Source organism: Neorhizobium sp. T25_27 (assembly GCF_002968565.1).
Lineage (GTDB): Bacteria > Pseudomonadota > Alphaproteobacteria > Rhizobiales > Rhizobiaceae > Neorhizobium > Neorhizobium tomejilense.
The window spans coordinates 170,945-283,670 of sequence record NZ_PVBJ01000003.1; the positions used below are offsets into that span (position 1 = coordinate 170,945).

Genomic DNA, 112,726 nt, shown 5'->3' on the forward strand with positions numbered 1-112,726 from the left:
TGTTCCCCTATGCGGCCGATTTTAGCAGAACAATCACAGACATGCAGATCCGGTGTCGATATGCCATGGCGGGGTTCTGCCCGGCCTTTGTGACACGACACTCCGTTCACCGCGGCTCGAAGTCAAACAACTAACATTGCCCGAGATATAACCTTTAGTCATACTGCCCCCTATAAACGCGTTTCGCAGCAAGGCCCCCATGAACAAAAACCTGCACCGCCTAGATCTTCGACAGCTCCGGCATTTCATTGCGGTCGTGCATACGGGCAGTTTCAGCATGGCGGCGGAGAACCTGCGGCTAACCCAACCTGCGCTCAGCAAGAGCATCCGCAGCATGGAGCAGTCGCTTGGCGTCCGCCTGCTCGACCGGGGACCGAGCGGAGTTCAGGCTACCATCTTCGGACAGCGCCTGATCGGTTACAGCGAATTGCTGCTGTCATTGGCCAGCGAAGCCATTGATGAAATTGACGCGCTACGCGGTGCGCGTCGTGGCTCGCTCCGAATTGGAAGCATGGCTGCCGCCTTGCGACAACTTATCCCCGATGCGTTGAACCACTTCGCGGTAACACGCCCAGATGTGGGCCTGATGGTGCATGAGGGTATAAATGAAGTCTTGCTTCCTCAGCTCTTCGCCGGAAAGCTCGACGTCGTTTTTACCGTAAAACCCAGCGAGATCCTAAACGAGGATTTTGAGTGGAGGCTTGTCGCGAGGGAGCCCGTGCAAATCGTTGCGCATCAATCGCATCCGCTTGCAAATCGTGAAAATCTCACAGTCTCTGATCTCGCAAAATACAGCTGGGTCCTGCCACCGCTACCCGAGACCGACAGGCTGCTGCTCGAGTCTCTTTTCCGCAGTGCCGGCTTGCCAAAACCTGTGGTGGCCGTGGAAACGACATCGATAAATTTTCTCACGTCGATGATCTCGCGCACCCACCATTTGGCCTATCTGACACGCGCGAACCTTCAAGGAAGTGGGTTGGGATTAGTGGCTCTCGACTTCAACGAGATTTCACTGGCGCGCGACATATATGCGGTGTTTCGCCGCAAGGGGGAGGTCCGTCCAACAGTCTCGGTACTTCTCAAAGAAATCGAACGATCCAGCGGTATGGGCGGATCCCTTTCGCCGCAATAAGTCCGCTATGACGATCAGTTATACCTTCGCCAGTCGAAGTTATTTTATTCGATGAGCGCGCTCATGTACCTCTAAACGTACTCGTCTCATCGACAACACGCGCAGTAAGGGCATTTCGCGTCATCCGGATATATGTGTCCGGATGCTGGTGAAGGCATGTCCAAAGATAGAGGGACGAGCGGCGCGGAATAACCAAAAGCGGACATTCTTGATGACAGATTCCCAATTTGCTTCCGGCGGCTACAGATATGCTCTCAATCCCATCCAGTGGTTCGCGACGGAGGACGGCTGGCTCGATCCGACCAAAGGACCGACGCCGCGGGATCTGCTGAAAGAAATCGCGCGCTCCGGATTTCACGCCGTTCACGCCCAGGTTCCAGCCGGATGGACGACAGAGGACTATCAGAACGCCCTGAAGGATGCAGGCCTGCAACCTGCCCCGGGCTACCTGTCGATGGCGCTGCCGGAACACGGCGTCGATATAGCGACAACACTGGAAACGGCACGTACGAGCGCCACGCAACAGGCACAACTCGGCCTGACCGACATGTTCATCTCCACCCGCATGACCAAGGATGCACCGCGCGTCAAACGCCCGGGTGTCGGGGCGGAGTTCGACGAGGCCCGCTTTGTCATGATCTTCGACCTCGTCGAGCGAGCCTCGGCAATTCTGAAGGAGGAAGGCGTCAAGGCGGCGCTGCATCCGCATATCGGGACCTGGATCGAGAGCGAGGCTGAAACCCGCCGCCTGCTGGACAATATCAGTTCAGATCAGCTCGGTTTCGGCCCTGACACGGGGCATCTGTCATGGGCTGGGGCGGATATCATTGGTCTCATGAGCGATTACCGCGACCGGACACGAGTCGTGCATGTGAAGGATTGCCGGCTGAGTGTGCGCGACGCGGCCAAGGCTGCCGGAAAGAGCTATCAGGAAACCGTCGTTTCCGGGCTTTGGGCGGAACCCGGAACTGGCGAACTTGATCTTGAAGGGATGCTCGCTGCACTGGGGCCTGATTTTGACGGCTGGCTGATTGCCGAAGTGGACTTTCCGACGCTTCCGCCATTCGAATGTGCTCAAGCCAGCGCCGAGTGGCTGGCAGATCTGCGGCGCGCCGTCTCCTCTTCCCGTTGAGCCGATACGGCGGGGCGCCCCGCATCAGATCGGATCGCTGCATGGCGGTCGTTCCGGCCCGACCAACACCCGGAATTCCGTTGATCTCTCGGGACAAATCTCTTTGCCGCAGGCAGGATACTGAAAGCTATGTCTCAAACCGTTTATGATGCACTGGTCGTCGGTTCCGGCGCAGCCGGGTCCTTTGCAGCCAAGGAGTTGACTGCCCAAGGTCTGTCGGTCCTGCTCCTCGAGGCCGGACCTTCGGTCGGTCCTAAGGACTTCGACCCGGCTCGCAAGAAGGCGGCACAGAAGGACATCAACATCTGGGAACGGGCACGCGCGACGGCGAACGGGCAGGCCGTACAGGCGCGCGCGGTCTTCTTCAAGGAGTGGATGAGCCACCTCTTCGTCAACGATCGTCGAAACCCCTACACGACGCCGCCGGATGCTCCGTTCCTCTGGATCAGAGGGCGGCAGGCCGGCGGGAGGCTGCACACCTTCGGTCGCGTCCTGCTCCGCTGGAGTGACGACGATTTCAGGCTGCATGCCCGGACCGGTCAGGCCGTCGACTGGCCCTTGTCATATGAGGAACTCGATCCTTTCTATGCCGAGGTCGAATCCTGTCTGGGCCTCTACGGCCAGGAAGACCATGTCTCAACGTTACCCGACGGAATTTATTCGAAACGAGCAACTCTCACGCCGGCCGAGCAATCGTTCAAGGCAGCCGTTGAGGGACGATGGCCAGAACGGCGCGTCGTATCTTGGCGCTATATCGCTCCGGAAGCCGAACGCATCCCCCGCGCCCTTCGTGATGCACAGTCGACCTCCCGCCTCGCCATCCGCTACAATGCGGTCGTGCGTCGTATCACGACCGATAGTCGGACCGGGATGGCGACCGGTGCGGAATTTACCGACAGCGACACCGGAACAACGGAAACGGTCCGGGCTTCGAACGTCGTCGTCTGCGCCTCGCCGATCGAGAGCATCCGGCTTCTCCTGAACTCCGCCTCGTCCCGGCATCCGCAAGGCCTTGGCAACAGTTCGGGGACGTTGGGGCGTTACTTCATGGACCAGCTGCCATGCCTGGCAATGGGGTCCTTTCCATCGGTCCCCGGATGGATGAAGGATGATTCCGCGCCGGCAGACCCCTTCTACAATGCCTCCGGCGGCATCTTCATCCCGCGGTTTGAACCCTCCGGGACCGGAGGCCAAAGCAGCGATTTCGCTTATCAAGGGGCTGTCGGCAGGGCGCCCGTTTCGAGCGATACGCCGGCTCGCATGGCGTTTTTCGGCTACGGCCAGATGCTGCCCCACGCCGACAACCGCGTGACCCTGGATAGCCGCAAGACGGATACCTGGAACATTCCCGTCCCGCATATCCGCTGTGTCATGAGTGCCAGAGAGCGTGAACTCCTGGCCAGGCAGGAAGAAACCTTGGTTGAAATCGTCAGGCAAGCCGGTGGCGACCTGGAGTTCATAGGATCGCCGCTCGGCCTCAAGGAAATGGGAAAGGGCGCCTATCCAAATGCTGACTTCTTCAGCCGCCTGATGTTTCGAAAGATGTTCCATCGAAGCATGTCGATGGGCGCCGCTATTCATGAGACCGGCGGTATACGGATGGGAACGTCGCCTGAGACGTCGGTCCTGAACGCGTGGAACCAGAGCTGGGATGTTCCCAACCTTCTCGTTACGGACGCAAGTTCCTTTCCGACGAGCGGTGTCGCCGGAACGACTCTCACGGTCATGGCACTCACGACACGTGCATGCCGGCGCCTCGCTCAGCATGGTCATGGCCGGCCAACGTGACCGCGACCGTTCCAGCCGAATTGCGGCTCTACGATCATTGCGCTTTTCAGCCAAGCCTGACTGACAACATAGCGGCCAAATTGGCCAATGCTTGTTCGCGCCAAGACGAGGACTTGGAGGTAGGACTGTTTGAACCTTGACGAACCAAAGTGGTTCACTGATATTCAAGGGAACCAGAAAGGGCTTTTATGACTGCGTTTACAATCCGCGTCCCAGACGATGTCGCCGACCGTCTAAACCAGCTTGCCCAAAAGCTAGACCGTTCCCGCTCCTATGTGGCAGCACAGGCCATTGAAGATTTCGTATCACGCGAAGAATGGCAGCTAGAAGAAATTGAAGCCGGAATTGCTGAGGCGGACCGCGGCGAATTCGCCAGTGATGACGACTTGGCACGCGTAGTTGGCAAATACGTCAAGACAACTTCCCGGTCATGAAGCAGAGGCGCATCCGGTGGACCTTGCGCGCGTTGCGGCGGCTTGACGAAATTGGTGCGTACATAGAACATGACAACCCAGATGCTGCGGCACGGGTCGTTGCCCGAATTGTCGCGTCCGTTGATATTCTGGGAGAGATGCCTGCAGCTGGACGCACGGGACGCATCCCAGGCACGCGCGAAGTTGTACTGTCGGACATTCCTTACATCATCCCTTACCGTATTCGCGAGGACATTGAAATTATCACTGTAATGCATGCTTCTCAGAAGTGGCCGACGAAGCTGTAAGCCCGTGCCTCGAGTAGGCAACATCCAACAAACGCCAAGCGAACATGCGAAATGTATATCTTGCTCCTGAACCGATTTGAACCTCAGATCCGCTGTCTCGAGATAGCTGGCACTACGGATTCAATTCGGATTGATGGGCTGGTTATAAGCGTTGGACGTTGCGTAAAACTCGACTAGACAGCCATCTGTCGAGCCCTCGGTGGCGCCGCCGCCGGCCTGGTCAATGGGGCCGGCGAGCGGCTACATGTGGGCGATTCTCAACTACATCGTCGGGACGGAAAATATCTTGTCGCAGTGCAAGGCCGTGCGCAGACGGCGGTCAGTCCTCGATCGGGAAAGCAAAGCCAGCTTTCACTCGATCCATTACCACCATGGTTTTGAAACCTCTAATATCGTGGTTCTCATAGAAAAACCGACGTGTGAAGGCTTCGTAGTCCTCCATGTCCTTGGCGGTAATAACCAGAATGAAATCGGCATCGCCCGTCACGTAGTAGCCGATCATGACTTCCCGAGTGGCGCGGATCGCTGCCTTGAATCGATCAACGATGTCGGCGCGTTCGCGCTCTAGCGAGACAAGCACGATCATGGTGATGCCGCGGCCCCCGGCCTTGGGCGAGACGATTGATACATCTGCCTCGATCACCCCTTCTTCACGCAACCGCTTCAGGCGTCGCTGACAAGCCGTCGGTGAGAGATTGACAATTTGCGCCAGCTCTTCTGACGTCATGCGATTGTTCTTTTGAACAGCCTCAAGCAGCGCCCTGTCCGCTCTATCGAGAGTAGTCATGCAGAAATCCTGCGTTGAGAGCCAAAATTGAGCACAATTCCTGCACCGAAGGTCAATCAATGCAGCCAGACGATCATGTCCTACGACTAGTCTCCTTGTAAACCCAATTTGGAGCCCCGCATGAAAGGTATTGCCAGCGCAGCGCTGAAAAACCTGCAACGACCGGATCTGCTCGAGCGCCGTGCCTTTCTGAGCGGCACATGGGTTGCACGCGGAGAGACGCTGGGCGTCGTCGATCCTGCAACCGGCGAACACCTCGTCGATGTGGCGGCCTGCTCGCTTGAAGACGCCGATGCTGCCGTCGACGCTGCGAAGAACGCCTTTCTGGCTTGGCGTGACAAGCTTCCAGTCGAACGAGGCCAGATCCTTCGCATCTGGGGCAAGCTGATGCGCGACAACGCGCAGGACCTCGCTGTCATCATGACGGCCGAACAGGGCAAGCCGCTGGCAGAGGCGCTTGGCGAGATTTCCTATGCCGCGAATTTCCTCGAGTGGTTTGCCGCCGAAGGCGAGCGGGCCTATGGCGAAACGATCCCGAGCCACCTGCCAGGCAGCCGCCTTTCGGTACAGATGCAGCCGCTTGGCGTCACCGTTGCGATCACGCCGTGGAACTTTCCCTCCGCCATGATTACCCGCAAGGCGGGCGCGGCTCTCGCGGCCGGCTGCACCATGATCGTCAAGCCTGCGCCGGAAACACCGCTATCGGCGCTTGCTCTGGCAAAGCTCGCGCAGGAGGCCGGGATGCCCGCCGGCGTATTCCAGGTTCTCACCGGCGAAGCTGCACCGCTTGCACGCCGTCTGCTGGAACACACCGACGTGCGCGCATTTTCCTTTACCGGCTCCACCGAGGTCGGGCGCATCCTGCTCACGCAGTCGGCCGCCACCGTGAAGAAGGCCTCGTTGGAACTTGGCGGCCATGCACCTTTCATCCTGTTCGACGACGCTAAGCTTTCCGACGCTGTAAAGGGCTGTATCGGCGCAAAATTTGCCACGTCAGGGCAGGATTGCCTCGCCGCCAACAGGATTTACGTCCAACGCGGGCATTACGATCGGTTCGTCGACGCCTTCGCCAAGGCGACCCTGGAGCTTAAAGTCGGTCACGGCCTCGAACCCCGCACCGATATCGGGCCGATGACCCGCCCCTCCGTAGCCGAAAAATGCCGCCAGCAGATTGCGCAGGCAATCTCCGCCGGCGCACGTCTCGTCTGCGGCGGACAGGACAGCCCGCTTGGCGGCAATTTCGTCACGCCGACCGTGCTTGCCGATGTCACCGATGACATGCTGATCGCACGCGAAGAGACCTTCGGCCCAGTCGCCGCAATACTGCCGTTCGATGACGAGCAGGACGTGCTCGCCCGTGCCAATGCCACCGAAATGGGGCTCGCAGCCTACGTCTACACCAATGATCTTGGCCGCGCGATGCGCCTTACCGACCGGCTAGAATACGGCATGATCGCCGTCAACACGCCGAAATTCACCGGCGCCTCGATACCCTTTGGTGGCTGGAAGCAATCCGGCCTTGGTCGCGAAGGCTCGCGCCACGGCCTCCTGGAATATCTCGAAGCAAAATATGTCTGCTTCGGCAATCTCGCTGCATGAAAGGATCCGCTGCTATGACCACCAACCTCGATCAGATCGCCGAGATGGACCGCAAATCGGTCCTGCATCCCTTTACGCAGATCAAAGATTTCGCCAGCGGCAAATTGGGCGATCCAACGATCGTCGAAACCGGCAAGGGCATCCGCATTCAGGATGCGCAGGGGAACCAGCTGATCGACGGCTTCGCCGGTCTTTACTGCGTCAATGTCGGCTATGGCCGCACCGAGGTTGCCGAGGCCATCTCGCGCCAGGCCTATCGCCTCGCCTATTACCATACCTATGCCGCCCACACGACGGATGAACTCGCAATCCTTTCCGACCGTCTGGTGAAAATGGCGCCAGGCCGGATGAGCAAGGTTTTCTACGGCATGTCGGGTTCCGACGCCAACGAAACCCAGGCCAAGCTCGTCTGGTACTACAGCAACCTGCGCGGTACGCCGAACAAGAAGAAGATCATCTCCCGCGAACGGGGTTATCATGGTTGCAGCGTCGTCTCCGGCTCGATGACCGGCATGAGTTTTTACCATGACCACATGGACCTGCCGCGTGCCGGCATTCTTCACACCGGCGCGCCGCATCATTATTGGGGCGCTGACGCAGGCGAAACGGAACTCGAATTCTCCGGGCGCCGCGCCGACGAACTCGAAGCGCTGATCCTGCGCGAAGACCCCGACACCATCGGCGCTTTTATTGCCGAGCCCGTACTTGGCACCGGCGGCATCACTCCACCGCCGCAGGGCTATTGGGACGAAGTGCAAAAGGTCCTCAAGAAATACGACATCCTGCTCATCGCCGACGAAGTCATCACCGGTTTCGGACGCACCGGCTCAATGTTCGGGTCGCAGCATTACGGCATCGAACCTGATCTGATCACGGTCGCCAAGGGCCTCACCTCGGCCTACTTCCCGCTGTCGGCCGCCATCGTCGGCGAAAAGGTCTACAAGGTGATGGAAGAAGGAGCCGACCGCGTCGGCGCTTTTTCGCATGGCTACACCTATTCCGGCCACCCGATCGGCGCTGCAGCAGCCAACGCCGTTCTCGACATCGTCGAGAAGGAGGATCTGCCGGGGAATGCACGCACGGTTGGCACCTATTTCCAGGCACAGCTGAAGGAAAAGTTCGCTCAGCTTCCCATCGTCGGTGAAGTGCGAGGCGTCGGCTTGATGGGCGCCATCGAATTTGTGGCGGATCGAGAAAAGAAGACGCGCTTTGCGCCGGGCCTTGCTGTCGGAGCACGTATCTCGAAGGCAGCGCGCAATCGTGGGCTGATTGCCCGTGCCATGCCGCATGGCGATATTCTGGGTTTTGCGCCGCCCCTCGTCACGACGAAGGAAGAGGTCGACGAGATCATTGCCATCGCCGAATCCGCTGTGCGCTCGGTCATGGACGATTTGGTCCAGGCTGGCGAAACGATTTGACGCAGGCATCACTGCCGGGCGGGACAAGTCCCGCCCGGCCATTATTCCTGATACAATCAAGGCCCAGGCTGCATAATGCTTCATCTTTGAGACGAAGCGTGCATAATGTCATGAAATAGCCGTCCTCAAAACGAGCCAATTTCATGCGACGTCAAGCCAATCCCCTCAACCTTGTTCCGATCGCGGCGACCAAGCCGGTGGCATGGCGGCCGCATCTTTCCAAGCAGAGGGGTGAGACGAAACATGCGGCGCTCACCGAGCGCATCATCGCCGATATTGATGCTGGCGTTCTCAAGCCAATGGATCGCATGCCGACGCATCGCGATCTGGCGCGCGAACTCGGCCTTTCGGTCCAGACGGTCAGCCTCTCCTACAAGGAGGCTGAGCGGCTCGGCTATCTAAGCGGTGAGATCGGTCGCGGCACCTTCGTCAAGACACGCGTGACCGACCGCGCCGGCCGCATGATGCTTGACCATAGTGCCAACGAAGTGCACGATCTTTCCATTATTCGCGGCGTCTATCTCGATGCGCATGAGGCCGCATCTCGCGAGATCCTTCGTGAGCTTTCCGAAGGCGACAATGCAAGCTTCATGCGTCCATGCCGCCCGATCGCCGGCCTTGATCGTCATCGGGAGACGGCGCGCATCTGGTTACGCACGCTCGGCGTCACGGCCGGGGTGGAACGCGTTCTCCTCACCAACGGCGCCGCCCACGGCATTTTTCTCGCCCTGAGCTGCATTGTCCGCTCCGGCGATGTCGTCTTGAGCGAAAATCTCACCGATCACGGCATCATCGGACTTTCCAATATACTCGGCTTCAGCCTGAAGGGCCTGCCTACCGACAATGAGGGCATTTTGCCCGATGCACTGGAAGCCGCGTGCGCGGCAGGCGGTGTCCGGGCATTGGTGCTTATTCCAACCCTCAATAATCCAACAGGTCACGTCGCGGGTGCGGAACGCAGGCGTCAGATAGCCGCGATTGCGGCACGTCATGGCGTGTTCGTCATCGAAGATGAGGTCTATCGACCACTGATCGAAGAGGATCTGCCTTCGATCACGGAAATGCTGCCTGATCTCGGTTTCTTCGTCACGAGCTTCACCAAGGTGGTGCTGACGGGGTTGCGCGTTGGCTATCTCGTTGTTCCACCCGCCTATTCCATTCGCGCCGCCTCAATCCTGCGCGTATCGAGTTGGAGCGGCACCTATCTGACCGGCGAAATCGCAACACGATGGGTCGAGAACGGCACGGCGCAGCGTCTGCTCGAAATTCAGCGAGACGAAGCAAAGGCACGCCAAAACATCGCGACGGAAATTCTCGGCGACCATATCGCCTCCAGTCATCCGCTCTCGCTCTGCGCCTGGCTCAAGGTCCCGCCGCACTGGTCCGAGGAAGGTCTGGTCCGTTCGCTCACCAACCAGAAAGTCGCCGTCACGCCGTCCGAACCCTTCATTGCCGGACCGGGTCATGGTGGCGGCATTCGTATCTGTTTGGGCGGACGCCTGAACCATGCAAGCCTGGCCAAGGCGCTGACAACCGTGCGGCAGGCCTTTGAGCAACTGCCGCCGGTCTATGACGTCGGTTCGATCGGCTAGAGCGCCCCCACGACAATCATTGAATCATTACAATATAATAATTGACATGATTTTACTTCGCTCACAACATGACAATCATGAAGAGCGACGTCCAGTCCAGATTGACCGAAGAAAACGTGCAGCCAGTCATCCTGGCAGACATTGAGCAGGCTGCGACCCGCATTGCCGACAGGGTGGCGCGCACGCCGCTCGTTCGCTCCAGCACGCTTTCTGAATACACCGGTCAGTCCGTCCACCTGAAGCTCGAAACATGCCAGCCCGTCGGCGCCTTCAAGCTGCGCGGCGCGATGAACGCTATCCTGTCGCTGGATGATGCGGCACGCGAACGCGGTCTCGTCACCGCCTCGACAGGCAATCATGGTCGCGCCGTGGCCTACGCCGCACGCGCGCTTGGCGTTCCCGCCGTCATCTGCATGTCGTCGCTCGTTCCGGCCAACAAGGTCGAAGCGATCCGCTTGCTCGGCGCCGAAATCCGCATTGTCGGCCTGTCGCAGGACGATGCACAAGAGGAAGTCGAACGCCTGACCAAGAGCCGCGGCCTCACGCCGATCCCGCCTTTCGACCATGTGGACGTCGTTGCCGGTCAAGGCACGATCGGCCTCGAGATTGTGAAAAGCCTGCCTGACCTTGCGACCGTGCTTGTTCCCCTTTCCGGTGGGGGCCTGGCCGGTGGCATTGCCGTTGCCGTCAAGGCCTTGAGGCCACAGGCCCGGGTCATCGGCATATCGATGAAGCGCGGGGCAGCCATGCATGCAGCGATTGCCGCCGGCAAGCCTGTCGCAATCCGCGAAGAGGAAACGCTGGCGGATTCGCTTGGGGGCGGCATCGGCCTCCAAAACCATGTCACCTTTGCGCTCTGCCGCGATCTTCTCGACGACGTCATCCTTCTCAGCGAGGACGAGATCGCCGAAGGCATCCGCCATGCGGCGCGCAATGAGAGCGTGACCGTCGAGGGCGCCGGCGCGGTCGGCATTGCCGCTATCCTCGCAGACAAGGCCGAGCTGTCCGGCCCCACCGCCGTCATCGTCTCAGGCGGCAACATCGACCCGAAGATGCACCAGAAAATCGTCGAGGGGGCCACCCTATGAGCCGCATCACTATTTTGATGGAAAAGGATCTTCACGCCATCGTCAAGCTCGACGTCTCCGCGGTCGATTGCGTCGAGCAGGCGTTTGCGGCGCTCGCCACCAAAGCCGTTGCGATGCCGCCGATCCTGCGCCTCGACATCCCGGAATTTCGGGGTGAAGTGGACGTCAAGACAGCCTATGTGCCGGGCCTAGACGGCTTCGCCATCAAGGTCAGTCCCGGATTCTTCGACAACCCCAAGATCGGTCTGCCAAGCCTGAACGGGTTGATGATCTTGCTCAGCGCGAAGACCGGATTGGTCGAAGCCCTTCTTCTTGACAACGGCTATCTCACGGATGTGCGCACCGCAGCGGCCGGTGCCGTCGCGGCACGACATCTGTCGCGTGAGGACGCCTGCGTCGCGACGATCCTGGGTGCAGGTGTTCAGGCACAGCTGCAACTCGCGGCTCTCATGCTTGTACGCCCGATCAAATCGGCGCGCATCTGGGCACGCGACCACGCAAAGGCGCAGACGCTTGCTGTCGATTTCGCGCGCAGCCACGGAATAGAGACCACCGCAATTGCCGATCCGCGCGAGGCCGTGCGCGGAGCAGATATCGTCGTCACAACGACGCCGGCCGAAAAGCCGATCCTGATGGCCGAATGGCTTGAACCCGGTCAGCATCTGACCGCGATGGGATCGGATGCAGAGCACAAGAACGAGATTGATCCGGCCGTCTTTGCTCGCGCGATTTACGTCCCGGATCGATTATCGCAGACCCGCATCCTCGGCGAGTTATACCATGCCATCAAGACCGGCGCAGTCATGCCGGACCGGCAGTTTGCGGAACTCGGAGCTGTCATCGCCGGCAAGGCAATTGGCCGCTTGAACGCAGACGAAATAACCTTTGCCGACCTTACGGGTACCGGCGTGCAGGACACAGCCATCGCCAATCTGGCGCTTGCCCGCGCGACAGATGCCGGACGTGGCCAGACAATCGAAAACGACATCAAAATGGGAGATGCAGCGTGAGTGTGACGCTGAACTTTACCCGCGAGGAATATGCCGCTCGCCTTTCCAAAACCCGTCACGCGATGGAAAAGGCGGGGATCGATCTCCTGATCGTCACCGATCCATCCAACATGCACTGGCTTACCGGCTATGACGGCTGGTCCTTTTATGTGCATCAATGCGTGCTGGTGCCACCGGGCGGCGAGCCGATCTGGTACGGCCGCAAGCAGGATTCCAACGGCGCCAAGCGCACCGCTTATCTGAACCATGACAATATCATCGGTTACCCGGATCACTACGTTCAGTCGAGCGAACGCCACCCGATGGATCTTCTGGCGCAGATCATCGGCGAGCGCGCATGGTCCAGCCTCGCGATAGGCGTCGAGATGGACAATTATTATTTCTCGGCAGCAGCCTTCGCCTCTCTGCAAAAGCATCTCCCAAATGCCCGTTTCAAGGATGCGGCTGCCCTCGTCAACTGGCAGCGCGCGGTCAAGAGCACGACCGAACTCGACTATATGCGCAAGGCAGGTACGATCGTCGAACTGATGCACAAGCGCATTGTCGAGGTTGTCGAACCCGGCATGCGCAAATGCGATCTCGTCGCCGAGATCTATGATGCCGGCATTCGTGGTACGCCGGAATTCGGCGGCGATTATCCGGCGATCGTGCCGCTCCTGCCGTCGGGCGCAGACGCTTCCGCGCCGCACCTGACCTGGGATGACAAGCCGATGCGTTCGGGTGAAGGGACGTTCTTCGAAATCGCCGGCGCCTATAAGCGTTATCATTGCCCATTGTCGCGGACCGTTTTCCTGGGCAAGCCGACGCAGGCCTTTCTCGACGCGGAAAAGGCGACGCTCGAAGGCATGGAGGCGGGCCTTGCCGCGGCAAGGCCTGGCAATACGTGCGAGGACATCGCCAACGCCTTCTTCGCCGTGTTGAAAAAATACGGGATTATCAAGGACAACCGGACTGGCTATCCGATCGGCCTGTCCTATCCGCCGGACTGGGGTGAACGCACCATGAGCCTGCGCCCAGGCGACCGCACGGAGTTGAGACCCGGCATGACATTCCATTTTATGACCGGTCTCTGGCTCGAAGACATGGGGCTGGAAATCACCGAAAGCATCGCGATTACTGAAACGGGCGTCGAATGCCTGTCGAACGTGCCGCGCCAGCTGTTCGTGAAAGGCTGAGGCCATGCTGACGAGTGCGCCCCGCCCCTCGCCGATAACGCCGACCGTCGATTTCGACGGGAAGGGCGTGCAGCACGGGCATCTGCGATTGCCCTACAGCCGTGACGAAAGCGCCTGGGGTTCGGTGATGATCCCGGTCTGCGTCATCTCCAACGGCGAAGGCCCGACCGCGCTCCTCACCGGTGCCAACCATGGCGACGAATATGAAGGTCCGGCGGCTCTTTTCGAACTGGCACGGACGCTGGATCCCTCGCAGGTGAGTGGGCGCGTCATCATCGTCCCGGCGCTCAATTATCCCGCGTTTCGCGCCGGAACCCGTACGTCGCCGATCGATCGCGGAAATCTGAACCGTAGCTTTCCAGGTCGCCCGGATGGAACGGTGACGGAAAAGATCGCGGACTATGTCACCCGCAATCTGGTACCGCTCGCCGACATCGTGCTCGACTTCCATTCGGGCGGCAAGACGCTCGATTTTCTTCCCTATGCAGCAGCACACGAACTGCCCGACAAGGATCAGGAGGCGCGTTGTTTTGATGCCGTTGCGGCTTTCGCTGCGCCCTACTCGATGAAAATGCTGGAGATCGATGCGGTCGGCATGCTGGATACGACGGTCGAGGAACTGGGCAAGGTCTTCGTGACCACCGAGCTCGGCGGTGCTGGCACTGCCAGCGCAAGAACGATCGAGATCGCGCGAAAGGGCAGTCTCAACCTCCTGCGCCACGTCGGAATCCTGGAGGGCGCGCCCTGTACCCAGCCGACCCGCTGGCTCGATATGCCGTCAAGCGATTGCTTCACATTCGCTGAAGATGACGGACTGGTGGCGTTCGCGCACGATCTCGGCGATCCGATCATTACCGGCGATATCATCGCCAGCATCTACCCGGTCGGAAAGACCGGTGTTGCGCCGATCCACTGCCGCGCTGCCATGGATGGCGTTCTGGCGGCTCGCCACGTGCCCGGCCTCATCAAGGCCGGCGACTGCCTTTCCGTGATCGCGACGATCACGGAGAAGATCAAATAAACGCAACCATCTGAGATCCGAAAACGGACCAGAAGAACCTTAACCAGAGGAGAATTCGAATGCGCATCTCTAAAACCATTTGCCTTTCCACACTTGCGCTTTGCATCGGCGTCACGTCGGCCACCGCACTGACCGTCGAAGAAGCCAAGAAACAGGGATTTATCCGTGCCGCGACGGCCAACGAGGTACCCTACTCGTATATGCAGCCGGACGGCACCTCTGCCGGTATCGGCCCCGACGTCGCCAATGCCGTTCTAAAGTCCATGGGCATTGAGGAGGTCAATTGGACCGTAACGCCCTTCGGCACGCTCATTCCAGGTCTTAAGGCTCGTCGCTTCGATTTTGCCGCCGCAGAGCAGAACATATCCCCCGAGCGCTGCAAGCAGGTCGCCTTTACCGAGCCCAACTCGTCCTACGGTGAGGGACTGCTGGTCAAGAAAGGCAATCCGAAGCGCCTGACGACCTATGGCGACATTGCAAAAGATCCATCCTTGAAAGTTGCCGTGGTTTCCGGTGCAAACAATGTCGACTTCCTGCGTGCCGTCGGCGTCAAAGACGAGCAGATCGTCTTCATTCCGGCGAATGCCGATGCGATCCCGACCGTGCAGAGCCGGGTCGATGCCTATGCGGCGACCGAGTTGACCGTTTCCGAACTCGCCAAGGGGCAGGCCAATGTCGAGCAGGTTGCGCCGTTCAAGGATCCGATCGTCAAGGGCGCACCCGTCCGCAACTATGGCGGCTTTGCCTTCCGTCCGGAAGACAAGGAATTGCGCGACGCGTTCAACACCGCACTCATCGCGTTCCGAAAGACGGATGGCTACAAGAAGACCCTGATGAAGTATGGCCTGTCGGAACAGAGCATTGCGGCAGCAGCGGAGAAGAAAGTCGCTGATCTCTGCTCCGGGAAGTAACAAAAAAGCGCCCGGTCCCGGACCGGGCGCTCCCCGCTTTCATTCGGAGAGATTGCCAGATGAGCTGGACAGCCTATCTGCCGATGCTTTGGCAAGGCGCTACCGTGACGATGACGATCACTTTGGCAGCGATCGTCTGCGGCGCGATGCTCGCCTTCGTTTTCGGCATCCTGCGCGTCGAGGGAGGACCGATTTTGTCGGCCGTCGCGCTCTGTTACACGGAGGTGTTTCGTGGGACCTCGCTGTTCGTTCAGCTGTTCTGGTTCTATTACGCGCTGCCACTGGTCGGTCTCAGCTTCGATCCGATCACCACCGGCATTCTGGTATTGGCCGCCCATGTCGGCGGCTATGGGGCCGAAATCGTTCGAGGCGCCCTCGCATCGGTCTCCGTGCAGCAACTGGAGGCCGCCCGGGCATTGAATTTCAACCGTGCCCAGACCCTCTTTCGCATTTCGCTGCCACAAGCCATCGTCGAAATGATGCCGGCCTTCGGAAACCTCGCCATCGAAACGCTGAAGCTGTCCTCGCTGGTGTCGTTGATCTCGATCGCCGATCTCACCTTCGCGGCCCAATCCATTCGCAACATCACGCTGGACAGCGCAAGCATCTATTCGATCACGCTCGTATGCTACTTCGCCATGTCGCTCGTCCTGATGGCAGCCGTGCGCGTGATCGAGCATTTCGTGCGGCGCGGCGATGTCTTCCCTCGCTCGGCTCATTCGTGAGGATCTTACCGCCATGATGTATGGTTACGAATGGGACACGACAACCTGGGTTACCTACACGACCTCGATCCTGCCAATCATTCTGATTGGTTTGACCGTCACGTTGAAGGCTGCAGCCGCTGGGTTCGCGATTGCACTGGTGCTCGGCCTGGTATTCGCCCTCTTGCGCCGAAGCCGCGTCAAGGTGATCTCCTGGACGACCGCCGTTATCGTTGAGTTCCTGCGCGATACGCCGCTTTTGGTGCAGCTGTTCTTCCTCTACTACGTGCTGCCCGATTTCGGTATCGTGCTCCCCGCCTTTCTGACCGGTGCGCTGGCGCTTGGTCTGCAATATGCGGCCTACACGTCGGAGGTCTATCGCGGCGGCATCGAAGCGGTGCATCACGGGCAATGGGAAGCGGCAACCGCCCTCAATATGACGCGCATGCAGGCCTATCGCGACATCATCCTGCCCCAGGCCGTTCCGCGAATAGTCCCTGCCATGGGCAACTATCTCGTGGCCATGATCAAGGAAACCCCGGTTCTCTCGGTGGTCACCGTTCTTGAGATGATGGGGCTTGCCAACATGATCGGCGAACGCACCTTCGAATATCTCGTGCCGCTGACGCTTGTCGGCCTGATCTTCCTTCTGCTGACGCTGATCTGCTCAGCAGGCCTCCACCGCTTGCATAAAGCTCTTCCAAAGGCAGGAATACCCTTGCGATGACCAACAATATCGATCCGCCGCCCATCATCGAGTTTTCCGATGTCACCAAGCGCTTCGGGATTCTGACGGTGCTTGACCACTTCAATTTCTGCGTCGCGAAGGGCGAGAAAGTCACGCTTATCGGACCGTCAGGCTCCGGTAAATCGACGGTCCTGCGCATTCTTATGACACTCGAACCGTTCCAGGAAGGCAAGCTAACGCTTGCTGGCACGTCCTACCACGAGCAGGGCGGCAAGGGCCGGTTCCAGGCCTCGGAAAAACACCTGCGCCAGATCCGCAATCATGTCGGCATGGTCTTCCAGAGTTTCAATCTCTTTCCGCATATGACGGTGCTTCGCAACGTTGTCGAAGCGCCGGTGCGGGTATTGGGAATGGCGCGCGCGGAAGCCGAAGGGCGTGCGCTGGACCTGCTGCAGATGGTGGGGCTCGCGGACAAGAAGGACCACTATCCGGTCCAGCTTTCCGGCGGGCAGCAGCAGCGTGTGGCAATTGCCCGTGCGCTTGCGATGCGCCCACGGGTTCTTCTTTTCGATGAGCCGACATCCGCGCTTGATCCGCAACTGGTGGGCGAAGTGCTTTCGGTCATCCGCGCTCTGGCGCATGAACATGATCTCACTATGCTGATGGTCACCCATGAGATGCGCTTTGCCCGAGAGGTGTCAGATCGCGTCTGCTTTTTCGATAAGGGGCGCATCTGCGAACAGGGTGCACCTGAAGAGATATTCGGCGCGCCGCGAATGGAGCGGACGCGCGAATTTCTGTCATCGGTTCTAGGGTAACCAGTAAACCCCGCAGGGGGAGAGACAGGGGCGGAAGGCTTAGAAAAAAACCGCTGGAAAGAAGCTCTGGATAGGGTTGGAACCCACGATCCTGTGGGCCACAATCCATATCTTCGTAGGCGTCCGGTCAGGATACTTCGCGCGCCCCTTCGCTTTCACGCGCGGCTCGATAGGATCAAGGACGTAAGCGAACGAATGCTCTGGGAAGCGCTTCGCATGTTCGTTCGCGATCGTCTGGTCCTGCGGCAATTGCATCCGACAGTCCCGCCACATGGCACTTGCCCGGGGATTGGGCGAGAAAGAGGCGGCAGACCTGCTCGGCATCAGCGAGCCGACCGGGCGCTCGCATCTAGCAATCCGATCGCCGGTCGGCATTCAGTGCTAAATCGCGTCAAGGACCAATGTGCATCAATGATCGCGCATGCCGCGGTAGGTGTCCTGCAGGTCGAGGAACGTCCTGTAGCGCTTTGCATGAATGTCCTGCGCCGACAGATCGGGGCCGATACTCTCACCCAGATTGGACATTCTGCACATGGCTGACTCGAGACTGGGCACGTGCCCCGCCGCAACCGCACCCAGGATGGCTGCGCCAAGCAGGACCGGCTCGTCCGTATCGACGGTGGCGATGGCGATGCCGGCAGCATCGGCGAGCATCTGCCGGACCAACCGGCTTCGTGCCGCCCCTCCACTGACCACGACCGTTGTAATGGCGATGCCCTTGGCACGGAGCGCATCGAGGATCCGCCTGAGGCCGTAACCAATGGACGCCAGACCGGCAAGATAGAGGCGCACGAGGCTGAGCTCGTCCGCATCAAGGCCGAGCCCGGCGATGACGGCCCGAGCCTGCGGGTCTGCAAGAGGTGCACGATTGCCGAGGAATTTGGGCACGATATGCAGCCCCTTTACGATGTCGGTGATCGAGAGGTCGGATGAGAAGGGCGATCCTCTTGGGATCGTCCCTGAAAGCCTCATTCGGCTAGCGAATTGAATTGTCCTGGTTTCGCCTGCACGGCCCGGCTGTGATGCCCGATCGGAATAGCCAATAACGAACTGGGCCGATCGACATCATCCAGCCCGCCGGGCGCAATTGGTCGGAAGTCTCACTCATCGCCATAAGGGCTTCCTTGTGCCGATCGGCAACTTTCCTGATCACGCTCGGCGCTATTCCGTAAAGGCCTCTTCCCGTTTACGGCTGATGCTCGGCGACAGCACCAGCGCAAGGACAACGACGGCGAAGATCAACAGCGAGAGACTGAGCGGGCTGCGCAAGAAGATCGACGGATCTCCTTGGCTGATGAGCATGGCACGCCGCAGGTTCTCTTCAAGCATCGGCCCCAGAATGAAGCCTAGGAGCAGCGGCGCCGGCTCGAATCGCATCTTGCTGAGCGCAAAGCCAATGACGCTGAAACCTGCCATGACGAACACGTCGAAGACGCTGTTATTGATGCTGTAGGCGCCGATGCAGCAGAAGCCGATAATTGCGGGAAACAACAGATGGTAAGGTACCGTCAGCATCCGCACCCATAGCCCGATAAGCGGCAAGTTGAGGATGACAAGCATGAGATTGCCCGACCACATCGAAACGATCATGCCCCAGAACAATGCCGGCTCGTCCGAGATCACGTTGGGGCCGGGCGTGATGCCCTGCAGGATCATGGCCCCCACCATCAGAGCCATGACTGGGTTACCGGGAATTCCGAGCGTCAGCATCGGAATGAACGAAGTCTGCGCCCCAGCATTGTTGGCGGATTCGGGCGCCGCGACCCCCTCGATCGCCCCCTTGCCGAACTCGGCCCGGTTCGGGGATATTCGCTTTTCCATTGCATAGGATGCGAAGGATGCGAGCATCGCGCCGCCTCCGGGCAGAACACCGAGAAAGGATCCGAGCGCCGTGCCGCGCAGAACCGGGGCGATAATGCGCTTAAAATCGCTCATCGTCAGCATCAGGCCGGTCACGCGCTTGACGCCAACCGAACGTTCCTGCTCGCTTTCGAGATTGCGAAGGATCTCGCAGATCCCGAATATGCCCATGCTGACCGCGACGAAGTTGAGCCCGTCATAAAGTTCGGGGATGTCGAAGACATAACGTGGGGTACCGCTCTCGACGTCGGTGCCGACGGTGCCAAGCATCAGCCCAAAAACGATCATAGCCATCGCCTTGAGCAACGACCCGCTGGCGAGCGCCACAGAGGCAACCAGCCCCAGGACCATCAGCGAAAAATACTCGGCAGGCCCGAAATTCAATGCGACCGCAGCCAGAGGGGGGGCTGCCATCGCGAGTAGGATTGTCGCCACCGTCCCGGCGAAGAAGGAGCCAAGTGCAGCCGTCGCCAGCGCCGCACCGGCACGCCCGTTTCGCGCCATCTGATAGCCGTCTATCGCGGTCACGACGGACGAGCTCTCGCCCGGAAGATTGATGAGAATGGCCGTTGTCGAACCGCCGTATTGCGCGCCGTAGAAGATGCCCGCAAGCATGATGAGTGCTGATTCCGGCGGCAGTCCGAACGTGATCGGCAGCAGCATGGCAATCGTCGCCGTTGGCCCGAGCCCCGGCAACACGCCGATCGCTGTCCCAAGCAGGCACCCGACGAAGCCGTAGAGCAGATTCATCGGCAAGAATGCGGTCGAGGCGCCGAGCCAGAGGTTCGAGAAGATGTCCATAAGCAATCCAATCCGGTTTCGTCGGCCTCGCTGGGAGGGTTATGAAAGGTCGCCGAGAAAAGGGACCCACGGTCCGAACGCGCTGATGGGGAGCGACAAAAGCCGCGTGAACAGCAAGACCGAGCAGACCGCCAGGAACAGGCCGAGGAGGATGGAATGGCGCCAGTTGGCGTATCGGCTGGCAGTCGCGACGCCGACGATCAGGAAAAACATTGTCGGCGCCAAACCCAGTCCGGAGAGCAGCACACCGAATCCTATTGGCGCGAGGATGACCAGAAAATAAGCCTTCCAATTCGGCCTCTGGGGCTCCACTCTCTCAGCCTCGACCACCAGGGACTGAAGGATGATGAGCGCGCCTATCGCCATCAGAACCAGGCTCAGCGCCGTGGGAAAATAGCCCGGCCCCATCTGGAAGGAGTTTCCAACCTCCAGGTTGCGACCGAACCAGATAAATAGCAGACCCGCAAAGATCATCGTCACGCCGCCGACGAAGTCGCGGCCATTTCTTATCTTCAACATGGCATGACACTCGCGTGGAAAGATGAGCCGGTCGGGCGTTAGCCCGACCGGCGCCTACTCATTGAGGCGGAACGTTGGCGGCCTTGATCACCTCGGCCCACTTTGCCGTTTCCGTGGCGATGAAGGCCTTGAACTCGGTCGACGTGTTGCCGACCGGGGTCGCACCCATGCCTTCCAGCTTCGCCTTCATGGCCGGCTCTGCAAGAATAGCCTGAACCTCTTTGCTGAGCTTCTCGACGATTTCCGGCGGCGTGCCGGGAGGCGCAAAGATGCCGTGCCAGGACGTTGCTTCGAACCCGGGAATGATGCTCGCCATTGTCGGCACTTCCGGCAGAAGAGCCGCTTTATCGAGACTGGTCACAGCGAGTGCGCGCACCTTGCCGGCCTTCACTTGCTGCGCTGCCGTCGGAATATTGTCGAACATCATGTCAACATGGCCCGCAACCACATCGAGAATGGCCTGGCTGCTTCCCTTGTAGGGAATGTGGGTCATCTTGATGCCTGCCTTGGTGGCCAAAAGCTCGCCGGCTAGATGTATCGACGTGCCGACGCCCGACGAAGCATAGGTGTGCTTGCCTGGCTCCTTCTTGAGAAGCTCGATAAGCTCCTCGACGGAGGTCGCCTTGATCTTGTCCGGATTGACCACCAGAACGTTCGGCAAGGTCGCGATGAGCGAGATCGGCGCAAAACCCTTCTCCTTGTCGTAAGGCAAGGTCTTGTAAAGCGTCTGGTTGATGGCGTTTGAACTTACCGTGCCCATGCCGATCGTATAGCCATCCGGCTTCGACCGCGCGAGATCGCCAAGACCCACATTGCCGCCCGCACCGGGCTTGTTCTCGACGATAAATCGCTGCCCCAACCGCTTGTCCAATTGTTCGGCCACGAGGCGGCCGAATGTATCGGTATTCCCTCCCGCGGCGAACGGCACGACCACCGTCACGGTCCTGGATGGATAGTCATCGGCGCGGCTCGACTGCATGCTTGTCGCGCATATTGCAGCCACAACGGCCGCAAACGTCGTGAAACGCTTGAAGTGCATAGAACTTCCTCCTTGCTTGGCCTCCAGCCAGCCTCATAAACCCACTCTCTCCACACCTCCCGGAGAGTAATGGAAGCGCTTTCATTGTAACTTCAAAATCCTGCTCCGCAAGCATGAGTGGCAAAATTTATATCACGTGAATTCAGTGTGTTATCTAGTTTCCTTGAATATTCTGCAGCTTAGGCACTTGCCTGTGAGTCCAATGAAAGCGTAACTCATTTGGCAGGGATGGCGAATATGACAGGTCACGATAAAAACAGAAGAAATCCGACGAATGGGCCGGTAACGCTTGCCGATGTCGCAAGGCTTGCCAACGTATCTCCTGTCACCGTCTCACGAGCCATCAACACGCCAAATCTGGTCAAGCCGCAAACGCTGGAAGCAATCGGCCGCGTCATCGCAAGGACCGGATACGTGCCCAATCTCCTGGCCGGGGGGCTCGCCTCACGAAGAACGAGGTTGATCGCTGCGATCGTGCCGTCGGTCGCCAGCACGATCTTCGCAGAGACTATAGAGGGCCTCAACGCCGAGCTTGTTTCCGCCGGCTACCAACTCTTGCTTGGATTGTCCGGCTACGATGCCCAACGAGAGCTCGAACTGACCCGCGCAATCCTCGCCCGCCGTCCCGACGGCATTATCCTGACTGGAATCTCCCATCTGAAAGAGACGCGCACGATGCTGACCGGGGCAGGATTGCCGATCGTCGAGATCTGGGACTCGACGCCGTCGCCGCTCGATACGGCCGTCGGTTTCTCGCACCTGGCCGTGGGCGCCCTGGTCGCCGAGCATCTTTTGGCCAAGGGATATGACCGTTATGCCCAGATCGGCGCGAATGACCCGCGCGCAGTCCAACGCCGCGACGGATTCGTCAATCGTCTGGCGGGAATTGCGGAGGTGGAGTTGCCGGCGCTCGATATGAACTCTCCATCGACGTTTAGCGACGGACGGGCCGCGATGGCGCGGCTTTTGGACCGGGGACACGGCACGCTCGGCGTCTTCTGCTCGTCGGATGTAGTAGCACACGGGGCACTGGCCGAAGCCCATTTCCAAGGCTGCAGGATACCGGAGGACCTGGCGATCATCGGCTTTGGCGATTTCGATTTTGCTCCGCACACGCATCCTCCGCTAACGACCGTCCGCATCGATCGCCGCGACATCGGCACCAAGGCGGCGCAATCGATCTTGAAAAAAATCGCCGGCAGCGAGGATGTGGGCGCCATGATCAATATCGATTTCCACATCGTCGCGCGGGGAACTGCCTGACATGCGACCTTAAGGTCGCTTGCCGAACTCCGCCGTTCCCCTTGTCCAATGATGCGACTGCTCGGAAAGCGTGATTCCCAATCCCGGACGGGTCGGCACCGCCATGCGGCCGTCCTTGATCTCCAGCCGCTCGTTGAACAGCGGATCGAGCCAGTCGAAATGTTCGACCCAAGATTCAAGCTCGTAAGCTGCCGCCAAGTGCAAATGGATTTCCATGGCAAAATGCGGCGCCAGTTGCAGCTTTTTCGCCTCCGCCAGCGCACAGATCTTCAGGAACTGGGTAATGCCGCCTACCCGCGGCGCGTCCGGCTGGATGAAATCAACGGAATTGTTCTGGATAAGAGAGGCATGCTCAAGAACGCTTGCCAGCATTTCGCCGGTCGCGATCGGCGTGTCCAACTGCGCCGCAAGCGCCGCATGCCCTTCGACATCATATGCGTCGAGCGGCTCCTCGATCCAGGTAAGGTTATAAGGCTCCATCAGGCGGCCGAAGCGCATGGCGCTCGGCCGGTCCCATTGCTGGTTTGCGTCGACCATCATGGCTGCCCGGCCACCGATGCGGTCGTGAACTGCCGCCACGCGCTTCAGGTCGATATTCATGTCCGGCTGACCGACCTTGATCTTGATGCCGCCGATGCCGGCCGCGATCGACTGCTCGACGTTTTCGAGAACCTCTTCGATCGGAGAAGAAAGAAACCCGCCGGAGGTGTTGTAGCATCTGACGGAATCACGGTGTGCGCCCAGCAGCTTTGCGAGCGGCAGACCCGCGCGCTTGGCTTTGAGATCCCACAAGGCCACGTCGAAAGCGGCGATCGCTTGGATGGCAAGACCGCTACGACCGACGGAGGCTCCGGCCCAGCAGAGTTTGTTCCAGAGCTTGCCGATATCGTTCGGATCTTCACCGATTAAAACCTCGGCGATCTCCTTTGCATGCTCGTACTGGCCGGGACCGCCTGCACGCTTGGAATAACTGAACCCGATGCCGCTATGCCCCTGCTGCGTCTCTATTTCTGCGAACAGGAACGCAACCTCGGTCAGCGGCTTCTGCCGGCCGGTCAGCACCTTTGCATCGCTGATCGGCGTTTTCAGCGGCAGGAAGATCGAGGAAAGCTTGATCCAGGCGATGCTGTCTGCACCGCCGATTTGTTGGGTTGAGCCCGTTGTCGAGTGCGTATCCATTCGTCTCACGCCCATAAAGGTTTCGCGTCTGGTCTTGACCGTTACCGATCTCACCCATTTAAGTCCAGATTGATTATTGTAGAGAATCTATACCGGAGTTGGATAGATGCTGGATATGACGCAGGTCAGGTCGTTTGTCGTGCTGGCGTCAGAGTTGAATTTCAGCCGTGCTGCCCGGCGCTTGAATATCACGCAGCCGCCCCTCAGCCGGCAGATCAAACTCTTGGAGCAGGAGCTGGACGTCACGCTGCTGGAAAGGACGAGCCGGCGGGTCGTCCTGACCCCTGCCGGCATGGTATTCCTGGTGGAAGCCCAGAAGTTGATCGAGCAGGGCAATACGGCCACAACAGCGGCGCGGCGAGCGGCACGCGGCAGCGCGGGATCGGTGAGCATCGCATTTGTGGGAGCAGCAACCTATAGTTTTTTGCCAAAGTTCATCAGTGCCGCGCGCACCACCGCTCCTCAGATTGAGCTGGAATTGGTGCAGATGGAGACGGCGGAACAACTCCAGTCAATCAACACCGGCCGTATCGATCTGGGCCTGTCGCGCCCGTTGATAGGTTCGCATTATCTCGAAAGCGTCTGCGTGGCGCGCGAACCCATGATGCTTGCGATACCTCGGGCCCATCCCCTGGCCGCCAATCGCCGTCCCGCGCTGAACATGCTTGATGGCGAGCCCTTCATCATGTTTTCCGCCCAGGCGCGATATTTGCACGAAAAGCTGGCCAGGCTACTAGCCGAAGCCCGGATCACCCCGCGCATTGTGCAGCAGATGACGCATTCACAGGCCATTCTGTCACTGGTGAGCGCTGGCATAGGTTTGGCAATCGTGCCAGGCGAGACCCGGGCCGCTTGCTTCGACAGTGTCGTATTTCGCCCGATCGATCTCCGCGAAGAATGCATGGCCGAACTCCACGCCATCTGGAGACCGGACAATCGCAATCGCTTGCTGCAGGACATCCGCGACGTAGCAGTGCAAACGGCAGCCCATGACGGTGATCTCGCCGGAAGGGGCCTTTGAATGACCGTCGCAAACCGGTGCGTCGACTACAGGCATGCCGGTGGGATTCATGTTGCCGCAGCCCGAGGAGGTGGTAAGCTTACAGCCAGGGAGGACATATCATCCGCGGCGGAACCGATCACGTGAACAGGGTCGCAAGGGTTATCGCGTCCGGATCGGACGCGGCGCGGAGTCCGCTTGCAGCGTCCTGGCGACGATCAATGGAACATCACCGGCTGGATCCGTCGGCGCGCCGACCGAACGATCGGGTCGATGAGGCGGAACTCGACCACCGACGAGCTTGCCTGGATCGCTTCATGAGGGTTGCAACAGCAAGGCTTGATCATCTCTTTGGCCTGGTGGGTGCCTCAGGGTGCGGTGTTCTTCTGACCGATTGCGACGGTGTGATCCTGGATCAGCGCTGCAAGGATTCCGACCTGACAGCCTTCCGGGAATGGGGCCTGTGGCCGGGCGCGGACTGGAGCGAGGCCAGCGAAGGCACCAACGGAATAGGCACCTGCCTGACCGAGAAAAGAAGCGTCACGATCCACCGCGATGAACACTTCTTCGCCCGCAATACTGGAATGAGTTGCATGGATGCTCCGGTCTTCGGTGCCGATGGCGGCATCATCGCCGCGCTCGATGTGTCTTCTGCCCGGGTCGACCAGACGGAAGGATTCAATCGGCTCATCTCGGCGATGGTGGCGCAGACAGCGCGGTCCATCGAGACCGATTACTTCCGCGCTACGTTTCCAAAATCTCGCATCGTGGTGGCACATACGGACGACAGCGAGATGTCGGTGCTTTTGGCTGTGGATGCCGACGATCTTGTCGTCGGAGCAACACGGGGCGCACGTCGCGTATTCAGATTGGAGCCCACGGGTTTTCTTAAACCCCGCCCTGCGTCCGACCTCTTCGGCGGGGGAGAGGAATGCTTGGGGTTCGATGCCGCGGAACGAGCCGCCGTGATGCGTGCCCTTGCTCGTACCGAGGGCAACGTGTCGGAGGCAGCCCGGCAGTTGGGGATCGGTCGAGCGACCCTTTACCGGCGCATGAGACGGCTGCATATCGGCGAATAGCGCGCCCACCTGTCTCAGATTTGGGACGTTTTAGGTCCCTGACCCTCTCTCCCCAGGCTGACCAGCTGACCTTTCTGGCGCATCTAGATGTGATCGGGTGGAGGATCCGATCACACGGAGGAGTATTTCCATGAACATCATGACCAAGCCGGCAAGCATCTACGTCTCGCCCTTCAAGGACCGCTATGACAATTTCATCGGCGGCAAGTTCGTTCCCCCAGTCCACGGCCGATACTTCGACAACATCACCCCGATCACTGGCGCAAAGGTCTGCGAAGTTGCTCGATCGGACGTGGCCGACGTTGAGCTGGCACTGGATGCGGCCCACGATGCCAAGGAGGCCTGGGGCCGGACCTCGGCAAGCGAACGCGCCAACATCCTCTTGAAGATCGCCGGCCGCTTGGAAGACAATCTCCAGCTTCTGGCGCAGGCTGAGACGTGGGACAACGGCAAGCCGATCCGCGAAACCACGGCGGCAGACATCCCGCTTTCAGTCGACCACTTCCGCTATTTCGCTTCCGTGTTGCGTGCCCAGGAAGGCACCATGTCCGAAATCGACGCCGACACGGTCGCCTATCACTATCACGAGCCGCTGGGCGTCGTCGGCCAGATCATTCCGTGGAACTTTTCAATCCTGATGGCCGCCTGGAAGCTGGCCCCCGCACTTGCCGCCGGCAACTGCATTGTACTGAAGCCTGCCGAACAGACACCAGCGGCGATCATGGTGCTGATGGAACTGATCGCCGACCTCCTGCCGGCCGGCGTCCTGAACATCGTCAACGGGATGGGACCCGAGGTAGGAGGCCCACTGGCCAGATCTCCCCGCATTGCAAAGATCGCCTTCACCGGCTCCACCGAGACCGGGCGCATCATCATGCAGGCGGCAACCGAAAACCTGATCCCCGTGACCCTGGAATTGGGCGGCAAGTCCCCGAACATCTTCTTCTCCGATGTGATGGCAGAGGATGACGCGTTCCTTGACAAGGCGGTCGAAGGGTTCGTCCTGTTTGCCTTCAACCAGGGCGAGGTCTGCACTTGCCCCAGTCGTGCGCTTATCCATGAGGACATCTACGAGGCGTTCATCGCACGCTGCATCGAGCGGGTGCGCGCGATCAAACAGGGTGACCCTCGCGACATGCAGACGATGGTGGGGGCACAGGCGAGCCAGGAACAGCAGGACAAGATCCTGTCCTATCTGACGATCGGCGTGAATGAAGGAGCAGAAGTATTGATCGGAGGGGATGCCGCGCGCCTTGACGGGGACCTTTCCAGCGGCTTCTACGTTCAGCCGACGATCCTGAAGGGCCACAACAAGATGCGGGTCTTCCAGGAAGAGATCTTCGGCCCGGTGGTTTCTGTCACGACGTTCAAGGATGAGGCGGAGGCGCTGCAAATCGCTAATGACACCATATACGGCCTTGGGGCCGGCGTGTGGAGCCGCGACGCCAACCGTTGCTACCGCTTCGGTCGCTCAATCCAGGCCGGCCGCGTCTGGATCAACAATTATCACGCTTACCCGGCCCACGCCGCGTTCGGTGGATACAAGCAGTCGGGCTTTGGGCGCGAGACGCACAAGATGATGCTCGACCACTATCAGCAGACCAAGAACATGCTGGTCAGCTACAACCCAAACAAACTTGGGTTCTTCTGAGCCGAGGATTTGCCAAGGGGTGGGTCTTTACGGGCCCACCCCTAACGTTTCCATCCGCTCTTTTCGCTCATGTGCCGTCTTCCAGACATCGAGCCTCTTCGAGAGTCACGCCGATTGCCAACGCCGACAAGCTGTCTTCCAGTTCCGCTACCGTCCACGGGCGGATCAAGGGGACTGTTGGGAACGGCTACCTATGCGACTACTGGGTTGCGCTCTGGTTTTGACAAGCAAATCGAACGGGCGGGAATAGGTCGGCCAGCGACGCAACGGACGAGGGAAATCGTCTGAATCTGCCGCTTCAGATCCGCAACCGCCATCAGAATGGCAGGCCAATGGTTTGCAGCGCTACCCGGGTTCTGTATCAAGGCACCAGCCCCAATCGCCCTACGATCGAGAGGAGATCAGAATGGTTGCCGAAACTGACGAGTTTGCGCTGGAGATCCGAGACGTGACACGACGTTTCGGACCGACGGCAGCCGTCGGTGGCATTTCGTTATCGGTCCGCAAGGGAGAAATTATCTGCCTCGTCGGTCACTCCGGATGCGGCAAATCAACACTGCTCAGATTGATCGCCGGCGTCGACACACCGGACGGCGGCCGTATTCTTCTGGCTGGCAAGGAGATTTCGGGCCCATCGATTTTCATCGAGCCCGAGGCGCGCAATGTCGGTTTCGTTTTCCAGGATTATGCTCTCTTCCCGCATCTGACCGTGGAGCAGAATATCCTGTTCGGTCTCAAGCGCTACAATAGAGCCGAGGCCATCAGGAGGACCTCGGAGGTGATTGGCAGGATAGGTATCACGCATCTCATCGACCGTTTTCCACATATGCTGTCCGGTGGCGAACAACAGCGCGTAGCGCTGGCAAGGGCGCTTGCTCCCCGGCCCCACATCCTGCTGATGGACGAACCTTTTTCCAATCTGGATCAGAGCCTGAGGGACAGGGTGCGCGACAACACGCTGTCGCTTCTGAAAACGCTGGGTACAACCGTGATCATGGTCACTCATGACCCCGACGAGGCGCTTTCGGCCGGGGACCGCGTGGTTCTGATGAAGGCTGGCGAAGTCGTTCAGGCGGGCTCAGGCTACGATCTACACGATCGACCCCTCACCCCGTATGCGGCAGAATTCTTCTGTGACTTCAACAAGGTGCCGGGCGTCTACAAGGGCGGCGTGATTAAAACAGCGATGGGCGCCTTCTCACAGGCCATGGCTATCCCGGAAGGCAGTCCGTCGACGATTTACATCCGTCCCCAGGCGATTTCGATTTCGCGGGATGACGGAGATTTTGCCGGCCGCATCGAGCGGCGAAGCTTTCATGGAGAATTCGAGCAGTTCCTTGTTCGTGTCGACAACCTTGAAACACCATTGCGAGTGAGATCGACAAAACGGCTGCCGCCGGATGTCGATCTGGTGCGAGTCTCCATCGCCAACGACCAAGTGCTGGCATTTCCGAGCGATTAAATCGAAGATTGTATTAGGTGGGAAATGCGGATCAACAAACCGTGATTGTGACTGCAAGTTGAACATTAAACTTGACGAAAATGGTCATAAACTGCTGCAAGCATGCCAAACATGGAGGGACTCATGAACACGCATGCCATCGCAACATCGACCTTTCTCGTCGCCTCGCTCTTCCTGAGTGCAAGCGCGGCCACTGCCGCCGAGATCAACATCTATACGACGCGTGAGGCGGGGCTAATCCAGCCGCTTCTCGATGCATTCACCAAATCCACAGGCACCAAGGTCAACACCGTTTTCCTGAAAGATGGCCTTGCGGAACGCGTTGCGACAGAAGGCGCCAGCTCGCCCGCCGATATTCTGATGGCCGTCGATGCCGGTAGCCTGGTCGACCTGGTCGAGAAAGGTGTCACCCAGCCCGTCGAGTCGGCGGTGCTGAATGCTGCCATTCCCGCGCAGCTGCGCGACCCCAAAGGCAACTGGTTCGCGCTTTCGATGCGGGCACGCGTGCTCTATGCCGCGAAGGACTTGGATCTGAAATCGTTCAACTACGAAGAGCTTGCCGACCCCAAATGGAAGGGTAAGGTATGCATTCGCGCCGGCCAGCACCCCTACAACACGGCTCTCTTCGCTGACTACATCGCCCATTACGGCGCGGCTGAAGCAGAAAAGTGGCTGACGGGCGTTAAGGCCAACCTGGCCCGCAAGGCCGGTGGTGGCGACCGTGACGGCGCCAAGGACATCCTTGGCGGTATCTGCGATATTGCAATCGCGAACTCTTATTATGTCGGCCTGATGCGATCGGGCAAGGGCGGTCCGGATCAGGTCAAGTGGGGCGAGGCCATCAAGGTCATTCTTCCGACCTTCAAGAATGGCGGCACGCAGGTCAACATCAGTGGCGCAGCTGTCGCCAAAAATGCGCCAAACAAGGCCGAAGCAGTCAAGCTCCTGGAATATCTCGTCTCCGATGAAGCCCAGAAGATTTACGCCGAAGCCAATTACGAATACCCGGTCAAGGCCGGCGCGGCCACCGATCCGATCATCGCATCCTTCGGTCAATTGAAGATCGATTCCAAGTCGTTGACGGAGATCGTCGGCCATCGCAAACAAGCAAGCACGCTGGTCGATAAGGTTGGCTTCGACAACTAACATGGACAGAAAGGCGCCCTTGTCTTTGCGGGCGCCTTTCGTCTGGCCAGTTGGTGAATAACATGACCTCCCCTATCGCCGCGATCGCTTGGCCTAAACGGCGTCCAGGCAACCGTTGGCTGATCTGCACAGTTATGGTCGCAGCACTTGTGGCGCTTCCCGTCGTGGGCCTTTTCCTACAGGCCATTCAGGGCTCTCCCGGCCTCTGGCAGCATCTGGCAACCACTATCCTGCCGATTTCCATGGTCGACACCATCATCCTTCTCCTGGGCGTCGGCATCGTTTCGGCTGTCATCGGCACAACAATGGCATGGCTGGTTACAGCGTATTCCTTTCCCGGTCGGCGGACGCTGGAATGGGCACTGCTGCTGCCGCTCGCCGTGCCGACCTACATCATCGCCTATGCCTATCTCGACATTCTGCACCCGATCGGTCCCGTACAGAGCGTAATCCGCTGGTTGCTTGGTTATTCGAGCCCGCGCGAGTTCCGATTGCCGGACGTGCGCTCGATGCCCGGCTGCATTCTTCTTCTGGGTTTCGTTCTCTACCCATACGTCTACATGCCCACACGCGTGATGTTCCTGACACAATCAGCCAATCTCATCGACGCGGCACGAACGCTTGGTATCTCCCGCCGCGCCATCTTCTGGAACGTCGCTCTGCCGCTTGCAAGGCCGGCGGTCGCCGTCGGTGTCAGCCTGGCGCTGATGGAAACCCTGAATGATGTCGGCGCCTCGGAATTTCTCGGTGTTCGCACGCTGACCGTGTCGATCTATACGACCTGGATCACGCGAACAGACCTGCCCGGCGCGTCACAGATCGCCCTGTTGCTATTGCTTATGGTCGTCGCTCTGGTGTCGTTCGAACGGTGGGCGAGGCGAAGGCAGCGCTATTCTGCAACTGCGCAGCGCAATCGTGGTTTTGAGCCGCTCCGAGTTTCGTCGCCGAAAGGCCTGCTTTTGCTGATGCTCGGCCTAACCCCGATCCTGATCGGTTTTGCCGGACCGGCCCTGTACCTGTCGACATCCGCATGGCAACGCATCCGTTTCGCCGGCATATCCTCGAACCTGCTGAACGAGGCGGTAAACACGATTGCCCTAGCCGTCATCGCAACCGCGACCACCATCGCATTTGGCCTCGTCGTCGCCTATGCGAACCGCCTTCGCCCGGGCGCGGTGTCGTCTTGGTCCTATCGTTTCGCGACAATGGGATATGCGGCCCCCGGCACGGTGGTTGCCATCGGCGTTCTGATCGTGCTGGCGACGGCAGATCGGTTGGTTGACCAGACCGCCATCGATTGGTTCGGAGTCTCCACCGGCCTGTTGTTCATCGGTTCGGGCGCTGCACTGATCTACGCATATACGATGAGGTTTCTGGCTATCTCGGCGGGAGGCATTGACGCCGGGCTTGCACGCATTCCCCTGTCACTGGACCAAGCCTCACGCTTGCTCGGCCAGTCTCCGGCCGGGACCCTGCGCCACATACATCTGCCGTTGTCCAAAGCGGCATTAACCGCAGCCGGCCTGCTAGTCTTTGTCGACTGCGTCAAGGAACTCCCGGCCACGCTCCTGCTGCGACCGCTCAACATCGAAACATTTGCCACCCACCTGTATGGCGAGGCCGCGAGAGGAACCTACGAGGAGGCTTCTGTCGCCGCCTTGGCCATCCTTCTGATCGGCATGCTACCGGTCATCCTGCTCTCCCGCATCGGTCGCTCGGATCGTTGACGTTGCCCGAGCAAGCCGATGTCAGTCAGACTGACTAGGCATGGGCGATGCCTATCCGTCGGACGCATGGATGATGCGTCAACCTCGTGGTTTGGAAAAGAACCGATTGAGGATAGGATCTCTACTCAGCCAGATTAAATGAACTCATCCTTGCCGTTTATGGCCTGCCGTAAACCATGCTACCAGCTCAGCCGAATTGCGTACGCCGACGGCTTGCATAAGCCGCGCGCGATGGGATTCTATCGTACGCTTCGAAAGTCCGAGTTCGTCAGCGATCATCGCGTTGCTCTTTCCCTGCGCAACCAGGGTGATGATCTGGTGCTGCCGATCAGTAAAGGTCGGGTCGGAGCTTTTGATCGGCCGGTTGATCGCCTGGAAACAATAGAGTGCTTCGGCAAACGGATCGGCGAGATTGTGGCTCCGGCCGTTCACCCTGCACCAGAAGCGTCCGCCATCCCCCCTCGTCATGATCCGCTCGTCATAAAAGACCTGCCCGGCGGGCAGATGACTGCGCCACAAATGACCGATGCGCACAAAGTCCGCGATCTTCGGATAGAGACGTGCAAAACTGGTGTCCAGGATCTCTTCCCGGCGAAGCCCAAAAAGCGTAGCGAATTCGACGTTACAATCACGAATGATGCGATGCCTTGCATAAACCATGGGCACCGGCATATCCGCCAGCGGAAAACGATGGATCTGATCCGGATCCGGAATTGATGCTGGAGCGTCAGGCATGCAGTATTAATACGGCTAGCCGCCAAGGTCGATCAAGCCTTAGTTTCGCGCTAGCGGAATTCCGTGGGAGGGTCAGGATGCGAAAGATAGTATCAAGCGCCACTGAGGCGCTGGCAGGCGTATTGAAGGACGGCATGGTGATCATGTCGGGCGGGTTCGGGCTTTGCGGAATACCCGAAATCCTGATCGAGGCGGTCAAGCTGTCCGGCGTAAAGGACCTCACTGTCATCTCGAATAATGCTGGCGTCGATGGAATAGGCCTCGGCCTGTTGCTGGAAACGCGCCAGATTCGGAAAATGATTTCGTCCTATGTCGGCGAGAACAAGCTCTTCGCCCAACAGTTCCTTTCCGGCGAACTCGAGCTCGAGTTCAATCCGCAGGGTACGCTTGCGGAACGGATACGCGCAGGCGGCGCAGGCATCCCGGCGTTCTTTACAAAGACGGGTGTCGGTACGATCATTTCGGAGGGCAAGGAGATACGGGAGTTCGGCGGCGAGCAATACGTCATGGAAATGGCGCTGACGGCGGACGTATCGCTTGTCCATGCCTGGAAAGGCGACACCGAAGGCAATCTCGTCTATCGCAAGACGGCCCGGAACTTCAATCCGATGATGGCGACCGCCGGCAAGTTCACAGTTGCCGAGGTCGAACATCTCGTGGACGTCGGCCAGATTGACGCCGACCATATCCATACGCCGGGCATCTTCGTGTCAAAAATTCTCCACGTTCCCGATGCGAAGAAACATATCGAACAGCGGACCGTGAGAGCCGCACAGACGGAGGCGGTGTAATGGCCTGGACACGGGATCAGATGGCTGCGCGCGCCGCGCGTGAGCTTCAGGACGGTTTCTACGTCAACCTCGGCATCGGCATCCCGACGCTGGTGGCTAACCACATTCCTGCCGGCATCAATGTCGTCCTGCAGAGCGAAAACGGTATGCTCGGCATCGGCCCTTTCCCACTCGACAATGAAGTCGACGCCGACCTCATCAATGCCGGCAAGCAGACCGTCAGCGAACTGCCGATGACGAGCTTCTTTTCGTCGGCAGACAGCTTCGCGATGATCCGCGGCGGTCACATCGACCTGTCGATCCTGGGCGCCATGCAGGTAGCCAGCAACGGCGACCTCGCGAACTGGATGATCCCGGGCAAGATGGCCAAGGGCATGGGCGGCGCGATGGACCTCGTCGCCGGGGTCAAACGCGTCGTCGTACTGATGGAGCACGAGGCCAAGGGCGAGTCGAAGCTTTTGCCGGAATGCGATCTTCCGCTCACCGGCAAGCGCGTCGTGGATCTCGTCGTCACCGACCTCGGCGTTTTCACGATCGCAAGGACGGGCGCTCCGGAAATGGTGCTGGTCGAAATCGCCGAAGGGGTGACCCTCGAGGAAATCAAGGCAAAGACCAGAGCTGACTTCAGGGTCGGTCTTTGATCGGCGTATAGGGCAATACATCCCATGACGTGTTCGCCTCACGTCGGAGCTGATCTCTAACTGATCGTCTCTCTGGCGCTGCTTAAGTCACTCTCTGAACTCGGACGCCAGGCAAAGTTCGCGTCAGGCTTGGAAGCTTCGGGCGCTATCGAGGGAAGGACGGGCGTGATGCGGATCGCGATCCATACATATGGCACGAGAGGAGACGTTCAGCCCTTTGTGGCGCTCTCAGTTGCGCTCCTGGCCGCGGGTCACGAGGTCCAGCTCGCGGGGCCGGCACCATATGCTCCACTTGCTGTCGCCAGATCTGTTCCCTTTCACTGTCTCCCGCCGGAGATGTTGAACCTGATCGAAACGCGCGAGGGCAAGAAGGCCATCGCCGAGGGCGGCGGCTTTCTTGCCGGGTTCAAATTACTCAAGCACGTAAGGCCTCTTATGGAGGATCTGCTAAGACATGAATGGGAAACCGCGCGCGATTTTGCGCCCGACCTGATTGTCTATCACCCCAAGTCACTTGCGTCGCTTCACATCGCAGAACGATTGGGATGTAGCGCCGTTCTCGGCTCACCTTTGCCGATCTCGACACCGACCTCTGCTTTTCCCAGTCCGGTCTTTCCGGTGAGAACCCTGGGACCGCTCAACCGGCTGAGCCATAGCCTCGTGGCAAATGGCGCTGAGCTTCTCTTCGCCGGAACTATCGCCCGTTGGAGAGAGAGCTGCCTGAAGCTACCTGGCCGGCCAGCACGGCGACCGCGTCCGTCGATGACGCTCTACGCGTTCAGCAGACATATCGTTCCCGCGCCATCCGACTGGCCGCCTGATGTCCACGTTACCGGGGCCTGGTTCCTGGATAGCCCCGAGTGGGAAATGCCAAGTACATTGGAAGCTTTTATTGCCGGTGGTGAGGCCCCTGTATATGTGGGCTTCGGCAGCATGCCCGGGCTGGACCCAGAACAACTGACGGAGATCGTTGTTAACGGACTGGCTCTGGCCGGTCGCCGAGGATTGCTTGCAACCGGCGGGGGCGCCCTCTCGGCGTCTCTTCCAACATCGACTATTATGCATTTGGATGAATTTCCTCATGATCGGGTACTGCCTCTCACCGCGATGGCGCTCCATCATGGCGGCGCTGGGACGACCATGGCATGCGCACGGGCGGGTATCCCGGCGGCCATTTGCCCATTCATGGGTGACCAGCCGTTTTGGGCTCTGCGAATGCGGAACATGGGAGTGGCTCCGGCAAAACTCTCGAGAAAGCATTTGAGCGCCGATCGGCTCGCTCGGGCGATCGGCGCCATGGATAATCCGAGGATGCGGGAACGAGCGACCACACTGGGGAACCTGGTTACACAAGAGACTGGAACCGCGACGGCGGTTCGTTTGCTCGAGCGTCTAGGCCAGGACCTCGGCAGATCCTTATCCTGATAGCCCCCCGGCGCGTGGAAAACCGCAGAAGGGAACTTGGTCTCAATGTCGCCAGAATGCCGGAGCGACGAGAACCAGGTTTCTGGCTATTCAATCACATCGGCGTACTGGCGCCCCTGCCGACGGGGCGCAAACCTCAGTATGAAATATCCAGCGATACCTGCGATGATTGATCCCGCAAGAATGCCGAGCTTTGCCCGATCTTGCATCACCGGATCATCAAACGCCAGCAGCGCGACGAACAGACTCATGGTAAAACCGATGCCACAGAGAAGCGAAACGCCGAAAGTCTGGGCCCAACTGGCGGATCCCGGCATCTCCACGATACCGGCTTTCACCAGAAGAAAGACCGAGCCAAAAACCCCGATCAGCTTGCCGAGGACCAAGCCGAGGCCGATACCAAGGGTCAAAGGTTCAAGGATAACGGACGGCGATAGTCCCGAGAACGACACCCCTGCGTTCACAAACCCAAAGATAGGGATGACAATGAATGATACCGGACGATGGAGCGCGTGTTCCAGCTTATGAAGCGGGGACACATCCTGGTTGGCCTCAGGAGTACCCGGCGTTAGTTTGATCGGAACCGTGAGTGCGAGAAGCACACCGGCAATCGTTGCATGAACACCCGACTTCAGGACGAAAAACCAAAGAACAGCCCCCAGCATAAGGTAGGGCCATAGTGCCACGACTTTGATCCGGCTGAAGAGGCAGAGATTGAGGAACACCAAGGCGGCTCCGGCCAAAGCCCAGAGATTTATATCCGCAGTGTAGAACAGAGCGATAATCACCACTGCTCCGAGATCGTCTATGATGGCAAGCGCTGTCAGGAAGACCTTGAGCGTCACCGGAACACGTGGGCCAAGCAGTGAAAGGACTCCGAGCGCAAATGCGATATCAGTCGCAGTCGGAATCGCCCAACCTCGTGTTGCAGCGGGATCGTTGATGTTGAAAAACACGTAGATTGCCGCGGGCATCATCATGCCACAGAGTGCCGCCACACCGGGGAGAATTCGGCGCGGCCAGCTTGAGAGCTGGCCATCGAGCATCTCGCGTTTGATTTCCAGGCCCACCATCAGAAAAAATATGACCATAAGGGCCTCATTGACCCAGTGCTGGACGCTAAGCGGACCGATGTAGCTCTTCATCAAGGAAAAATAAGTTGGTGCGAACGGCGAGTTCGCCACGGCAAGACCCACAGCCGCAACCGCCATCAAAAGCAATCCGCCTGACGCTTCGCTATGGAGGAATTTGCGAAGTGTGGAGTTTATTCTTCCCGTCGTGAAGATCGATTGTTTTTTGTTCGAAGACATAGCTACGCGATCCTGCTCAGGTTGTTCAAGTCTCCGTAATTTTGGGAAAACCCTGGCGCACGCAGCACACGCCAAGCGGATCGTGTCTATATGATCATAAGTTCACTGCCAACTCTTCGCGCCAGCAATCGGCGTCAGTCAACGACCTCTGTGAGGCGTCAATGGGGATGAGAGCCGCTAAATAATCCAACGGGCATGGCGCAAACTGGCAGCTACCGCCAAAAAAGAGTTCCTAGATCCCGGTCACCTCCCGACATGGTGCGCCGCGGCTGACCGCTTCATGGTTCCAAAAGAGGCCGCGTCCAAATCGACGCGGCCTTTTGGTTGGTCTTGCGATCCCGGTGTCGCGAGAAAGCCTCGGCCAAGCTCCGACGCAGGCCTTCGACGCAGCGGCCACCGAACTGAGATAACCATAGCGCCTTCAGTTATTTCCCTGCTGCCTGGGCTGCATACATGTAGCTGTCATAGCTATACTCGGCGACCCGGAACCACTCGAAGCTCTCGTCACGGAACTTCTTCCAGCCAGGATAGATCTTTGCCCATGCCGGGTGTTTCTGCGCATATTCGGCATATAGTTCAAAGGATGCTTTGTAGGCTGCATCCATGACGTCGCGTGGCAGCGGACGCAGCTGCACACCCTTGCCCACAAGAGAGCGGATCGCGGCGGTATTCTTGACGTCATAGAGCGCCTGCATATTGACATTGGCCGCCTTGCACGCCGTGTCGAGCGCTGCCTTGTAGGCGTCCGGAAGGGCGGAATACTGACCTTGGTTGATGAAGAAGTGGATCGTCAAACCGCCTTCCCAGTACGCTGGATAATAATAATTCTTGGCAATTTGGTAGAAGCCGAGCTTTTCGTCGTCATAGGGGCCGATCCATTCGGCGGCGTCAATCGTGCCGCGCTCAAGAGCTGGATAGATGTCCCCACCTGGAAGCTGCTGCGGGACGACGCCAAGACGTGACATGACTTCGCCGGCGACACCGGCGATCCGCATCTTGATGCCCTTGAGGTCAGAGACGCTCTTGATCTCCTTGCGGAACCAACCGCCCATCTGAGCGCCCGTTGCGCCGCCGGGAATACCCACCACGCCGTAGTTCGACAGGAATTCATTATAGGCCTGGTTGCCGCCGCCATGGTAAAGCCAGGCGTTCTGCTGTCGGCCGTTCAGTCCGAAGGGAATGGTCGAGCCGATCGCAAACGTCGGGTCCTTCCCCGTGAAATAATAGCCGCAGGTGTGGGCGAGTTCGACGGTGTTTTCCTTGACGGCATCGATCGCCTGGGCACCGGGCACGATTTCGCCTGCCTGGAATACCTGGATCTGGAACTTGCCATTGGTGATCTTCGAAAGCGCCTCGGACATGACGACCGCGCCGCCATAGATGGTGTCGAGGTTGTTTGGGAAACCCGACGTCAAGCGCCAACGGATCGACGGCATTTCCTGTGCGACGGCAGGCGCTGCAAGCGTCGCGCCGGCTGCCGTGGCAGCTCCGGCGATCGCACCCTTGGTCAAAAAGCCACGGCGGCTTACGTCATTTGGCATGTCAGTCCTCCTCGGTTGTTGTTTCTCTGGCCAGGCCTAAGGCCAGGGGCATAGACGCCGACGTTCGTCGGGTGTCGTCAGGGATTGGTTCCGCTCGCGGGTGGAGCGCCAAAGCTGGGTGTCGGTGAACCGAAGCTTGGCGGTGCAGGCTCCGCACCCGGTGCCGGAACTCCAAAGGTTGGCGGCGGCGAATCAAAGCTTGCCGGGGCTGAACCGCCACTAGATGGTTCCGGTGCCCCGAATGGTTGGGTCGGCGTTCCAAATGGGCTAAGTCCGCCCTCTCCAGGCATCGGCACGTTGATCTGAATGGTATTCGGATCGACCGCCACCGCTCCGGATTTGTAGTGCGTCACCAGGCCCGGGAACACGATCACGACAATGACCATCACCAGCTGGATTGCGAGATAAGGCAGCGCTCCCATGTAGATCTGGCCGGACGTTACGGGCTGGATCGTCGCGCCCGTGAGCCGGTCTTTGTAAGCGCGGCTGGGCGCAACCGAACGAAGGTAGAAGAGGGAAAACCCGAATGGCGGATGCATGAACGAGGTCTGCATATTGATCGCCAGCATGACCCCGAACCAGATCAGATCGATTCCGAGGCTGTCGGCCACTGGCGCCAGCAAGGGTATGATGATGAAGGCAAGCTCGAAGTAGTCGAGGAAAAACGCCAGGAAGAAGACCAGAAGATTGGCGACAATCAGAAAGCCGATCTCACCACCTGGCACCGATGTCATCAAGTGCTCGACCCAGATGTGGCCGTTAACACCATAGAAGGTCAGCGAGAACACGCGAGCCCCGAGCAGGATGAAGATCACAAACGACGATAGCTTCACCGTCGCATAAAGTGCCGATTTGACCATCGCCAGATTGAGACGGCGATTGATAGCCGCAAGTGCAAGGGCGCCCACTGCTCCCATGGCGCCGCCCTCGGTTGGCGTCGCGAGACCGATGAAGATCGTGCCAAGCACCAGGAAGATCAGGACAAGCGGCGGAACCAGCGAGATGATCACCTTCCGCAGCAGCTTCCAGCCACGCAGCGAGCGCGCTTCGATCGGCAAAGCCGGGACACTCAGCGGCCGAATGAACGACATCAGGATGATATAGCCGGCATAGGCTGCCACCAATAGCAGGCCCGGAACAAGTGCACCTTTGTACATATCGCCGACTGATCGACCAAGCTGATCCGCGAGGATGATCAGCACGAGGCTTGGCGGAATGATCTGGGCCAGCGTTCCGGAAGCCGCGATGGTACCGGCCGCGACTCGCCGGTCGTAGCCGTAGCGCATCATGATCGGCAGTGAGATCAGGCCCATGGAAATGACCGAGGCGGCAACGACCCCTGTCGTTGCCGCCAGGATCGCGCCAACGAAGATGACGGCAAAAGCGAGCCCACCCCTGACGGGTCCGAAAAGCTGGCCGATGGTATCCAGCAACTCCTCGGCCATGCCGCTTCGCTCCAGGATCAGACCCATGAAGGTGAAGAACGGGATCGCCAGCAGTGTCTCGTTCGACATCTGGCCGAAAATGCGGTCGGGAATGGCGCCGAACAGATTGACGGGCAGAAGCCCCATCTCGATGCCGATGAAGCCGAAAACGAAACCGACAAAGGCCAGTGCGAAGGCGACCGGATAGCCTATCAACAGCACGACGATCAGTGAAAGAAACATGATCGGCGCGAGGTTTTCCGCGAAAAATGCAAACATTCGGATGCCTCGGCCTTAGAGGGTATGTGCTTCAGCGTCAGCCAGCGCGATTGCGTCCGGTATGTCGCCGCGAAGAATTGCGATCCGCTTGATGAGTTCGGAAAGCCCCTGCAGAGCCAGCAGGCCGAATCCGAGCGGGATCATCGCCCACACAGGCCAGAGGAGCAGCCCTCCGGTATTGTTGGAAATCTCGCCGCTGATGAACTTTGACGTCACCCTTGGCCATGACAGGTAGATTGTGATGAGGCAGAACGGGAACAGGAAGAACAGCGTGCCGAGGATCTCGATCCACAATTGTGATTTGCGCGACAGACGCCCGTAGACGAGGTCGACTTTAACATGTTCGTTGTTGAGAAGCGTGTAGCCGGCCGCAATCAGGAACCCCGCAGAGAACAGGTACCACTGAGCCTCAAGCCATGCGTTGGAGCTGAGATTGAACAGTTTTCGCGTGGTGGCGTTCGCCGCACTGATCACGATGGCGAGCAGTATGAGCCACGAAACCGCCTTACCGATGATCGTGTTCGCCGCGTCTATGAGACGCGACAGCGACAGCAAGTTGGACATGAAATTTCCTCCCAAGCCCGATTTCGCGGGAACTGGGAGGCAGTGCTACGTCGCCGGCGAGGAGCGAACAAGAGCGTGGTGAGGTGAAATGAACGAGGCTACCCAGAAGTGGGTAGAGCCGAGGAAACGTCAGGCGACGACACGCCATTCTCCATCACATACCGGATCAGCCCGGCCGTCGTAGCGATCCCGAGCTTTTTCTTTATGTTCTTGCGGTGGGTTTCAACAGTTGCGGCTGAAATGGCCAGCACATCCGCAATATCACGATTGCTGCTTCCGGCGGCGATCTTGATGAGCACGTCCCGTTCCCGCGCTGTCAGACCGTCGGAACCCTCGGTGCCCTTGCGTGAAAGAAGCGCTTCGGAAACCCCTGACGAGAAATATCTGCCACCGGAAGCAACGGCTTCGATCGCGGCGACAATCTCCTCGGTCGGAACATCCTTCAGGATATATCCGGCGGCCCCCCTCAAGACCGAGGCCGAGATATACTCACGGTTTTCATGCATGGAGAGCATCAGGATCCGGGTCTCGGGAACCGCCGCCTTGAATAGGTCGATGGCCTCGATGCCGTTCAATTGCGGCATGTTGATATCCATCAGGACGACGTGCGGCAAGGTCCGCCGTGCCGCGTCTAAGCCTGTGCTGGCCTGAATGGCCGTTCCCACGACTTCTATGTGCCCGTAGGTTTCGAGCAGCGCCTTTAGCCCCTCGAGTACGAGCGGGTGATTGTCCACGAGAAGGACCTTAATTCGATCCGGGACCGTCAAGCCGCCACCTGCTTATCTTCCGGTCGATTGGCGGATTTCGGAAGCATAGCGGTCAAAGTTGTCCCATCCGCCGAGGATTTGACCAGTAACATACCTCCAAAATGGGACATGCGTTCCTGCATATTCCTCAAGCCCAAGCCGCCACTCTTGGGCCAAGCGCCAGCGGAGCTCCCGTCGAAACCGCCGCCATCGTCGGAAATGGTCATCCGAACGCGTTGGCGTTCCCGCCAAAGCCGAACGTTCACCCGACTGGCCCCCGCATGTCTTTCTATATTGGTCAAAGCTTCCTGCGCTATTCTGTAAAGCGCAGTACTTGCTTCGGCCTTCAAAACGTCGGGCCCGTCCGCCTGCACGTCGATTTCGATACCGGTTCTCTCGCCGAAATTTTGCGCCAGTGATTTCAGCGCCGGCGTCAGTCCCAGATCGTCCAGCACCCTTGGCCGCAATTCATGCGAAAGACGTCTTACCTCCTTGATCGCCTGGGTCAGAGCCTCGGCTCCACGATCAATCGCGGCAGACGCATCGTCTGCGTTACCTTTCGCTTTTCGGCTGGCGAGGTCGATTGCGTATCGAACGCCGACAAGGCTCTGTGAAATGCCGTCATGCAGCTCTCGTGCAAGCCTTGTCCGCTCCTCTTCCTGGGCATCGATGACCCGCTGCGTCAGGGCGGTGAGCTTGTGATCGGCGAGGCGGCGCTCATGAAGGGTGATCCACAGGCAGGTCGCAAAGACCAGGAGAACGGCCGGTACGGCAATCAGAGCGACAATCGTGAATGTCTCCCGGATGTTCCTCCGCGTATCGGCATTCGCGGCAGCGGTCTGCGCGTAAACATCATCAAGATATACGCCGGTGCCGACCATCCATTTCCACTTCTCGAGGCCGACAGCGAAAGAGAGTTTATCGGCGACCTCGCCGCTTGATGGTTTTTCCCATTTGTACTGGTGCAATCCACCGCCTTCCTTTGCCTTGGCAATGAGATTGGCGATCACCTTGTCTCCGTCAGGATCGGTGAGATCGAGCCAATTGTGCCCTGGACGGAAGGTCTGGCGCGGATGGACAACATTGTTGCCGTCATAATCGTAGACGAAGAAATAACCGTCGGTCCCGTAGTCCAACGCGGTCAGGATCGATCTGACCCTCTCCTTGGCAGCCTCGTCCTGTTGTCCGGCATCGGCATAAATGTCCTGAATTGCAGAAATTGCCAGGTTCGTAAGGTTAAGAAGCTCGGTCTCCTTCGCCTTCAGCATGTTGCGCTCGAACGTATCGATGCTGCTCTGGGCGAGCCTTGTGGATTGCCAGGTGATAAACGCCGTGACGGTCAGGATCGCGACGATGAGTGGCACGATTGCCAGGGCCACGATTTGATGACGCAGATGCAAGGCGTGTCCCCCCGACGAGCCATAGATGGGCGAATACAGGCCGCCGGGCGATTAGAAATTCAAGCCGTCGGCGCTTGCTCGCAGCATTATCAGGATCATCGGCTTGCACCAACGCAAAACAGCGACATCTGCCTCGCATCCTCTCCATCACGAGCAGACCATCAGCTTGCGAGGCTCCAGTAACTGCCGGGGCGCGCAGGCGAAATCCTCAATGCCGCCATCGATCCAGCAATCAGCCTTGCCATGCCCCTTAGATCACAGTGACTGCAACTGGCGATTACGGCCGCTTCATCTTCAGCCTTAAGGCCCTATTGACTGACAACGCCGTGTTCGTAGGTTCGATCCGCTCGTGTACACGTGGTGAGATACTTGTGGCGAGCAAAGCGGCCGGGGACGTGTGGATGCTCCGGCCGCCGCCAAACGTCAGACCTGAGGCGAGACTGGCACTTGAGATCTAGCCCCAGGTTGATCGAACCTGACCGCATCCTGACAGCATCACTTTTTGTTGACAACCGCTGGGCACATTCATCATGTTCACCGAAACAGGTAAAAGGGGACATCGATGAACATCAGCAAACGTTTCATGTCGATCGGCGCCATCGCGGGGGTGCTCGCTCTCGGTGCCAGCTTGGCGGGCGCACAGGCGCCGGCCTTTTTTAGAATTGGTACGGGCGGGACTGCTGGAACCTACTATCCGATCGGGGGATTGATCGCCAACGCAATTTCAGGCGCCGGCGACAAGGGTGTTGCCGGCCTCGTTTCCACAGCTGTTGCGTCGAATGGGTCCGTGGCCAACATCAACGCGATCCAGGGCGGATCAATGGAATCCGGATTCACCCAATCGGACGTCGCTTATTGGGCGCATAGTGGCACGGGCCTCTATGAAGGAAAGGGCAAAGTCGAGGACCTTCGCCTGATCGCCACGCTGTATCCGGAAACGATCCATCTTGTTGCGCGCAAGGGTGCGGGCATCAAATCGGTTGCAGACCTTAAGGGGAAGCGCGTTTCCATTGACGAACCAGGCTCGGGGACGATCGTCGACGCCCGTATCGTGCTCGGTGCCTACGGATTGAAGGAGAGCGATATCAAGGCCGAGCACCTCAAGCCTGGCCCGGCCGGCGACCGCCTGCGTGACGGAGGACTGGACGCGTATTTCTTTGTTGGTGGTTATCCGACCGGGGCTATCTCCGAACTGGCCACGTCCAGTGGCATCTCGCTCGTTCCGATCAGTGGTCCGGAAATTGACAAGCTGATCAAGGACTACACCTTCTTTTCGAAGGATACTGTCCCCGCCAATACCTACAAGGATGTTGCTGAAACACCGACGATCTCGGTTGCGGCACAGTGGGTTACCAGTGCGAAGCAGTCGGACGAGCTGGTCTACAAGATCACCAAGGTCATGTGGAACGGAGCGACGCGCGCTGCACTCGATGCTGGACATGCGAAGGGCAAGATGATCACTCTTCAAAATGCAACGACCAGCCTGGGCATTCCCCTCCATCCGGGCGCAGAGAAATTCTACAAGGAAGCCGGCGTCCTGAAGTAAACAGGCGCCGAACATGTGATTGGTGATGCGGCGGCAGGCTGAGGCAGGCCGCCGCATCGACCGTTATAGCAGTATTATCGCTAAGGATTTCCGACATGGGCGACGGCATAGCCGGCAAGACCTCTCCGATGGAGCTTGACGAAGCACGGGCGCGCGAGCTCGAAGAGCAGTTCGATGCCGAAATCCGGTTTCGGCCGCTGGCGCCGCTTGTTGCGCGGCTGGTCGGAGCCTTGCTGATCGCGTTGTCCCTCTTTCATTATTACACCGCCGGCTTCGGCCTTCTGTCTGAGGTGCTGCATCGCGGCATCCACCTGTCTTTCGTCCTTGGCCTGATATTCCTGGTATTTCCCTTCTCAAGGCGCGGTTACGGCGAGCCGGCACCTTCGACTGTGTTGCGGCCGCTCGGCATTTCGCTTTTCGATTGGGCGCTGGCAATCGGTGCGGTCATCGCCGTCATGCACGTTCCATTCATTCCGCTCGATGACCTCGCCTTCCGTGTCGGAAATCCGACGCCGACGGATGTCGTGCTGGGTGGCGTGCTGGTTCTGGTCCTTCTCGAAGCAACGCGCCGCTCGGTGGGCTGGCCCTTGCCGATCATCGCCGTCCTGTTCATGGTCTACTCTCTGTACGGGCCGTCCATGCCGGGAATTCTGGTCCATCCCGGCGCGACCTTCTCGCAGTTGATCAATCACCTCTATCTGACCAGCCAGGGCATCTACGGCATCGCGCTTGGCGTCGTTGCCACCTACGTCTTCCATTTCGTGCTGTTCGGGGTGTTCGCGACACGTATCGGGCTCGGCCAGCTCTTTCTCGATTGCGCGGCATGGGTTGCTGGTCGTTACGCCGGTGGTCCGGCCAAGATATCGATTTTTGGATCGGCACTGTTTGGCATGATATCCGGCTCGTCCGTCGCCAATACGGTGACTGTCGGCTCGCTGACGATCCCGGCAATGATCCGGCTCGGCTACAAGCGCACATTTGCAGCGGCTGTCGAATCCGCATCGTCCACCGGTGGCCAGATTACCCCGCCGATCATGGGCGCCGCGGCATTCCTGATGATCGAGTTCCTTGATCTCCCCTACACGACGATCATCCTGGCGGCGATCGTTCCGGCCTTCATGCATTTCTTCGGTGTCCTGGTTCAGGTTCACTTCGAGGCGAAGCGGGAGGGTCTTCGAGGCATGACCGATGACGAAATGCCGGATCTGAAGGAAGCCTTAAAGCGCGACTGGCCGACCGTCATCCCGCTTGTCGTGCTGATTGGCATCCTGCTTTCCGGCTACACGCCTTACCTCGCTGCATTCTGGGGCATCACGCTTTGCATCGCCGTAGGCCTCATCAATCCGCGCCGGCGCATGTCGGTGACGGAAGTCTTCGAGGGTCTGCGGGACGGTGCAAAATACGCGCTGGCCGTCGGCGCGGCGGCGGCAACGGTTGGCATTATCGTGGGGGTCGTAACGCTGACCGGCGTCGGCTTCAAGATTTCCTATATTGTCACGACGACGGCGGCGGAAATGGCCAGCTGGGTCGGTACGATGGTTCCAGCCGCCTGGTTCGGACCGCAGACACTGACATTGTTATTCACCCTCATCATGACCGGTGTCGTCTGCATTCTGATGGGCTGCGGCATTCCGACGACTGCCAATTATATCATCATGGCAACGATTGCCGCCCCGACACTTGGCTTGCTCGGCGTTGAGCCGATCGTCGCGCATTTCTTCGTCTTCTATTATGGCGTCCTTGCCGACATCACGCCTCCCGTCGCGCTCGCGGCCTATGCCGCGGCCGGCATGGCGGGCGCCGATCCCTTCAAGACAGGCAACACCGCATTTCGCCTCGGTTTGGGAAAAGTTCTCGTACCGTTCGTGTTCGTGTTCTCGCCTTCCCTTCTGCTTGTGACCGCCAACTTCTCCTGGAGCAACTTCACGATCGCCTTCGTCGGGTGCGTCTTGGGGATTACATGCCTCGGTTCCGCCCTTTCCGGCTTCTTGCTTGTCAGAACCGTCTGGTGGGAACGAACACTCCTGATTTTAGCCGCGATCCTGTTGGTCGTTCCTGAACTTGTGTCGTCGCTGGTGGGGCTGCTTTTGGTCATTCCTGTCTTGGGTCGGCAGCTCACTGCGGTCCGCCGGGTGCACGCTTAAGAGGCGGCCAGCACCCCAACCGAGACCGCTGAGGAGTGGTCAACACGTAGCGGCGTCTGACATCAGGGCAGCGAAAGAATACCCATGCCAATTCCTTCCATTGCGTTGCACCTGCTTCAAACCTAGGTAGGAGCGATGAAGACAATCATCAGCCACAATGTCGCGAGGCCACAATGGGTTGGCTGATCGGCGGCGCGATAGTTTTGATAATCTTTTTGTTTTCGCGCAGAGCTAGCGCCGTTGTGGTCGCTTTGCTTGCCGTTGCCTGGGTCGGGTTTTGGCTCGCCACCGATCGGAAAAGCGAGCAGGAGCCCTCGAACCAGTCTGTCTCCATCTCAGCGAACTCCGATCCCCAGTTGTGCCCAAATCCAGATATGCCGGTCTCGGTCCGGATTACCAACCATGCGGACAGAGCCCTTGAGACTGTCTCGTTCAGCCTGGTTGCCAAGCAACGCAATTCGATCGTTTACAGGGCGTCCCATACGAGTGGTGAAGCCATCGCGCCGGGAGATACCTTCTCGACGTGTTACGGACTAAACCCGCTTTCCTTTGCGATCCGCACTGTCCGCTATGACCCGCGGGAATTGGATTGGACGGGCGAAACTTCCCTCACCCGGTTTGCAAGCCCGTAAGCCGCCAGCACCTAAGTTTTATCCCCCTTTTCCGGCGGCGGCCTGCTGGTGGACGCGCACCAGGGTGGTGTCGGGCGTCAAGACCAAAAAGCGATCACGAACTTGTGTTCGCGGCAAAGCGTAACGTCGGGCTCTCCCCATCGAATGGGTGGTTACGCAGCCGATCACCGGCCTGCGGACTTCAAAGAGGAGATCATCCATGAACCGTTCCACGCTCACCCTCGCCCTCGCCGGCTCGCTCGCATCGGCAATCGCATCCGTTTCCTTCGCCGCACCGCTGGCGCCGGAAAAGATGGTCGGCAACGAGAAATGCTATGGCATCGCACTGAAGGGTCAGAACGATTGCGCCGCCGGCCCCGGCACCACCTGCGCCGGCACCTCGACGGCCGACTATCAGGGCAATGCCTGGAAGGCCGTCCCCGCCGGCACCTGCACCTCGATGAATGTCAACGGCCACAAAGGCATGCTGCAGCCCATGAAGGGTTGATCCCCGGCGGAGGCCCGGTTTGGCCGGGCCTCCGCCTTATCCGTCGATACAGGGAGAACAGCAATGACCGTTTCCGCAAACCGCTCCACCGCCTTGCCGCCACGCGCCGGCCTCGGCCTCAAGCCGGAGCATTACGAAACCATTCTCGCCATCAAGCCGGATGTCGGCTTTTTCGAGGTCCATGCCGAAAACTACATGGGTGCTGGCGGGCCACCGCACCGCTATCTCGAGGCAGTCGCCGACCTCTATCCGCTGTCCCTCCATGGCGTCGGCCTGTCGATTGGTGCAGCGCGCGACCTCGACAGAGAACATCTGAAGCGGCTTCGTGACCTCATCGATCGTTACCGGCCGCAGAGCTTTTCGGAACATCTGGCCTGGTCGACCCACGAGACCGGCTTCCTCAACGACCTTCTGCCGCTGCCCTATACGGCCGAAACGCTGGCGCGGGTCGTCGACCATGTCGATGAGACGCAGCAATGGCTCGGCCGGCAAATGTTGCTCGAAAATCCGTCGACCTATCTATTGTTCTCCGAGAGCACGATCGAGGAAGTGGATTTCCTGACGGAGATCGCCGACCGCACCGGCTGCGGGCTGCTCCTCGACGTCAACAATGTCATGGTTTCGGCCGTAAACCACCGTCTCGATCCAGTCGCCTATATCGACCGTTTCCCGATCGAACTGGTTGGTGAAATCCACCTGGCCGGCTATGACGAAACCGTCGACAGCGTGGGTGACCGGCTGCTGATCGACGCCCATGGCAGCACCGTCAGAACCGATGTGGTGGAGCTTTACCGACACACTCTGTCCCGGAGCGGTCCCCTGCCGACATTGATCGAGTGGGACAACGACGTCCCGGATTTTGCCTCCCTTCGGGCAGAGGCGGTTCGCGCCGATGCCATGTTGAACGCTGCGGCCGTAAAACGCCGTGCCAACCGGGCGGCATGACCATGGGTTTCATCGAAAGCCAGGATGCCTTCGCCGTCGCCCTGCTGCATCCGGATCAGCCGCTTCCGCAAGGCATCACCACCGCCCGCGGTACAGCCGATCCATCGCGTTTCGCCGTCTACCGCAACAATGTCTATGTCGGGCTGACGACGGCACTCGGCCAGCGCTTCCCGGTGACGAAGCGGCTCGTCGGCTCCGAATTCTTTGCCGGTATGGCCCGCGCCTACGCCGCAGATCACAAGCCGGCCTCGCCACTGATCATGCACTATGGCGATGACTTCCCCGATTTCATCGCGGCATTTCCGCCCGCGGCTTCTCTCCCTTATCTTCCCGATGTCGCCCGCATCGAGGTTGCCTGGACCCGGGCCTATCATGCGGCGGACAGATTGCCGCTCGGCGTCACCGCACTTGCCAGCGTAGCGCCGGAGCGAATTTCCGACATGGCGCTTGTTCCACATCCCTCGGCCCGACTCGTCCGATCGGACTTTCCCGTGGGCTCGATCTGGAGCGCCCATCAGGGCGAGACCGTGGCAACGGTTGCCGACTGGCATCCCGAAGCGGCGCTGGTCGTGCGGCCGGCAATGCACGTCGAGGTCCATGTCCTACCTCCGCGGGACGCGGCGTTCGCGGCCTGCCTCCTTGAGGGGGCGACCCTCGGCGAGGCGGCGCAGACGGCACTCGCCGCCGCGCCCGATTTCGATTTCGGATCGGCTTTGATCGGTCTGATCGGCCTTGGCGTATTCAGCGCCTTTGAACCTGTTGAAGGAGAACATCCATGACCATCGAACGTGCTTCCTCCCGCGGTCTCGGCATAGCACTTGTCTCGCTTCATCATCGCGCCGAACACCTGCTCGCATCAATTCCACAGTCGCTGCCGCTGCTGGCGCTGCGCATCGGCCTGGCCATCCCGTTCTTCAAATCGGGGCTGACGAAGTGGGACGGATTCCTGACCCTCTCGACCGGCGCCAGATTTCTGTTCGAACAGGAATTCAAGCTGCATATATTCGGCAGCCAATTCTCCTACCCTATGCCGTTGACCATGGCGGCGGCGGCCGGGATTGCCGAACTTGCCCTGCCCGTCCTGCTGGTTCTCGGCCTTTTCACCCGCTATGCGGCTCTTGGCCTGCTCGCGATGACGGCAGTGATCCATCTCACTATTCCGGACGGCTGGGCCAACTTCCATCTTCCATGGGCCGCCATGGCACTGACGCTTGTGGTGTACGGCGGCGGCAGGATCGCACTTGATCCCTTGGTCAAACTTCGCAGCGAATGACGACGCTCGGCCCATCTCGAACCGGTAGAATACTCTCAATCCGCCTAACCTGGAGACGTCCCAAGGGCAGCGTCAATCGGTTAAGCTGTTCGACAGCTACGCTCCCTCAACCATGCATTCCGCCCAAAAAAATTCTTGACATTTGTAGGTCAAATGTCCTAAAAGGCTCTAGGTCAATCGTCCTAAATAAATGAATGCGCTTTCGGCAAGCGCATTCAGAGGAGCCGGAATTTGGTCGCCACGACTACGCGACAGCAGATTGTTGAAGCAGCCGACAAGCGCTTCTACGAGCGAGGTTTCGAGGCGACATCCTTCGCTGACATCGCGGCGGTCGTAGGGCTTTCGCGTGGGAACTTCTACTATCACTTCAAGACCAAGGACGAGATTCTCGAAGCCGTGATCGCCCATCGCCTTTCAAAGACAAGGGCGATGCTCGATGCGTGGGAGGTCGAGGGGAAAACGCCGACCGACCGCATCCGCAGCTTCATCAACATCCTCATCATGAACCAGGCGAAGATCATGGCCCATGGCTGCCCCGTCGGAACGCTATGTAATGAACTCGCCAAGCTCGATCATGTTGCCAAGAACAGAGCGGCCGAGCTGTTCACTTTGTTCCGCAATTGGCTGTCGCGCCAGTTCAGAGACATCGGCCATGACACCGGCGCCGATGAGTTCGCCATGCACATTCTCATGCGCAGCCAGGGTGTGGCCGCGCTCGCGACCGCGTTTCGCGATGAGGCGTTCGTGCGCCGTGAGGTTGAAGACATGTGCCAATGGCTGACAGCGCAGCAACCCACGTCATCACCCAAGTAGAAACCGTTTCCGTCCAGAATCCCGAGGGGTCGCCTATGTTCGTCGTCACGCTCAAATTCTCTGCCAACAAGGCTAAAGCGCCTGCTTCGATGGAAGGGCACAATGCCTGGCTCAAGCGAGGTTTCGACGAGGGCATTTTCCTCCTGAGCGGAAGCATTCAGCCAAGCGCAGGCGGCGCGGTTCTCGCCCACAATACCTCCCGCGCCGATCTGGAAACACGCGTTCAGCAAGACCCCTTTGTTGTGGAAGATGTCGTCACCGCCGACATCCTTGAAATCGCACCCGGCCGCACAGATGACCGCCTGGCTTTTCTCAAGGTTTGAGGTATGAGCGCGACGATCCCGGGGCCGGACGGGCAGCCTTTCGGCGTCCGACTGCGACCAAGCGGGCTTAGACCTCACCCGTATATTCGCCTCTCGCCGGGTAGTCGTTCTTGATCACGAAGTCCAACGCCTGCACCATCTCGGCGAAAAGTGGCCGCGCAAACGGCATGGATTGCACCGAGAGCCAATAGACGGTCTGGTCCGGTCTGATCAAGAATACGCCCGGCTCTGAAAAAAGCTCCGGCTCCTCGATGCCGATCGACGTTTTTCCGCGCGAGGCGGAGATATAGAGACCCCATTGCCGGGCCGTGCTCAAGGGCAGGCCATAACCGATACGCAGATGTTCTGCACCGATCTTGTCTGCCATTTGCCGGGCGCGTTCCTCCCCATCGGAGCTCATGGCAATTGTGTGTACGCCGCGCTCTTCGAAGGCCGGCGTCAGCCGTTCCAATTCCTTGAGATAATTTCCGCAGACGGGGCAGTGAAGGCCTCGATAGAAGCAGACGAGCGTCATGAGCGATGGGTTTTCGCGCGTGAGATCGAATTCTCCGTGCTGAAGAGTCTTGACGGTCAAATTGGGGGCCAGTGTTCTCGGGACCAACATCGATCAACTCCTTTAGGTGAAACTTCTGACGCCATGTTGACGTCACAGCGTGTGCATCCCATGATCACGATCATTATTGTCCAGAAATCATGATCCAAAGTCTGAAAATTCTTCCGAAAGTCGATCGCCTAACGGCCTTCTTTGATGCGTTCGAGCTGGAAGCCTCGCTGGAACCGCCACCGATCAGCGATGGCCGTGCCCGGCTGTTTGTAATTGGAGAACCGGGTGGCCCTGCCGAACGGATCGCCCTCCACCCACGGGGCGACACGTCTCCCGAGCCATCGGCTTTGATAACCGCGGCGGTCGATTTCGAGGGGACGCATAACCCACTGATGAACGCTTTGCCGGACCGGGTCGTCGTCGACGTCAATGACATTCCTACCCTTCGCGACACCACGGCCGCCTTCATGGCGGAAGCGGTGGAATCGCGCTGCGGACGAAGCGCCGCCCTTAACCGGCTTTGCGAAGTCATCGTCCTGCTTATCCTGAGGTCAGCGATCGACCGCGGGGCGACTGGACCGGGTTTGCTGGCGGGTCTGTCCCATCCAGCGTTACACCGGGCGTTAGTGGCAATGCATGATGCGCCAGCGCGAGCCTGGAACAGCGATGACCTTGCTTCGGCTGCGGGGATGTCGCGAAGCCATTTCATGGCCCTGTTTCGCGACGTGGTCGGCACGACGCCGCAGGCTTACCTGACCGGATGGCGTCTGATTCTTGCTCGACGGAAGCTCGATAAAGGAGCGAAAGTGAAGGCAGTGGCGCGTCAGGTCGGATTTGGCAGTGCGGCCGCATTCTCTCGCGCTTTCTTTCGAAAATTTGGCGACTGGCCATCAGTCCGATCCTAGGTGCGGGATCAAGCGCCCGCCTGTTCCTATGGTCTTCGCGCATCGACTGGTGTCGGACGGCAAAGGCGCCAGGCGGGGACGGAAACTCTCCTAGCCGCGAAGGGTAAACGCAGCGCGAAATGCCTCGAGGGCAATTTCCGGATCGCCCTTTGCAAAAGCCTCCATGCCGATAGGCCCACGATAACCCATCTCGTGGAGCGCGCGCGCTATCATCGGGTAATTGACCTCGCCGGTACCTGGCTCGCACCGACCGGGCACATCGGCCACCTGCACCTCGCCGATCCATGGGAGGCAGGCACGGCAGGTTTCGATCAGGTTCCCCTCGCCGATCTGCACGTGATAGAGGTCGAGGTTGAGGCGTAAACGCGGATGGTTGACCGACGCGACCAGAGCCAAGGTATCCTCGGCACGTCCGAACGGCGTGCCGGGATGATCAACCGGCAGATTGAGGTTTTCCAGCGTGAAGACAACATCTTCCTCCTCCGCCATGTCTGCGATGCGGCAAAGCGTGTCCCTTGCCTTCAGCCACATCCGTCCTGTCACCACATCGCTGGGGCGGGCCGGCAGCCCGCCCTCGCCAAGCCCGGTTCCATGCAGGTTGAGACGCGCGACGCCGAGCCGCTTGCCGACCATGGCCGTCTGGCGCGCGGAACGCAAAAGCTCGTCGGCGCCCTCGTCGTCGGCAAGCCGGCCGGTAAGGTAGCCGTTCATGATCGAGAACGTGGCCCCCGATCTCTCCAGCCCGGCGAGATCGTGGTCCGGCCAGTTCCATAGGCCGACTTGAAAGCCCAGGTCGGCCAACCGCGCGCAGCGCCACTCGATCGGCTTGTCGCGCCAGAGCATTTCCGCGCAGGCGGCGAGCGTGAAGGGCTGATCCATGTTTACTCTCTCGATTGTTATGGGGCGCAAGAAGGTGCGTCTTCAATCAGGCCTGGCGCTGCCGCAGGCTATGTCGGCAAGCGTGCCGGATGCCGATGACATCGGGCACGCCCTCACGGTTTCTGCCCTTCAATGCGGATGACAGCACCATTCGAGGCAGCCATGGCGTGAATGACCTTCTCGATGTCGAGCCCTTGGACGAAATCGGGACCTGCGTTCGGACCGCCAGCGATCGCCACCAGCAGGTCGCGCGCCTCGACCACCTTCTGCTCGTTGAAGCCGAAATTGTGCCCCGGCGCCGGGCAGAAGGCGGTAAAGTCCGGTTGCCCGGGTCCGGTCAGATGACGCACGAAGCCGGCCTCGCCGGCGCGATGCACCCACAATTCGTTCATGTTCTCCTGATCGAACACGATCGTGCCGTCGCTGCCATGCACCTCCCATTGCAGCCGGCACTTGCGGCCCCGCGCCACCCTGGAGGTGGCGAACGAACCCTGCGCGCCCGAGGCGAAGCGCAGGAGCGCCAGAGCACTGTCCTCGTTCTCGACCCGTTTCGGCCCATCCGGAGAGGGACGCGTGGGGATAGTGACCTGGGTCTGGGCGACCACATCGGTGACCGACCCCATCAACGCCAGCATATGGCTCACGAGGTGGCAGCCAAGGTCGCCGAGTGCGCCCAGTCCGCCACCCTCGTGAGTCATCCGCCACGACCACGGGAGGAGCGGGTCGGCCGAATAGTCTTCGTCATAGACGCCGCGGAAGGCGACCGGCCGCCCGATCGCGCCGTCGCGGATCAGGCCGCGCGCCGCCTGGAAGGCCGGGCTCCTAAGATAGTTGTAGCCGAGGATGGTCACCTGGCCCGGATGTGCGGCCGCCGTCGCCGCCATCGCCTCGGCGTCTACGAGCGTCAGCGCCATTGGCTTTTCCAGCCACACGTGCTTGCCGGCCCTGAGCGCTGCCTCGGCCATCGGGCGGTGCATGCCGTTCGGGGCCGTGATCGAGACGATGTCAACCTTGGGATCGGCTATCGCTTCCTCCCAGCGCGCGGTGGCGCGGGCGAAGCCGAACTGGCGGGCGAAGGCCTCGGCACTCTCCGGCGTGGCATCCGACAGGATTTCGAGCCGGTGATGCGCGCCGCCGAATACCGCGGCGACGTTGCGCCAGGCCATGGCGTGGCACTTGCCCATGAAGCCCGTGCCGATGAGGGCAACCCCGAGCGGACGTTGAGGCAATGAAGACGATTTATCCATTCGGGGTTACCTCAGATCGTTCCGTCGAGCGAGCCTTCAAGCTCGGCCATTTCCTGACCACCGGCCATTAGGTCCTGCAACTGGGCGGCAGTGATTTCGCCGCGCGTAGCGGTGCCGAGCGTCTGCCCGCGGTTGAGCACGGTGAAGCGGTCGCCCACGGCAAGCGCATGGCGGACGTTGTGGGAGATGAACACGACGCCTATTCCCTGAGCACGCACGCGCTTGATGGTCGCAAGCACATTGGCGGTCTGTCGCACCCCAAGCGCCGAGGTTGGTTCGTCGAGGATCAGCACCTTGGCTCCGAAATAGACGGCGCGCGCAATCGCCACCGTCTGCCGCTCGCCACCCGAAAGCGTGCCGACCGCCTGGTCGGGGCCGCGCAGGTTGATGCCCATCTTGCGCATTTCTGCCATGGTGATCTCGTTGGCGGTGTCGATATCGAAGCGCTTGAACAGGCCCCGTCCCTTGGTCGGCTCGCGTCCCATGAAGAAGTTGCGGGTCACGGACATCAGCGGGATCATTGCCAGATCCTGGAATACCGTGGCGATGCCGGCCTCCATGGCGTCGCGCGGGCTGTCGAAGGAAAGCGGCCTTCCCTCGAAAGTGATGGAGCCCTCGGTCGGCTTGTGCACGCCCGACATGGTCTTGATGAAGGTCGACTTGCCGGCACCGTTGTCGCCGAGCAGGCAATGGCATTCCCCGGCGAGCAGGTCGAAGGTCACGCCATTGAGCGCGATGACGTTGCCATAGTGCTTTTTGATGTTTTCCATATGGATGATAGGGGCGGACATCTCAGCGTTCTCCGGTCACACGTCGGCGGATGACGTTGTTGAAGATCACCGCGAGCAGCAGCATCGCGCCGAGGAAGACCTGGAACCAGTCCTGATCGAAGCGGGTATAGGTCAGCCCGATGGTGACCATGCCGAAGATGATCGCACCGAAAAACGCACCGATCGCGGAACCGTAGCCGCCGGTCAGGAGGCAGCCGCCGATGACCGCGGCGATGATCGCCTCGAACTCCTTCATGAAGCCGCGGCGGGCGTCCGTGGAACCGGCATCGATCACAGTGATGATGGCAACAAGCGCGGCGGCCATGGCCGTCAGCATGAACAGCGAGATCTTGACCCGACGTACGGGCACACCGGAATTCTGCGCCGCGAGGGCGTCACCGCCAGTGGCGAAGATCCAGTTACCGGCCGGCGTGCGCAGCAGGACATAGGTCGCGACCAGCGCAAAGGCGATGAACCAGATAATCTCGACCGGGATGCCCGGCACCTTTGGCACACCGGATTTGAAGCTGTCGACAAGACCCGCCTTTGCCAGCCATGTCAGAATAAATCCGAAGGCGTCGCCGGAAAAGATCGGCACCAGGAAATCCCCCTCGACCGCTTCGCGGATGCCGCGCAGCTGAGTGGAACCGCCGGTGAACATTTTCAGGCCGACCAGTGATGCGCCCCGCAGCACGAAAAGACCTGCGAGCGTGACGATGAATGAAGGCAGCCCGGTGCGCAGCACGATCAGCCCGTTGGTCACGCCAAGTGCCGCGGCGAGCCCCATCGTCAATGGTATTGCGATGATAAGCGGCATGCCGACATTGACGACGAAGACGCCAAAGACCATGCCCGCAAAGGCCACCATCGAGCCGATCGACAAATCGAATTCGCCGCCGATCATCAGCATGGCCGCGGCGATGCCGAGAATGCCAAGCTGTGCGGCCGGCGTCATGAAGTTCATGATCCCGGATAGCGTGAACATGGTGCGGTCTGCGGTCAGGAAAAAGAACACGGTGACGAGAACGACCCCTCCGATCGCCCCCAGTTCCGGCCGCTTCATGAGTTTCGTTGCGAAGGACTCGGTTTTGATCCGTTCGTCCGCTCGCGCCAGCGTTTCTGTCGACATTGACCTGTCTCCTGATCGGTGGCCGAGCCGCGACGTGGAACGCTGCGGCCCGGCAATCAACTGCGGTTAACGGATGCCTTTGGCCGAAAGATCGATGACCTTGGCGGCAGCCTCCTTGGTCACGAGGTTCGGTCCGGACGGAACGTCGCCACCTGGAACAAGGCCATACTGCGCATTGAGCGCGAGGAAGGCGACTGGCAGATAACCCTGCAGGAACTGCTGCTGGTCGATCGCGAATGCCGCCTTGCCGTCCGCGATGAACTTGAGAAAGCCGGCCGAAAGGTCGAAGGTGGAGATCAACACGCCGTTGCGTCCGACCGCCTGCGCCGCCTTGACGCTGGGCTCGCCAACGAGCGAGGCGTTGAGTGCCAGGATTACATTCAAGTCCGGATCGGATTCCAGCGCCGCGCGCACCTTGGCTTCGACTTCCGCCGGATCGTTGGTGGTCGGGAGCACTTTGACCGCCTTGCCAAAACCCTCCTTGAAGCCGGCGCAACGCAGGTCGAGCGAAACGTTACCGACTTCCTGGTTGACGCAAATGGCCTTTTTGCCGCCCAACTCCGCAAGCTTCTGACCGGCGACCTTCCCAGCGTCGAATTCCGATTGACCGACATGCAGCAACGCACCGAGCTTATGCGCGACGTCCGAACCGGAATTCATGGAAATGACCGGAATGCCGGCGGCAACTGCGCGCTTGATCGCCGGACCCAGCGCGTCGCCGTCAGGGATCGAGACGACGAGACCGTCGGGGTCCTGGTTGACGGCGGCGTCGATCATCTGGCCCATCTGGACCATGTCGAAGGTTTCCGGCGAGCGGAACTGGACTTTAACGCCTGTGTCCTTAGCCGCCTTTTCAACGCCGTTTTTTACCACCGACCAGAACGGATCGTTCGCCTGGCCGTGAGCCACGACGATGATGTCGGTCGCAAGGGCCGGACCGGCCATCGCGACTACCGCGGCGATGGCGACGGATGCTAATAATTTCTTCATGCTAACCTCCCGTTTAAGTTCCCCTTGGACGTCACTCCCGTACGTCCATTCCTCCGGCCAGGCAGGCCGGAACCGAAAGCCGGCGGCGACACCTCCCGTGCGCCGTGGCAATGCGTGCACGATGGCCGCGGCCACCGCACTGATGTTTTAAGGCGCCAGATCGACCGATTGGCCCGACCGTGCCGATTCGGTCGCAGCCTCGGCCATCGCCAGCGCCGCAACGCCGTCCGCCAGCGTGACCGGGATGGAGGCACCGTCGAGAATGGCGTGCAGGAAGGCATCCCATTCCGCAGCATAGGCGCGCATGTAGCGCTCAAGGAAAAAGAACTCCGGCTTGGCGCTTGTCACGCCGGCCTTCGTCGCCTTGGACACCGTGTTTTCGAGCACGTTTGCCGCCGACAGCAGGCCCTCAGCGCCCAGCAACTCGACACGCTGGTCATAACCGTAGACGGCGCGGCGGCTGTTCTTGATGACCGCGATGCGCCCGTCGGCATAAGTCAGCGTCACGACGGCGGTATCGACGTCGCCGGCCGCGCCGATTTCGGCATCGACAATCGACGTGCCAGTCGCGTGAAGGGTCTTCGGCGCATCTCCCATCAGGAAATTCGCCATGTCGAAGTCGTGGATCATCATGTCGCGAAATAGTCCGCCCGACACCTTGATATAGCTGACCGGCGGCGGAGCCGGGTCGAACGAGGTAATCGAAAGCAATTCCGGCTTGCCGATTTCGCCGGCGTCCAATGCCGCCTTGATCCTTGCGAAATTCGGATCGAAGCGACGATTGAAGCCGATCATGACCGGAACGCCGGTGGCCGAAGCCACCGCCAAGCATGCCTTGGCCCGCTGCAGCGAAAGATCCACCGGCTTTTCGCAAAGCACGGCTTTGCCGGCCTTCGCAGCCTCCTCGATCAAGTCGGAATGGGTATCGGTCGAGGTCGCGATCAGCACGGCGTCGATCGAAGCGTCCTTGAGGATCGCCTCGGAACTCAGTGCCTTCGCACCGTAGGAGCTGGCTAGAGACTGCGCAGCCTCTTGGTTGACGTCCGACACGGCGACCAGTTTGCTCCTGCCATGACCGGCAATATTAATGGCGTGCACACGGCCAATGCGGCCGGCACCGAGCAGTCCAATTCTCAGCACTGATATCCTCCTGAAAGCGGCCTCCCGCCGCCTTGGAATGGACTATCTCTACATTTGCTCGCGCGAGCAAGAAAAATCTGCTCCCGCGAGCAAAAAAGATGGGATAAACGAAAAAGGCGCTATCAATGGAGGCTAAACCAATACAAAACAGAGACGGGAGATCGGAATGCCAAACGAAAAGAGACCCCCTTTTGCCGAAAACGTCACGGCGGACGATGTCGCAATCGCCGCAGGCGTGTCGCGCTGGACGGTCAATCGCGCCTTCCGCAAGGATGCATCCATCTCGCCGAAAAGCCTCCAGAAAGTGATGGTTGCGGCAGAACGCCTCGGCTATCTGCCTGATCTGCGTGCCGCAAGCCTTGCCTCGGACCGATCCAACCTGGTAGCGCTGCTGATCGACGACTTCGCCAATCCGCACAAACTGGTCATGATGGAGCGCCTCACCCGTATCCTGCGGCGCGAGGGCTGGGATATCCTGCTGGTAAATACGCTGAACAGAGACGATGCAGGCCATGCGCTCTTGAATGCAAGCCAGCGGCGCGTCGACGCGGTAATCCTGATCGGCATCCAGTTTGACGACGACGTACTGGAAACCGCGCTCCAGGCTCGCCGCTTCCGCAAGCTGATCGTCTTCGCCCGCAGTTCGGAGAATCCGAACACTATCTCGATCGCGGTCGATGATGTCGGAGCAATGACCGAACTGGCGCGTTACGTGCATCGACGCGGATATCGACGTCCTCTATTCCTTGCAGGGCCGCAAAGCTATTCGGCACATCTGCTCCGGAAAGAAACATTTCTCGAATACTGGGGGAAACATTTCTCGTTCCGACCCGAGTCGGTGACGGTTCCTGCCTACGATCCCGCGCTGGCCGGAACTATCGTGATGGAAACGTTAAGCCATCGAGGGCCATCAGACTTGCCGGATGTGATCGTTTGCGAGAATGACGCCCTCGCCATGGGGGCAAGTGACGTTATTCGGCACAAGCTGGGACTGGAAATTCCCAAGGATATTGCCATCACAGGCTTTGACGACGTGCCCCAGGCGGACAATCCAAACTACCGCCTCACCACCTATCGGCAGCCCCTTACGGAAATGGTTGAATACCTCGTCAAGGTTTTGGCGGATCCGGAAGAGCGGGATCTCAATCGTCTTTTCACGGGAAGATTGATACCGCGACACAGCGCTTAGGGACTAACTTGACAATAAGAGGCCGCGAAGGTGCCCCCGCGATGAAACCCAGGCCTTGAGCCGTCGCATAAAGGTGAAACACCATCCCCTCCTCCAGCGCCCAGTCGGATGTGGGCAGTAGAACCCGCGAAAAGTCGCTGGTGCGGGGCGTGCGGGTATAGAGGCCCAGCGTATAGGCGGTGACGTTTTCGTAGGTCGGTCGCAGGCCCGTGTCGAGGGCACCTCGGCGCATGATCGCGTCAACGTCCCGCGCTATGGCACCCGGCTTCATCGCCAAGATCTGCCGATCCTGCAGCTCAATCAGCTTTCCCGCCGTAGCGGTAAGTACCGCGGAGGGAGCACCCACGACGATCGGCCGCATCATCCGCGCGCCATAGTTCCCGACGCGCGGAATGAGTTCGACATGCAGGACGTCGCCCTCCGCGATCGTTTCGGTCTTGAACGCGCCGTGCAGAAACTCGTGGCTGCCGGAGGCCTTGACGACCGGGCCCACTTCCCCGGTATCGGCACCTTCACGCAGGAAGACCTGCGAGGCGATTGCCGCCGCATCGCGGGTGGTCATTCCCGGACGAGCCTGCCTTGCGATCTCCAGCATCGTCTTGTCGGCGATTGCACATGCCTGGCGGAGGATGGCAATCTCCTCCTCCGACTTGACCCAGCGCAGGCTGTCGCTGAGCCCCGGCATGGGAATGAAGCGCGCCTCCGGCAGCAGCGCCGAAAGCCGCATGAAGGTCGCAGCACTCATGCTGTAGGAATTGGTATCGAGGCCGATGCGCGCACCGGCAAACCGGCGCTCGCGGATGCTTGCCGCGACGGCCGCTTGCGCTTCGTCGGTATCGACGAAACCGACCACGTCGGAAATCCAGCTCTTTTCCCGGCAGGGCGCCTGGTCCAGCGCCCGCAGCGTAAACCAGGCATCGCCCTCGCGCGGCAAAAAGGCGGCGCGGTACATGGTTTCGGAGACGGTGTAGCCGGTCAGCCAGGCTAGCAGTTCGCCGCTATCGACGAGCAGCAGATCGACGCCGGCGGATGCCATGGCGTCCCGGGCGCGTGCAATACGGCGATCGAATTCCGCCCGGGAGAACATGATCAGGCAACCTCGCAGATATCGAGGATGGTCAGCATGTAGACGCGGATCATGTCGAGATAGTCGACGATGTCGACACGCTCGTCGGGCATGGTGTTGTAACGGCCGCCGGGGCCGCACACGATACCTTCCATGCCGAGTTCCTTGTAGAGATGGCCGGCATCGGTACCGTAGAAGCGCGTCGGTGTGATCGCGCCGGTCGGTTGTTTTTCGCCGCGCACGGCTTCATAGGCCGCGTTGATCGATTTGACGATGCGCGATGTCGGCGAGACCTCGAAGGGCGGCATCAGCGGGCGACCCTCGATCAATTCCGGAACCAGCTTTGCCTTGAGGCCGGGGAAGCGGCCTTCGAGGGCCACCAGCTCCTTTTCGAGATCGGCCAGCACGCCCTCCTGCGTCTGCCCCGGCGCATAACGGCACGAGCCCTTGAGGCGGACGAAATCCGCCACCTGCGGCGGACGCCATTCTTCGAGACTGCGCCCGAGGGCGCCATGGACGACGCCGACATGGCCGCGGTTGATCGACCGGTGCACGTCGCTCCTGGCGCCGCTGAAGGTCATGGCGTTGATGCGCGGGATGATGTCGCAAGCCGCGGCGATCGCATCGACGGATTCCTCGCGCTTGGAGAGATGGCGCGTGTCGCCGGTCAATTCGATGACATAGCTGAGAGCTGCCGCGTGCATGGTGACGGCGACGAGATCGCTCGGTTCGCTGTTGATGAAATAATCCGCCTTGACACCGTGTCTGATCGCCGCAAGCGTGCCGACGCCGCCCTGCAACTCGCCGACCACGAAGGTCAGGATAACGTCGCCCTTGAGCTTGACGCCGGCATCGAGCAGCGTCTTGACCGCGCAGAAATAGGCGGCATCACCGGCCTTCATGTTCGACACACCGATACCGTAGATGAACTTGTCATCGACGAGGCCGGCATAGGGATCGACCGTCCAGCCTTCGGTGACCGGATTGGTGTCGAGATGGCCGTTGAACAGCAGGCTCTTGCCGCCGCCGGTACCCCTGAGGCGTCCGATCGTGTTGAAGCGGCGGCCTTCGTCGAATGGCTGCAATTCGGCTTCGACCCCGATCTTTTCCAGTTCGCCGGCCATGTAGCGCGCAAGATCACGCTCGCCATCGGTTTCCGAATGGCTCTTGTGCTGGACCATCTTCGATAGGAAATCGAGGCAGGCCTTTTCGTTGATCCGATCCACCAGGGATTTCGGGTCCATTGTCATGCTCCTTGATGCATTGTCATAGGTATTGGCCCGCCGCGCGCGGCACCGCCTCGATCAGGCGGCGGGTATATTCGGCGCGATCCTGGCTATCGATGTCTGCTGCCGGTGCGATCTCGACGAGATTGCCGCGATACATCACGGCGATCCGGTGGGCGATCTGGCGGATAAGGTTGAGGTCGTGGGTAATGAACAGATAGGCGGTGCCGCTGGCCTTCTGCAGCTCCAGCAGCAGCTGGACGATGGACGCCTGCACCGACACGTCGAGTGCGGAAGTGATCTCGTCGCAGATCACCAATTTCGGCTTGGAGGCAAACGCACGGGCGATCGCCACGCGCTGTTTCTCGCCGCCCGACAGCTGATGCGGATACCGCTGGGCATGGGTGCGCGGCAGGCGCACCTGCTCCAGCATGTCGCCCACCTTCTGGTCGAGATGAGACGCGTCCCCGAACAGCTTCAGCGGCCGCGACAGGATCTCGCTGATCTTCTGGCGGGGATTGAGCGAGGCGTCGGGGTGCTGGAAGATGATCTGCACATCCTTGCGATAGGCATTGTCCATGTCGCCAAGGTTCCTGATCTCGCGACCGTCGAACCAGATCTTGCCCTCGAAGCGGTTGAGACCGGTCATCGCCTTCGCCAGGGTCGATTTACCGGAGCCGGATTCACCGACGATGCCGAGAACCTCCCCCGGATTGATGCTGAGGCTGATGGCATTGTTGCCGGCAACGCGTTCGGTGGCGCGGCCGGTGAGTGCTGCCAGAAACGGCTTGCGGCCATAATGGACGCTGACGTTTTCGACCCGCACCAGCGGCTTGTCCGTGTCAACGACAATGTCACCGACCAGCCTGCGGGCCGGATCGGGAACCGCCGCGATCAGCTCGCGGGTATAATCCTGCTGCGGATTGGCAAAGATATCGCGCACCGCGCCCTGCTCGACGATGTCGCCGCGACGGATGACGGCGACGCGGCTGGCCGTGCGCGACACCAGCGCCAGATCGTGGGAAATGTAGAGCGAGGCGACGCCGGTCTCGGCCTGCAATTCCACGAACAGGTCGAGGATCTGGCATGAGGTGATGACGTCGAGCGCCGTCGTCGGTTCATCGAAGATGATGCATTCGGGATTGCACGCAAACGCGGATGCGATGACGACGCGCTGCTTCTCGCCGCCCGATGCCTCGTGCGGCATGCGGTTCATCATCGCTGCCGGCGTCTTCAGGCCAACGCGATCAAGCATCGCCTCGCCTTCTTTCCAGGCCTGCTTCCGTGTCAGCCCGCGGTGACGGACCAGCACTTCGGCGAGCTGGGTGCCGAGCGACAGAGTCGGGTTGAGCGACGTGCTCGGATCCTGGAACACCATGCTGATGCGCCGGCCGCGAAAGGCCTCGATCTGGGCATCGGTCTTTTCGAGCAGGTTCTCGCCGCTCAGCAGGATACGGCCACCTGGTTCGCGCGCGTTCTTGGGCAGATAGCGCATGATCGACCAGGCAAGCGAGGTCTTGCCGGAACCGGATTCACCGACCAGGCCGAGGATTTCGCCGCGGTGGACGGAAAGGTCGATGTTCTTGAGCGCATGGAAGACGCCGGAGGCCGTGTCGTAATCCAACGAGTAATTCTCGATCGCGAGAACCGGAGTTTCTGGTTTTGTCGTCATGGTGGTGGCCTCAGGTTCGCGGATTGAGGGCATCGCGAAGACCGTCGCCCAGAAGGTTGAAGCCGACGGCGACGACGGCGATCGCCACGCTCGGCCAGATCAGGATGCCGGCACTCAGGTGCATGTAGCGGCGCGCCTCCGAGACCATCAGGCCCCATTCGGCCGCCGGCGGCTGTGCGCCGAGACCGAGAAAACTGAGCGTCGCAAACAGCATGACCGCAAAGGAAATGCGGATTGTCATCTCGACGATGATCGGCGCAATGACGTTCGGCAGCATTTCCCGCAGGATGATGTAGGCAGAGCTTTCGCCACGAGCGACCGCCGCATTGACATAATCCTGCTTGCGCACCGACAGCGCGACGCTGCGGGTGATACGGGCCATGCCCGGCGCGAACGCGATGGCAACGGCGATCAGTGCGTTGACCGTGCTGGACCCCAGGAGGTTGACCACCAGAAGCGCAAACAGCAGGCTCGGGATCGACATGACGGCGTCGATGGTGCGCATGATCAGTTCGTCCGCCCGGCCGCCGAGGAAGGCGGAGGTGGTGCCGACGAAGGCGCCGAGCAGCGTGCCGGCGATGGTTGCGAGCACGGCCATGACGACGGTGGCGCGGGCGCCGATCAGCAGGCGGCTGAAGATGTCGCGGCCGTATTGATCAGTTCCCAGCCAATAGGCAGCGCTCGGGCCCTTGTATCGCGTAAGCGGTGCAAGAGTTTCCGGGTCGTGCGGCGCGAGCATTGGTCCGAACAGCACGATCACCAGCACCAGCAGGACAAGCAACACGCCGATCGCGCCCTGCGGCGTGCGCAGGAGGCGTTTGATGAAATCAGTCATACTGGATCCTCTTGTCGAGCCAGGCATAGAGGATGTCGGCGATGAAATTGACGATCGAATAGGTGGCAGCCATGATCAGCACGCCGGCCTGGATGGCCGGCAGGTCACGCGCCTGGATCGCCACGATCAACTGGCGGCCGATGCCGGGAATGGCAAAGATCTCTTCGACGACGATGACGCCACCGAGCAGGTAACCCACATCGAGCGCAACGATGGTGATGGTCGGCAACAGCGCATTGCGCAGCGCGTGGCGACGCAGGACTTGTCCGCGTGAAATCCCCTTCAGCCGGGCGGCGCGGATATAATCGGTGTGCAGCACATCGACGAGTTCCGAGCGAACCATCCGCGAGACGTGAGCAATCAGGATCACCGAAATGACGCAGACCGGCAGGACCAGATGGGCGATGCCGCCCGCAAAATTTTCGGTAAGCGGCACATAGCCGGTCGGCGGCAACCATTTCATCAGGTCGGCGAAGACGAGGACGGCGACCGTTGCGGTGACGAATTCGGGTAGCGCCACGCCGGCATAGGAGATCAGGCTGACGACCATGTCGGCGATCTTGCCGCGACGGACGGCGGCGATGATGCCGAGCGGAATGGCAAGAACCAGCATCAGGCCGATCGACAGGAAGGCCAAAAGCAGCGAGCGTCCGAGGGCCTCGAACATGACCGGGCCGACGGGCTGGCCGGTGCGAAGCGAGGTGCCGAGATCGCCCTGCAGCACGTGGCCGAGCCAAATTGCATATTGCTGCCACACCGGAGCGTTGAGCCCCATGTTTTCGCGCAACGCCGCGAGGGCGTCCTGTGTCGCATTCTCGCCCAGCATCATGACGGCCGCATCGGCCGGCAGGATCTGGGTGATGGCGAAGACGATGAGCGATACGATGAAGAGCGTATAGACGATCATCACCAGCCGCTTGGCTATATAGTTCGGCGACACGGTCGTGTTCCTTGTTCGACTGGCCGGACGCCCAAAGAGCGCCCGGCATTGTTCGGGGTCAGCCGCGCTTGGGCGCCTTGTCGGTCAGGGAGGCGTAGTCGAGGCGGAAGACCGAGGCGCGCGGATGCGCCTGGTAACCGCTGACCCAGCTACGCTTGGCCGACAGCACATCGAAGAAGGACGGGATGATCGAGGGTACTTCCTCGTTCATCAGCTCCTGGGCCTTGGTGTAAAGCTCGGTGCGCTTGGCCGCGTCGATCGTGCCGCGGGCTTCGGCGACCAGGGCGTCGAAGGCCTTGTTGTTCCAGCGCGTCTCGTTCCAGGAGGCATCCGAGGTATAGAGAAGCTTGAAGATTCCGTCCGGGGTCGGCTGCATGTTGTAGAAGCCGACATAGAAGCTGCCCTTCTTCCACACCTGCTCCAGATAGGTGGCATGCGGCATCGTCTGGACGTTGATGGTAATGCCGGCTTCCTTGGCCATTTCCTTGAGGGCGACCGCAAGCTGGGTGCGCACCGCCGGGCGGTCGGAGGCGATGAGCGTCGCTTGCAGGCCATTCGGGAAACCGGCTTCCGCAAGCAGCTTCTTGGCTTCTTGGATATTCTTCTGGCGCTGTTTGGCAGCCTTGAAGAACTGGTAGGACGGGTTCAGCGGCGTGTCGTTGCCCGGCGTGCCAAATCCTTCGGTCACGAAGTTGACCATCGCCTCGCGATCGACCGTGAGCGCGATCGCACGGCGGACGCGCGCGTCGTTGAACGGTGCGGTGTCGCAACCGAAGTTGATGTTGCAGAACTGGCCGGACGGCGTGCGCAGGACCTCGACGCCGTCATTGCCGTCAAGCCGCAGGTATTCGGTCGGCTGCAGCGTCGAGATGATGTCGACATTGCCGGCGATCATCGCCGAGCCTTCGGCGGAGATATCCGGGAATACCTGGACCTCGATACGATCGAGATAGGGGCGTGCCGGGTCGTAATAGTTCGGGTTGCGTTCGACGACGATCAGGCGGTCCGGCTCGTAGGATACCAGCTTGAACGGGCCGGTGCCCACAGCCTTGGTGGAAAGGCTCTTGAGGTCACCGGTGGCGATCGAGGCCGGAATGATGCGAGCGTTGGTGTAGGCCATGGCGACCGGCAAGTCGGCATAGGCGCCGGACAGCTTGAACAGCACCGTCGTATCGTCGACGGCGACGATGTCGGAGATCGGGCCGACATTGTTGCGGCCGGGCGACGCGGTTGCCGGATTGAGGATTGCCTTGAAGGTGGCGACGACGTCCTTTGCCGTGAACGGCGAGCCGTCATGGAAGGTGACGCCCTTGCGCAGCTTGAACGTCCATTCCGTCAGGCCGTCATTGGGCGTCCAGCTTTCGGCCAGATCCGGCTCGACCGACATGTCGACCTTCAGGCGCGTCAGGTTGCTGTAGAGCAGTTCGGTCACCAGGTATTCCGGATTGACGCGGGTCAAAAGCGGATGGATGACGCTTGCAGCCTGGTCAACGGAGATGCGCAGCGTGCCGCCCTTGGCCGGCTTTGCGGTCTGCGCCAGGCCAAGCGCCGGTGCAGCAAAGACGGCGGCGGTGCCGGCGAGGAAGAAGCGACGTTTCATTTCCAGCATTTTTCAGTTCCCTTATGGTTCAGGCGCGGTTTTCAGGAATGGCGTCGGCGGCAAAGTCCGCCGCGAGATAGGCCAGTATGCTTTTCGCCAGGGCGATGATGTCCTGGCGGGTGGTATGCTCTTCAGGACTGTGGATGCAGCTTTCCGGGCGGCCGAGCCCGCCCAGCAGCACCTCCTGTGCAAAGCCGGACTTCTGCACGTAGCCGAAATCGGAGCAGCTTACGGCGCCCCATTTTTGAAAGTCTTCCGGCTTGTAGCCGAAGCCCAGCGACAGCGCCTTCTGCCAGCGTGGCCAATGCGGACCTTCCGGATCGTCCGTCGGGATGAGGTGGCCGACAAGGTCCGTTTCGAGCCCCAGCCCCGTGCCGGCAATGCTGTCGCGGATCAGGCTTTCGATCTCGTCGCGCGCGACCTCATAGTTTTCTTCCGGAGCGTAACGCCGGCTCACGAGAATCTTGATCTCCGCCGGCACCTGTCCGCCGGCGGTTCCGCCGTTGACGGCGGAAATCGAAAGCTGCGGTCGCAGCGGACCTGATGCGTGCGGCGGCGGAGTCAGCGCGGATGCCCGCCTGGCCACGTCCGGCTTCAATGCCATCAAGGCATTGAGCATGGGCAAGGCGCCTTCGATAGCATTGATGCCGATGCCGGTGCGATTGCCTTCGCCCGCATGAACAGCGTGCCCCCTGATCGTCACCTGCAGATGGAAGACACCGAAGCAGCCAGCCCAGATGCGCGGCGCCGCGGACCCGTTGAAATTGAGGATATGACCTTTCAACATGCCCTGCTCCGCCAGATAGCGAATGCCGGGATAGAGGCCCCCTTCCTCATCGGTGCACAGCAGCAGCATCGGATCGTAATAGAGAGGCAGCCCGCATTTTTTGGCAGCCCGCAACGCCAGCAGCGTTGCTGCGATCGTGCCCTTCATGTCGGCTGCGCCGAGCCCGAACAGATCGTCACCTTCGACCGTCAGCTTCAGCGGATCGCGTACCCAGCCAGGCGCGGCCGGGACCGTGTCGACATGATAATAAAGACCGCAGACGGGCTTTCCCGTTCCGCGGGTGGCAATGAGGTTGGTCCGCTCGCCGGATGCCGGCCCACCGGCCACGTACCAAAGATCACGCGGCACGACGACCCGCTCAAACGCAAACCCAAAGGGCGAAAGCAGTTCTGCCATCAGATCGGCAAAAGCGTCATAGCCCCGGCCCGGCGGGAATGAGGTGTCAACTTCGATCATCCGGGCCAGATCATCGACAGCAACCTCGACATCCCGCTCAATCGCTGCCATGGCAGGTCCAAGGATCTGTTGCGAAGAAGGTGGCTGCGGCGCGTTCATGGCAGTGTCCTCGGTACCCGTCGCGCCGGCCTCCCCAGCTTGCGCTTTAATATAAACTATATAGTAATACTGCGTAGATCGAGACCCCGAGTCAACTCCAAAGAAGAGGCAAATCATTGCCGGAACTGCCCAATAATTCATCAGGAGTGATCAAGCTGACGGAATTGTCGTTGCCGCTCTATGAAGTGGTCAAACGACAGATCACCGAAGCGATCATGCTCGGCAAACTGGAACCGGGTGCGGTTCTGCCGAGCGAAGTGGCGCTGTCGCAAACCTACGGCGTGGCCGTGGGCACGATCCGGCGGGCGCTGATGGATCTCACCAATGACGGCCTTCTCAGCCGCCGTCGCAAGACCGGCACAGTCGTGACCGGCCGCAAGCCGCAGCACAGCCTGCGCCTGTTTTTTCAGTATTTTCGATTGCACGGGCTGGATGGTTCGCTCAGCAAGTCGGTCACGAAGGTGACTTCGCTCGACAGGAGTTCGGCTTCCGCGGCCGATGCACGAAAACTTCAGATCGACGAAGGATCGCCGATCGTCACCTTCCACCGGGTGCGTTACGTCGACGAGCGCCCGATCATGCACGAGACGCTGACGCTTTCCCGCGAACGGGTTCCGGACTTCCCGGAAAGGCCGGAGGAAATCCCTCAGCTCTTCTACCTGCATCTGCTGGAAAATTATGGGATCCGCATCTCGGCCATACGCGAGCAGATCGGCGCCGACCTTGCGGCCGAGTGCGATGCCCATTGGCTGGACCTGAGCCGGCCAGCAGCGGTCCTAACGATCGACGAAGTGGCCTATGACCAGATGGCTGTACCGGTTTTGATTTCAGCGCACCGGGCAACCACCGCCAACCACCGCTATGTCAACGAGGTGCAGTAAGGCGGTGTCTTCGCAGTCGACATCGCTGGTCCTCAGAAAAGTTTTTCGGCCTTGTCCGCGCGATGGAGGCTCACGGCGACCTCTCGAGGTTTCCCGCGCGGGCCCCTTCGCGATCTTGCGCCAGGCGTCCAGCGCGGTCTGGCCGCGCCAGCATTCGAAGAGATTGACGCGCTCCGGATCGACCGCGTCCGCGCTTATGGAGAAGTCGAGACAGCCGTCATACGCCCTCGCGCGTTCGACCATGCCGCTGAAGGCTTCCACGGTGCTGTCCCGCTTCTTGGCATCGGTGCGGGTGTAGCCGGCTATGATGATCATGGGTCTACTCCTCCTTTGGGCTGGCGCCTTGCTCGGGCAGCCCGCCGCAGTGCGTGGTCCTGGATAGCGACCCGCTGGGATCGCCGGTTCGTGATCGGAAACGTCAACTCCCCTTCACGTACCCCAGGCCCTCGACGATCTTTCCGTCCCGGACGCGCATGATGTTGATGCCTCGAACCCGGTCCGCTTCGCGCTCGCTCCAGCGAAGCTGCCAGCGGATGATCCCGCGATCGCCCATCACGGAGATTTCCTCAGCTTTGAAGACAAGGTTGGCGGACGACGCGACTCCCTTCCAGAAGGTGAGGCAAGCCTCGCGTCCTTCATAGCGCGCTCCATCCGGAGCCGGCGCCGTATTTTCGAGAACACAGCCGTCGCCGATGAGATCATCAAGGTCTTCGGGGCGATGCTTCTCAAATGCGTTGTGGAAGCGTTCCACGATTTGGCGGGTAGCTTTGCTGTCACTGGTCATTTCTCACCTCATAGAGCGATGGAGCCGCCGTCGATCCCCTGCGTGTGGCCGATGATGAACCAGGCTCCGGTTGAACAAAAAATGAAGATGATTGCGACTCTCGTTTGTCTTGTCGTCCTTGCCACAAACTACTCAGGCAGGGGCGCCGACTCGGATCAGGCTGACCCCGCGCAGCGAGCCGCCGTCGCCGAAATGGAAGCGCCAGCGGATGTTGGCGCGATCACCCATCACGAAGATCTCTTCCGACTCGGAGCGGTTGGCGCGGTCGGCCGCCATGGCCCGCCAGAATGCCAGATTCACATCGTAGCCCTCGTACCGGGTGCCATCCGGTGCTGGCTGGATCGACTCCATGACGCAGTTCTGGCCGATGATGTCATCGAGGAGTTCAGGATCGTGCTCCTCAAAGGCCCGATTGAACCGGTGAACGATTTCAGATGTTTTGCCAATTTTCATAATGTCTTCCTATACAGACCGGTCTGTCTGCCAATTGCAATATACAGACCTGTCTGTTATAGTCAACCGATGGATCAGAAAACTTCTCTCAGCCCCGCCGAATCAGGTTCCGCACGTCGCCGTTTGCTCGACACTGCGACCCGGCTCTTTTACCAGGGAGGTATTCACGCTGTCGGCATCGACCGCATCATCGCGGAAGCCGGCGTGGCCAAGGCGACGTTCTACAAGCACTTTCCGTCCAAGGATGACCTCGTCGTCGCCTATCTCGAAGAGATAGACCGGCTCGGGCGGGCGGCAGTGGCCGCGCTTCCGAAGCAATCGCCTCGGAAAATGATCTCGGCTGTCATGGGGCGTATCAGCGAAGCTGTGACCGCGGGAGGCTGGCGGGGGTGTCCGTTCCTCAACGCGGCGGCCGAATACCCCGATCCAGCCAGCCCTGTGCGGCAGGCGATCAATGCGCGCCGCGTCTGGTATCACAACAGCCTTGAAAACCTTCTCGCGGAAGACGGCGATCCCGCTCCTCCCGTCACCGCTTCCCTCCTCGTCGCGCTTTCGGACGGCCTGCTGGAAAGTGCCTATCTGGATGATGCCGAAAGCGTCCCCGCCCTTGTCCGCGAGGCGGTGGCGAGACTGCTGGACCGCCGATGAGCGCCGCTCGCAGCCCAAGCAGCACCGGCCTGCGCCGATTCCTGGATCTCCAGCTCCAGCACGATTGGATGGAGGGCAAGACGATCCTGCGCGACGCCGACGAGCGCTCGGAATCCCTCGAGCTGCGTTTCAAGTATATCGCGCGATTTGAGAAGCTGCTGCGCCGCCCACAGGCGCCGGAGGTTCTGGAGATCCTCGGGCGCTACGGCCGCGACTGCATTCCCATCCCGCGCCGGACCGAGCGATACTATTGGTCCGTTTCCTGCCTGCCCTCGACGGCGGGCAAGGCTCTCGTTCGCATCAATGCGAGCTGGATGGAGCTGTTCTCGCTCTATGCGGACGGCGAGGACATCCGCGCGCTTTTCGTGGTGCATCTTTCCGATTTCACCACCGACCGTTCGCTCGATCACGGCCGGGTGGACGAAGCTTTTCTTGAGAGCAGTATCGTGACGCCGGAAGACCTCAGCTATTTTTTCCCCCGCGGCGAGGACATGTTCGGCATCAAGATCCGCGGTTTCTCCTCAATCAGCAAGTTCCTGACGACGCGCCGTGCTTTGCAGGCCATCCGAGCTTTCAACCTCACGCACATGAACCGCGGCCGGAACGCCTATCAGGCGAGCCATTGCTACAGCCTGGCGGATCACATGCTGAGCGATGAGCAATACTGAATAGCCACCCAGGACAGACCCTTGGCTGCGAGGAGGAGCTAGCCATATGAAATAGTGTTTTCGCCAGATAGTGGAAGAGAGTGATGAACAATCCTCAGATCACCCGTATGCCGATCGCCAAGACCGGAATGCTCGTCCGCAAGCCGGTCGAGCATGTGTTCGAAGCGATCGTGAACCCGGACATCACGACGAAATTCTGGTTCAGCAAAGGCAGCGGAAGGCTGGAGACCGGTAAGGCCGCCAAGTGGGATTGGGAGAGCCATGACGTCTCCATCGAGGTCACGCCAAAGGTCGTAGAGCCCAACAAGTGCGTCGTGATAGAATGGCCTGGTTATAGCGGCCCAACAACTGTGGAATGGACGTTTCAATCCATTCCGGATGGTACGACTTTTGTACGCGTGCAGGAGTCCGGATGGACGGGAGATGCCGATAAGCTCATGCGCTACGTCGCTGATTCCACGCAAGGCTTCACGCTTTTGCTTGCGGGGTTAAAGGCATGGCTTGAGCACGGTATCCAGTTGAACCTGACGCTCGATCGTTATCCGAAGGGTATCGAAGACCAACAGTTTGAATGAGGCCGAGCAGCACTGGTCCCGGCGGACGCGGTTACAGAACCTCAGAATTTTACCTCCGCGAGCAGCCGCCATCACGAAGGCCAACGTGAAGAGCAGATGCATAACCAGAAATAGCTTGGCTATGTCCCGCGCGTCACCGCTGGCGACGCCCCAAAATGTCGTTGGCCCCAACGACTTCGGGCGCATCGTCGAAACCGGCAAGACATGCAGGCGTTTCTTGAGGAAGATCTCGTCAGCCGTCCAGCCAGGCAGCGAGGCCGTCCAGCGTCTGCAGCCCGTATTCCACCGCGCCGAAGCCGATGACCACCTGGCGCCGCTTGGCGCTGGGGTGGAGTTGGCGCATTGTCAGCACGGTCTTGCCGTCGGCCTGCTCATCGAAGGTCACGGTGGCGCGAAAACGGTCGGGGTCGTCAGGGTCGGGTGTGCCATAGTCCATCACGATCCGCTCGTTCGGCACGATCTCCAGAAAGCGCATGAGGTTCGGGAAGCGCTGCTCCTTGCCTTCGAACACGCCCACCATGTCGAACCGCCAGACCCCGCCCTCGCGGATATCGACTTCGTGGGTCTCTATGCTAAGGCCGGCCGGGCCGTACCATTCGCCAAGCGCCTTGGGGTCCATCCAGGCGGCAAAGACCTTCTCGCGGGGGTGATTCAGCAGCTTGACCAGCACGATTTCGCGATCGAGCGACCAGGTCTCAAACAGGCTTGCCATGTCTTTCAACGTCCTCTTCCGTCTTGTCCAAGTAGACTTCCAGGCGATCCAACCGCTCGGTCCAGCGCCGGCGCTCCGTTTCCATCCAGTCCGCCGCCTCGTCGAAGCGCGCCTGCACCAGCCGGCACCAGCGGCTGCGCCCGCGCTTCTCGCTGGCAATCAGCCCGCAATCTTCCAGCACCTTGAGATGCTGGGCGAAGGAGGGCAGTGCCATGTCGAAAGGCTCGGCCAGGACGCTGACCGGCACCTCGCCCTCAGCCAGCCGCGATACCACCGCGCGGCGGGTCGGGTCGCTGAGAGCATGAAAGGCGAGGTCGAGCGGAGTCGAATGGTAAGGCATGTGACTCATTAAAACAGCCTGGGGCTCTGGTCAAGAACAGAAAGGCACTTGCCTTAGTGTTTAACCTTGGATATGAAGGTACTTACCTTAGTATCCGGCCCCGCTTGATAATGAGGCGGTTATGCAGCCACTCACAAGGAGGACTCCAGTGGTAGTTCGTGTCGATCTCATGATCTCGCTCGATGGTTTCGCGACAACAACGGACCAGACGCCCGAAGCTCCGTTCGGCGAGGACTGGCCGCGTCTCGTCGGAGCATATGCTGCAACGCGAACGTTTCGCGAGCGCGTGTTAAAGGATACGACGGGAGCAGGGACCACAGGTGTCGACGACGAATACGCGAGGGCGTATTTCGATAATGTGGGTGCCGAGATCATGGGCGCCGGCATGTTCGGACTCCACAACTTTCCCGATGATCCGAACTGGCGTGGCTGGTGGGGCGACGAGCCACCGTTCCGGGTTCCGGTCTTCGTCCTCACCCATAGGCCACGGCCTTCCTTGGAGATGGCCGGCGGGACGACTTTTCATTTCATCGACACCACGCCTGCTGATGCGCTCCAGCGGGCTGTCAGTGTGGCGGGCGACAAGGACGTGCGGGTTGGCGGCGGCCCCACCGTCGTTCGCGACTTCCTCAAGGCAGGCCTTGTCGATCGTCTTCATGTTGCTATCACTCCGATTTTGCTGGGGCGCGGTATACGCCTGTGGGACGATCTGCGCGGCTTGGAAGCTGGCTGTACAGTCAAGGCAGAAACGGCACCGAGTGGCACCGTCCACCTGACCTTCCAACGCTAGCCGCTCGTCTGTGACCTGGGTGATTTGCGAAATGGATGCTCGAGGATTCACCTTTCCAGCAATCGGCAGGCACAACCGGGTCAGACAGTCTTCTGCCGCATATGGCTGACGGTGAGCCAAACGGCTGAGACAAGAAAATAGAAGGCACCGAGACCAGCATAGCCCGCAACATTGGCGATCGAAGGTGCGTCGGGCTTCAGCGCTTGCGCGATGAAGAATGCGCCCGCCACGGCGGACTGACCGCCGCTCAGGATCATTGCCCACTGTCCCCCGCTTGTCTTCCACCGCCGAACCGCTGTGCCAAGCTGCGAGAAGCCGGAGAATATTGCCCAGAGACCAAAAACGCCAAGGACCCAGTTCATGCTCATTGTAAGAGCGACGACGACCGCAACGGTCATCACCGAACTGACCGCCACGTTGATCGCCTGGCTCCTGTTATGTGCCAGACCGCCGTTTCGTTTGGCATCGACGTAGTTGGCGGCAGCATCCCAGGCGGGATAGATGATCAGCAAGACCGCCGCTGCGGAGAAGGACTGGCGGCCAACCGTCAATGCTGCCGCGACCCAGATGACGGAGAAGGCGGCTCGCGCAAAATAGTATCGCTTCAACCAATAATCCTTGCCGTTCACGGCGAAGCTCGTTTGGTAGTGTGCCATGGTGAAATCCTTATCTGATTTGAATAAGTGGCTTACACGCCGAGGCGTGTTGGAGATCGCAAGCAACCGGTCGAACCGGAGGGCGGCCGATCCGACCAGCGACGATGACGTGGTTTACATTGGGGGAACCACGCCATTCTTTCCGACAACGAGTTGGTGAGCGACGAGGCCGGTTGCTGCCTTCTCGGCAGGCACGAAGACGACAGCGCTGGGAACGAGATCATCCTGTGTTGCCGGAGCAAAGGTCACAACGGGCGTGCCGTCCGGGATGGAGATCTTCTTTTCTTTGCCGTGATAGGACACGGTGACCGTCCGGCCGTCGACGCCCTTGGCGGCATCCGCCACGGTCGCATTGGTCATGTTGCTGTTGGGCTTGAGGTCCCAGCCGTAGTTTCCCTCGCCTGCTCCCTTCAATGCCGGCGGGAAAATAAGCACCTCAAGGGCACCATCACCACCGCCGTCCTTCGGCAGGGACGCGATGCCGACAAAATCACCAGGCTTGATGTCGGTAACCTTCGCATCTGCCACGCTGGAAACCTTCCAGTCGTCAGCGAGGGCGATATCGACGGTCTCTCCTTCGCGGGTCTTCACCTTGAGGCTGGATCCGCCGTAGTTGACGATGCTGCCGCGGACATTAAGCCGGCCGGCCTTTGCTTCCTCAGCATGGACAGGCGCCGCCATATAGGCCTGCGATGCGAGAACAGACAGCCCGAGCACGAGGGCGGGGAGAATATTCTTCATCATGCCGACCCTTCCTACTGGTTGGTAGTTTCCCTTGCCATAGAAATCCCCCGGGCGGTTTGTCTCCGCCCGGAACGTTATTGGACGACCGCCGGAGACAGACGCTCCAGAGTGGGCGCCAGAATGGCGGCAAACATTTCCGGAGCGCCGTAGGCACGCGCGGACAGCATAGCTCCGTGGACGGATGCCATGAACGCTTCCGCTTCAACGCGAGGCTCGCTCGAAAGCCTCAAAGCCCCCTGCTGTGAGCCGCGCTCCATGACCGAGGTCAGCCACGTCGAGACAAAGCGGAAAAAAGCTCTTACTTCTGCTGCGACTTCCGGCGGTAGAGACGGCAGCTCGCTCGCAAGCAGAGCGCAAACACAAAAAGGCCTGCTCGCGTCCTCAATGCATTGGGCCCAATAGCCCGCGTAGATCTTGAGGAGTTCGAGCGGGTCCTGCACGTTCTGCTCCAGCGCCGCCACGCCTGCCTCCCCCTCCTCACGGTATCGCTGTACAAGCGTGCGAACCAAATCGACCTTGCTCGGGAAATGGTGATGGATACTGGCCTTCCGGATTCCAACGATCCCAGCGATATCGGCATAGCTAAAACCGTTATAACCTCCGCTCATGATCAAGGTTCGCGCAGAAGCAAGGATTTCGTCGGCGGTTGTCAGAAGGTTGCTCATTTTTGTTGTCTACCTTCTAGTAGGGATGCTGTCAACGGCATGGTGTCATCAATTTCCTGATGCGCCCGCCCAAGCGTGAGCAATCATCCTACTGACCAATATTTAGATATAAATATTGGTCAGTAGGATGAGATTTATTGCCAGTGACCAAAGTTTGTATATAATCTCCGGTCAGGAGATAGGATAGCTATGCCGGATCCCACATCGAACACTCTCGAACGCATCCACCAAAGGATTGCCAGCGCGGCGCCTTCGGGCGTTTGGTCGCGCTCCGATTTCCTGGATATCGCGACACCGAACGCCGTCGAAAAGGCGCTGCAGAGACTGACCAGCCGCGGCGACATCCGACGCCCTCATCGTGGTCTCTACGACAAGCCGGCTATCGGCCAACTGACCGGCAAGATGGTGTTTCCGCCACGCGCCTCATTCATCGATGCGATCGCACGGCGCGACAAGCTTCGTGTTTGCGTCGATGGCATGACGGCTGCCAATGATCTTGGCCTGACGACGGCCGGTCCAGCCCGGTCCACAATCTATGCGGACACATACCCCCGAACCATCAAGATCGAGGCCAATGCCGGCGACGCCAAGGCCACAAAACCGGTCATCTACATCCTGGACTTCAAGCGCATTTCGGCAAAGACCGCTTTTTGGGCCGGTCGGCCGGCAATGCGGGTGATCCAGGCCCTCCACTGGTTTCGCGACGAGCGATCCAATCTAGAGACAGTTGTCGATGGTATCGTCCGTTACCTGGCACGAAGCTCCCACAGGCAGCCGATCGTCGAGGACCTGCGCGAAAACATCCACGCCATCCCTGCCTGGATGTACCAGGCGGTGGAGACCATAACAAGCGATCCGCCGCCCCCGGAGGATGAAGGCACTCCGCTGGGCCACGACGGAAAGGATGAATATGCGCCAGAGTTTCATTGATGTCCTTCGCTCAAGCGCTGACGAGTGGAGAGCACTATTCTCCGCCGCTGCATCCGATCTGGAGACGCGGGCCGAGAATATCGAGAAGGATCTCTACGTCTGCTGGGTGCTCGACTTCCTGTTCAACCGACGGAGGGACGATGCTATCGGCATCTATTTTAAGGGCGGTACCAGCCTCAGCAAAGCATATGGCCTGAAGGCGAAGTCCTAAAATCGATCGATCACCAGGAGAACGTTCTACCGAAGTGCTCGTGCACTCCCATGCCCTCGAAGTCCTTGATGTTGTGCGTCACCAGCGTCATACGGCAGGTGAAGGCCGTCGCTGCGATATAGGCGTCATTGATCCGTTTGGATTGGGCACATGCCATTGGGCGGCCTTGAAAAATTCCGAGAATGGAAATTCCGGTTCCCATGGCCATACCTCACCCGCCTGCAGATGGGATGACACCCTTGGTGAACAGGAAGCATCCATAGAAGCGGGTTTCCCCAGTCGAGATCACGCAATAGGCCTTCTTGGCCAGATCGTAGAAATCGAAGCGCTCGATGCCGTACATGGGTGAAGGCCTGTCTTCCGCCTGGTCGATCTCGGCCTGCACCTCGCTTTGCACCGTCGGAATTTCGCCCGGCGCGCCCATGACTTCCATGCGGCCGGCAGAATTCTGCAGCGGCGTGTCGAGCGGCAGCACCGAGAGAATGGCACGGATCGCCTGCGGTGCAGGGAGGTTGGCCATGCTGAGCGGCCGGCCGACAACCGTCTGCCTGGCGACGCTGTCGCTCGGGAAGTTGGTGTCGGAGACGACCAGCGTGTCGCCGTGCCCCATGGAGCGAAGCGCGTGCAGCACGTCGGCGTTCAACGCCGGATGAATGTTCTTAAGCATAGTGTCCTCCTCATTGGCATTTATTTGACGGCACCCGCCGTCAACCCCTTGACGATATAGCGCTCCAGAACGATGCCGACGAGGACCAAGGGCATGATCGCAGCCGTGGCGATGGCGGCCATCGACCACCAGTTGATCCCCTGCGACCCCGGTTGGCTTTCCACCATCACCGTCAGTGTCTTGGCATTCGAACTCGTCAGTAGTGCCGGCAAAGAGATATTCGTTTCAGCGCAGAATGACCGAGAGGATGAAAGCTGCCACCATGCCGGGCAGCGCGATTGGCACAACGATCGGCAGATAGGCGCCCCAGATCGAGCAGCCATCCACCAGTGCCGCCTGTTCCAGCTCGACCGGAAGCGTGCCGAACTGGTCGCGCATGATCCAGATCACGATTGGCAATACCATGAGCGTATGGACGAGGATCAGACCGATCAGCGTATCGAGCAGCAGCAGGTGTTTGTAGAGAACCAGGAACGACATGGCGAGCACGACCGGCGGCAGGATCAACTGCGACAGGAAGAAGAAGGAAATGTCCTTGTTCGCCATCCAAAGGAACTTGTAGGAGACCCAGCTGAGCCCGTAGGCCGCCAGAGACCCAATAAGCACCGCCAGGAACGAGGCCTCAGCGGACGCCACGATACGTTCAGCGTTCGAACCGCTCCAGCACCCTCTCAGTTGTGCATTTTGCTGCTGAAGCCTGCGCGCCAGCTGGTCCAGCAGCAGCCTGATCTCTTCATCGAGGCATTGCATCGTCAGAAACGGCGGGAACGCCTGGAGGTTGTTCTACGGTCAGCGTGGCGGGGAAGGACCTTCCTTTCGCTGCTGGTCCGCCGCGTAGGTGCGCTTGCCCCTCTTTTGTCGCGTTTTGCCTCGGCCATTGAAATCTGCTCACATCTTCAAAAGTTAGTCCGGGGCCATGCGGGTAGGTGCTTGTTGGGAGCGTCTATAAGATTCTCTGGTGGACCGAAGAGCTCTCAAGTCTTCGCCCTTTCGCACGTTTCTGCCTGTGACGACATGCCAAGGTAGGACTGTTTGGATCGGCAGGAAGGAGTTGTACGTTTCCGCATCGCCGACAGCGGTCTTCACCCAGCACAATCGGATCGTGGACCGCTCAGGAGCTGCTCGTTCCGCCATCACCATGCCGCCCTGTATATCGAGAGTGCGTCCGCCTCACCGACCTCGCGGGGGTTGTTGACAAGAAGCCGGGTCTGTTTCATGGCGTCCAGCGCCATTCCGGCCAGGTGCTCTTCTCCGATACCCACGTCTCGCAGCCGCGGCTGAAGCCCGAGCTTAAGCGACAACCCGGCAAGTCGCTCGATGAAAGCGGCGCATCGTCCCTGGTCACCCTGTTCCGAAGCGAGTTCCGGAAAGACGTCGGCTGCGATCTCAGCGTATATCGACGCAGCATCCGGCGCGTTGAACTGGAGGACGTGCGGGAGCACGAGCGCGTTTGAAAGGCCGTGGGGAATGTGGAAGGTTCCGCCAATCGGATAGGCCAACGCGTGAACCGCCGCCACAGGCGAGTTCGCGAAGGCCTGTCCAGCCAGCATCGAGCCGAGAAGCATTGCGCCGCGGGCGGCACGGTCCTTTCCGTCAAAGACCGCCTTCTCGATATTCGAGCCCAGAAGCTGCAGCGCCTGGCGCGCAAGCATCTTTGAAAGAGGGTTGTTATTCGCGCTCTTCGATGCATATGCCTCGATCGCATGGACCATGGCGTCGATGCCGGTGGCGGCCGTTATGTGAGCGGGAAGGCCTAAGGTCAGATCGGGATCGAGGATCGCGATGTCGGGCAGGATGATGGTCGACGACACGCCACGCTTCTCGTCGCCGCCGACCGTGATAATGGAAACCGGGGTGACCTCCGATCCTGTTCCGGCCGTGGTGGGAACAAGAACCAGCGGCAGCCGCGGCCCCTTCGCATTCCCCACGCCCCACGCCTCGTCGAGGGGCTCACCTGAACCGCAAAGCAATGCGACGACTTTGGCCACGTCAAGTGAAGAACCGCCGCCGAAGCCGATGACCCCGGAGACATTGTCAGCCTTGGCGGCGCCTGCCGCGGCCATCACGGTCGCGAGCGATGGGTCGGCTTCGACTCCATCGAACACAGTGGTCTCGATGCCGGAGGCAGTGAGAGACGCAAGAGCGGGTTCACAGAGGCCAAGCCGTCGCAATCCGGGGTCTGTCACGAAGAGAATACGGCGGCCGAGCTTCTGCTTTACGAGATCGCCGATCGCAGTTGCAGCGCCAGGTCGAAAGACGATCTGTGCAGTCGTACTGAAGACAAACGGATTCATGCATTTTTCCTTTGCCGATTTGAGCCTACGCCATGGGATGCCGTCGCCACGTTTGTCTTTGCAGGCTTTTTCTCCAGCCTGTACGAGTTTCTCAATACCGATGCCGACACGGTCCAGGATCTTGTAGGCCGATAGCCGGAGATCGCAGCAAACCTTTTCTTTTTTGACATCGCCTTACTGGCGGAGCGCATGCGCGGATTTAAATGTCCGCGAATTTGGCCCCCGGGGACAAACCGCGCGTATGCCCGTCACCAATGATGTGCTGCGATATCCGCTCCCACTGCTCGTCCTGAAGGACTACACGATCCAAAACACCCATGACTGTCTCCAAAAGACAGTCATGAATCTGATTTGTGCAGCCTTGGAAACCCAAGAGCCAACCCTTCCTAAAGCGCAACCGCCGCAGCCGGTTATCAAGATTGGGTGTCGGCAACTCGGACCAGCTCCGCCCGATGGCGCAGCAGGTCCAGAATTGTGAACCTTATGTCCAAGCAAGCCAAATATAGGCGGCGGCCGTCCAGGAAAAGCCGAGGCCGCCGCAGCCTTCGCCCGTTACCGGGTCGAAATATTCGGCAAAACCTTCCGCCTCGATCGCCGCGACCGTCGATCTGCGCAGCTTTTCCGCCGCTTCCGGATGACCGTTGCGCTTGAAGCCGTCGATCAGCAGCCAATTGATGATCGCCCAGGCCGGGCCGCGCCAGTAGCGTTTCGGTTCCCAGCCTGCGATACCCGGCTTGGTGGTCGGAAAGGCGACCTTGAGGCCCTTCGACCAAGCCTTCATCTCATCGACCATCGCATTGGCGATGCCCTTCTCCAGGTCGAGCGACAGAAGGGGGATGAAGCCTGCCTGTGTCGCGGCTTCGACATCCTCGCCGGAGATCAGGTCGCGCGACACGAAGCGTGACAGGGCCGGGCGCCACTGCGCGAGTATCGCCTTGCGGGTGAGGTCGTTGAACGCGGCGATCTCGGCGGCGTCCTCCATCCGGCCGAATTCGCGGGCGAGATGTTCGAGGTCCTCGCCGGCCTTCAGCAGGATAGCGGTGGTCTGGATCTCGGCGACCTTGAACGGTGCCTTTTCCCATTGCCTTGCGGGATCCCAGCCGCAGGCGGCATAGGTGTCGACCAGATGTATGAAGCGGTTATAGTCCTCGTCGCGCGGGCGCATCGAGACGTTCACATGGCCGGTATCCTTGCGCACGACCGGCGTATCGGTGGTAGTCGGCACGCGCGCGAGCGCGATGTCCCAGGCCGGCGAGTTGTCGCTGCCGCTTTCCCAAGGGTGCAGCAAAGCGACTAGGCCGGTGCCTTCCGGATCGCGGGCGGAATACCACCAGCGATGCCATTTCAGCGCCGCCTCGTAGAGCGGCAGGGTGCGCGCCTCGGCGCCGCTTCCAGTCGCCTCGAAGACCTTGCGCAGCGCGATCGCAAAGACCGGCGGCTGGGTGATGCCGGAAGTCGGGATCGTGTGACGGGTGCGCCAGACGTTCGGACCCGGGAAATAGGTGTCGCTCGGCTGGTGGAAGACGATATGCGGGATCATGCCGTCCGCCCACTGGCCCTCGATCAGCCGCTCCAGTTCGCGATAGGCACGGTCGGTATCGTAAAGCGCGAAACCCATGGCGACGAAGGCGGAATCCCAGTTCCACTGGAAGGGGTAGAGCCGGTCGGTCGGCACCGTATAACCGCCGCGGTCGTTGGCGACGAGGATGCGCTTCGCCTCGGTGATATGCACGTTCATGTCGGGTACTCCGGTATGCTCAGGCCGAAACGGCCGGAAACGACTTGCCGCTTTCGGGCGAAAGCCAGGTGATGCGCCTGCGGTCGAGCTTCAGGCCGATCGTGTCGCCGCTCTTCACGGTTTCGGACGCCGGCAGGATGACTCGCACCGGCTGGTCGTGGATCGAGCCGGTCAGGAGCAGATGCGATCCCATCGGCTCGGCGACCCGCACCTTCATCTCGATCCCCTGCGGCAGCGGCGCCAGTTCCACCGCTTCGCCTCGCAGGCCAAGCACGATTTCATTGCCGACATCGTCCGGCACCGCGAGCTGTTCCGCACCGGCCGCCACCTGGCCGTTCGAGACCGGCACCTTGATGAAGTTCATCGGAGGATTGCCGATGAAACCGCCGACGAAACGCGTCGCCGGATGATTATAGATCTCGACCGGATGACCGACCTGTTCGACGACGCCGTTGTGCATGACCGCGATACGATCCGACAGGCCCATCGCCTCGGTCTGGTCGTGGGTGACATAGATCGTCGTCGTACCCGCCGATTGCAGCACGGTTTTCAGTTCGGTGCGCATTTCGAGCCGCAGCAGGGCATCGAGATTGGAAAGCGGCTCGTCCATCAGCAGCACCTTCGGCTCGACGGCCAGCGCGCGGGCGACCGCCACGCGCTGACGCTGGCCGCCCGAAAGCTTGTTCGGATAGCGGTCGAGATACGGCTCGATATGCAGCAGGCCGGCCGCCTTCTCCACCTGCGCCTTCACCCGCGCATCGTCCGCCTTCTGCATGCGCAGGCCGAAGGCGACGTTTTCGTAGACCGTCATATGCGGGAAGACTGCATAGTTCTGGAAGACCATCGCCAGCCCGCGATCCTTGGGCGCCAGTCCAATGATCGACCTGTCGCCGATGCGAACATCGCCCGAGGTCGAGGTTTCGAGACCGGCGATGATGCGCAGGAGCGTGGTCTTGCCGCAGCCCGATGGCCCGAGCAGCGAGACGAACTCGCCATCGTTGATCGTCAGCGAGACCTCCTTCAGCGCCTGGAAAGCGCCGAAACTCTTGCGGATGCGGTCAATGACAATATCGGCCATGTCGATGGTCCCGTTATTTGGAGGAAATGCCCCAGATCGCGAACAGGTAACGCCTGACCGCGAAGATGAAGACAACGGATGGAAGAATGAGCATCAGGCCGCCGGCAAAGCGGTAATGCATCGGGCTTTCTGACAGCACCGTCAGCAGATAGGCCGTGAGCGTGCGGTTGCGCACCGTCAGCACCGAGGCGGCGAACACCTCGTTCCAGGAGATGACGAAGGCAAACACGGCGGTGGCGACGATGCCGGGCAAAGCCAGCGGCGCGACCACCTTGAAAAAGGCCTGGACGCGGGTGCAGCCGAACACCCAGGCGGCCTCTTCGAGTTCCTTCGGAACGCCGAGGAATATGCCCTGGGTAACGAGCGCCGCAAAGGGCAACGCCAAAACCGTGTGGATCAGACCGACGCCGATGATCGTGTCATAGAGGCCGAGCCGGATGAAGGAGACGGTGAGCGGCAGCGCCAGGATCGCCAGCGGGAACGCGCGGGTGAGCAGGACCAGAAGCCGGTAGCTGTCCTTGCCCCGGAAATCGTAGCGGGCCAGTGCATAGCCGGCCGGGGCGCCCAGCAGGATGGAAAGCGCCACCGTGATGCCGGCTGCCCCCAGTGAGTTGAGAAAAGACTGTACGACGCCTTCTGTTTTCAGGAACAGAATAAAGGGTTCGAGCGAAATCCCGGTCGGCAAGCCCGTCTTCGGCCAGATATAGACGCCCTGGCGACCGCCGAGTGCCCCCAACGCCACCAGATAGATCGGCACCAGAACCCAGGCGCAGAGCGCCGCGATACCGCTCCAGAGGAGCCAGCGGCGGGAGGAGGCGAAGCTTGCGGGACGGGAAGCTGTCTCCGTCGCGCTCATGGTTTCCGTACTCATGGCAGGCGCTCCGGATCGACTTTCAGGGCCTTCAGATAGATCAGCGTCGCGGCAAGCGAGATGATCATGATCAGCACCGCGTAGACCGCCGCGACGCTGTAATTCTGGTTCTGGTTCTGCCAGTTGTAGGCCTCGCCGACGAGGACCGGGAAATTGCGCCCGCCGAGCGCATAGACCACTGCGAACACCTCGAAGGCGAGTACCGTGCGCAGGATCAGCGCCGATTGCAGCGCGGGCCGGATCAGCGGCAGGGTGATACGCCAGAAGCGCGTCCATGGGCCGGCGCCGAAGATCTCGGCGGCTTCCTTGAATTCCTTCGGCACCTGGTTGAGGCCGGCGACGATGATGACCATGACGATCGCCGTGCCGCGCCAGATTTCCGCAACCGCGATGGCGATGAAAAGCGCGACCGGCGTCTGGTAGGACAGCCAGCTCGCCTGCCGGCCGATCACACCGAGGCTGAAGAGGAGCGAGTTGAAATAGCCGGTATTCTGCAGGATCGACAGCCAGACAAGGCCGGCGGCGAGGTCGGAAATGCCAAGCGGGATGGTCCAGATCCAGAGAATGGTCTCGCGGCCGCGGCCGACCTTGGAGACCATGGCGCCCATGGCAAGCGCGATGGCGATCTGTACCGGCACGACGACGATCGTCAAAAGGAACGTGTTCCTGACCGAACGGGTGAAATTGATATCGGTCACCATGCGTTCGGCATTCGCCAGCGACGGCGCGCCGTTGTCCGAGAGAGCCAGCCAGATCGTCTGCACCAGCGGCACGACGAAGAGCAGCGCCAGAAAGGCGACTGACGGCAGGATCAGCAGATAGGGGATCCAGGGTCGGTTCTGGGTCATCGATCGCCCTCGCCGTGGGGCTTTGAGAATTGATCATACATCGACTTGTTCCTCTCTCCGCCATCCGTATCGCGACGGAATGCAGCCACCTTGCGATCCGCTGCTCCCGCTCCTTCGGATTTGGCATCCGGGCATTCGCGCCCGGATGCCATCAGCCTTGGGAGGCTTGTCGGATGGTGCCTTATTGAACCGGGCAGGCGCCGTCGCTCTTGGCGTCCGGAGCCCAGCAAGGCGCCTTGGCGTCGGTCATCAGTTTGGCCATGGTGGCACCCTGCTTGGCGAGCACGTCTGCGACGGGCTCGTTCTGCAGCACGATGCGCTGGAAGGCGTCCATGTAGACCTTGTTGAATTCGCCGCCCTTGTCGCCGAGGCCGACCGGGAGGAGCGAGATCACGGCATCCTTGGAGCCCTGCGTCTTGGTGACCGCACCGGCGAGGAGCGCCACGCCCTTGTCGAGGTCCGGCGGCAGCTGCACGTTGAGGGTCGGGAAGAAGCCAACCTTCGAAGCCGTCAGCAGCTGGGTCTTCTGGGTCGTCAGCGTTTCGATGACCTTCGTGGCGCCTGCCATGTCCGGTGCGCCCTTCGGGATCGCAAGCCCGGCCAGAACCGGCATGTAGCCGCGGCCCTTCGGGCCGGCTGGTGCCGGGAAGACGACATAGTCATCCGGCGCCGCAGAGATGGCGCTCTTCAGGCGGGCGACATGGTCCCAGGCGACCATGACTTCGCCCGAGGCCAGCGGCTCCTGCATGAAGTCGTAATTGGTCGAGTTCGGGGTGACATAGGCCCAGAGTGCCTTCAGCTTCTCCCAGCCGGCTGCGGCATCCGCATTCTTGAAGGTACGCACCACGCCGCCGGTGAAGGACGGATAGAAATAGCCCTGGAAATAACGCGCCATCAGGCCCTTCGGACCCGCCGGGAAGCCGATCTGCGGCTGGCCGGTGGCAGCCTGCATGCTCTTGCCCCACTCGATCAGCTGGTCGTAGGTCAACGCGTTGATGTCGGTGCCCTTCGGCAGGTATTGCAGGGCTTCCTTCTTGGCGGCCATGACATAGGTCGCCTGCATCCAAGGAATATACTGCTGCGTGGGCTTGCCGAGCTTGCCGAGATCAAGAACCGATTGCGGCATGCCGCTGGCGGCGAGCTTCTTGGCAAGGTCGTCGAGCGGTTCAAGCTGGCCCTTGTCGGCAAGCGGCGAAAGCTCGCCATGCAGCGCACCGACGAGGCTCACGGTGTGCTTGCCGGCCTGCGCTTCGGCTTCCATGCGGACTGCAAACTGCGGCGGCTCCTCCACCACGTAGTCGACCTTGCCGGCATCCTTCAAAAGGTCCTGCCGGACCACGGTCGCCTCCTCGATCGGGCGAAGCTGGGTGGATACGAAAACCGTCTGGGCAAGCACCGGCGAGGCGAACGCCACCACCGTCGAAGCCAGAATTGTAAGTGACACGATACGTTTCATCTTCTCCTCCTTCATTGTTCTTTGTCGTGAATGCACGGCTGTCTATGCCGCCAGGGGCGGACGGCGATGGCTGTCGCGGTCGACGAATTCAACCGCGTGAAGCTCCTGGAGATCTTCGGCAGGCTCGCCGGCGATGGCGCGCAACAGCAGCGAGGCGAAGGTCGCACCGAGGTTCTCGCCGGTCATGCGCATGGTCGAGAGCGGCGGGCTGGTGAAGGCACCCATCGGCAGGTCGTCATGGCCGACGATGCTGATCTGGCTGCCACCGTCGACTTCGCGCAGTGCCCGCAACGCTCCGATCGCCATTTCGTCGGTGGCGCAGACGAGGGCCGTCGGACGCGACGGCTGGCGCAGGAGTTCCAGGGCTGCGAGATAACCGCCCTGCTCGAGCGGCGCCCCTTCGGCGCAGAGATCGATCGCAAGCCCGCATTCCTCCATCGCCGCCTGCCAGCCGCGGCGACGGACATGCGCGAAGTAATATTCCTGGGGCCCGGCGATATGGCCGATGCGCCGATGCCCCGCCGCATGGAAGCGCAGCGTCGCGGCGCGGAACCCGGCAAAACCATCGCCGTCGATGAACGGATGGGGGACCAGGCTTTCGGTGCGGCCGTTGGTGACGAAGGGAATGCCCCGCGACTGGAGGTATTCGACGCGCTCGTCCTTGCGTTTGGTGCGAACCAGCAGCATGGCATCGACGCGGCGCCCATCGACGAAGCGCTGGCATATCTCAAGTTCGCTGACACCCCGCGGCACAGGCGCGATGACGAGATTGAGACCGGCCGCAGCGAGATGTTCGGCGCAGCCTGACAACATGTCGAGGAAATGAGGGGGGCCGACGTGGCCAGGATCACTCGGCAGCGTCACGGCGACCAGTTCAGCGCGCTGCTTGCGCAACCGACGAGCGGAGGCATTCGGCCGATAACCTGCGGTCTCTGCTGCCTCACGAACCCGCGCGCGGGTGGCCGCGGACACGTCGGAATAACCATCAAGTGCTCGGGACACAGTGGTAATCGACAGTCCGAGCGAATGCGCCAGCTGTTTCAGATTAGCCAAAATCTTCCTCCCGAATTGAAATAAGCATTCTCCAAAACGTTTTGGGAGTCAACCAGAACGTTTTGGAGATCATCGGGCGCCTCAGCTCGGTGAGGACTTTCCCTACTCCGGTGAAGCGGCCCCTCGTACGTCGCCATCTTGGCGAACATGACGGCTGAGACAGCGTCCAGCCAAAGTCGTGCCAGCAGCACCAGTAGAGCGGCCGGACAGAGAACCGAGTAGTTTCGCGCTATGTTGGGCCATCTGCGTGCGCAGCTAACGACCTGAACATTGCCGCAAATGAAGATCGCGTCACGCCTAGCGCGGCACTGGAGAAAGCGGGAAGTACAACTTTTCCATGGTGGTATCTCGATGGGAGGACCTGTTGATTCTCACGAACCGCTGTTCCATCCTCGGCGAGGCGGGAGAATCGTGGAGATGGCACCAGATCCTACTCAAGCAATCCTATGTCAGGACGCCCAAGGACATGTCATAAAGGTGCTCCGCGTCCCCGATCAAAAAGGGGATCGGTACTTTTACATCGACGGCCATCAAACCTCTCGGCTGCTCATCCTGCAGGCCGATGGAAGCTTCCTGGAAGCTATAAACTCGAGAAGGTTTTTGCCGATTGCAATCGAGTCCTCCAACGTTGTCTTCCCTCGCAAGGGCTGACCTAGCAACATGGGGCGGGGGCAAAATGGTGATGAACATTCTCCCGGAGCCGAGCCAGTGGTCGGCGCGCGGCCCGAACGAGAAAGAGCGCCGCTACCCTCCCCGGCCAGCGACGCTCCCTGCAGACGTGGCGACCGAAGTCAGATCATCAGAATGTAGACGATCTCGTAGGGTATCCGGCTCGACGATCCCGATGCGATTGTCGGCAAGCACGAAGTAGCGGTACGAGCGATAGGCCGGGAGAATTTCGACGACCCTCGGCGGAAGCGGATGCAGTTCCACCGTTTTGGGGACCGCAACCCCGACCGATACGCTGAAGCTCGGCTTGGTCGGATCGACCTTGTTCTCCACGATGATGTTTCGAATTTCGGTCTTCTGTTCACTGGAGACCACTCTTTTCGCGCAAGGATATCCGCTGCTTATCTAAACTTGGAGGTGAAGGTCGAGCAAAGCCGTCAGACGCAAGTGATTGGGCCATGGAACTAAGCGGCTTAGCCGTTGTTCGGCGATTTCCACCGACCCAAAGTAAAAAGGGAAATCCTTTGAGCGAATTGCGCCAGGAGTTTGAGCTTCGAAGAGATTTTCTGCCGACGGGCCAGGAGGACGAGTGGATTTTACCTCGCCGAACGATATCAACGGTCGGTGGTTCGTCGACACCGCAAAGTTCGGAGTCATCGCGGCCGCTGGTCATCGACCTCGATGGCACCTTGGTCCGATCCGACCTCCTGATCGAGACCGCGTTCTCTGAACTCAGGCGTCGCCCCTTTTCCGTCGTTGACCTTGTCCTCTCGATGTGCAGGGGAAAGGCTTGCCTCAAGCACCGCCTTTCAGCACCGGCGGATTTCGATCCGGCTATCCTGCCCTTTGATCTCGAGGTTCTGAACTTGATCCAGACGGCGCGGGAAGAGGGACGTCAGGTTTATCTCGCGTCCGCGACGCACGAGCGCCTTGTCTCCCGCGTTTCCGATCATTTAGGTGTCTTCACCGGTTGGTTTGCAACGGACGAGATGACAAACTGCGCTGCCAAGGTGAAGGCGGAAAAGCTCGTAGCGGCCTTTGGCAATGGCGGCTTCGACTATGTTGGCAACGACGCCGCAGATCTACCTGTATGGCGTCATGCCGGAAAGTCATATGCAATTCGGACGTCCGCCAGGGTGGCCCGGCAACTGTCACGTCAATGCGACAATGTCGAACATCTTGCGCACGACAAGCCGACCTGGCGCACTTGGGCGCGGTTGCTGCGGGTGCATCAATATGTCAAGAACGGGCTCGTCTTTATCCCGTTGCTGACAAATCAGCTCTTCGACGTCCACAGTCTCGCCAATGCCGCTCTGGCTTTGGTCGCCTTCTCGCTTTGCGCGTCGAGCGTCTATGTGCTGAATGACCTGGTCGACCTGCAGGACGACCGCGGACATCGCAGCAAATGCAGCAGGCCGCTGGGTTGCGGCGATATCCCGCTCTCACACGCGCTCATGGCAATCCCCGTTCTCCTGCTGCTGTCGTTTATGGTTGCCGTCACGATTTCACCCGCCTTCATGTTGGTTCTCGCCGGATACTTTGCGTTGACCACCGCCTATTCATTCTTTCTGAAGCGGAAGATAATCCTCGACGTCGTCACCCTTGCCGCTCTTTACACCGCACGCGTGGTGGGAGGCTCGGCGGCGATTTCCGTTTGGCCTTCTCCTTGGCTGCTCGCCTTCATGATGAGCTGGTTCCTCTCGCTTGCACTCGTCAAGCGATATACGGAGCTCATTTCACGCCGAGCCGCGAACCTACCCGACTCCAAGAGCCGCGATTACAAGAATGGAGACGTCGGCATGATCGGCGCGTTGGCGGCGGGGGCCGGGATGAACGCGCTGACATTGTATGCTCTCTACGCTGCAAGCGACAGCGTGCAGGATCTCTATACACGGCCAGGGATTTTATGGCTGGCGGGACCAATCCTGGCTTGCTGGATTGCCCGCATCCTGTTGCTGGCCCATAGGGGGCAGATGCATGACGATCCGGTCGTATTTGCGATCAAAGACAGGGTAAGCCTCGCGACTCTGGGCGTTGCCGGCGCCTTTGTAGTCGCCGCGCTTTGAGGTGAGCGAGATGCGTTCCTATCATATGCGTGAAGGGACTACGACCCGCATCGCAGTTCGCTATGTCGCGTTCGCGATCCTCTCGACTTTGGCGAATTTTGCGGTTCAGGCGGCTGTCGTGAAAATCTACCCGTCGCAAAGCCTTGTGCCGTCAATGTTCGCGGGCACCGCCGCTGGGTTCGGGCTCAAATACTTCCTCGACAAAAGGTGGATCTTCTTTGACCGATACGAGTCGCATGGTGACGAATTGTTCAAGATCGTCCTTTACGGCCTGTTCAGCGTCGTGACGACGATCATATTCTGGGGGTTCGAAATCGTCTTCTGGACAGTCTGGAGAACGGACCTTGCGAAGTATGCGGGCGGGGCAATCGGTCTGGCGATCGGCTACGTCTCAAAATTCGCGCTCGATCGAAAATTCGTGTTCAGGTTGGAGGGGGCGTGACAGACCGATGGAGGGATGGGGACGTTATCCGCGCCATGAAAGTGAAGTGCTTGTTTGCAGGCTGCCGGAAACGCTGTCTGGAACGGTGTCATCGCGCGCGGGTCTGATTGCTCGCGGCAACGGCCGCTCGTATGGCGATGCCGCGATCGGTGAGCATCTCACGTTGACCTGCGGTGCACTGAGTCGGATGAAAAGCTTCGATGAAATGAACGCGTCGCTGACCGTCGAAGGTGGCGTCATGCTGTCAGACATACTCAGGTCATTCATCCCCCGGGGCTATTTCCCCCCGGTGGTCCCGGGTACGAAGTTTGTCACGATTGGCGGAATGATCGCATCCGATGTGCACGGGAAGAACCATCATCGCGACGGTGGGTTCGGCGAGCACGTTAGCGAAATCAAACTGGTTGTTGCCGGTGGTGAGATTGTTACCTGCAGCAGAGCCAAGAATTCGGAGCTTTTTCTCGCGACGCTCGGCGGTATGGGCCTGACGGGCGTCGTCGCTGAAGCCACCTTTACGCTGAGGCCCATCACTACCGGCTGGATTGTTCAAAAGACGGTCGTGACAGAAAACCTCGCCGATACGCTGAAAGCCTTGAAGCAAACAGACGACGCCACCTATTCCGTTGCCTGGATTGATTGCCTTTCGCGGGGCGCTTCGCTCGGCCGCTCGCTGATCTTTGTCGGCGAGCACGCCAGCCCGAGCGACATCGCTCAAATGCCGAAAGCAGCGCAATTCCCTCCCTCCAAGGCCGCCCGTCTTTCGCTGCCGGTCGACCTGCCTGGTTCGGCGCTCAACAGGGCGAGTGTTTCCGCATTCAACGACCTTTACTATCGGCTGGGTGCCCGCAAAGCAGCCCGAGCCTCGTTGGTCCACTGGGACAGCTACTTCTTTCCGCTTGATGGTCTGCTCGAATGGAATCGCCTCTACGGCAAGCGCGGCTTCCTGCAGCATCAATGCGTAGTGCCTGACGAAAATGCACTTGCGGTTCTGAGCAGTATGCTCGATCGTTTCGCTCGTTCTGGGAAAGCCTCATTCCTGGCCGTTCTGAAAAGGCTGAGGGGTGGCGCAGGCCTTCTGTCATTTCCGGCGCCAGGGTATACTCTCGCACTCGATCTGCCGGTCGCGCCCGACGTGTTCCAGTTGTTAGACGAAATTGACAAGCTGGTTGTCGCGGCGGGAGGGCGACTCTATCTCGCCAAGGATGCGAGGCAATCCCGTCATACTTTCGAAGCCGGTTACCCCCGACTGCAGGCGTTCAAAGAGGTGCGACGAACAACGGGGGCCGACCGTCACTTTAGTTCCCAGCTGGGAAAAAGGCTTGGCATATGAAAGCCATCGGCAAGGCACTGCTCCTGATTGGCGCGACGTCGGATATTGGTCGTGCGACTGCCCTGGTCTATGCCGAGGCGGGCTGGGACATCCATTTGGTCGGACGCAGGCGTGAGCTTGTCCAACGTGAAGCCGATGACATCGTCACGCGCACCGGCGCCGCCGTCACCGCCCATGAACTGGATATTCTTGATATCGACCGCTTCGAAGCCTTTCTGAGCACCGTGTCGCCATTGCCTGACACGGCCGTTTGCGTCGTCGGCGAACTCGGCGAGCAGGCCCGCGCCGAAAGGGAACTCGAACACGCAGCCATGGTAATGCGGACAAACTTCGAAGGACCGGCTTTGATGCTCGGCCTCCTGGCTAGCCGCTTTGCCGCGCGCGGGTCCGGCACCATCGTCGGCATAAGTTCGGTCGCGGGCGACCGCGGGAGAGGATCCAACTATGTGTATGGCGCCGCGAAAGCTGGCCTGACGGCGTTCTTGTCCGGTCTCAGAAACAGACTATCCACAGCCGGGGTACGCGTCCTCACCATCAAACCCGGTTTTGTCCGAACGCGGATGACTGATGGAATGAAGCTTCCACCAGTGCTTACGGCCGCGCCTGCAGAGGTCGCTCAAAGGATCTTTGCCGTGGCCGATGGCAGCAAGGGAGGGGACGTCGTCTATGTCCGGCGCATTTGGTATCCGCTCATGGCGATAATCCGAAGCATACCGGAACCGATCTTCAAGAGGTTGCGGCTGTGATCGAAACCTGGGGAATAGAAGATAGAGATTGCCCTGGCCGCTTCGTCGTCCGTATGTTCCATCTTGTTGATCCGCTTTTTCCGCACGCCGATGCGGATCAAGACCTGTCCTCGGGAAGGACGGGGTCTAGATGAGGCGCCGCCTTTTTTCCACACAGGTTGCGCTCCTGGTGGTCGCGGCAATTTGTGCCGCGATGCTTGCCATTCCTGGACGGACCATCAACACCGCTTTCATCAACGACGTTTTGATATTCATTGATGGAGCGCATCGTATCGCTGTCGGGCAGGTGCCAAACCGTGATTTTCATACGGCGCTCGGACCGTTGGTCTTCTATATCCCTGCCTTGGGATACCTCCTGTCCGGAAATTTCGGCGCCGCGATACCGATGGGAATGGCACTCCTGGTCATCGCGTTCATGCCTGCGATGATCCGTATCCTTCTTTCGCGCCTAAGCTCTCCCTCAGCCATCGCCTTGGGCATATTCCTGATTCTTATTCTCGCGGTCCCGATCAATCTCGGAAGTCCGGTCCGGCTTCTTTCTTTTGCGATGTTCTACAATCGCATCGGCTGGGTCGCTCTCGGGCTCATCCTGGTGATGTACCTGAAGCCGAGATCCAACGCCGCGCGCAACGACGTTGCAGACAGTCTCGCGACGGCCTTTCTTCTACTTGTCCAATTCTACACCAAGGCGACCTACGGGCTCTGCGGCCTAGCTTTTCTGATCTTCCTGTTGTTGGACCGGCAGCAGCGCTCCTGGATCCTGCTCAGTCTGTTCCTGACTGCACTGGCAATGATCGTCATCGAGTTCTTCTGGCGCGGCACGCTTCAGCACATAGAGGATCTGCGGGCCGCCGCACGGGTCAGCGGTGATCATGACGTCCGCAGCATACTGAAAAATGTCCGTGAGAATTTCTCGGATCTGGTGGTTTTCACGATCTTTGCGCTGATCGCCTTCTGGCGCATCCGCAGCCTTCGAGACCTGCTCTACAGTGGCTTCTGCGTGGGTGCAGGATTGGCAATCATCAACCAGAACGCCCACAGCTGGGGTATCATCACCCTCTATTGCGGCGCGGCAGTGCTGGCGGAAAAGGCACGGCGCTTTCAATCTGTCGACCCAAGCGCGCAAATCGAGAGGCCTGCTCGTCTTGTCGCTGCACTGCCGCTGCTTCTAATCTTCTTTCTCTTGCCGCCCATCGTCCACCACGCTGAGGCGATCGCTCTCCACACGGCACTTGCGGCGGAGAACGTGGGCAAGCCCCTTGGCCCTCCGCTATTTGAGGACGTCCGGGAAGTCGATCCGCCCGGTGGGGAGCCTGATTTCATTCAGTGCTACCTCGATAGTATCGAAAGCGGAACGGCCCTACTACAGGCCCTGCCGATCCCGCTGGAGCGGGTATTCGTGCTCGATTTCGTCAACCCCTTTTCCGCAGGGCTCGGGATACGCCCTCCCACAGGTGACACTGCGTGGTTCCACTGGAACCGCAACATCAATGAGAAGGCCTATATCCCACCGGAAGCACTGTTCGCCGACGTGAAGATTGTGATGGTGCCGCAGGCTGGCATCAACAGCCTGCCGTTACAGGAGCTGTATGGCCCGTTCATTTCGAAGAATTTCGACATGGTGCAGAAAACGCCGGAATGGACGATTTACCAGCGACCGCAGGCCGGGTTGGAAAGCGAGGCGCGGTGACGCAGGCAGTGAGGTCGATGCCGGAGCAGGAAGGCGCATCGCCACGGGCTGGCCGCCAATACATCTGGTGGGCCACCGTCGTGTCGTTTGCTCTGGTGCTTTCAGCTCTTCTCGCTCTGCCCAGCCAGACGATCACCAGCAAATACGTCAACGATCTCTTCGTCTTTCTCGACGGTGCGCATCGCATCTGGTCGGGACAAGTTCCGAACGTCGATTTCCACACCTCGCTTGGAGCACTCACCTTCTATATTCCCGCTGCCGGCTATGGCCTTTCGGGAAGTATGGGCGGCGCGATGCCAGTGGGCATGGCTATAGTTATCCCCCTGTTCGCGGCCGTTGCCGCGGCAATTCTCGGCAGCCGTATGCACAAGGCGCTCGGCTTGCCCTTGGCAGCATTTTTGCTTTTGCTCGTCGCGGCTCCTGCCAATCCGGGAGAACGGATCGGCGATCTCACATTTGCGATGTTCTACAATCGGCTGGGCTGGGCCTCGCTCGGTCTTCTTTTGGTCATGTATCTGCCCCGCCTATCCAGCGCTGGGAGCAAGGTCGTAGACGCCGCCTGTGCAAGCTTCCTCGTATTGCTCATGCTCTACACAAAGATCACCTATGGCGTTGTAGAGCTCGCATTTTTGGTCTTCCTGGCAACCGACCGACGCCAAATCGGGTGGGCGGCGCTGGCGCTTGGGATGATCGCGAGCAGCGTCGTTGCAATCGATCTTCTCTGGGGCGGCAGCCTCAACTATCTCGCGGATCTGCGCCTTGCAGGCGAGAACAGCGGCGGGCTCCCGACACTCGGCGCTCTGGGGCACGTCTTTCTGAACAATCTCGCCGACTTGGCTGCTTACGTACTTGTCGCTGGCATCTTTCTTATCCTCGCACCCAGCTACCGGCATCTTTTTTTTATAGTTTTTTGCGGCGTAACCGGTGTGCTGCTCATTGAACAGAACTTTCAACGCCGGGGCATCCTGACGCTGGTTCCGAGCGCAGCTGTAATCACGCAATATCTTCTGAAGGCCGAGCTCGCTCGACTGCACCGGAAGGCTCCCTTTGTCTTGGCGCTACTGTTGGCATTTCTGCTTGTGCCGGCGGCGATAAGCAATGCCGCGGCTGTTGCCATTCATGCCCGTTACGCCATTGCCGGGCGGGGCGAGCCTATGCCGCTGCCGGCATTTTCGAGAGTTCGGCTTGTCGAGACATGGAGTGTTGGTCAGTACGACTATTTTGTGCAGTATAATCAAACTCTGGTCGAGGCCGCGGACGTGCTGTCCCAGTTGGGCGCTCGCCAAGCGACTGTCGCCGTGTTGGACTTCGTCAATCCGCTCTCGGCCGGCCTGGCGCTCCGGCCGCCCGTGGGCGATAGCGCCTGGTATCACTGGGGACGGACGCTCGGTCCCGACTACCATCCACCCGCGGAGGAGATGTTTGCAGATGTCGACCTGATCCTCGATCCCAAATGGCCAATCGAGATCTGGACGGCGAATGGCATGCGCGACGTTTTTGCTCACTACATCGCCCGCCATTTCGATAAGGTACGGGAGACAACGAACTGGCGAATCTACCGCAGGAAAACATGAGCAGCAGACTGCCTCCCTCGCTCAGCAGCGATCAGACCGATGAGGAGCAGGACGAGGGCCCAGGCGTAGACCGAGCCGACCCCTAATTGCGCTAGGCGGGGAGCACCGAAGTAACCGAGTATGACTGGGACCGGTATCACCAGAGGTGCGGCCGACAGCCATGTCCAAGGCCGCTGCCAATGATGCAAAAACACCGGAAGGAGGAAGAGCGTATAGTGGATCCAGCCAAGCGGCGACGCCTGGAGGGACGCCAAGAGCGCAAATCCGCTGACGACGATCACTGGCGGCCGGCGGAAAAAAGCCCACGCTGCCAGCGAAAGCAACAATGCGACAGCAAGAGCGGTGCCCACGGCCGGGAGGCCCGCCCGTGCTGCAAGTCCTGCAAACGAAGCGTTCGTCAAGAACACCGCCCGCCCGCCGTCCGTCGCCACCAAATGCAGCCAATCCAGGTAGATTCCGGGCCCGAAGATGACTAAAGGGACCGCGGCTATGACGACGGCCGTTGCAATCGTCACGACGCTCGGCATGCGGTGGCCCGCGAGAAAAAGCAGCACGGGCCAGACCGAAAAATTCGGTTTCATCGAGATCAACAAACCGATCATGATGCCGGCAACCAAATGGTCACCCTTTTCCAGTCGGAGCCAGGCGACGATGCAGGCCAGCACAAGCGGCGTGTAGATCTGGCCGAGATAGAGCAAGGTCGTCGGCTGGGTGGAGGAGATCCGCCGGGATCGCCGGCGGCTGCAAGATCGCATCGGAAGAGCAACTGTCGTTGCACCACTGGGACGACAATCCGCAGGAGACCATGAGACCCCATCGTTTCATCAGCGACCTCTGCTTCCCCTAACGTCAAGCCATGCGATGGCGGCGTAGAATTGCGACAAGCCGGACAACCAGCATCAATCCGATAACGACCATTGCGGGCCAGTACATCGAATTCACCGCGGCGCGTTTTCCGAAGTTCAGCAAGAACGACACCCAGATGTACCAAGCGCCCAAAGTGTGGAGCCAATACCAAGTTACCGGTCCAATAAAGGCGGCCGTTCGGTCAAACGAGGTGAGCGTCATCAGGATGATGAAGGCATAGGCGATACCACCGCCAATGTAGCTACCAATGTTCGTCAATTGCAGGAAGAGCGTTGGGTCAAGCCTGGCGAGAGCGAACAGCGCCGCGGCATGGATCGCATGGGACACGGCGAACGACACGCCGAGGTAACGACGGTTCTGTCGCAGCCACCGCGTTGCAGGAGACGGGAAAAGGCGCTCCAGGCTTGACGCCGTGAAAGCCAGCGCGAAGAGCACCAGCGACGTGCGGGCCGTCAGCCGGATCACTAGACGCGCCGCCTCGACAGATGACGGGCTCATCGCGGCGGCGACCGCCGCCATGATCAGCAACGACAGCGAGATGAGAGCCGTAAGTTGCCAACCCTTCCAGACTGAATTTTCCTTCGCAGGCATGTAGGCCTCCCGTTTATGTAAACACTGATTACTTCAAAGGAAGGCGTTTTGCAAGGGCAATTATAATCAATGATTACATTCGAGGGACGGATCGGCTATCGTCGCAAAATGACGCCAAAATCACTGCCAGCTCGCGCTAACTACCACCATGGAAACCTGATCGAAGCTCTCCTTGAGGCTGCCATCGTACTCATCGAGGACAAGGGCGTGGAATCGCTGTCTGTGCGTGAAGTGGCCAAACGCGCCGGAGTTTCGCCCGGCGCACCATTCCGGCATTTCAGCAGCAAGACGGCATTGTTGACGGCTGTTGCCGAACAGGCAATGAGCCGCCTGACCGAAGCTGTGTCTGCGGAATTGCAAAGAGCAGGCGACGACGATCCGATTGCTGCGTTGCGCGCAGTCGGCCAAGGCTATCTCAACTGGGTCTTGGCCAATCCCACACATTTTCAGGTGATAAGTTCGCGCACGCTGATCGACTTCCACGGTTCTGAGAAGCTCGTCGCGGAAAATGAAGCTATTCGCTTGATCATGGTCCAGTTGATCGACGATGCTCGAAGGCTCGGCCTGCTTCGTGACGGCATCAGCAGCGAGGATCTGATCTTCTCCTCGCGAGCATTTATATATGGCGTGGCGAGAATGTGGATCGATGGGCATTTCCCGGAGTGGCGGATTGAACGCCCCGCCGAGGCGGCAATGTCCGCAGCACTTGATATGTTCATTCTGTCTATCGGCGCTCAGGTGGGGCAAATATCACCGCCGGCACCTGAACGCGATAGGTAGGGATACTGGCAACATTCGGCAGCCCTTGCTGCGGCGTATGGAGCAAAACGCCAGATGACCTCGTCATACTGCTTCGGGTCTTGGTAGACGCCGAATGATTTTGCCGCATAATCTTCCAACGAAAAGCCTGGCGCGAAAGTTCGAGGGCGACGCAAGGTTTTCCGGCGGACTGGTCCTTACCGACGCTCCGGTCCTTCCCCGTCAGTACCATCTTTCGAAACATCCCCTTCTCGCGCATGGCCGGATGGCGGTTATCCGGCCATGCCCATCTCGCGAAGCCTGCCCTGCGGCACGAATTTGACAGGGCGGTGGAGCGAACCCACCTCCTGGAGGTGTCCCTCAAGCGCCCCAAGAACTGCACGGTCCTTATCTCCTGTGACGGAACGCACTCTCGGGGTTGAAACGACGACAGCCAGCATCGATGAACGGCATCGACCGATCGAGATATGGCTTGTTGACGTTTGACGGTGCCGACCTGTTGTCGCCATCGGAACCGTCAAAGCCAGCCCTTGTCTTGTGTGGACAGGGGCTGGCAACGAGTTTGCTCCAAGAAAACGCCGCCCTACCGCAACAATGCCGCCGTCGTGGCAACATACCGCCCTCGTCAGGGATCACGTTGCGCGTCGGTAATCCGCTCACGGGCACGCACCAGATGGTAACGCATATAGAGCGCCGCGTGCTCCCCGTTTCTCGCCCGGATCGCTTCGACGATCTGCTGGTGCTCGCGCAGCACGGCGATACGTCGCTCGTCCGAGCCCAGTTTCGTCAGGTTGAGCGCCACGCCCATAGAGCCGCTGATCTCCCCGCGCAGGTGTTCAAAGAGCGATACGAACAGGTCGTTGCCGCTCGCGACAGCGACCTCGCGATGAAAATTGAAATCCGCCTCGCTGGGAGACTGGCCGCTCATGATTTTTTCGCGCAGCAGCTCGTTGGCTTGGTCGAGATTGTGAAGGTTCTGGCTGGAGCGGCGCTCCGCCGCCAGCGACGCTGCCGCAGCCTCCAGCGCGAAACGAACCTCGAAGGACTTCAGATAACCCGCGACATTGGACGGCAGCACGAAGCGGGTGATGGCCGAGGGCGGCACGGCGCGCACGAATGTGCCGGAACCGCGCCGCGAATAGACAAGGCCATCAGCCTGCAACCGGATCAAGGCCTGGCGAACCACAGGGCGCGATACGGAAAAAGCAGAGCAGATATCGTTTTCCGCCGGCAGCCGATCGCCTTCCTTGAAGGCGCCATTCAAAATCTGCTCGAGGATCTGGCCGTATAGTTTGTCCGCCAGCCTCTCCTTGCGCGGCGGCGTTAATTGCAGTTCCGCCATTCAACACCCCCTTAACTCCCAAATCTCTCGTCCCCGCGGCCCTCCCGGCGCGCGATATGGCAGTCGCGACCATGGCTCGAGCCTGCCTATCTATCGATAGGCACAATTTCAAAGATGTCATCAAAAATTACTTCTTTTGGAGCCTTTTTTACAAAATTTGAGATGAGAGTTGACAACTTAGGTGACCGTGTTAGCGTATTCGAAATTGTCGAAGTGCATTCGGTCATCTCAGGGAGGAGATATTCAGATGCAGCACACGGCGCGAATCGACCATCATTGCTGGCGCGAGAAACGCAGCTGAGGTCGCAAGGCCAAACTTCAACGCCATTTCTGTCGCACCCTGGGCCGTAAGCCACGAAGCTTCGGCAACAGGGAGTTTTTGCCCGCGTCAGGCATCGGTCGACAGACAGTACATTTCTTCAAGCCCGGCACGCCAGCGCGTCGGCTGGCTCATTTATGCCTTTTTCGACAGAGGAACATTGCGACCATGCGCATTACCGGCCTTCGAAGCTTTATGAGCCACGACGACAAGCGCCCCCGTGTGATCGTGGCAATCGACACGGACGAAGGCATCACCGGCTGGGGCGAGTGCTACAACCACGGTCCCGACAAGGCATTGCCGCACATCCTCGAATATTTCTATGAACAGATCAAAGGCGAGGATCCGCGACGGATCGAATTCCTGATGCTGAAGATGCAGCAGCAGGCGCGCTTTCCGGGCGGCGCGATGCATCTGGCGGCGTTTTCGGCGATAGACCATTGCCTCTGGGATATTTCCGCCAAGGCGGTGGATCTGCCGGTCTATCAGCTGATCGGCGGCGCGGTCCGCGACAAGGTGCGCGTCTATCTCGGCGTGCATAATTACAAGGATGCCGAGGGATTCCTCGATGTGATCGCCGGTCATAACGAGAAGTACGGCCTCGCGGCATTCAAGATGCATCCCTATCGCGTGGATTTTCACAAGGAGCGCTGGGGCGAGGTGATCCGAACGGGTGCGGAATTCTTCCGCACCATCCGCGAGCGGGCGCCATCCCATTACGACTTCGCTTTCGATGCACATGCCAAGATCTACGATCCCTGGCAGGCAATCCAGCTCGGCAATGCTCTGGCCCCTTACGATCCGATGTTCTTCGAGGAGCCTATCCGACCGGAGCACATCCCTGCCTGGGCAGAGATGAAGGCGAAGCTTAACTGCCCGCTGGCTACCGGCGAAAGCCTCTATAACCGCTACGAATTCCTGAACCTCCTCTCGGCACGTGGCTGCGATATCGCCCAGCCCGATATCTGCGTCGTCGGCGGGCTTCTCGAAATGCGCAAGATCGCGGCGATTGCGGAAGCGCATTATGTGCCGATCGCACCGCATAACCCGATGGGACCGCTAGCGACCGCCGTCAACCTGCATTTCTCCGCAGCTACCCCGAACTTCAAGATCCTCGAATACCGGCTGCCGCTCGACGCGCCCTACGTCAAGGACCCCTACCTGCCGGAGGACGGATACCTGCAGCTCCGCCCCGACCGTCCCGGCTGGGGCGTCGAGATCGACGAACAGGTGCTGGCAAAGGATGGCTACGTGCATTGGGAACGCAAGCTGCCGGTCAAGCCGGACGGCGCGTTCGGTTATCCGTGAGACGGAAGACGGCAAGCAGAACGAACTGAAGAGCTCGAAGATTTCAATTGGGAGGTTGAACATGATGAAACATCTTATGGCGGCGACATTTCTAGTTGCTGCAGCGCTGACGGTCCCGCAGGGCGCAGCGCTCGCCGCATCGCCGCCGAACATGCTGGTGATCGGCACGAACCTGACCGGCATCCGCACTCTGGACCCTGCAGACAACAATGCCCGCACGGTTTCGGAGCTCATTTCCAATATCTACGACAACCTCGTCCGGCTGCCGCAGAACGACCTGCAAAAGCTGCAGCCGATGCTCGCGACCAAGTGGAGCGCCTCGGCCGACGGCAAGCTGATCACCATCACGCTGCGCAGCGACGCTACATTCCAGAGCGGCAATCCGGTGACCGCCGAAGATGCCGCCTGGTCGATCCAGCGCGTCATCAAGCGTGGTCAGGTCGGCTCGACCGATATCGCGCTCTGGGGCTTTACGGCCGACAATGTCGAAAAGCTGGTGCGGGCCAAGGATGCGCAGACGCTCGAAATCGAGCTGCCGATCCAGGTCAGCACCGATCTCGTGCTTTATTCGCTCGCCAGCTCTTCGCTTGGCATCATCGACAAGAAGACCGCCATGTCGCATGAGGCGAACGGCGATTTCGGCGCTGCCTGGCTTGCCGCCAACTCGGCCGGCAGCGGTCCTTTCACGCTTTCGCAATGGCGTCCGAACGACATCGCAGTCTTCGAAGCCAACAAGAAATACTGGGGCGGTGTCCCGGCCATGGCCCGCGTCATCACCCGGCATATCCCCGAATCCGGCAACCTGCGTCTTCAGCTGCAGGCCGGCGACGTGGATGTCGGCCAGTATCTCGCAAGCGGCGACCTGGATGCGCTGGCGAACGACAAGAAAATGGTGATCGACAACGTGCCAGGTCTCGGCTTCTATTATATCGCACTGAACCAGAAAGACCCCGATCTGCAGAAGCCCCTGGTCCGCCAAGCATTCCAGCATGCTTTCGACTGGAAGGCGATCTCCGGCAATATCATGCGCTATACCGGCTTTCCGTGGCAGTCCGTCGTGCCGAAGGGCATGATCGGTGCGCCGGCTGACAATACATCCCGTTATGACTACGACCCGGCCAAGGCCAAGGCCTTGCTGGCGCAGGCCGGATATCCGAATGGCCTCAAGAAGGTGCTGAACCCATCGGGTGCCGCAACGTTGCCGTTCACCGAAGCCCTGCAGGCAAGCGCCCGTGCGGCCGGCTTCGACCTTAACCTTGTGCCCGGCGAATACACACCAGCCTTCCGCGAGCGCAAATACGAAATCCTGCTCGGCAATTCTGGTGCCCGCCTGCCCGATCCGTTCGCGGTCGCCACCCAATATGCCTACAACCCAGACAATCGCGACGAGGCCCGTCTCGGCAGCTATTATCTGTGGCGCACCGCCATGCAGGTTCCGGAGCTGAACACCCTTGTCGATCAGTCGATGAAGGAACGCGATACGACCAAGCGCACGGAAATGTTCAAGAAGATCGATGAGATCTACAAGGGCATGAACCCGCCGCTGATCGTCTTCTTCCAACGCACTGACCCCTATGTCATGCGCGCCAATGTCAAGGGTTATCAGGGACATACGACCTGGTCGACCCGTTGGCACGACGTGACGAAAACCAAGGAGTAGGATTGACGTGGCCAGCGTGGACATGACGACACGAGACAACTCGCCCGTACCGACCACGACTGATCCCGCCACCGATGGCCCGGTCGATGACATGCCGGATGATGGCATCAAGCTTGCCGTCCGTCGCTTCATCGGTCGCGTCGTCGCTGTGGTGACGACCCTGCTGGGGCTGCTCTTCCTGACCTTCTCGATGGGACGCCTGCTGCCGGCCGATCCGGTTCTGGCGATCACCGGACCCGAGGTCAGCAAGGAAGTCTATGACCGGGTTTTCAAGCAACTCGGCCTCGACCAGCCCGTCTACATACAGTTCCTCAGCTATGTGAAAAGAGTGCTGACCGGCGATCTCGGCGTCTCCGCGATCACCGGCCAGCCCATCGTCACCGACCTGCTGTCGATCTTTCCGGCAACGATCGAACTGACCCTGGTGGCGATGATCGTCGGCACCATCGTTGGCGTGCCACTTGGCATCACGGCTGCGGTTCATCGCGGCAAGCCGATCGACCATGTCGCCCGTATCGTCGGTCTTGCAGGCCATTCGATCCCGACCTTCTGGATGGGTCTGATGGCGCTCTTTATCTTCTATGCCAAGCTGCAATGGGTCGGCGCATCGGGGCGCGTCGATGTCTATTACGAAGGCATCGTCACGCCGGTGACAGGCTTCCTGCTGCTCGATTCCGCCATGGAAGCCAACTGGGACGTCTTCCAGAATGCGCTCGGCCACATCATCCTGCCCGGCTCGATCCTTGGCTATTATTCCGTCGCCTATATCAGCCGCATGTCGCGCAGCTTCATGCTGGAGCAGCTCAGCCAGGAATATATCATCACGGCGCGCGCCAAGGGGCTGGCCTCCCGCCAGGTGATCTGGCGCCACGCCTTCCGCAACATCCGCGTCCAGCTCCTGACCATCATAGCGCTGACACTCGGCGGTCTGCTTGAGGGCGCGGTGCTGATCGAGACCGTCTTCGCCTGGCCGGGGCTCGGCCAGTATCTCACCCGCGGCCTGCAGATGAACGACATGAATGTCGTCATGGGCGCGGTTCTCACCATCGGGATCGTCTTCCTGATCATCAACATCACGTCGGATGTGCTCTACCGCATCCTCGACCCGAGAACACGGTGATAGATATGGCGATACCCATTTCCCAATCTCGCCCCACGCCTCCCGGCATTCGCGGCTGGCTTCTCGCCCCTGAACCCAAGGGTACGCTGCATGCGTCTGTGCAGCAATTCTACCAGGGCTGGCTGAAATTCCGTGAACATCCGCTCGGCGTCGTCGGCCTAGTGGTTATCCTGATCCTCATCATAACCGCCGCCGCCGCCCCTATTCTGACGCAATACGATCCGATCGCTCAGAACATGGCGATCCGCCTGTCGCCCCCCTCTTGGGACCACATTCTCGGAACCGACAATTTCGGTCGCGACGTCTTCGCCCGCATCATTTACGGCGCACGCACGACGCTCGACATCATCATCCTCGTGACGATCATCGTCGCACCGATCGGGCTCTTGATCGGCACCTGCTCCGGTTATTTCGGCGGCATTGTCGATGAGGTGCTGATGCGCATCACGGATATCTTCCTCTCCTTCCCCGGTCTCGTATTGGCGCTCGGCTTTGCGGCAGCTCTCGGTCCCGGCATCACCAACGCAATCATCGCGATCTCGCTGACTGCCTGGCCGCCCATCGCCCGCCTCGCCCGCGCCGAAACGCTGAGCCTCAGGCAAATGGACTATATCGCCGCGGTGCGGCTGCAAGGCGCATCCTCGGCCGCCGTGATCATGCGCCATATCCTGCCGATGTGCGTACCCTCGGTCATCGTCCGCGTGACGCTCAACATGGCCGGCATTATCCTGACCGCCGCCGGCCTCGGCTTCCTCGGCCTTGGCGCCCAGCCGCCATGGCCGGAATGGGGCGCGATGGCCGCCACCGGCCGCGAGTTCATGCTCGACAGCCCCTGGGTTATCGCCGCGCCCGGCATTGCAATCGCAGTCGTCAGCCTTGCCTTCAATCTCGTCGGCGATGCCCTGCGCGACGTACTCGACCCAAGAGGTGGCGAATGACCGAACCGCTCATCGATGTCAGAAATATGGAAATCTCCTTCGCCCACGGCTTCGTGAAGGCTGTGCGCGGCGTGAGCTTCCAACTTGGCCGCGAAAAGCTCGGCATCGTCGGCGAATCCGGCTCTGGCAAATCGACTGTCGGCCGGGCCATCATGCGGCTCCTGCCGCCGACCGCAAAGGTCACCGCCGACCGGATGACGTTCAAAGGCGCCGATATTCTGGCCGCCAGTGAAAAGCAGATGATGGATATCCGCGGCAAGCAGATCGGCCTCATCCTGCAGGACCCGAAATATTCGCTAAACCCGGTCATGCGCGTCGGCGAGCAGATCGCCGAGACCTATCGGCTGCATTATCCGAAAGCCGGCAGGAAGGCCGCTGAGAAGAAGGTGCTGGAAATGCTGGAAGCGGTAAAGATCCGCGATCCGCAGCGCGTCTTCCGGCTCTATCCGCACGAAGTCTCCGGCGGCATGGGCCAGCGCATCATGATCGCCATGATGCTGATCGCCGAGCCAGAAGTACTGATCGCCGACGAACCCACGTCGGCGCTCGACGTTACCGTGCGGCTCGACGTTCTGGCGCTGCTCGACGAACTGATCGCCAGGCGCAACCTCGGCCTGATCTTCATCAGCCACGATTTGAACCTGATCCGTAAATTCTGCGACCGGGTGCTGATCATGTATGCGGGACGCGTCGTCGAAGTGCTGAAGGCGTCCGAACTCGACAATGCCCAGCACCCCTATACCCAAGGATTGCTCGCCTCGCTGCCGTCCATTGAAAACCCGCCGGCACGCCTGCCGACGCTGACGCGGGATCCGTCCTGGTTGACGCAACCCACCATCGGAGTGCCGTCATGATCGACGTCGAAAACCTCACCGTCCGGTTCGGCCCGCGCACGCCGCTCGTCGTGAAGGGCATCAGCTTCACCATCGAACGCGGGAAATCCTTCGGCCTCGTCGGCGAATCCGGCTGCGGCAAATCCACCGTGCTCCGCGCGATTTCCGGCCTCAACCGCAATTACGGCGGACGGATTTCGCTGGATGGCAAGCCGCTGGAGCCGGAACGGAGCAAAGCCTTCTTCCGCGACGTCCAGATGGTCTTCCAGGACCCCTACGGCTCGCTGCATCCGCGCAAGACGGTTCGTTCGCAGTTGATCGAACCACTGCGCAATCAGCACCTGCCGATCAAGGAAAACGCTGTTTCCGACGTGCTGAAAGCAGTCGGTCTCGATCCCGGCCTCGGCTATCGGTTCCCACATCAGCTTTCCGGCGGCCAGCGGCAGCGCGTCGCGATCGCCCGCGCATTGATCCTCGACCCGCCTGTCCTGTTGCTCGACGAGCCGACCTCGGCGCTCGACGTTTCCGTGCAGGCGGAAATCCTCAACCTGCTCGCCGACCTGCAGAAGGAACGCGGGTTGACCTACCTGCTGGTGAGCCACGACATGGCCGTCATTGCGCATCTCTGCAGCCGCGTCGCGATCATGAACGGCGGCGAGATCGTCGAGGAAACCGGCATCGAGCAGATCCGCTCGGGCCATGTCCAGCACCCCTATTCCCAACGGCTTCTTTCCGCCAGCCGCGCTTACGGCAAGCAGGAAATGCGCCCGGTCGAGGTCATGAACTCGGCCTGATTCCAACGGTCGTCCAGCGCCTGGACGCTGGGCAAGACCGTTCGTCAATGCTTTTCCACTTACCCCTGAACCGGGAGCCTGAAGCCATGCCCAATTTTTCCGTGACACCCGAAATGCTTGCGAAATCGGTCCTCTCCGTGCCGCCCCTGGCACGCAAGGCCGACTACACGCTCGACCGCGAAGGCAACCGCCAGATCCTGGCGCATCTGGCGCAAGGCGGCGTGACCACCGCGCTTTATGGCGGCAACGCCAACCTCTACAACATCTCCGTCCGCGAATTCGCGGAGATGGTCGACCTGCTGAAGGAGATCGCGCCCTCCGGCACCTGGCTTATCCCTTCGGTCGGTCCGGACTATGGCAAGTCGCTGGACCAGATCGCAATTCTCAAGGACTACGACCTGCCGACTGCGATGGTCTTGCCCCTGAATTTCCCGGTGACTTCGGCCGGCGTCGCAACGGGCCTTCGCCGCATCGCGGACGCCTACGGGCGGCCGATCATCGCCTATGTGAAATCGCTCGGCTACATTTCGGCGGCCGATCTCGCGGCCGTCGTTGCGGATGGGGCGATCTGCACGATCAAATACGCAGTCGTCCGGCAGAACCCGAAGGAAGATGCCTACCTCTCCGAACTCGTCCAGAAGGTCGATCGCAAGATCATCATCTCCGGCATCGGCGAGCGGCCGGCGATCAGCCACCTGATGGATTTCGGTCTGCAGGGCTTCACGTCCGGCTCCGTCTGCGTCGCACCCGCCATGTCCACCGGTATCCTGAAAGCACTGAAGGCCGGCAACGTCGCCGAGGCGGAACGGCTGCGGGCCTTCTTCATGGGGCTGGAAGACCTGCGCGACGGCATATCGCCGCTCCGCGTCCTGCATGAAGCGGTCGCGACCGCCGGCATTGCGGATACCGGCCCGATGCTGCCGTTCCTGGAGAATATCACCGATGCCAAGGTGCTCTCTGCCATAACGGAAGCCTCGCAGAAACTGCTGGCGGCGGATCGGGCATATCAATCCGGTCAGGTCGAGAAGCAGGTTGAGCGGGCCTAAGGTTCCGGCATCACCTGCGCGGGCAGCGACACGATCGCCTTGATCGGATTCGAACCAAAGACCCGCAAGTTAGAGAACAGACATACCTTAATATCAAACGGCGAGTTCCCTTCTCACTCAACACGCAGTAGCTTCGCCACATCCAGTAGCATCCTGTCCGCGCCCCTTTTGCCAAGCAATGATAATGAGATGTTCCCGCCGGGTCGGGCAATAGGAAGTGCCAATTGCGGGCAACCGCTAAGTCCGGAGAGACACAGAAGTTTGATGCAGGCGGAGCGAAACGCTGCGAGACATCGCGGTGCGGCGTCGCGCCTTGACGGTTTCGCGGCCAATGTCGGAAGAGCGACGAGGACATCCTCGCCAAAAAGTCGATCAATCTCCTTGGAAAATTGCTCTCGAATCCGACGCGCCTCGAGCACCTCCTCCTCGCTCAGCCGTGATCCTGACAGGAGCCGCGCAGCAATGTCGGGCGCGATAGCATGCAGGCTTCGCTCGAGAAGCGATCTGTTGCTTTCCCAGGCTTCTCTTTGGAGGATGGTCGTGAACGCCCAAGCAAGCTCATCCAAGTTCAACCAACTGATCGCGCCGACTTCGCGAACAGGTATGCCCGCTGATCGAAGGCTGGCAATCATCTGGTCGGCGACCGCGTCGTCAATGGTTGCGAAGATATCCTCGGGAATAAGAATAGATTGTGGTCGGTCACTTGCCGCGTGCATGCCGACGGCGCTCATCACCGCGGCCATTGGTTCCAGGCTTCTCGTCATGAAGCCCGGCACATCAAAGTTTGGCGCCAACGGACGCAGCGCCCTGTTGTTCAGGCCTCCATGTGTTGGCCGCCAGCCGATAAGGCCGTTGACGGCGGCGGGCAACCGGATGGAACCGGACGTGTCTGTTCCAAGCCCGACATCCGCGAGGCCAGCGGCAACCGCGACGGCTGAGCCCGACGACGAGCCGCCGGGAATGAGGTCGGGATCGCGCGGATTGATCGGCATACCGAAATGGATGTTGCCGCCGATCAGGGAATAGGCGAGCTCATCCGTATTGGTTTTGCCGACGAAGCAGGCGCCGGTATCGAGCAGCGTCTGGACCAAAGGCGCCGTCGATGTCTTGATGCCGGAGGCAGCGAGCACCGCGGCATTGCCGGCCGCGGTCGGATAGCCGGCAACGTCGAAAAGGTCCTTGACGGCCAGTCGAAGGCCGGAAAGCGGACCGATGGCCGCGTGCCCGACATCCGCATCCGGATAGGGCATGAAAGCGTTCCATGGGTCTCGCACTCGCCCCGGCTCCCTAGATCTTCAGATGTTGCAGCACACGGCTGCGGCTATCTGGCCCATTGGGGCTTTCGTCTTCGATCGCCCCGAGTTTGAGAATGGCCCAGCGGTCGGCCACCGAAAGGGCGAAATCCAGGTTCTGTTCGACGAGCAGAATGGTCGTGCCGCGCTTTTCCCGTTCGTCCCTCAATGCTTTGGCGATATTCTGAACGACGGAGGGCTGCAGGCCTTCGGAGATTTCGTCGATCAGCAGCAATTTTGGCCGCAGCATCAGCGCTCGCGCGAGGATCAGCATTTTCTGCTCCCCGCCCGATAGCGTGCCGGCCTTCTGTGCCAGCCGGTCCTTCAGGAAAGGGAAATAACCGTAGACCCGTTCCAGTGCGGATGCCAGATCCCGATCGCCCTTGAGCGCGAGGCGCAGATTGTCGCGGATCGAGAGATCCTGAAACAACGGCAATTCCTGAGGGGCATAGCCGATTCCAGAAGCGATCAGCTCCGCGGGTTTTCTGTCGGCGATGACGGCACCGTCGACCTCGATCGTGCCTTTGCCACGCAGGAAGCCAAGGATCGTCTTCAACAGTGTTGTCTTGCCCATGCCGTTCTTGCCCATGAGCGCGAAGATCTCGCCCGGCCGGATGGCGAGCGACACGCCATTGACCACATCGACTGCGCCATATCCGCTCGACACGCCGCTGAGCTTGAGTTTGAACGTATCAGCCATGGACGCCTCCTGCGTAGATGGTGCGAACCGTTTCGGAGTTGACCACGTCATTCACCGTGCCGTCGAGCACGAGCTTGCCCTGATGGAGAACCACGATGCGGCTCGATATGTCGCGCACGAAATCCAGATCGTGTTCGACCAGAATGGCGGCGAAACCCATTTCGTCCGTCAGCTTCTTGAGAATGGTCCCGATGGTCATGCGCTCGGTCTTGGTAAGACCCGCAGTCGGCTCGTCGAGAAGAATGATGCGCGGTTCCAGAGCGACGACCATCGCCAGTTCGAGAGCCTGCCTTTGACCATGCGACAGCCGCGACACCGGCTTGGCCAGCATATCCGCCATGCCGGTGAGCGTCAGGATCTCGGCTGCCGCTGCCGGCAGCATGATCTCGCCAAGCGACCGCATTGGGTTGGGTCTCTCGCGGCTGAACCGTGCCATCTTCAGGCATTCGCCGATGGTCATGCTGTCGAAGATGCTGGCAACCTGGAATTTGCGGCCGACACCGAGGGCGACGATCCGCTCAGGTGCACGACCGGCAATATTCGTGCCGATGATATCCACTTGACCTTCGATCTGCTGGGTGCCGTCCGAGAGACAGCGCATCAGCGTGGTCTTGCCGGCGCCATTGGGGCCGACCAGGCTGACGAGTTCTCCGGCGCCGATTTCAAGGTCGATACCCTTGAGGACGGCGAAGCTGCCATAGGACTTGCCGAGACCGCGGATCGACAGGAGGCTCTTGCTTGCCAACGCACCATCCTTGACGATGCGCGTCGGCAAGGACTTCAGAGTGCTGCTGGAGTTCGCCGACTTCAGGAATCGCGTCACCAGGGAGGCGAGGCCGCCCGGCAAGAGGATGATCATGGCAACGAAGAGCGCACCGACGATCAGTTGCCACAGGAAGGGCAGATCGCCCGAAAGACTGGCGCTCAGATAATCGATGCCGATTGCGCCGAACAAGGGTCCGACAATCGTTCCCCGGCCACCGAGCGCCGTCCACACGACGAGCTCGGTTCCGAATACGAAGCCGGCGTTTTCAGGGGCGACGACACCGGATGCATTGGCAAAGAGGAAGCCCGCCAGGCCGCATACGCCAGCCAGAACGCCCGTCAGGACGATCTTCAGCCGGGCGGGGTTCATGCCGAGATAAGCCACGCGGGCTTCGTTGTCGCGGATTGCGACGAGCAGACGGCCGGCGTCCGACCGGACAAAGACGATGGCAAGAACGGCCAAGGCCAGCAGGCACGCCCCCGACAGGCGGAAATAGCCGGGAAGCCCGAGCGGGAGGGTTTCGTAACCGACGAGGCCACCCGAGGAACCGGTCCAGGTGCCGCCGGAAAAGACGAGCTGCGTGACGACGATCGGCACCACGAGCGAGATCACGGTGGCATAGAGCGGTGTCGAGCCGTGATAGAACGACAGCCAGCCGACCGCTAGCCCAAGCATGAGCGGAACCAGCACGGAAGCGACAAGGGCAACGACGAAAAGCGCCGGGCTTGCGCCGATATGGGTGAGGACCATGGCGGTGGCATAGGCGCCCACGCCAAAGAATGCCGCCTGTCCGAAGGTGAGAACACCCGTGTAGCCCCACAGCAAATCGACGGTGATCGCCAGCATCGCGTAGATCATCGAACGCGTCAGGACGTTGAGGCTGAAGCGGCCGAGAAACATCGGTCCGAAGACGATCAACAGGAGAGCTGTGAGCGCCAGCGCCACAAGAAGGACGAGCCGGAGTTTTTGTCTGTCACGCACGGGCAAATCCCTTCGGACGTATGCGCAGTGTGATTGCGCAAAGGACGGCTACGGTGATGCCGCCGAGGATTGGACTGAAATAGATGCTGACGAGCACCTGGGCGGCCCCGAAGATGAGGCAGGCGACAGCAAGCGCACCGAAAGAAGAGCCTGCGACCATCACCAGCATGAAGGCGCCTGTCAGCCAAGCGACGCCCATATTGGGATCGACGCTGGTCAGCGGCGCGAGCAACACGCCGGCAAGGGCCGCAAGGCCGGTGCCAATCATGAAGGTCGTGAGCCGCACCTTTTCGGTATCGATACCGAGACCCCGCGCCAGCGTTTCATTCATGATGACCGCCCGGGCGGAAAGACCAAGCCGTGTCCCATCGAGCAGCAAGGTGAAACCGAGCCCCAGAGCGATGGCCGCGACAATGGCGAAAAGACGGTAGGCCGAATAGCCGGCGCCAAAGAGATCGAAGGTGCCGGGCAGCAGCGCCGGCGTGAACTGCACGTCGCGGCCAAACCAGAGCGTGATCAACTGGCCGATGACGATGCCAAGGCCCCAGGTTGCAAGAATGGCATCGAGCGGCCGGCGATAGAGAGGTCGCACGATGAACCGTTCCGCCACACCACCGAGGATCGCGCCGATCAGGAAGGCAAAGGGAATGGCAAGCCATGGATTGAGGCCGAACCCGCTGACGACGACAGCGCAGTAGGCCCCAATGGTCAGCCATGCGCCATGCGCGAAATTAATGATCTTCAGCACGCCGAAGATCGCAAGCAGCCCGGCGGCAACGATGAAGAGAATGGCCGCGGTGCTGACGACATCGAGAAAGAGCGTCATTTCTAGAACTCCGATGATGGAGGCGGGGCGCCCTGCCCCGCCACGCTGGTTTCAGAGGTTCGGGCACTGATTGCCGGGATCGACGTCCTTGAAGCTATCGACAACGGCCACGCTTCCGTCGCCCTTTACCTGGCCAAGATACATCGTCAGGGGGGCGTGATGCTGCTTGTTCATGGAGATCTTGCCGCGCGGACCGGTGAAG

The 112,726-nt window shown here is 60.1% G+C and carries 111 protein-coding genes and 4 pseudogenes (1 of these 115 only partly in view); 59 read left to right on the plus strand and 56 right to left on the minus strand.

Annotation, left to right across the window (positions count from 1 at the left end; all coding sequences use genetic code 11):
• The first annotated feature begins 199 nt into the window (after positions 1-199).
• From C5J24_RS10945 to C5J24_RS10965, 5 genes are all read left to right on the plus strand, one after another.
• Positions 200-1,132 carry a LysR family transcriptional regulator gene (locus tag C5J24_RS10945; RefSeq protein WP_046665616.1) on the plus strand — a complete coding sequence of 311 codons (933 nt, stop codon included), beginning with the start codon at positions 200-202 and terminating at the stop codon, positions 1,130-1,132.
• Between the two features lie 142 nt (positions 1,133-1,274).
• Positions 1,275-2,264, plus strand: coding sequence for a sugar phosphate isomerase/epimerase (locus C5J24_RS10950; RefSeq protein WP_105402660.1), 990 nt, complete (start codon positions 1,275-1,277; stop codon positions 2,262-2,264).
• Between the two features lie 129 nt (positions 2,265-2,393).
• Positions 2,394-4,052, plus strand: a complete 1,659-nt coding sequence (locus tag C5J24_RS10955; RefSeq protein ID WP_105417846.1) for a GMC oxidoreductase — start codon at positions 2,394-2,396, stop codon at positions 4,050-4,052.
• Between the two features lie 188 nt (positions 4,053-4,240).
• Positions 4,241-4,486, plus strand: coding sequence for a CopG family ribbon-helix-helix protein (locus tag C5J24_RS10960; RefSeq protein WP_105402658.1), 246 nt, complete (start codon positions 4,241-4,243; stop codon positions 4,484-4,486).
• Positions 4,483-4,773, plus strand: coding sequence for a type II toxin-antitoxin system RelE/ParE family toxin (locus tag C5J24_RS10965; protein ID WP_105402657.1), 291 nt, complete (start codon positions 4,483-4,485; stop codon positions 4,771-4,773). The genes C5J24_RS10960 and C5J24_RS10965 overlap by 4 nt, the downstream gene beginning before the upstream one ends.
• A 319-nt stretch (positions 4,774-5,092) precedes the next feature.
• Here the strand turns inward: C5J24_RS10965 and C5J24_RS10970 are convergent, their stop codons facing one another.
• A complete protein-coding gene (locus C5J24_RS10970; protein ID WP_046666233.1) occupies positions 5,093-5,560 on the minus strand; it encodes an Lrp/AsnC family transcriptional regulator in 468 nt (155 codons plus the stop codon).
• 120 nt (positions 5,561-5,680) lie between these two features.
• Between C5J24_RS10970 and C5J24_RS10975 the strand changes: the two genes are divergently transcribed.
• The 11 genes from C5J24_RS10975 to ehuA all read left to right on the plus strand — a co-directional run bounded on the left by C5J24_RS10975 (position 5,681) and on the right by ehuA (position 17,584).
• Positions 5,681-7,159 carry an NAD-dependent succinate-semialdehyde dehydrogenase gene (locus C5J24_RS10975; RefSeq protein WP_105402656.1) on the plus strand — a complete coding sequence of 493 codons (1,479 nt, stop codon included), beginning with the start codon at positions 5,681-5,683 and terminating at the stop codon, positions 7,157-7,159.
• 14 nt (positions 7,160-7,173) lie between these two features.
• A complete protein-coding gene (locus C5J24_RS10980; RefSeq protein ID WP_105402655.1) occupies positions 7,174-8,577 on the plus strand; it encodes an aspartate aminotransferase family protein in 1,404 nt (467 codons plus the stop codon).
• A 143-nt stretch (positions 8,578-8,720) separates the two neighbouring features.
• Positions 8,721-10,169: a PLP-dependent aminotransferase family protein gene (locus C5J24_RS10985; protein ID WP_105402654.1), complete on the plus strand. Its 1,449-nt coding sequence runs from the start codon at positions 8,721-8,723 to the stop codon at positions 10,167-10,169.
• A gap of 68 nt (positions 10,170-10,237) precedes the next feature.
• The gene (gene eutB / locus C5J24_RS10990; protein ID WP_105402653.1) at positions 10,238-11,257 is read left to right on the plus strand and encodes a hydroxyectoine utilization dehydratase EutB; all 1,020 of its coding nucleotides are present in this window, start codon (positions 10,238-10,240) and stop codon (positions 11,255-11,257) included.
• Positions 11,254-12,267: an ectoine utilization protein EutC gene (eutC, locus tag C5J24_RS10995; RefSeq protein WP_105402652.1), complete on the plus strand. Its 1,014-nt coding sequence runs from the start codon at positions 11,254-11,256 to the stop codon at positions 12,265-12,267. Before eutB ends, eutC begins: the two co-directional genes overlap by 4 nt.
• Positions 12,264-13,442, plus strand: a complete 1,179-nt coding sequence (gene doeA / locus C5J24_RS11000; protein ID WP_105417848.1) for an ectoine hydrolase DoeA — start codon at positions 12,264-12,266, stop codon at positions 13,440-13,442. The genes eutC and doeA overlap by 4 nt, the downstream gene beginning before the upstream one ends.
• Before the next feature lie 4 nt (positions 13,443-13,446).
• Complete coding sequence (gene doeB / locus C5J24_RS11005; RefSeq protein ID WP_105417850.1) at positions 13,447-14,463, plus strand: N(2)-acetyl-L-2,4-diaminobutanoate deacetylase DoeB; 1,017 nt, start codon at positions 13,447-13,449, stop codon at positions 14,461-14,463.
• Between the two features lie 59 nt (positions 14,464-14,522).
• A complete protein-coding gene (ehuB, locus tag C5J24_RS11010) occupies positions 14,523-15,374 on the plus strand; it encodes an ectoine/hydroxyectoine ABC transporter substrate-binding protein EhuB (protein WP_105402649.1) in 852 nt (283 codons plus the stop codon).
• 59 nt (positions 15,375-15,433) lie between these two features.
• A complete protein-coding gene (ehuC, locus tag C5J24_RS11015; protein WP_105402648.1) occupies positions 15,434-16,099 on the plus strand; it encodes an ectoine/hydroxyectoine ABC transporter permease subunit EhuC in 666 nt (221 codons plus the stop codon).
• 13 nt (positions 16,100-16,112) lie between these two features.
• Positions 16,113-16,805, plus strand: a complete 693-nt coding sequence (ehuD, locus tag C5J24_RS11020; RefSeq protein ID WP_105402647.1) for an ectoine/hydroxyectoine ABC transporter permease subunit EhuD — start codon at positions 16,113-16,115, stop codon at positions 16,803-16,805.
• Positions 16,802-17,584 carry an ectoine/hydroxyectoine ABC transporter ATP-binding protein EhuA gene (gene ehuA / locus C5J24_RS11025; RefSeq protein ID WP_105402646.1) on the plus strand — a complete coding sequence of 261 codons (783 nt, stop codon included), beginning with the start codon at positions 16,802-16,804 and terminating at the stop codon, positions 17,582-17,584. Before ehuD ends, ehuA begins: the two co-directional genes overlap by 4 nt.
• Positions 17,585-17,992: 408 nt before the next feature.
• Here the strand turns inward: ehuA and C5J24_RS11035 are convergent, their stop codons facing one another.
• The 4 genes from C5J24_RS11035 to C5J24_RS11050 form a co-directional block, all read right to left on the minus strand.
• Positions 17,993-18,556, minus strand: a complete 564-nt coding sequence (locus C5J24_RS11035; RefSeq protein WP_105417852.1) for an FGGY-family carbohydrate kinase — start codon at positions 18,554-18,556, stop codon at positions 17,993-17,995.
• Positions 18,557-18,745: 189 nt separating this feature from the next.
• On the minus strand, positions 18,746-20,245 hold the full coding sequence (locus C5J24_RS11040) for a tripartite tricarboxylate transporter permease (RefSeq protein ID WP_172723918.1): 1,500 nt from the start codon (positions 20,243-20,245) through the stop codon (positions 18,746-18,748).
• 39 nt (positions 20,246-20,284) lie between these two features.
• Entirely contained in the window at positions 20,285-20,719 is a 435-nt protein-coding gene (locus tag C5J24_RS11045) for a tripartite tricarboxylate transporter TctB family protein (protein WP_245446614.1), read from the minus strand.
• 103 nt (positions 20,720-20,822) lie between these two features.
• The gene (locus C5J24_RS11050) at positions 20,823-21,803 is read right to left on the minus strand and encodes a tripartite tricarboxylate transporter substrate binding protein (RefSeq protein ID WP_105417854.1); all 981 of its coding nucleotides are present in this window, start codon (positions 21,801-21,803) and stop codon (positions 20,823-20,825) included.
• Between the two features lie 237 nt (positions 21,804-22,040).
• On the opposite strand from C5J24_RS11050, the pseudogene C5J24_RS32315 reads away from it, so the two are divergent.
• Positions 22,041-22,214: pseudogene (locus C5J24_RS32315) on the plus strand (LacI family DNA-binding transcriptional regulator); the annotation flags it as partial.
• Positions 22,215-22,262: 48 nt separating this feature from the next.
• Positions 22,263-23,066: a substrate-binding domain-containing protein gene (locus tag C5J24_RS11055; RefSeq protein WP_245437571.1), complete on the plus strand. Its 804-nt coding sequence runs from the start codon at positions 22,263-22,265 to the stop codon at positions 23,064-23,066.
• 9 nt (positions 23,067-23,075) lie between these two features.
• Here C5J24_RS11055 and C5J24_RS11060 read toward each other — a convergent pair whose 3' ends face one another.
• On the minus strand, positions 23,076-24,245 hold the full coding sequence (locus tag C5J24_RS11060) for a mandelate racemase/muconate lactonizing enzyme family protein (protein WP_105417856.1): 1,170 nt from the start codon (positions 24,243-24,245) through the stop codon (positions 23,076-23,078).
• Between the two features lie 106 nt (positions 24,246-24,351).
• Here C5J24_RS11060 and C5J24_RS11065 point away from each other — a divergent pair, with 106 nt between their 5' ends.
• The 6 genes from C5J24_RS11065 to C5J24_RS11090 all read left to right on the plus strand — a co-directional run bounded on the left by C5J24_RS11065 (position 24,352) and on the right by C5J24_RS11090 (position 32,310).
• A complete protein-coding gene (locus C5J24_RS11065; protein WP_105417858.1) occupies positions 24,352-25,266 on the plus strand; it encodes a LysR family transcriptional regulator in 915 nt (304 codons plus the stop codon).
• 200 nt (positions 25,267-25,466) lie between these two features.
• The gene (locus C5J24_RS11070) at positions 25,467-26,324 is read left to right on the plus strand and encodes a helix-turn-helix domain-containing protein (protein ID WP_105417860.1); all 858 of its coding nucleotides are present in this window, start codon (positions 25,467-25,469) and stop codon (positions 26,322-26,324) included.
• Positions 26,325-26,463: 139 nt separating this feature from the next.
• Positions 26,464-27,975 carry an aldehyde dehydrogenase gene (gene adh, locus C5J24_RS11075; protein WP_280952733.1) on the plus strand — a complete coding sequence of 504 codons (1,512 nt, stop codon included), beginning with the start codon at positions 26,464-26,466 and terminating at the stop codon, positions 27,973-27,975.
• A 406-nt stretch (positions 27,976-28,381) separates the two neighbouring features.
• On the plus strand, positions 28,382-29,437 hold the full coding sequence (locus C5J24_RS11080) for an ABC transporter ATP-binding protein (protein WP_105402638.1): 1,056 nt from the start codon (positions 28,382-28,384) through the stop codon (positions 29,435-29,437).
• Positions 29,438-29,560: 123 nt separating this feature from the next.
• Positions 29,561-30,583, plus strand: a complete 1,023-nt coding sequence (locus tag C5J24_RS11085; RefSeq protein WP_105402637.1) for an extracellular solute-binding protein — start codon at positions 29,561-29,563, stop codon at positions 30,581-30,583.
• Between the two features lie 62 nt (positions 30,584-30,645).
• Positions 30,646-32,310, plus strand: coding sequence for an iron ABC transporter permease (locus C5J24_RS11090; RefSeq protein WP_105402636.1), 1,665 nt, complete (start codon positions 30,646-30,648; stop codon positions 32,308-32,310).
• Between the two features lie 144 nt (positions 32,311-32,454).
• Here the strand turns inward: C5J24_RS11090 and C5J24_RS11095 are convergent, their stop codons facing one another.
• Positions 32,455-33,045, minus strand: coding sequence for a PAS and helix-turn-helix domain-containing protein (locus tag C5J24_RS11095; protein WP_245437561.1), 591 nt, complete (start codon positions 33,043-33,045; stop codon positions 32,455-32,457).
• Between the two features lie 77 nt (positions 33,046-33,122).
• On the opposite strand from C5J24_RS11095, the gene C5J24_RS11100 reads away from it, so the two are divergent.
• The 3 genes from C5J24_RS11100 to C5J24_RS11110 all read left to right on the plus strand — a co-directional run bounded on the left by C5J24_RS11100 (position 33,123) and on the right by C5J24_RS11110 (position 35,902).
• Positions 33,123-33,836, plus strand: a complete 714-nt coding sequence (locus C5J24_RS11100) for a CoA transferase subunit A (RefSeq protein ID WP_105402635.1) — start codon at positions 33,123-33,125, stop codon at positions 33,834-33,836.
• Positions 33,836-34,477 (plus strand): 3-oxoacid CoA-transferase subunit B, encoded by a 642-nt coding sequence (locus C5J24_RS11105; RefSeq protein WP_105402634.1) that lies wholly within the window; start codon positions 33,836-33,838, stop codon positions 34,475-34,477. Before C5J24_RS11100 ends, C5J24_RS11105 begins: the two co-directional genes overlap by 1 nt.
• 168 nt (positions 34,478-34,645) lie before the next feature.
• A complete protein-coding gene (locus C5J24_RS11110) occupies positions 34,646-35,902 on the plus strand; it encodes a glycosyltransferase (protein ID WP_105417864.1) in 1,257 nt (418 codons plus the stop codon).
• Positions 35,903-35,988: 86 nt separating this feature from the next.
• Here C5J24_RS11110 and nhaA read toward each other — a convergent pair whose 3' ends face one another.
• The 6 genes from nhaA to C5J24_RS11140 all read right to left on the minus strand — a co-directional run bounded on the left by nhaA (position 35,989) and on the right by C5J24_RS11140 (position 43,166).
• Entirely contained in the window at positions 35,989-37,212 is a 1,224-nt protein-coding gene (gene nhaA / locus C5J24_RS11115) for a Na+/H+ antiporter NhaA (RefSeq protein ID WP_105417866.1), read from the minus strand.
• A 425-nt stretch (positions 37,213-37,637) separates the two neighbouring features.
• Complete coding sequence (locus C5J24_RS11120; protein ID WP_105402631.1) at positions 37,638-38,753, minus strand: TRAP transporter substrate-binding protein; 1,116 nt, start codon at positions 38,751-38,753, stop codon at positions 37,638-37,640.
• A gap of 77 nt (positions 38,754-38,830) precedes the next feature.
• Entirely contained in the window at positions 38,831-40,456 is a 1,626-nt protein-coding gene (locus C5J24_RS11125) for a TRAP transporter large permease subunit (RefSeq protein WP_105417868.1), read from the minus strand.
• A 15-nt stretch (positions 40,457-40,471) separates the two neighbouring features.
• Positions 40,472-41,020, minus strand: a complete 549-nt coding sequence (locus tag C5J24_RS11130) for a TRAP transporter small permease subunit (RefSeq protein WP_105402629.1) — start codon at positions 41,018-41,020, stop codon at positions 40,472-40,474.
• A 98-nt stretch (positions 41,021-41,118) separates the two neighbouring features.
• On the minus strand, positions 41,119-41,787 hold the full coding sequence (locus C5J24_RS11135) for a response regulator transcription factor (protein ID WP_105417870.1): 669 nt from the start codon (positions 41,785-41,787) through the stop codon (positions 41,119-41,121).
• Positions 41,784-43,166, minus strand: a complete 1,383-nt coding sequence (locus C5J24_RS11140) for a cache domain-containing protein (protein WP_105417872.1) — start codon at positions 43,164-43,166, stop codon at positions 41,784-41,786. Before C5J24_RS11140 ends, C5J24_RS11135 begins: the two co-directional genes overlap by 4 nt.
• 562 nt (positions 43,167-43,728) lie before the next feature.
• On the opposite strand from C5J24_RS11140, the gene C5J24_RS11145 reads away from it, so the two are divergent.
• From C5J24_RS11145 to C5J24_RS11155, 3 genes are all read left to right on the plus strand, one after another.
• Positions 43,729-44,712 carry a TAXI family TRAP transporter solute-binding subunit gene (locus tag C5J24_RS11145; RefSeq protein ID WP_105417874.1) on the plus strand — a complete coding sequence of 328 codons (984 nt, stop codon included), beginning with the start codon at positions 43,729-43,731 and terminating at the stop codon, positions 44,710-44,712.
• Positions 44,713-44,807: 95 nt separating this feature from the next.
• Positions 44,808-46,856, plus strand: coding sequence for a TRAP transporter permease (locus C5J24_RS11150; RefSeq protein WP_105417876.1), 2,049 nt, complete (start codon positions 44,808-44,810; stop codon positions 46,854-46,856).
• Between the two features lie 173 nt (positions 46,857-47,029).
• Complete coding sequence (locus tag C5J24_RS11155; RefSeq protein WP_105417878.1) at positions 47,030-47,488, plus strand: hypothetical protein; 459 nt, start codon at positions 47,030-47,032, stop codon at positions 47,486-47,488.
• Positions 47,489-47,506: 18 nt separating this feature from the next.
• Here the strand turns inward: C5J24_RS11155 and C5J24_RS31810 are convergent, their stop codons facing one another.
• A complete protein-coding gene (locus C5J24_RS31810) occupies positions 47,507-47,689 on the minus strand; it encodes a hypothetical protein (protein WP_172723919.1) in 183 nt (60 codons plus the stop codon).
• Between C5J24_RS31810 and C5J24_RS11160 the strand changes: the two genes are divergently transcribed.
• The 6 genes from C5J24_RS11160 to C5J24_RS11185 all read left to right on the plus strand — a co-directional run bounded on the left by C5J24_RS11160 (position 47,688) and on the right by C5J24_RS11185 (position 51,329).
• Entirely contained in the window at positions 47,688-47,975 is a 288-nt protein-coding gene (locus C5J24_RS11160) for a DUF2282 domain-containing protein (protein ID WP_046665609.1), read from the plus strand. The two genes, C5J24_RS31810 and C5J24_RS11160, sit on opposite strands and share 2 nt — an antisense overlap.
• 63 nt (positions 47,976-48,038) lie before the next feature.
• Complete coding sequence (locus C5J24_RS11165; RefSeq protein ID WP_105417880.1) at positions 48,039-48,920, plus strand: DUF692 domain-containing protein; 882 nt, start codon at positions 48,039-48,041, stop codon at positions 48,918-48,920.
• The gene (locus C5J24_RS11170; RefSeq protein ID WP_105417882.1) at positions 48,917-49,699 is read left to right on the plus strand and encodes a DUF2063 domain-containing protein; all 783 of its coding nucleotides are present in this window, start codon (positions 48,917-48,919) and stop codon (positions 49,697-49,699) included. Before C5J24_RS11165 ends, C5J24_RS11170 begins: the two co-directional genes overlap by 4 nt.
• Positions 49,696-50,193, plus strand: a complete 498-nt coding sequence (locus C5J24_RS11175; protein WP_105417884.1) for a DoxX family protein — start codon at positions 49,696-49,698, stop codon at positions 50,191-50,193. The genes C5J24_RS11170 and C5J24_RS11175 overlap by 4 nt, the downstream gene beginning before the upstream one ends.
• Before the next feature lie 231 nt (positions 50,194-50,424).
• Positions 50,425-51,006 (plus strand): TetR/AcrR family transcriptional regulator, encoded by a 582-nt coding sequence (locus C5J24_RS11180; protein WP_105417886.1) that lies wholly within the window; start codon positions 50,425-50,427, stop codon positions 51,004-51,006.
• A gap of 35 nt (positions 51,007-51,041) precedes the next feature.
• The gene (locus C5J24_RS11185; RefSeq protein ID WP_105417888.1) at positions 51,042-51,329 is read left to right on the plus strand and encodes a YciI family protein; all 288 of its coding nucleotides are present in this window, start codon (positions 51,042-51,044) and stop codon (positions 51,327-51,329) included.
• A gap of 67 nt (positions 51,330-51,396) precedes the next feature.
• Here the strand turns inward: C5J24_RS11185 and C5J24_RS11190 are convergent, their stop codons facing one another.
• Complete coding sequence (locus C5J24_RS11190; RefSeq protein ID WP_105417890.1) at positions 51,397-51,933, minus strand: peroxiredoxin-like family protein; 537 nt, start codon at positions 51,931-51,933, stop codon at positions 51,397-51,399.
• A gap of 89 nt (positions 51,934-52,022) precedes the next feature.
• Here C5J24_RS11190 and C5J24_RS11195 point away from each other — a divergent pair, with 89 nt between their 5' ends.
• Positions 52,023-52,778 (plus strand): AraC family transcriptional regulator, encoded by a 756-nt coding sequence (locus tag C5J24_RS11195; RefSeq protein ID WP_105418030.1) that lies wholly within the window; start codon positions 52,023-52,025, stop codon positions 52,776-52,778.
• 90 nt (positions 52,779-52,868) lie between these two features.
• On the opposite strand, the gene C5J24_RS11200 is transcribed toward C5J24_RS11195, so the two are convergent.
• From C5J24_RS11200 to iolG, 6 genes are all read right to left on the minus strand, one after another.
• Positions 52,869-53,657 carry a TIM barrel protein gene (locus tag C5J24_RS11200; RefSeq protein WP_105418032.1) on the minus strand — a complete coding sequence of 263 codons (789 nt, stop codon included), beginning with the start codon at positions 53,655-53,657 and terminating at the stop codon, positions 52,869-52,871.
• 113 nt (positions 53,658-53,770) lie between these two features.
• Complete coding sequence (locus C5J24_RS11205) at positions 53,771-54,904, minus strand: Gfo/Idh/MocA family protein (protein ID WP_105418034.1); 1,134 nt, start codon at positions 54,902-54,904, stop codon at positions 53,771-53,773.
• Positions 54,905-54,915: 11 nt separating this feature from the next.
• Positions 54,916-55,695 (minus strand): ATP-binding cassette domain-containing protein, encoded by a 780-nt coding sequence (locus tag C5J24_RS11210; protein ID WP_105418036.1) that lies wholly within the window; start codon positions 55,693-55,695, stop codon positions 54,916-54,918.
• A gap of 1 nt (position 55,696) precedes the next feature.
• Positions 55,697-56,803 carry an ABC transporter permease gene (locus C5J24_RS11215; protein WP_105418038.1) on the minus strand — a complete coding sequence of 369 codons (1,107 nt, stop codon included), beginning with the start codon at positions 56,801-56,803 and terminating at the stop codon, positions 55,697-55,699.
• Between the two features lie 66 nt (positions 56,804-56,869).
• The gene (locus C5J24_RS11220; RefSeq protein ID WP_105402613.1) at positions 56,870-57,793 is read right to left on the minus strand and encodes a sugar ABC transporter substrate-binding protein; all 924 of its coding nucleotides are present in this window, start codon (positions 57,791-57,793) and stop codon (positions 56,870-56,872) included.
• A 147-nt stretch (positions 57,794-57,940) separates the two neighbouring features.
• The gene (gene iolG, locus C5J24_RS11225) at positions 57,941-58,933 is read right to left on the minus strand and encodes an inositol 2-dehydrogenase (RefSeq protein WP_105418041.1); all 993 of its coding nucleotides are present in this window, start codon (positions 58,931-58,933) and stop codon (positions 57,941-57,943) included.
• A 166-nt stretch (positions 58,934-59,099) separates the two neighbouring features.
• Between iolG and C5J24_RS11230 the strand changes: the two genes are divergently transcribed.
• Positions 59,100-60,122 (plus strand): LacI family DNA-binding transcriptional regulator, encoded by a 1,023-nt coding sequence (locus tag C5J24_RS11230; protein WP_105402611.1) that lies wholly within the window; start codon positions 59,100-59,102, stop codon positions 60,120-60,122.
• Here C5J24_RS11230 and C5J24_RS11235 read toward each other — a convergent pair.
• The 7 genes from C5J24_RS11235 to C5J24_RS11265 are packed head-to-tail and all read right to left on the minus strand — an operon-like array spanning position 60,088 to position 68,803.
• Positions 60,088-61,209 (minus strand): Xaa-Pro peptidase family protein, encoded by a 1,122-nt coding sequence (locus C5J24_RS11235; RefSeq protein WP_245446616.1) that lies wholly within the window; start codon positions 61,207-61,209, stop codon positions 60,088-60,090. The genes C5J24_RS11230 and C5J24_RS11235 overlap by 35 nt on opposite strands.
• 2 nt (positions 61,210-61,211) lie before the next feature.
• A complete protein-coding gene (locus tag C5J24_RS11240; RefSeq protein ID WP_105402609.1) occupies positions 61,212-62,432 on the minus strand; it encodes a M20 family metallopeptidase in 1,221 nt (406 codons plus the stop codon).
• A gap of 22 nt (positions 62,433-62,454) precedes the next feature.
• Positions 62,455-64,086 carry an ABC transporter ATP-binding protein gene (locus C5J24_RS11245; RefSeq protein ID WP_105402608.1) on the minus strand — a complete coding sequence of 544 codons (1,632 nt, stop codon included), beginning with the start codon at positions 64,084-64,086 and terminating at the stop codon, positions 62,455-62,457.
• A gap of 10 nt (positions 64,087-64,096) precedes the next feature.
• Complete coding sequence (locus C5J24_RS11250; protein WP_105402607.1) at positions 64,097-64,921, minus strand: ABC transporter permease; 825 nt, start codon at positions 64,919-64,921, stop codon at positions 64,097-64,099.
• Positions 64,914-65,861: an ABC transporter permease gene (locus C5J24_RS11255; RefSeq protein ID WP_105402606.1), complete on the minus strand. Its 948-nt coding sequence runs from the start codon at positions 65,859-65,861 to the stop codon at positions 64,914-64,916. Before C5J24_RS11255 ends, C5J24_RS11250 begins: the two co-directional genes overlap by 8 nt.
• 58 nt (positions 65,862-65,919) lie before the next feature.
• The gene (locus C5J24_RS11260; RefSeq protein ID WP_105402605.1) at positions 65,920-67,470 is read right to left on the minus strand and encodes an ABC transporter substrate-binding protein; all 1,551 of its coding nucleotides are present in this window, start codon (positions 67,468-67,470) and stop codon (positions 65,920-65,922) included.
• Between the two features lie 19 nt (positions 67,471-67,489).
• Positions 67,490-68,803, minus strand: coding sequence for a M20 family metallopeptidase (locus tag C5J24_RS11265; RefSeq protein WP_105418043.1), 1,314 nt, complete (start codon positions 68,801-68,803; stop codon positions 67,490-67,492).
• Between the two features lie 116 nt (positions 68,804-68,919).
• Between C5J24_RS11265 and C5J24_RS11270 the strand changes: the two genes are divergently transcribed.
• Positions 68,920-69,684, plus strand: coding sequence for a GntR family transcriptional regulator (locus C5J24_RS11270; protein ID WP_105402603.1), 765 nt, complete (start codon positions 68,920-68,922; stop codon positions 69,682-69,684).
• On the opposite strand, the gene C5J24_RS11275 is transcribed toward C5J24_RS11270, so the two are convergent.
• From C5J24_RS11275 to C5J24_RS11285, 3 genes are all read right to left on the minus strand, one after another.
• Positions 69,631-69,999: a putative quinol monooxygenase gene (locus tag C5J24_RS11275; protein ID WP_245437559.1), complete on the minus strand. Its 369-nt coding sequence runs from the start codon at positions 69,997-69,999 to the stop codon at positions 69,631-69,633. The genes C5J24_RS11270 and C5J24_RS11275 overlap by 54 nt on opposite strands.
• Positions 70,000-70,102: 103 nt before the next feature.
• Positions 70,103-70,468 (minus strand): nuclear transport factor 2 family protein, encoded by a 366-nt coding sequence (locus C5J24_RS11280; RefSeq protein WP_105418045.1) that lies wholly within the window; start codon positions 70,466-70,468, stop codon positions 70,103-70,105.
• Positions 70,469-70,600: 132 nt separating this feature from the next.
• The gene (locus C5J24_RS11285) at positions 70,601-70,921 is read right to left on the minus strand and encodes a nuclear transport factor 2 family protein (RefSeq protein ID WP_105418047.1); all 321 of its coding nucleotides are present in this window, start codon (positions 70,919-70,921) and stop codon (positions 70,601-70,603) included.
• A 123-nt stretch (positions 70,922-71,044) separates the two neighbouring features.
• Here C5J24_RS11285 and C5J24_RS11290 point away from each other — a divergent pair, with 123 nt between their 5' ends.
• From C5J24_RS11290 to C5J24_RS11300, 3 genes are all read left to right on the plus strand, one after another.
• On the plus strand, positions 71,045-71,569 hold the full coding sequence (locus tag C5J24_RS11290) for a TetR/AcrR family transcriptional regulator (RefSeq protein WP_245437558.1): 525 nt from the start codon (positions 71,045-71,047) through the stop codon (positions 71,567-71,569).
• Positions 71,566-72,237 carry a hypothetical protein gene (locus C5J24_RS11295; protein WP_105402599.1) on the plus strand — a complete coding sequence of 224 codons (672 nt, stop codon included), beginning with the start codon at positions 71,566-71,568 and terminating at the stop codon, positions 72,235-72,237. The genes C5J24_RS11290 and C5J24_RS11295 overlap by 4 nt, the downstream gene beginning before the upstream one ends.
• A gap of 83 nt (positions 72,238-72,320) precedes the next feature.
• Positions 72,321-72,812: an SRPBCC family protein gene (locus C5J24_RS11300; protein ID WP_105402598.1), complete on the plus strand. Its 492-nt coding sequence runs from the start codon at positions 72,321-72,323 to the stop codon at positions 72,810-72,812.
• 232 nt (positions 72,813-73,044) lie between these two features.
• Here C5J24_RS11300 and C5J24_RS11305 read toward each other — a convergent pair whose 3' ends face one another.
• Positions 73,045-73,524, minus strand: a complete 480-nt coding sequence (locus C5J24_RS11305) for an SRPBCC family protein (RefSeq protein ID WP_105402597.1) — start codon at positions 73,522-73,524, stop codon at positions 73,045-73,047.
• Positions 73,508-73,864, minus strand: coding sequence for a helix-turn-helix transcriptional regulator (locus C5J24_RS11310; RefSeq protein ID WP_105402596.1), 357 nt, complete (start codon positions 73,862-73,864; stop codon positions 73,508-73,510). Before C5J24_RS11310 ends, C5J24_RS11305 begins: the two co-directional genes overlap by 17 nt.
• 148 nt (positions 73,865-74,012) lie before the next feature.
• On the opposite strand from C5J24_RS11310, the gene C5J24_RS11315 reads away from it, so the two are divergent.
• On the plus strand, positions 74,013-74,654 hold the full coding sequence (locus tag C5J24_RS11315) for a dihydrofolate reductase family protein (RefSeq protein ID WP_105402595.1): 642 nt from the start codon (positions 74,013-74,015) through the stop codon (positions 74,652-74,654).
• An 80-nt stretch (positions 74,655-74,734) separates the two neighbouring features.
• Here the strand turns inward: C5J24_RS11315 and C5J24_RS11320 are convergent, their stop codons facing one another.
• From C5J24_RS11320 to C5J24_RS11330, 3 genes are all read right to left on the minus strand, one after another.
• Complete coding sequence (locus C5J24_RS11320) at positions 74,735-75,310, minus strand: DUF308 domain-containing protein (RefSeq protein ID WP_105402594.1); 576 nt, start codon at positions 75,308-75,310, stop codon at positions 74,735-74,737.
• A 114-nt stretch (positions 75,311-75,424) separates the two neighbouring features.
• Positions 75,425-76,054 carry a hypothetical protein gene (locus C5J24_RS11325; RefSeq protein WP_205836936.1) on the minus strand — a complete coding sequence of 210 codons (630 nt, stop codon included), beginning with the start codon at positions 76,052-76,054 and terminating at the stop codon, positions 75,425-75,427.
• A 74-nt stretch (positions 76,055-76,128) separates the two neighbouring features.
• Positions 76,129-76,719, minus strand: coding sequence for a TetR/AcrR family transcriptional regulator (locus C5J24_RS11330; RefSeq protein ID WP_105402593.1), 591 nt, complete (start codon positions 76,717-76,719; stop codon positions 76,129-76,131).
• Between the two features lie 189 nt (positions 76,720-76,908).
• Between C5J24_RS11330 and C5J24_RS11335 the strand changes: the two genes are divergently transcribed.
• Together C5J24_RS11335 and C5J24_RS11340 are read left to right on the plus strand one after the other, a co-directional pair.
• On the plus strand, positions 76,909-77,649 hold the full coding sequence (locus tag C5J24_RS11335) for a DUF6088 family protein (protein WP_105418049.1): 741 nt from the start codon (positions 76,909-76,911) through the stop codon (positions 77,647-77,649).
• A pseudogene (locus tag C5J24_RS11340) lies at positions 77,630-77,845 on the plus strand (nucleotidyl transferase AbiEii/AbiGii toxin family protein); the annotation flags it as partial. The gene C5J24_RS11335 and the pseudogene C5J24_RS11340, both read left to right, overlap by 20 nt.
• A gap of 25 nt (positions 77,846-77,870) precedes the next feature.
• Here C5J24_RS11340 and C5J24_RS11345 read toward each other — a convergent pair.
• The 12 genes and pseudogenes from C5J24_RS11345 to C5J24_RS11405 all read right to left on the minus strand — a co-directional run bounded on the left by C5J24_RS11345 (position 77,871) and on the right by C5J24_RS11405 (position 88,909).
• Positions 77,871-78,068 (minus strand): hypothetical protein, encoded by a 198-nt coding sequence (locus C5J24_RS11345; RefSeq protein WP_105418051.1) that lies wholly within the window; start codon positions 78,066-78,068, stop codon positions 77,871-77,873.
• A gap of 3 nt (positions 78,069-78,071) precedes the next feature.
• On the minus strand, positions 78,072-78,527 hold the full coding sequence (locus C5J24_RS11350; protein WP_105402590.1) for an RbsD/FucU family protein: 456 nt from the start codon (positions 78,525-78,527) through the stop codon (positions 78,072-78,074).
• Positions 78,528-78,547: 20 nt separating this feature from the next.
• Positions 78,548-79,157, minus strand: a pseudogene (locus C5J24_RS11355) (carbohydrate ABC transporter permease); the annotation flags it as partial.
• Between the two features lie 503 nt (positions 79,158-79,660).
• Positions 79,661-80,821 carry an iron-containing alcohol dehydrogenase gene (locus C5J24_RS11360; protein WP_105402589.1) on the minus strand — a complete coding sequence of 387 codons (1,161 nt, stop codon included), beginning with the start codon at positions 80,819-80,821 and terminating at the stop codon, positions 79,661-79,663.
• A gap of 226 nt (positions 80,822-81,047) precedes the next feature.
• Positions 81,048-81,140 (minus strand): annotated as a pseudogene (locus C5J24_RS11365) (IS5/IS1182 family transposase); the annotation flags it as partial.
• 162 nt (positions 81,141-81,302) lie between these two features.
• Positions 81,303-82,559 carry a trehalase family glycosidase gene (locus C5J24_RS11370; protein ID WP_105402588.1) on the minus strand — a complete coding sequence of 419 codons (1,257 nt, stop codon included), beginning with the start codon at positions 82,557-82,559 and terminating at the stop codon, positions 81,303-81,305.
• A gap of 19 nt (positions 82,560-82,578) precedes the next feature.
• Positions 82,579-83,637, minus strand: a complete 1,059-nt coding sequence (locus C5J24_RS11375) for an ABC transporter ATP-binding protein (RefSeq protein ID WP_105402587.1) — start codon at positions 83,635-83,637, stop codon at positions 82,579-82,581.
• A gap of 13 nt (positions 83,638-83,650) precedes the next feature.
• Positions 83,651-84,508, minus strand: coding sequence for a carbohydrate ABC transporter permease (locus C5J24_RS11380; protein ID WP_046605761.1), 858 nt, complete (start codon positions 84,506-84,508; stop codon positions 83,651-83,653).
• Positions 84,505-85,356: a carbohydrate ABC transporter permease gene (locus C5J24_RS11385; RefSeq protein ID WP_046665764.1), complete on the minus strand. Its 852-nt coding sequence runs from the start codon at positions 85,354-85,356 to the stop codon at positions 84,505-84,507. The genes C5J24_RS11380 and C5J24_RS11385 overlap by 4 nt, the downstream gene beginning before the upstream one ends.
• 181 nt (positions 85,357-85,537) lie before the next feature.
• Positions 85,538-86,812 (minus strand): ABC transporter substrate-binding protein, encoded by a 1,275-nt coding sequence (locus tag C5J24_RS11390; protein ID WP_046665849.1) that lies wholly within the window; start codon positions 86,810-86,812, stop codon positions 85,538-85,540.
• 42 nt (positions 86,813-86,854) lie between these two features.
• On the minus strand, positions 86,855-87,865 hold the full coding sequence (locus C5J24_RS11395; protein ID WP_105402586.1) for a LacI family DNA-binding transcriptional regulator: 1,011 nt from the start codon (positions 87,863-87,865) through the stop codon (positions 86,855-86,857).
• Positions 87,866-88,609: 744 nt separating this feature from the next.
• Entirely contained in the window at positions 88,610-88,909 is a 300-nt protein-coding gene (locus C5J24_RS11405) for a DUF1236 domain-containing protein (RefSeq protein WP_172723920.1), read from the minus strand.
• A 236-nt stretch (positions 88,910-89,145) separates the two neighbouring features.
• Between C5J24_RS11405 and C5J24_RS11410 the strand changes: the two genes are divergently transcribed.
• The 6 genes from C5J24_RS11410 to C5J24_RS11435 all read left to right on the plus strand — a co-directional run bounded on the left by C5J24_RS11410 (position 89,146) and on the right by C5J24_RS11435 (position 96,382).
• Entirely contained in the window at positions 89,146-90,600 is a 1,455-nt protein-coding gene (locus C5J24_RS11410) for a UbiA family prenyltransferase (RefSeq protein ID WP_371674249.1), read from the plus strand.
• Positions 90,601-90,610: 10 nt separating this feature from the next.
• The gene (locus C5J24_RS11415) at positions 90,611-91,042 is read left to right on the plus strand and encodes a GtrA family protein (protein ID WP_105418053.1); all 432 of its coding nucleotides are present in this window, start codon (positions 90,611-90,613) and stop codon (positions 91,040-91,042) included.
• A 7-nt stretch (positions 91,043-91,049) separates the two neighbouring features.
• Positions 91,050-92,372: an FAD-binding protein gene (locus C5J24_RS11420; RefSeq protein WP_105418055.1), complete on the plus strand. Its 1,323-nt coding sequence runs from the start codon at positions 91,050-91,052 to the stop codon at positions 92,370-92,372.
• On the plus strand, positions 92,369-93,118 hold the full coding sequence (locus C5J24_RS11425; protein WP_105418057.1) for an SDR family oxidoreductase: 750 nt from the start codon (positions 92,369-92,371) through the stop codon (positions 93,116-93,118). Before C5J24_RS11420 ends, C5J24_RS11425 begins: the two co-directional genes overlap by 4 nt.
• A 130-nt stretch (positions 93,119-93,248) precedes the next feature.
• Complete coding sequence (locus C5J24_RS11430) at positions 93,249-94,808, plus strand: hypothetical protein (RefSeq protein ID WP_105418059.1); 1,560 nt, start codon at positions 93,249-93,251, stop codon at positions 94,806-94,808.
• The gene (locus tag C5J24_RS11435) at positions 94,757-96,382 is read left to right on the plus strand and encodes a hypothetical protein (protein ID WP_245446617.1); all 1,626 of its coding nucleotides are present in this window, start codon (positions 94,757-94,759) and stop codon (positions 96,380-96,382) included. The genes C5J24_RS11430 and C5J24_RS11435 overlap by 52 nt, the downstream gene beginning before the upstream one ends.
• Here the strand turns inward: C5J24_RS11435 and C5J24_RS11440 are convergent.
• Both C5J24_RS11440 and C5J24_RS11445 read right to left on the minus strand, forming a co-directional pair.
• Entirely contained in the window at positions 96,364-97,080 is a 717-nt protein-coding gene (locus C5J24_RS11440) for a glycosyltransferase family 87 protein (RefSeq protein WP_172723921.1), read from the minus strand. The two genes, C5J24_RS11435 and C5J24_RS11440, sit on opposite strands and share 19 nt — an antisense overlap.
• Positions 97,081-97,231: 151 nt before the next feature.
• On the minus strand, positions 97,232-97,840 hold the full coding sequence (locus C5J24_RS11445) for a ferric reductase-like transmembrane domain-containing protein (RefSeq protein WP_105418061.1): 609 nt from the start codon (positions 97,838-97,840) through the stop codon (positions 97,232-97,234).
• Between the two features lie 69 nt (positions 97,841-97,909).
• Here C5J24_RS11445 and C5J24_RS11450 point away from each other — a divergent pair, with 69 nt between their 5' ends.
• The gene (locus tag C5J24_RS11450) at positions 97,910-98,620 is read left to right on the plus strand and encodes a TetR/AcrR family transcriptional regulator (RefSeq protein WP_210201864.1); all 711 of its coding nucleotides are present in this window, start codon (positions 97,910-97,912) and stop codon (positions 98,618-98,620) included.
• 604 nt (positions 98,621-99,224) lie between these two features.
• Here the strand turns inward: C5J24_RS11450 and C5J24_RS11460 are convergent.
• Positions 99,225-99,941, minus strand: coding sequence for a FadR/GntR family transcriptional regulator (locus C5J24_RS11460; RefSeq protein ID WP_105402576.1), 717 nt, complete (start codon positions 99,939-99,941; stop codon positions 99,225-99,227).
• A 487-nt stretch (positions 99,942-100,428) separates the two neighbouring features.
• Here C5J24_RS11460 and C5J24_RS11465 point away from each other — a divergent pair, with 487 nt between their 5' ends.
• The 7 genes from C5J24_RS11465 (at position 100,429) to C5J24_RS11495 (ending at position 107,959) form a co-directional block, all read left to right on the plus strand.
• Positions 100,429-101,568, plus strand: coding sequence for a mandelate racemase/muconate lactonizing enzyme family protein (locus C5J24_RS11465; protein ID WP_105402575.1), 1,140 nt, complete (start codon positions 100,429-100,431; stop codon positions 101,566-101,568).
• A 76-nt stretch (positions 101,569-101,644) separates the two neighbouring features.
• Positions 101,645-103,228, plus strand: a complete 1,584-nt coding sequence (locus C5J24_RS11470) for an ABC transporter substrate-binding protein (protein WP_245441191.1) — start codon at positions 101,645-101,647, stop codon at positions 103,226-103,228.
• A 7-nt stretch (positions 103,229-103,235) separates the two neighbouring features.
• Positions 103,236-104,348, plus strand: coding sequence for an ABC transporter permease (locus C5J24_RS11475; RefSeq protein WP_205836937.1), 1,113 nt, complete (start codon positions 103,236-103,238; stop codon positions 104,346-104,348).
• A 5-nt stretch (positions 104,349-104,353) separates the two neighbouring features.
• Complete coding sequence (locus C5J24_RS11480) at positions 104,354-105,286, plus strand: ABC transporter permease (protein ID WP_105402572.1); 933 nt, start codon at positions 104,354-104,356, stop codon at positions 105,284-105,286.
• Positions 105,283-106,140 carry an ABC transporter ATP-binding protein gene (locus tag C5J24_RS11485; RefSeq protein WP_105402571.1) on the plus strand — a complete coding sequence of 286 codons (858 nt, stop codon included), beginning with the start codon at positions 105,283-105,285 and terminating at the stop codon, positions 106,138-106,140. Before C5J24_RS11480 ends, C5J24_RS11485 begins: the two co-directional genes overlap by 4 nt.
• Entirely contained in the window at positions 106,137-106,913 is a 777-nt protein-coding gene (locus C5J24_RS11490; RefSeq protein WP_105402570.1) for an ABC transporter ATP-binding protein, read from the plus strand. The genes C5J24_RS11485 and C5J24_RS11490 overlap by 4 nt, the downstream gene beginning before the upstream one ends.
• Positions 106,914-106,999: 86 nt before the next feature.
• Positions 107,000-107,959, plus strand: a complete 960-nt coding sequence (locus C5J24_RS11495) for a dihydrodipicolinate synthase family protein (protein WP_105402569.1) — start codon at positions 107,000-107,002, stop codon at positions 107,957-107,959.
• A 113-nt stretch (positions 107,960-108,072) separates the two neighbouring features.
• On the opposite strand, the gene C5J24_RS11500 is transcribed toward C5J24_RS11495, so the two are convergent.
• The 5 genes in view from C5J24_RS11500 to C5J24_RS11520 are tightly spaced (at most 51 nt apart) and all read right to left on the minus strand, a layout consistent with a single transcriptional unit that may run on beyond the window.
• Positions 108,073-109,233: an amidase family protein gene (locus C5J24_RS11500; protein ID WP_105418065.1), complete on the minus strand. Its 1,161-nt coding sequence runs from the start codon at positions 109,231-109,233 to the stop codon at positions 108,073-108,075.
• Between the two features lie 13 nt (positions 109,234-109,246).
• Complete coding sequence (locus C5J24_RS11505; protein WP_105402567.1) at positions 109,247-109,951, minus strand: ABC transporter ATP-binding protein; 705 nt, start codon at positions 109,949-109,951, stop codon at positions 109,247-109,249.
• Positions 109,944-111,698, minus strand: coding sequence for an ATP-binding cassette domain-containing protein (locus C5J24_RS11510; protein WP_245446619.1), 1,755 nt, complete (start codon positions 111,696-111,698; stop codon positions 109,944-109,946). Before C5J24_RS11510 ends, C5J24_RS11505 begins: the two co-directional genes overlap by 8 nt.
• Entirely contained in the window at positions 111,691-112,524 is an 834-nt protein-coding gene (locus C5J24_RS11515) for a branched-chain amino acid ABC transporter permease (RefSeq protein WP_105402565.1), read from the minus strand. Before C5J24_RS11515 ends, C5J24_RS11510 begins: the two co-directional genes overlap by 8 nt.
• A gap of 51 nt (positions 112,525-112,575) precedes the next feature.
• Positions 112,576-112,726 carry the 3' portion of a substrate-binding protein gene (locus tag C5J24_RS11520; RefSeq protein ID WP_105418069.1) on the minus strand. 998 nt of this gene lie beyond the right edge of the window, so 151 of the gene's 1,149 nt are visible here — the last part of the coding sequence; the start codon falls outside the window, past its right edge; the stop codon is at positions 112,576-112,578.

Bases quoted from the DNA above. Each gene is read 5' to 3' on its own strand.
- C5J24_RS11235 (WP_245446616.1), bottom strand. From the start codon at position 61,209: ATGTTCTCCCGGGCGGAATTCGATCGCCGTATTGCACGCGCCCGGGAC.
- C5J24_RS11105 (WP_105402634.1), top strand. From the start codon at position 33,836: ATGGCCTGGACACGGGATCAGATGGCTGCGCGCGCCGCGCGTGAGCTT.
- ehuA (WP_105402646.1), top strand. From the start codon at position 16,802: ATGACCAACAATATCGATCCGCCGCCCATCATCGAGTTTTCCGATGTC.
- C5J24_RS11130 (WP_105402629.1), bottom strand. From the start codon at position 41,020: ATGTCCAACTTGCTGTCGCTGTCGCGTCTCATAGACGCGGCGAACACG.
- adh (WP_280952733.1), top strand. From the start codon at position 26,464: ATGACCAAGCCGGCAAGCATCTACGTCTCGCCCTTCAAGGACCGCTAT.
- C5J24_RS11470 (WP_245441191.1), top strand. From the start codon at position 101,645: ATGGCGGCGACATTTCTAGTTGCTGCAGCGCTGACGGTCCCGCAGGGC.
- C5J24_RS11435 (WP_245446617.1), top strand. From the start codon at position 94,757: ATGGACGATTTACCAGCGACCGCAGGCCGGGTTGGAAAGCGAGGCGCG.
- C5J24_RS11085 (WP_105402637.1), top strand. From the start codon at position 29,561: ATGAACACGCATGCCATCGCAACATCGACCTTTCTCGTCGCCTCGCTC.
- C5J24_RS11155 (WP_105417878.1), top strand. From the start codon at position 47,030: ATGGGTTGGCTGATCGGCGGCGCGATAGTTTTGATAATCTTTTTGTTT.
- C5J24_RS11060 (WP_105417856.1), bottom strand. From the start codon at position 24,245: ATGGATACGCACTCGACAACGGGCTCAACCCAACAAATCGGCGGTGCA.
- C5J24_RS11285 (WP_105418047.1), bottom strand. From the start codon at position 70,921: ATGAAAATTGGCAAAACATCTGAAATCGTTCACCGGTTCAATCGGGCC.
- C5J24_RS11280 (WP_105418045.1), bottom strand. From the start codon at position 70,468: ATGACCAGTGACAGCAAAGCTACCCGCCAAATCGTGGAACGCTTCCAC.
- C5J24_RS11100 (WP_105402635.1), top strand. From the start codon at position 33,123: ATGCGAAAGATAGTATCAAGCGCCACTGAGGCGCTGGCAGGCGTATTG.
- C5J24_RS11090 (WP_105402636.1), top strand. From the start codon at position 30,646: ATGACCTCCCCTATCGCCGCGATCGCTTGGCCTAAACGGCGTCCAGGC.
- eutC (WP_105402652.1), top strand. From the start codon at position 11,254: ATGAGCCGCATCACTATTTTGATGGAAAAGGATCTTCACGCCATCGTC.
- C5J24_RS11160 (WP_046665609.1), top strand. From the start codon at position 47,688: ATGAACCGTTCCACGCTCACCCTCGCCCTCGCCGGCTCGCTCGCATCG.
- C5J24_RS10970 (WP_046666233.1), bottom strand. From the start codon at position 5,560: ATGACTACTCTCGATAGAGCGGACAGGGCGCTGCTTGAGGCTGTTCAA.
- C5J24_RS11050 (WP_105417854.1), bottom strand. From the start codon at position 21,803: ATGCACTTCAAGCGTTTCACGACGTTTGCGGCCGTTGTGGCTGCAATA.
- C5J24_RS11460 (WP_105402576.1), bottom strand. From the start codon at position 99,941: ATGGCGGAACTGCAATTAACGCCGCCGCGCAAGGAGAGGCTGGCGGAC.
- C5J24_RS11045 (WP_245446614.1), bottom strand. From the start codon at position 20,719: ATGATCTTTGCGGGTCTGCTATTTATCTGGTTCGGTCGCAACCTGGAG.
- C5J24_RS11360 (WP_105402589.1), bottom strand. From the start codon at position 80,821: ATGAATCCGTTTGTCTTCAGTACGACTGCACAGATCGTCTTTCGACCT.
- C5J24_RS11170 (WP_105417882.1), top strand. From the start codon at position 48,917: ATGACCATGGGTTTCATCGAAAGCCAGGATGCCTTCGCCGTCGCCCTG.
- C5J24_RS11335 (WP_105418049.1), top strand. From the start codon at position 76,909: ATGCCGGATCCCACATCGAACACTCTCGAACGCATCCACCAAAGGATT.
- C5J24_RS11480 (WP_105402572.1), top strand. From the start codon at position 104,354: ATGGCGATACCCATTTCCCAATCTCGCCCCACGCCTCCCGGCATTCGC.
- C5J24_RS11300 (WP_105402598.1), top strand. From the start codon at position 72,321: ATGAACAATCCTCAGATCACCCGTATGCCGATCGCCAAGACCGGAATG.
- C5J24_RS11380 (WP_046605761.1), bottom strand. From the start codon at position 84,508: ATGAGTACGGAAACCATGAGCGCGACGGAGACAGCTTCCCGTCCCGCA.
- C5J24_RS11385 (WP_046665764.1), bottom strand. From the start codon at position 85,356: ATGACCCAGAACCGACCCTGGATCCCCTATCTGCTGATCCTGCCGTCA.
- C5J24_RS11390 (WP_046665849.1), bottom strand. From the start codon at position 86,812: ATGAAACGTATCGTGTCACTTACAATTCTGGCTTCGACGGTGGTGGCG.
- C5J24_RS11240 (WP_105402609.1), bottom strand. From the start codon at position 62,432: ATGGACCCGAAATCCCTGGTGGATCGGATCAACGAAAAGGCCTGCCTC.
- C5J24_RS11215 (WP_105418038.1), bottom strand. From the start codon at position 56,803: ATGTCGACAGAAACGCTGGCGCGAGCGGACGAACGGATCAAAACCGAG.
- C5J24_RS11125 (WP_105417868.1), bottom strand. From the start codon at position 40,456: ATGTTTGCATTTTTCGCGGAAAACCTCGCGCCGATCATGTTTCTTTCA.
- C5J24_RS11245 (WP_105402608.1), bottom strand. From the start codon at position 64,086: ATGACGACAAAACCAGAAACTCCGGTTCTCGCGATCGAGAATTACTCG.
- C5J24_RS11375 (WP_105402587.1), bottom strand. From the start codon at position 83,637: ATGGCCGATATTGTCATTGACCGCATCCGCAAGAGTTTCGGCGCTTTC.
- C5J24_RS11305 (WP_105402597.1), bottom strand. From the start codon at position 73,524: ATGGCAAGCCTGTTTGAGACCTGGTCGCTCGATCGCGAAATCGTGCTG.
- C5J24_RS11230 (WP_105402611.1), top strand. From the start codon at position 59,100: ATGCCAAACGAAAAGAGACCCCCTTTTGCCGAAAACGTCACGGCGGAC.
- C5J24_RS10975 (WP_105402656.1), top strand. From the start codon at position 5,681: ATGAAAGGTATTGCCAGCGCAGCGCTGAAAAACCTGCAACGACCGGAT.
- C5J24_RS11420 (WP_105418055.1), top strand. From the start codon at position 91,050: ATGGAGGGATGGGGACGTTATCCGCGCCATGAAAGTGAAGTGCTTGTT.
- ehuD (WP_105402647.1), top strand. From the start codon at position 16,113: ATGATGTATGGTTACGAATGGGACACGACAACCTGGGTTACCTACACG.
- C5J24_RS11490 (WP_105402570.1), top strand. From the start codon at position 106,137: ATGATCGACGTCGAAAACCTCACCGTCCGGTTCGGCCCGCGCACGCCG.
- C5J24_RS11145 (WP_105417874.1), top strand. From the start codon at position 43,729: ATGAACATCAGCAAACGTTTCATGTCGATCGGCGCCATCGCGGGGGTG.
- C5J24_RS11205 (WP_105418034.1), bottom strand. From the start codon at position 54,904: ATGGATAAATCGTCTTCATTGCCTCAACGTCCGCTCGGGGTTGCCCTC.
- C5J24_RS11445 (WP_105418061.1), bottom strand. From the start codon at position 97,840: ATGCCTGCGAAGGAAAATTCAGTCTGGAAGGGTTGGCAACTTACGGCT.
- C5J24_RS10945 (WP_046665616.1), top strand. From the start codon at position 200: ATGAACAAAAACCTGCACCGCCTAGATCTTCGACAGCTCCGGCATTTC.
- C5J24_RS11275 (WP_245437559.1), bottom strand. From the start codon at position 69,999: ATGATCATCATAGCCGGCTACACCCGCACCGATGCCAAGAAGCGGGAC.
- C5J24_RS11260 (WP_105402605.1), bottom strand. From the start codon at position 67,470: ATGCTGGAAATGAAACGTCGCTTCTTCCTCGCCGGCACCGCCGCCGTC.
- C5J24_RS11350 (WP_105402590.1), bottom strand. From the start codon at position 78,527: ATGCTTAAGAACATTCATCCGGCGTTGAACGCCGACGTGCTGCACGCG.
- C5J24_RS11325 (WP_205836936.1), bottom strand. From the start codon at position 76,054: ATGATGAAGAATATTCTCCCCGCCCTCGTGCTCGGGCTGTCTGTTCTC.
- C5J24_RS11190 (WP_105417890.1), bottom strand. From the start codon at position 51,933: ATGTTGGTCCCGAGAACACTGGCCCCCAATTTGACCGTCAAGACTCTT.
- C5J24_RS11425 (WP_105418057.1), top strand. From the start codon at position 92,369: ATGAAAGCCATCGGCAAGGCACTGCTCCTGATTGGCGCGACGTCGGAT.
- C5J24_RS11175 (WP_105417884.1), top strand. From the start codon at position 49,696: ATGACCATCGAACGTGCTTCCTCCCGCGGTCTCGGCATAGCACTTGTC.
- C5J24_RS11210 (WP_105418036.1), bottom strand. From the start codon at position 55,695: ATGTCCGCCCCTATCATCCATATGGAAAACATCAAAAAGCACTATGGC.
- ehuC (WP_105402648.1), top strand. From the start codon at position 15,434: ATGAGCTGGACAGCCTATCTGCCGATGCTTTGGCAAGGCGCTACCGTG.
- C5J24_RS11080 (WP_105402638.1), top strand. From the start codon at position 28,382: ATGGTTGCCGAAACTGACGAGTTTGCGCTGGAGATCCGAGACGTGACA.
- C5J24_RS11065 (WP_105417858.1), top strand. From the start codon at position 24,352: ATGCTGGATATGACGCAGGTCAGGTCGTTTGTCGTGCTGGCGTCAGAG.
- C5J24_RS11485 (WP_105402571.1), top strand. From the start codon at position 105,283: ATGACCGAACCGCTCATCGATGTCAGAAATATGGAAATCTCCTTCGCC.
- C5J24_RS11295 (WP_105402599.1), top strand. From the start codon at position 71,566: ATGAGCGCCGCTCGCAGCCCAAGCAGCACCGGCCTGCGCCGATTCCTG.
- C5J24_RS11330 (WP_105402593.1), bottom strand. From the start codon at position 76,719: ATGAGCAACCTTCTGACAACCGCCGACGAAATCCTTGCTTCTGCGCGA.
- C5J24_RS11040 (WP_172723918.1), bottom strand. From the start codon at position 20,245: ATGGACATCTTCTCGAACCTCTGGCTCGGCGCCTCGACCGCATTCTTG.
- C5J24_RS11120 (WP_105402631.1), bottom strand. From the start codon at position 38,753: ATGCCAAATGACGTAAGCCGCCGTGGCTTTTTGACCAAGGGTGCGATC.
- C5J24_RS11465 (WP_105402575.1), top strand. From the start codon at position 100,429: ATGCGCATTACCGGCCTTCGAAGCTTTATGAGCCACGACGACAAGCGC.
- C5J24_RS11515 (WP_105402565.1), bottom strand. From the start codon at position 112,524: ATGACGCTCTTTCTCGATGTCGTCAGCACCGCGGCCATTCTCTTCATC.
- C5J24_RS11110 (WP_105417864.1), top strand. From the start codon at position 34,646: ATGCGGATCGCGATCCATACATATGGCACGAGAGGAGACGTTCAGCCC.
- doeB (WP_105417850.1), top strand. From the start codon at position 13,447: ATGCTGACGAGTGCGCCCCGCCCCTCGCCGATAACGCCGACCGTCGAT.
- C5J24_RS11430 (WP_105418059.1), top strand. From the start codon at position 93,249: ATGAGGCGCCGCCTTTTTTCCACACAGGTTGCGCTCCTGGTGGTCGCG.
- C5J24_RS11185 (WP_105417888.1), top strand. From the start codon at position 51,042: ATGTTCGTCGTCACGCTCAAATTCTCTGCCAACAAGGCTAAAGCGCCT.
- C5J24_RS11070 (WP_105417860.1), top strand. From the start codon at position 25,467: ATGGAACATCACCGGCTGGATCCGTCGGCGCGCCGACCGAACGATCGG.
- C5J24_RS11220 (WP_105402613.1), bottom strand. From the start codon at position 57,793: ATGAAGAAATTATTAGCATCCGTCGCCATCGCCGCGGTAGTCGCGATG.
- C5J24_RS11415 (WP_105418053.1), top strand. From the start codon at position 90,611: ATGCGTTCCTATCATATGCGTGAAGGGACTACGACCCGCATCGCAGTT.
- C5J24_RS11495 (WP_105402569.1), top strand. From the start codon at position 107,000: ATGCCCAATTTTTCCGTGACACCCGAAATGCTTGCGAAATCGGTCCTC.
- C5J24_RS11035 (WP_105417852.1), bottom strand. From the start codon at position 18,556: ATGAGGCTTTCAGGGACGATCCCAAGAGGATCGCCCTTCTCATCCGAC.
- C5J24_RS10965 (WP_105402657.1), top strand. From the start codon at position 4,483: ATGAAGCAGAGGCGCATCCGGTGGACCTTGCGCGCGTTGCGGCGGCTT.
- C5J24_RS11150 (WP_105417876.1), top strand. From the start codon at position 44,808: ATGGGCGACGGCATAGCCGGCAAGACCTCTCCGATGGAGCTTGACGAA.
- C5J24_RS31810 (WP_172723919.1), bottom strand. From the start codon at position 47,689: ATGGATGATCTCCTCTTTGAAGTCCGCAGGCCGGTGATCGGCTGCGTA.
- C5J24_RS10950 (WP_105402660.1), top strand. From the start codon at position 1,275: ATGCTGGTGAAGGCATGTCCAAAGATAGAGGGACGAGCGGCGCGGAAT.
- C5J24_RS11250 (WP_105402607.1), bottom strand. From the start codon at position 64,921: ATGACTGATTTCATCAAACGCCTCCTGCGCACGCCGCAGGGCGCGATC.
- C5J24_RS11450 (WP_210201864.1), top strand. From the start codon at position 97,910: ATGATTACATTCGAGGGACGGATCGGCTATCGTCGCAAAATGACGCCA.
- C5J24_RS10980 (WP_105402655.1), top strand. From the start codon at position 7,174: ATGACCACCAACCTCGATCAGATCGCCGAGATGGACCGCAAATCGGTC.
- C5J24_RS11195 (WP_105418030.1), top strand. From the start codon at position 52,023: ATGATCCAAAGTCTGAAAATTCTTCCGAAAGTCGATCGCCTAACGGCC.
- C5J24_RS10985 (WP_105402654.1), top strand. From the start codon at position 8,721: ATGCGACGTCAAGCCAATCCCCTCAACCTTGTTCCGATCGCGGCGACC.
- C5J24_RS11310 (WP_105402596.1), bottom strand. From the start codon at position 73,864: ATGCCTTACCATTCGACTCCGCTCGACCTCGCCTTTCATGCTCTCAGC.
- C5J24_RS10955 (WP_105417846.1), top strand. From the start codon at position 2,394: ATGTCTCAAACCGTTTATGATGCACTGGTCGTCGGTTCCGGCGCAGCC.
- eutB (WP_105402653.1), top strand. From the start codon at position 10,238: ATGACAATCATGAAGAGCGACGTCCAGTCCAGATTGACCGAAGAAAAC.
- C5J24_RS11095 (WP_245437561.1), bottom strand. From the start codon at position 33,045: ATGCCTGACGCTCCAGCATCAATTCCGGATCCGGATCAGATCCATCGT.
- C5J24_RS11370 (WP_105402588.1), bottom strand. From the start codon at position 82,559: ATGAACGTGCATATCACCGAGGCGAAGCGCATCCTCGTCGCCAACGAC.
- C5J24_RS11320 (WP_105402594.1), bottom strand. From the start codon at position 75,310: ATGGCACACTACCAAACGAGCTTCGCCGTGAACGGCAAGGATTATTGG.
- ehuB (WP_105402649.1), top strand. From the start codon at position 14,523: ATGCGCATCTCTAAAACCATTTGCCTTTCCACACTTGCGCTTTGCATC.
- C5J24_RS11505 (WP_105402567.1), bottom strand. From the start codon at position 109,951: ATGGCTGATACGTTCAAACTCAAGCTCAGCGGCGTGTCGAGCGGATAT.
- nhaA (WP_105417866.1), bottom strand. From the start codon at position 37,212: ATGTCTTCGAACAAAAAACAATCGATCTTCACGACGGGAAGAATAAAC.
- C5J24_RS11345 (WP_105418051.1), bottom strand. From the start codon at position 78,068: ATGGCCATGGGAACCGGAATTTCCATTCTCGGAATTTTTCAAGGCCGC.
- C5J24_RS11165 (WP_105417880.1), top strand. From the start codon at position 48,039: ATGACCGTTTCCGCAAACCGCTCCACCGCCTTGCCGCCACGCGCCGGC.
- C5J24_RS11265 (WP_105418043.1), bottom strand. From the start codon at position 68,803: ATGAACGCGCCGCAGCCACCTTCTTCGCAACAGATCCTTGGACCTGCC.
- C5J24_RS10960 (WP_105402658.1), top strand. From the start codon at position 4,241: ATGACTGCGTTTACAATCCGCGTCCCAGACGATGTCGCCGACCGTCTA.
- C5J24_RS11200 (WP_105418032.1), bottom strand. From the start codon at position 53,657: ATGGATCAGCCCTTCACGCTCGCCGCCTGCGCGGAAATGCTCTGGCGC.